At 66.4% G+C, this 111037-nt stretch carries 106 protein-coding genes, 6 tRNA genes, 1 other RNA gene and 1 pseudogene (2 of these 114 running past the window's edge); 50 read left to right on the top strand and 64 right to left on the bottom strand.

Annotated elements, in window-relative coordinates:
* Positions 1 to 1214, bottom strand: the 5' portion of a protein-coding gene (locus EGK63_RS08685; RefSeq protein WP_054765339.1) for a hypothetical protein. Its footprint begins 58 nt before the window's first position; only the first 1214 of its 1272 coding nucleotides appear in the window; it begins with the start codon at positions 1212 to 1214; its stop codon lies beyond the left edge, outside the window.
* Between the two features lie 122 nt (positions 1215 to 1336).
* Between EGK63_RS08685 and EGK63_RS08690 the strand changes: the two genes are divergently transcribed.
* The 5 genes from EGK63_RS08690 to EGK63_RS08710 all read left to right on the top strand — a co-directional run bounded on the left by EGK63_RS08690 (position 1337) and on the right by EGK63_RS08710 (position 8051).
* Complete coding sequence (locus tag EGK63_RS08690; RefSeq protein WP_224761380.1) at positions 1337 to 1786, top strand: hypothetical protein; 450 nt, start codon at positions 1337 to 1339, stop codon at positions 1784 to 1786.
* Between the two features lie 112 nt (positions 1787 to 1898).
* Positions 1899 to 3230, top strand: coding sequence for a TolC family protein (locus EGK63_RS08695; RefSeq protein ID WP_082382654.1), 1332 nt, complete (start codon positions 1899 to 1901; stop codon positions 3228 to 3230).
* Entirely contained in the window at positions 3227 to 4528 is a 1302-nt protein-coding gene (locus EGK63_RS08700) for an efflux RND transporter periplasmic adaptor subunit (protein WP_082382655.1), read from the top strand. The genes EGK63_RS08695 and EGK63_RS08700 overlap by 4 nt, the downstream gene beginning before the upstream one ends.
* Positions 4525 to 7674: an efflux RND transporter permease subunit gene (locus tag EGK63_RS08705; protein ID WP_125900830.1), complete on the top strand. Its 3150-nt coding sequence runs from the start codon at positions 4525 to 4527 to the stop codon at positions 7672 to 7674. The genes EGK63_RS08700 and EGK63_RS08705 overlap by 4 nt, the downstream gene beginning before the upstream one ends.
* The gene (locus tag EGK63_RS08710) at positions 7671 to 8051 is read left to right on the top strand and encodes a copper-binding protein (protein WP_054765341.1); all 381 of its coding nucleotides are present in this window, start codon (positions 7671 to 7673) and stop codon (positions 8049 to 8051) included. Before EGK63_RS08705 ends, EGK63_RS08710 begins: the two co-directional genes overlap by 4 nt.
* Before the next feature lie 65 nt (positions 8052 to 8116).
* Here EGK63_RS08710 and EGK63_RS08715 read toward each other — a convergent pair whose 3' ends face one another.
* The gene (locus tag EGK63_RS08715; RefSeq protein WP_054765342.1) at positions 8117 to 8530 is read right to left on the bottom strand and encodes a hypothetical protein; all 414 of its coding nucleotides are present in this window, start codon (positions 8528 to 8530) and stop codon (positions 8117 to 8119) included.
* A gap of 145 nt (positions 8531 to 8675) precedes the next feature.
* A complete protein-coding gene (locus EGK63_RS16995) occupies positions 8676 to 9158 on the bottom strand; it encodes an isoprenylcysteine carboxylmethyltransferase family protein (protein ID WP_125900831.1) in 483 nt (160 codons plus the stop codon).
* Positions 9159 to 9505: 347 nt separating this feature from the next.
* On the opposite strand from EGK63_RS16995, the pseudogene EGK63_RS16740 reads away from it, so the two are divergent.
* Together EGK63_RS16740 and EGK63_RS08730 are read left to right on the top strand one after the other, a co-directional pair.
* A pseudogene (locus EGK63_RS16740) lies at positions 9506 to 9652 on the top strand (integrase); the annotation flags it as partial.
* Between the two features lie 312 nt (positions 9653 to 9964).
* Entirely contained in the window at positions 9965 to 10372 is a 408-nt protein-coding gene (locus EGK63_RS08730) for a hypothetical protein (protein ID WP_165906566.1), read from the top strand.
* Here EGK63_RS08730 and EGK63_RS08735 read toward each other — a convergent pair.
* The gene (locus EGK63_RS08735) at positions 10315 to 10863 is read right to left on the bottom strand and encodes a hypothetical protein (protein ID WP_125900833.1); all 549 of its coding nucleotides are present in this window, start codon (positions 10861 to 10863) and stop codon (positions 10315 to 10317) included. The genes EGK63_RS08730 and EGK63_RS08735 overlap by 58 nt on opposite strands.
* 408 nt (positions 10864 to 11271) lie before the next feature.
* Between EGK63_RS08735 and EGK63_RS08740 the strand changes: the two genes are divergently transcribed.
* The 3 genes from EGK63_RS08740 (at position 11272) to EGK63_RS08750 (ending at position 15413) form a co-directional block, all read left to right on the top strand.
* Positions 11272 to 12243 (top strand): hypothetical protein, encoded by a 972-nt coding sequence (locus EGK63_RS08740; protein ID WP_125900834.1) that lies wholly within the window; start codon positions 11272 to 11274, stop codon positions 12241 to 12243.
* A 76-nt stretch (positions 12244 to 12319) separates the two neighbouring features.
* Positions 12320 to 12853, top strand: coding sequence for a hypothetical protein (locus EGK63_RS08745; RefSeq protein ID WP_125900835.1), 534 nt, complete (start codon positions 12320 to 12322; stop codon positions 12851 to 12853).
* 49 nt (positions 12854 to 12902) lie between these two features.
* Positions 12903 to 15413 carry a hypothetical protein gene (locus EGK63_RS08750; RefSeq protein WP_125900836.1) on the top strand — a complete coding sequence of 837 codons (2511 nt, stop codon included), beginning with the start codon at positions 12903 to 12905 and terminating at the stop codon, positions 15411 to 15413.
* Between the two features lie 24 nt (positions 15414 to 15437).
* Here EGK63_RS08750 and EGK63_RS08755 read toward each other — a convergent pair whose 3' ends face one another.
* The 4 genes from EGK63_RS08755 to EGK63_RS08770 form a co-directional block, all read right to left on the bottom strand.
* Positions 15438 to 16946 carry a type IV secretory system conjugative DNA transfer family protein gene (locus EGK63_RS08755; RefSeq protein WP_125900838.1) on the bottom strand — a complete coding sequence of 503 codons (1509 nt, stop codon included), beginning with the start codon at positions 16944 to 16946 and terminating at the stop codon, positions 15438 to 15440.
* Positions 16943 to 18376: a hypothetical protein gene (locus EGK63_RS08760; protein WP_125900840.1), complete on the bottom strand. Its 1434-nt coding sequence runs from the start codon at positions 18374 to 18376 to the stop codon at positions 16943 to 16945. Before EGK63_RS08760 ends, EGK63_RS08755 begins: the two co-directional genes overlap by 4 nt.
* A gap of 92 nt (positions 18377 to 18468) precedes the next feature.
* A complete protein-coding gene (locus EGK63_RS08765; RefSeq protein WP_125900842.1) occupies positions 18469 to 19389 on the bottom strand; it encodes a hypothetical protein in 921 nt (306 codons plus the stop codon).
* Positions 19390 to 19418: 29 nt separating this feature from the next.
* Entirely contained in the window at positions 19419 to 19730 is a 312-nt protein-coding gene (locus tag EGK63_RS08770; protein ID WP_125900843.1) for a hypothetical protein, read from the bottom strand.
* Positions 19731 to 19980: 250 nt separating this feature from the next.
* Between EGK63_RS08770 and EGK63_RS08775 the strand changes: the two genes are divergently transcribed.
* Positions 19981 to 22644: a tetratricopeptide repeat protein gene (locus tag EGK63_RS08775; protein ID WP_165906567.1), complete on the top strand. Its 2664-nt coding sequence runs from the start codon at positions 19981 to 19983 to the stop codon at positions 22642 to 22644.
* A 476-nt stretch (positions 22645 to 23120) separates the two neighbouring features.
* On the opposite strand, the gene EGK63_RS08785 is transcribed toward EGK63_RS08775, so the two are convergent.
* The 4 genes from EGK63_RS08785 to EGK63_RS08800 all read right to left on the bottom strand — a co-directional run bounded on the left by EGK63_RS08785 (position 23121) and on the right by EGK63_RS08800 (position 28581).
* Positions 23121 to 23456 (bottom strand): PhoD-like phosphatase N-terminal domain-containing protein, encoded by a 336-nt coding sequence (locus EGK63_RS08785; RefSeq protein ID WP_165906568.1) that lies wholly within the window; start codon positions 23454 to 23456, stop codon positions 23121 to 23123.
* Between the two features lie 5 nt (positions 23457 to 23461).
* Positions 23462 to 24766: a serine/threonine protein phosphatase gene (locus EGK63_RS08790; RefSeq protein ID WP_125900847.1), complete on the bottom strand. Its 1305-nt coding sequence runs from the start codon at positions 24764 to 24766 to the stop codon at positions 23462 to 23464.
* A gap of 72 nt (positions 24767 to 24838) precedes the next feature.
* Positions 24839 to 27061: a TonB-dependent receptor gene (locus tag EGK63_RS08795; protein ID WP_207896359.1), complete on the bottom strand. Its 2223-nt coding sequence runs from the start codon at positions 27059 to 27061 to the stop codon at positions 24839 to 24841.
* A 272-nt stretch (positions 27062 to 27333) separates the two neighbouring features.
* Complete coding sequence (locus EGK63_RS08800) at positions 27334 to 28581, bottom strand: TetR/AcrR family transcriptional regulator (RefSeq protein ID WP_234287820.1); 1248 nt, start codon at positions 28579 to 28581, stop codon at positions 27334 to 27336.
* A 230-nt stretch (positions 28582 to 28811) separates the two neighbouring features.
* Here EGK63_RS08800 and EGK63_RS08805 point away from each other — a divergent pair, with 230 nt between their 5' ends.
* From EGK63_RS08805 to EGK63_RS08825, 5 genes are all read left to right on the top strand, one after another.
* Positions 28812 to 29405: a hypothetical protein gene (locus EGK63_RS08805; RefSeq protein WP_125900853.1), complete on the top strand. Its 594-nt coding sequence runs from the start codon at positions 28812 to 28814 to the stop codon at positions 29403 to 29405.
* A 69-nt stretch (positions 29406 to 29474) separates the two neighbouring features.
* Positions 29475 to 30212, top strand: a complete 738-nt coding sequence (locus EGK63_RS08810; protein ID WP_125900855.1) for a molecular chaperone — start codon at positions 29475 to 29477, stop codon at positions 30210 to 30212.
* 1 nt (position 30213) lies between these two features.
* On the top strand, positions 30214 to 32829 hold the full coding sequence (locus EGK63_RS08815) for a fimbria/pilus outer membrane usher protein (RefSeq protein ID WP_125900857.1): 2616 nt from the start codon (positions 30214 to 30216) through the stop codon (positions 32827 to 32829).
* 37 nt (positions 32830 to 32866) lie between these two features.
* On the top strand, positions 32867 to 33727 hold the full coding sequence (locus tag EGK63_RS08820; RefSeq protein ID WP_125900859.1) for a hypothetical protein: 861 nt from the start codon (positions 32867 to 32869) through the stop codon (positions 33725 to 33727).
* Positions 33728 to 34025: 298 nt separating this feature from the next.
* Positions 34026 to 34703, top strand: a complete 678-nt coding sequence (locus EGK63_RS08825; RefSeq protein ID WP_125900861.1) for a helix-turn-helix transcriptional regulator — start codon at positions 34026 to 34028, stop codon at positions 34701 to 34703.
* 49 nt (positions 34704 to 34752) lie between these two features.
* On the opposite strand, the gene EGK63_RS16745 is transcribed toward EGK63_RS08825, so the two are convergent.
* From EGK63_RS16745 to EGK63_RS08875, 9 genes are all read right to left on the bottom strand, one after another.
* The gene (locus tag EGK63_RS16745) at positions 34753 to 36102 is read right to left on the bottom strand and encodes a copper resistance protein B (RefSeq protein ID WP_243637627.1); all 1350 of its coding nucleotides are present in this window, start codon (positions 36100 to 36102) and stop codon (positions 34753 to 34755) included.
* Positions 36099 to 37892, bottom strand: coding sequence for a copper resistance system multicopper oxidase (locus tag EGK63_RS08840; RefSeq protein WP_125900863.1), 1794 nt, complete (start codon positions 37890 to 37892; stop codon positions 36099 to 36101). The genes EGK63_RS16745 and EGK63_RS08840 overlap by 4 nt, the downstream gene beginning before the upstream one ends.
* A gap of 130 nt (positions 37893 to 38022) precedes the next feature.
* Entirely contained in the window at positions 38023 to 38577 is a 555-nt protein-coding gene (locus EGK63_RS08845; RefSeq protein WP_125900865.1) for an RNA polymerase sigma factor, read from the bottom strand.
* A 7-nt stretch (positions 38578 to 38584) separates the two neighbouring features.
* Complete coding sequence (locus EGK63_RS08850) at positions 38585 to 39025, bottom strand: Spy/CpxP family protein refolding chaperone (protein ID WP_125900867.1); 441 nt, start codon at positions 39023 to 39025, stop codon at positions 38585 to 38587.
* Positions 39022 to 39303, bottom strand: a complete 282-nt coding sequence (locus EGK63_RS08855) for a hypothetical protein (protein WP_125900869.1) — start codon at positions 39301 to 39303, stop codon at positions 39022 to 39024. Before EGK63_RS08855 ends, EGK63_RS08850 begins: the two co-directional genes overlap by 4 nt.
* A gap of 166 nt (positions 39304 to 39469) precedes the next feature.
* On the bottom strand, positions 39470 to 40375 hold the full coding sequence (copD, locus tag EGK63_RS08860; protein WP_125900871.1) for a copper homeostasis membrane protein CopD: 906 nt from the start codon (positions 40373 to 40375) through the stop codon (positions 39470 to 39472).
* Between the two features lies 1 nt (position 40376).
* Positions 40377 to 40739 carry a copper homeostasis periplasmic binding protein CopC gene (gene copC, locus EGK63_RS08865; protein WP_125900872.1) on the bottom strand — a complete coding sequence of 121 codons (363 nt, stop codon included), beginning with the start codon at positions 40737 to 40739 and terminating at the stop codon, positions 40377 to 40379.
* A 94-nt stretch (positions 40740 to 40833) separates the two neighbouring features.
* The gene (locus tag EGK63_RS08870; RefSeq protein WP_165906569.1) at positions 40834 to 42930 is read right to left on the bottom strand and encodes a DNA topoisomerase IV subunit B; all 2097 of its coding nucleotides are present in this window, start codon (positions 42928 to 42930) and stop codon (positions 40834 to 40836) included.
* 68 nt (positions 42931 to 42998) lie between these two features.
* Positions 42999 to 44285, bottom strand: a complete 1287-nt coding sequence (locus EGK63_RS08875) for an O-antigen ligase (protein ID WP_125900874.1) — start codon at positions 44283 to 44285, stop codon at positions 42999 to 43001.
* Between EGK63_RS08875 and EGK63_RS08880 the strand changes: the two genes are divergently transcribed.
* Complete coding sequence (locus EGK63_RS08880; protein WP_207896360.1) at positions 44284 to 45444, top strand: low temperature requirement protein A; 1161 nt, start codon at positions 44284 to 44286, stop codon at positions 45442 to 45444. The genes EGK63_RS08875 and EGK63_RS08880 overlap by 2 nt on opposite strands.
* On the opposite strand, the gene EGK63_RS08885 is transcribed toward EGK63_RS08880, so the two are convergent.
* Positions 45441 to 47825 (bottom strand): ATP-dependent helicase, encoded by a 2385-nt coding sequence (locus EGK63_RS08885; RefSeq protein WP_125900876.1) that lies wholly within the window; start codon positions 47823 to 47825, stop codon positions 45441 to 45443. The genes EGK63_RS08880 and EGK63_RS08885 overlap by 4 nt on opposite strands.
* Positions 47826 to 47955: 130 nt before the next feature.
* On the opposite strand from EGK63_RS08885, the gene EGK63_RS08890 reads away from it, so the two are divergent.
* A complete protein-coding gene (locus EGK63_RS08890; protein ID WP_125900877.1) occupies positions 47956 to 48210 on the top strand; it encodes a hypothetical protein in 255 nt (84 codons plus the stop codon).
* 4 nt (positions 48211 to 48214) lie between these two features.
* Positions 48215 to 48562 carry a DUF488 domain-containing protein gene (locus EGK63_RS08895; protein WP_125900879.1) on the top strand — a complete coding sequence of 116 codons (348 nt, stop codon included), beginning with the start codon at positions 48215 to 48217 and terminating at the stop codon, positions 48560 to 48562.
* A gap of 172 nt (positions 48563 to 48734) precedes the next feature.
* Here the strand turns inward: EGK63_RS08895 and EGK63_RS08900 are convergent, their stop codons facing one another.
* The 3 genes from EGK63_RS08900 to EGK63_RS08910 are packed head-to-tail and all read right to left on the bottom strand — an operon-like array spanning position 48735 to position 50116.
* Positions 48735 to 49466: an SIMPL domain-containing protein gene (locus tag EGK63_RS08900; RefSeq protein WP_125900881.1), complete on the bottom strand. Its 732-nt coding sequence runs from the start codon at positions 49464 to 49466 to the stop codon at positions 48735 to 48737.
* A complete protein-coding gene (locus EGK63_RS08905) occupies positions 49463 to 49702 on the bottom strand; it encodes a ribbon-helix-helix domain-containing protein (RefSeq protein ID WP_040345615.1) in 240 nt (79 codons plus the stop codon). Before EGK63_RS08905 ends, EGK63_RS08900 begins: the two co-directional genes overlap by 4 nt.
* Positions 49703 to 49705: 3 nt before the next feature.
* Positions 49706 to 50116 carry a YbaY family lipoprotein gene (locus tag EGK63_RS08910; protein ID WP_125900883.1) on the bottom strand — a complete coding sequence of 137 codons (411 nt, stop codon included), beginning with the start codon at positions 50114 to 50116 and terminating at the stop codon, positions 49706 to 49708.
* Between the two features lie 129 nt (positions 50117 to 50245).
* On the opposite strand from EGK63_RS08910, the gene EGK63_RS08915 reads away from it, so the two are divergent.
* Positions 50246 to 51193 (top strand): DMT family transporter, encoded by a 948-nt coding sequence (locus EGK63_RS08915; protein ID WP_243637628.1) that lies wholly within the window; start codon positions 50246 to 50248, stop codon positions 51191 to 51193.
* Here the strand turns inward: EGK63_RS08915 and EGK63_RS08920 are convergent.
* Positions 51190 to 51375 (bottom strand): DUF4169 family protein, encoded by a 186-nt coding sequence (locus tag EGK63_RS08920; RefSeq protein ID WP_125900885.1) that lies wholly within the window; start codon positions 51373 to 51375, stop codon positions 51190 to 51192. The genes EGK63_RS08915 and EGK63_RS08920 overlap by 4 nt on opposite strands.
* Positions 51375 to 51968 carry a glutathione S-transferase family protein gene (locus tag EGK63_RS08925; RefSeq protein ID WP_125900887.1) on the bottom strand — a complete coding sequence of 198 codons (594 nt, stop codon included), beginning with the start codon at positions 51966 to 51968 and terminating at the stop codon, positions 51375 to 51377. Before EGK63_RS08925 ends, EGK63_RS08920 begins: the two co-directional genes overlap by 1 nt.
* Positions 51969 to 52053: 85 nt before the next feature.
* Here EGK63_RS08925 and EGK63_RS08930 point away from each other — a divergent pair, with 85 nt between their 5' ends.
* Both EGK63_RS08930 and EGK63_RS08935 read left to right on the top strand, forming a co-directional pair.
* On the top strand, positions 52054 to 52287 hold the full coding sequence (locus EGK63_RS08930) for a DUF2171 domain-containing protein (RefSeq protein WP_087140701.1): 234 nt from the start codon (positions 52054 to 52056) through the stop codon (positions 52285 to 52287).
* Positions 52288 to 52383: 96 nt separating this feature from the next.
* Positions 52384 to 52779, top strand: coding sequence for a YccF domain-containing protein (locus EGK63_RS08935; RefSeq protein ID WP_125900889.1), 396 nt, complete (start codon positions 52384 to 52386; stop codon positions 52777 to 52779).
* 63 nt (positions 52780 to 52842) lie between these two features.
* Here the strand turns inward: EGK63_RS08935 and fumC are convergent, their stop codons facing one another.
* Entirely contained in the window at positions 52843 to 54234 is a 1392-nt protein-coding gene (fumC, locus tag EGK63_RS08940) for a class II fumarate hydratase (RefSeq protein ID WP_087140703.1), read from the bottom strand.
* Positions 54235 to 54339: 105 nt separating this feature from the next.
* Here fumC and EGK63_RS08945 point away from each other — a divergent pair, with 105 nt between their 5' ends.
* A complete protein-coding gene (locus EGK63_RS08945) occupies positions 54340 to 54690 on the top strand; it encodes a RusA family crossover junction endodeoxyribonuclease (protein WP_125900891.1) in 351 nt (116 codons plus the stop codon).
* A gap of 64 nt (positions 54691 to 54754) precedes the next feature.
* Here EGK63_RS08945 and EGK63_RS08950 read toward each other — a convergent pair whose 3' ends face one another.
* The 4 genes from EGK63_RS08950 to miaA all read right to left on the bottom strand — a co-directional run bounded on the left by EGK63_RS08950 (position 54755) and on the right by miaA (position 57195).
* A complete protein-coding gene (locus EGK63_RS08950; RefSeq protein WP_088409760.1) occupies positions 54755 to 55246 on the bottom strand; it encodes a hypothetical protein in 492 nt (163 codons plus the stop codon).
* A gap of 87 nt (positions 55247 to 55333) precedes the next feature.
* Positions 55334 to 55831, bottom strand: a complete 498-nt coding sequence (locus tag EGK63_RS08955) for an SspB family protein (protein WP_125900893.1) — start codon at positions 55829 to 55831, stop codon at positions 55334 to 55336.
* A gap of 99 nt (positions 55832 to 55930) precedes the next feature.
* Positions 55931 to 56300, bottom strand: a transfer-messenger RNA (tmRNA) gene (ssrA, locus tag EGK63_RS08960).
* 13 nt (positions 56301 to 56313) lie between these two features.
* Positions 56314 to 57195 carry a tRNA (adenosine(37)-N6)-dimethylallyltransferase MiaA gene (gene miaA, locus EGK63_RS08965; protein ID WP_125900894.1) on the bottom strand — a complete coding sequence of 294 codons (882 nt, stop codon included), beginning with the start codon at positions 57193 to 57195 and terminating at the stop codon, positions 56314 to 56316.
* An 86-nt stretch (positions 57196 to 57281) separates the two neighbouring features.
* On the opposite strand from miaA, the gene EGK63_RS08970 reads away from it, so the two are divergent.
* On the top strand, positions 57282 to 58376 hold the full coding sequence (locus EGK63_RS08970; RefSeq protein WP_125900896.1) for an Mrp/NBP35 family ATP-binding protein: 1095 nt from the start codon (positions 57282 to 57284) through the stop codon (positions 58374 to 58376).
* 28 nt (positions 58377 to 58404) lie between these two features.
* Here EGK63_RS08970 and EGK63_RS08975 read toward each other — a convergent pair whose 3' ends face one another.
* Together EGK63_RS08975 and EGK63_RS08980 are read right to left on the bottom strand one after the other, a co-directional pair.
* Positions 58405 to 58725, bottom strand: coding sequence for a YbjQ family protein (locus EGK63_RS08975; protein WP_003165113.1), 321 nt, complete (start codon positions 58723 to 58725; stop codon positions 58405 to 58407).
* A gap of 17 nt (positions 58726 to 58742) precedes the next feature.
* Positions 58743 to 59255 carry a dihydrofolate reductase gene (locus EGK63_RS08980; RefSeq protein ID WP_371412950.1) on the bottom strand — a complete coding sequence of 171 codons (513 nt, stop codon included), beginning with the start codon at positions 59253 to 59255 and terminating at the stop codon, positions 58743 to 58745.
* 70 nt (positions 59256 to 59325) lie between these two features.
* Between EGK63_RS08980 and EGK63_RS08985 the strand changes: the two genes are divergently transcribed.
* Positions 59326 to 59925: a hypothetical protein gene (locus EGK63_RS08985; RefSeq protein WP_165906570.1), complete on the top strand. Its 600-nt coding sequence runs from the start codon at positions 59326 to 59328 to the stop codon at positions 59923 to 59925.
* On the opposite strand, the gene EGK63_RS08990 is transcribed toward EGK63_RS08985, so the two are convergent.
* From EGK63_RS08990 to EGK63_RS09015, 6 genes are all read right to left on the bottom strand, one after another.
* Entirely contained in the window at positions 59926 to 60597 is a 672-nt protein-coding gene (locus tag EGK63_RS08990) for an aquaporin (protein ID WP_125900902.1), read from the bottom strand.
* A 91-nt stretch (positions 60598 to 60688) separates the two neighbouring features.
* On the bottom strand, positions 60689 to 60988 hold the full coding sequence (locus EGK63_RS08995) for a phosphoribosyl-ATP pyrophosphohydrolase (RefSeq protein WP_125900904.1): 300 nt from the start codon (positions 60986 to 60988) through the stop codon (positions 60689 to 60691).
* Positions 60985 to 61851, bottom strand: coding sequence for a TIR domain-containing protein (locus EGK63_RS09000; protein ID WP_125900906.1), 867 nt, complete (start codon positions 61849 to 61851; stop codon positions 60985 to 60987). Before EGK63_RS09000 ends, EGK63_RS08995 begins: the two co-directional genes overlap by 4 nt.
* 3 nt (positions 61852 to 61854) lie before the next feature.
* Positions 61855 to 62715: a thymidylate synthase gene (locus tag EGK63_RS09005; protein ID WP_125900908.1), complete on the bottom strand. Its 861-nt coding sequence runs from the start codon at positions 62713 to 62715 to the stop codon at positions 61855 to 61857.
* Positions 62716 to 62929: 214 nt separating this feature from the next.
* Positions 62930 to 63478, bottom strand: a complete 549-nt coding sequence (locus tag EGK63_RS09010; protein WP_125900910.1) for a DUF924 family protein — start codon at positions 63476 to 63478, stop codon at positions 62930 to 62932.
* 75 nt (positions 63479 to 63553) lie between these two features.
* Positions 63554 to 63630 (bottom strand) — tRNA-Pro (locus tag EGK63_RS09015).
* Between the two features lie 217 nt (positions 63631 to 63847).
* On the opposite strand from EGK63_RS09015, the gene EGK63_RS09020 reads away from it, so the two are divergent.
* Positions 63848 to 63921, top strand: a tRNA-Gln gene (locus tag EGK63_RS09020).
* Between the two features lie 197 nt (positions 63922 to 64118).
* Positions 64119 to 65582, top strand: a complete 1464-nt coding sequence (locus EGK63_RS09025) for an amidohydrolase family protein (protein ID WP_243637629.1) — start codon at positions 64119 to 64121, stop codon at positions 65580 to 65582.
* A 58-nt stretch (positions 65583 to 65640) separates the two neighbouring features.
* On the opposite strand, the gene EGK63_RS09030 is transcribed toward EGK63_RS09025, so the two are convergent.
* The 9 genes from EGK63_RS09030 to EGK63_RS09070 all read right to left on the bottom strand — a co-directional run bounded on the left by EGK63_RS09030 (position 65641) and on the right by EGK63_RS09070 (position 77136).
* Positions 65641 to 66792, bottom strand: coding sequence for an amidohydrolase (locus tag EGK63_RS09030; RefSeq protein ID WP_125900914.1), 1152 nt, complete (start codon positions 66790 to 66792; stop codon positions 65641 to 65643).
* 85 nt (positions 66793 to 66877) lie between these two features.
* Positions 66878 to 69544, bottom strand: a complete 2667-nt coding sequence (metH, locus tag EGK63_RS09035) for a methionine synthase (protein WP_125900916.1) — start codon at positions 69542 to 69544, stop codon at positions 66878 to 66880.
* Positions 69544 to 70620, bottom strand: coding sequence for a homocysteine S-methyltransferase family protein (locus EGK63_RS09040; protein WP_125900918.1), 1077 nt, complete (start codon positions 70618 to 70620; stop codon positions 69544 to 69546). The genes metH and EGK63_RS09040 overlap by 1 nt, the downstream gene beginning before the upstream one ends.
* Positions 70621 to 71568 (bottom strand): methylenetetrahydrofolate reductase [NAD(P)H], encoded by a 948-nt coding sequence (gene metF / locus EGK63_RS09045; RefSeq protein WP_125900920.1) that lies wholly within the window; start codon positions 71566 to 71568, stop codon positions 70621 to 70623.
* Positions 71568 to 72530, bottom strand: a complete 963-nt coding sequence (locus tag EGK63_RS09050) for a metalloregulator ArsR/SmtB family transcription factor (RefSeq protein ID WP_125900922.1) — start codon at positions 72528 to 72530, stop codon at positions 71568 to 71570. Before EGK63_RS09050 ends, metF begins: the two co-directional genes overlap by 1 nt.
* A 136-nt stretch (positions 72531 to 72666) precedes the next feature.
* On the bottom strand, positions 72667 to 73596 hold the full coding sequence (locus EGK63_RS09055) for a 2-hydroxyacid dehydrogenase (RefSeq protein ID WP_125900924.1): 930 nt from the start codon (positions 73594 to 73596) through the stop codon (positions 72667 to 72669).
* 145 nt (positions 73597 to 73741) lie between these two features.
* On the bottom strand, positions 73742 to 75409 hold the full coding sequence (ettA, locus tag EGK63_RS09060; RefSeq protein ID WP_125900926.1) for an energy-dependent translational throttle protein EttA: 1668 nt from the start codon (positions 75407 to 75409) through the stop codon (positions 73742 to 73744).
* A 113-nt stretch (positions 75410 to 75522) separates the two neighbouring features.
* Entirely contained in the window at positions 75523 to 76452 is a 930-nt protein-coding gene (locus EGK63_RS09065) for an alpha/beta hydrolase (protein WP_125900928.1), read from the bottom strand.
* Between the two features lie 72 nt (positions 76453 to 76524).
* Positions 76525 to 77136, bottom strand: a complete 612-nt coding sequence (locus EGK63_RS09070) for a TIGR02466 family protein (protein WP_125900930.1) — start codon at positions 77134 to 77136, stop codon at positions 76525 to 76527.
* 269 nt (positions 77137 to 77405) lie between these two features.
* Here EGK63_RS09070 and rplM point away from each other — a divergent pair, with 269 nt between their 5' ends.
* From rplM to argC, 3 genes are all read left to right on the top strand, one after another.
* Positions 77406 to 77879, top strand: a complete 474-nt coding sequence (rplM, locus tag EGK63_RS09075; RefSeq protein WP_172575532.1) for a 50S ribosomal protein L13 — start codon at positions 77406 to 77408, stop codon at positions 77877 to 77879.
* A 2-nt stretch (positions 77880 to 77881) separates the two neighbouring features.
* A complete protein-coding gene (gene rpsI, locus EGK63_RS09080) occupies positions 77882 to 78370 on the top strand; it encodes a 30S ribosomal protein S9 (protein WP_003165345.1) in 489 nt (162 codons plus the stop codon).
* Between the two features lie 240 nt (positions 78371 to 78610).
* Positions 78611 to 79546, top strand: a complete 936-nt coding sequence (gene argC, locus EGK63_RS09085; RefSeq protein WP_125900931.1) for an N-acetyl-gamma-glutamyl-phosphate reductase — start codon at positions 78611 to 78613, stop codon at positions 79544 to 79546.
* Between the two features lie 128 nt (positions 79547 to 79674).
* Here the strand turns inward: argC and EGK63_RS09090 are convergent, their stop codons facing one another.
* Positions 79675 to 80052, bottom strand: a complete 378-nt coding sequence (locus EGK63_RS09090) for a hypothetical protein (protein WP_125900933.1) — start codon at positions 80050 to 80052, stop codon at positions 79675 to 79677.
* Positions 80049 to 82028 (bottom strand): class I poly(R)-hydroxyalkanoic acid synthase, encoded by a 1980-nt coding sequence (gene phaC / locus EGK63_RS09095; RefSeq protein ID WP_125900935.1) that lies wholly within the window; start codon positions 82026 to 82028, stop codon positions 80049 to 80051. Before phaC ends, EGK63_RS09090 begins: the two co-directional genes overlap by 4 nt.
* Before the next feature lie 64 nt (positions 82029 to 82092).
* On the opposite strand from phaC, the gene EGK63_RS09100 reads away from it, so the two are divergent.
* From EGK63_RS09100 to EGK63_RS09130, 7 genes are all read left to right on the top strand, one after another.
* The gene (locus EGK63_RS09100) at positions 82093 to 82560 is read left to right on the top strand and encodes a hypothetical protein (protein ID WP_125900937.1); all 468 of its coding nucleotides are present in this window, start codon (positions 82093 to 82095) and stop codon (positions 82558 to 82560) included.
* A gap of 159 nt (positions 82561 to 82719) precedes the next feature.
* Positions 82720 to 84522: a single-stranded-DNA-specific exonuclease RecJ gene (recJ, locus tag EGK63_RS09105; RefSeq protein ID WP_125900939.1), complete on the top strand. Its 1803-nt coding sequence runs from the start codon at positions 82720 to 82722 to the stop codon at positions 84520 to 84522.
* Between the two features lie 115 nt (positions 84523 to 84637).
* Positions 84638 to 84712: transfer RNA gene (locus tag EGK63_RS09110), tRNA-Glu, on the top strand.
* 183 nt (positions 84713 to 84895) lie between these two features.
* Positions 84896 to 84970, top strand: a tRNA-Glu gene (locus EGK63_RS09115).
* A 182-nt stretch (positions 84971 to 85152) separates the two neighbouring features.
* On the top strand, positions 85153 to 85692 hold the full coding sequence (locus tag EGK63_RS09120) for a cold-shock protein (protein ID WP_125900941.1): 540 nt from the start codon (positions 85153 to 85155) through the stop codon (positions 85690 to 85692).
* A 21-nt stretch (positions 85693 to 85713) separates the two neighbouring features.
* On the top strand, positions 85714 to 86205 hold the full coding sequence (locus EGK63_RS09125; RefSeq protein ID WP_371412948.1) for a DUF192 domain-containing protein: 492 nt from the start codon (positions 85714 to 85716) through the stop codon (positions 86203 to 86205).
* Between the two features lie 67 nt (positions 86206 to 86272).
* A tRNA-Pro gene (locus EGK63_RS09130) sits at positions 86273 to 86349 on the top strand.
* 86 nt (positions 86350 to 86435) lie between these two features.
* Here EGK63_RS09130 and EGK63_RS09135 read toward each other — a convergent pair.
* Positions 86436 to 87386, bottom strand: a complete 951-nt coding sequence (locus EGK63_RS09135) for a CPBP family intramembrane glutamic endopeptidase (RefSeq protein WP_125900943.1) — start codon at positions 87384 to 87386, stop codon at positions 86436 to 86438.
* Positions 87387 to 87451: 65 nt separating this feature from the next.
* Positions 87452 to 88180 carry a polysaccharide biosynthesis/export family protein gene (locus EGK63_RS09140; protein WP_125900945.1) on the bottom strand — a complete coding sequence of 243 codons (729 nt, stop codon included), beginning with the start codon at positions 88178 to 88180 and terminating at the stop codon, positions 87452 to 87454.
* 124 nt (positions 88181 to 88304) lie between these two features.
* On the opposite strand from EGK63_RS09140, the gene EGK63_RS09145 reads away from it, so the two are divergent.
* Both EGK63_RS09145 and EGK63_RS09150 read left to right on the top strand, forming a co-directional pair.
* Entirely contained in the window at positions 88305 to 89750 is a 1446-nt protein-coding gene (locus EGK63_RS09145) for a chain-length determining protein (RefSeq protein WP_243637630.1), read from the top strand.
* Positions 89751 to 89836: 86 nt separating this feature from the next.
* The gene (locus EGK63_RS09150; protein ID WP_125900947.1) at positions 89837 to 90538 is read left to right on the top strand and encodes a hfsB; all 702 of its coding nucleotides are present in this window, start codon (positions 89837 to 89839) and stop codon (positions 90536 to 90538) included.
* On the opposite strand, the gene EGK63_RS09155 is transcribed toward EGK63_RS09150, so the two are convergent.
* Genes EGK63_RS09155 through EGK63_RS09170 form a run of 4 tightly spaced genes read right to left on the bottom strand, consistent with a single transcriptional unit; the run spans position 90531 to position 95291 of the window.
* Positions 90531 to 91484, bottom strand: coding sequence for a glycosyltransferase family 2 protein (locus tag EGK63_RS09155; RefSeq protein ID WP_125900948.1), 954 nt, complete (start codon positions 91482 to 91484; stop codon positions 90531 to 90533). The two genes, EGK63_RS09150 and EGK63_RS09155, sit on opposite strands and share 8 nt — an antisense overlap.
* Complete coding sequence (locus EGK63_RS09160; protein ID WP_125900950.1) at positions 91481 to 92413, bottom strand: glycosyltransferase family 2 protein; 933 nt, start codon at positions 92411 to 92413, stop codon at positions 91481 to 91483. The genes EGK63_RS09155 and EGK63_RS09160 overlap by 4 nt, the downstream gene beginning before the upstream one ends.
* Positions 92410 to 93861, bottom strand: coding sequence for a lipopolysaccharide biosynthesis protein (locus tag EGK63_RS09165; RefSeq protein WP_125900952.1), 1452 nt, complete (start codon positions 93859 to 93861; stop codon positions 92410 to 92412). Before EGK63_RS09165 ends, EGK63_RS09160 begins: the two co-directional genes overlap by 4 nt.
* Positions 93861 to 95291 carry an exopolysaccharide biosynthesis polyprenyl glycosylphosphotransferase gene (locus EGK63_RS09170; RefSeq protein ID WP_315024672.1) on the bottom strand — a complete coding sequence of 477 codons (1431 nt, stop codon included), beginning with the start codon at positions 95289 to 95291 and terminating at the stop codon, positions 93861 to 93863. Before EGK63_RS09170 ends, EGK63_RS09165 begins: the two co-directional genes overlap by 1 nt.
* A 261-nt stretch (positions 95292 to 95552) precedes the next feature.
* Here EGK63_RS09170 and EGK63_RS09175 point away from each other — a divergent pair.
* Positions 95553 to 95644: transfer RNA gene (locus EGK63_RS09175), tRNA-Ser, on the top strand.
* Between the two features lie 24 nt (positions 95645 to 95668).
* Here the strand turns inward: EGK63_RS09175 and EGK63_RS09180 are convergent.
* Complete coding sequence (locus tag EGK63_RS09180; RefSeq protein WP_125900956.1) at positions 95669 to 95851, bottom strand: hypothetical protein; 183 nt, start codon at positions 95849 to 95851, stop codon at positions 95669 to 95671.
* Positions 95852 to 96050: 199 nt separating this feature from the next.
* Here EGK63_RS09180 and EGK63_RS09185 point away from each other — a divergent pair, with 199 nt between their 5' ends.
* Both EGK63_RS09185 and EGK63_RS09190 read left to right on the top strand, forming a co-directional pair.
* On the top strand, positions 96051 to 96356 hold the full coding sequence (locus EGK63_RS09185) for an SCP2 sterol-binding domain-containing protein (RefSeq protein WP_024354161.1): 306 nt from the start codon (positions 96051 to 96053) through the stop codon (positions 96354 to 96356).
* A gap of 76 nt (positions 96357 to 96432) precedes the next feature.
* Positions 96433 to 97635, top strand: coding sequence for an acyl-CoA dehydrogenase family protein (locus EGK63_RS09190; RefSeq protein WP_125900958.1), 1203 nt, complete (start codon positions 96433 to 96435; stop codon positions 97633 to 97635).
* 13 nt (positions 97636 to 97648) lie between these two features.
* On the opposite strand, the gene EGK63_RS09195 is transcribed toward EGK63_RS09190, so the two are convergent.
* From EGK63_RS09195 to EGK63_RS16755, 3 genes are all read right to left on the bottom strand, one after another.
* Entirely contained in the window at positions 97649 to 97849 is a 201-nt protein-coding gene (locus tag EGK63_RS09195; RefSeq protein ID WP_125900960.1) for a hypothetical protein, read from the bottom strand.
* A 59-nt stretch (positions 97850 to 97908) separates the two neighbouring features.
* Complete coding sequence (locus EGK63_RS16750) at positions 97909 to 98076, bottom strand: sigma factor-like helix-turn-helix DNA-binding protein (RefSeq protein ID WP_243637631.1); 168 nt, start codon at positions 98074 to 98076, stop codon at positions 97909 to 97911.
* A gap of 118 nt (positions 98077 to 98194) precedes the next feature.
* On the bottom strand, positions 98195 to 98410 hold the full coding sequence (locus EGK63_RS16755) for a sigma factor (RefSeq protein ID WP_243637632.1): 216 nt from the start codon (positions 98408 to 98410) through the stop codon (positions 98195 to 98197).
* A 303-nt stretch (positions 98411 to 98713) separates the two neighbouring features.
* On the opposite strand from EGK63_RS16755, the gene egtB reads away from it, so the two are divergent.
* Positions 98714 to 100882: an ergothioneine biosynthesis protein EgtB gene (gene egtB / locus EGK63_RS09205; RefSeq protein WP_125900962.1), complete on the top strand. Its 2169-nt coding sequence runs from the start codon at positions 98714 to 98716 to the stop codon at positions 100880 to 100882.
* A gap of 81 nt (positions 100883 to 100963) precedes the next feature.
* Here egtB and EGK63_RS09210 read toward each other — a convergent pair whose 3' ends face one another.
* Positions 100964 to 101197: a general stress protein gene (locus EGK63_RS09210; protein ID WP_125900964.1), complete on the bottom strand. Its 234-nt coding sequence runs from the start codon at positions 101195 to 101197 to the stop codon at positions 100964 to 100966.
* Positions 101198 to 101382: 185 nt separating this feature from the next.
* Here EGK63_RS09210 and EGK63_RS09215 point away from each other — a divergent pair, with 185 nt between their 5' ends.
* On the top strand, positions 101383 to 101679 hold the full coding sequence (locus tag EGK63_RS09215) for a hypothetical protein (RefSeq protein WP_125900966.1): 297 nt from the start codon (positions 101383 to 101385) through the stop codon (positions 101677 to 101679).
* Between the two features lie 61 nt (positions 101680 to 101740).
* Here EGK63_RS09215 and EGK63_RS09220 read toward each other — a convergent pair whose 3' ends face one another.
* On the bottom strand, positions 101741 to 102442 hold the full coding sequence (locus EGK63_RS09220; protein WP_125900968.1) for an MBL fold metallo-hydrolase: 702 nt from the start codon (positions 102440 to 102442) through the stop codon (positions 101741 to 101743).
* 172 nt (positions 102443 to 102614) lie between these two features.
* On the opposite strand from EGK63_RS09220, the gene tig reads away from it, so the two are divergent.
* The 4 genes from tig (at position 102615) to EGK63_RS09240 (ending at position 106381) form a co-directional block, all read left to right on the top strand.
* Positions 102615 to 103958: a trigger factor gene (tig, locus tag EGK63_RS09225; RefSeq protein WP_125900970.1), complete on the top strand. Its 1344-nt coding sequence runs from the start codon at positions 102615 to 102617 to the stop codon at positions 103956 to 103958.
* 120 nt (positions 103959 to 104078) lie between these two features.
* The gene (locus tag EGK63_RS09230) at positions 104079 to 104984 is read left to right on the top strand and encodes a hypothetical protein (protein ID WP_165906571.1); all 906 of its coding nucleotides are present in this window, start codon (positions 104079 to 104081) and stop codon (positions 104982 to 104984) included.
* A gap of 109 nt (positions 104985 to 105093) precedes the next feature.
* On the top strand, positions 105094 to 105735 hold the full coding sequence (locus EGK63_RS09235) for an ATP-dependent Clp protease proteolytic subunit (RefSeq protein ID WP_003165321.1): 642 nt from the start codon (positions 105094 to 105096) through the stop codon (positions 105733 to 105735).
* A 103-nt stretch (positions 105736 to 105838) separates the two neighbouring features.
* Positions 105839 to 106381: a cytochrome b gene (locus EGK63_RS09240; RefSeq protein ID WP_125900974.1), complete on the top strand. Its 543-nt coding sequence runs from the start codon at positions 105839 to 105841 to the stop codon at positions 106379 to 106381.
* Between the two features lie 3 nt (positions 106382 to 106384).
* On the opposite strand, the gene EGK63_RS09245 is transcribed toward EGK63_RS09240, so the two are convergent.
* Positions 106385 to 107032, bottom strand: coding sequence for an HAD-IB family hydrolase (locus EGK63_RS09245; protein ID WP_125900976.1), 648 nt, complete (start codon positions 107030 to 107032; stop codon positions 106385 to 106387).
* 196 nt (positions 107033 to 107228) lie between these two features.
* On the opposite strand from EGK63_RS09245, the gene clpX reads away from it, so the two are divergent.
* Both clpX and lon read left to right on the top strand, forming a co-directional pair.
* A complete protein-coding gene (gene clpX, locus EGK63_RS09250) occupies positions 107229 to 108497 on the top strand; it encodes an ATP-dependent Clp protease ATP-binding subunit ClpX (RefSeq protein ID WP_125900978.1) in 1269 nt (422 codons plus the stop codon).
* A 275-nt stretch (positions 108498 to 108772) separates the two neighbouring features.
* Positions 108773 to 111037 carry the 5' portion of an endopeptidase La gene (gene lon / locus EGK63_RS09255; RefSeq protein ID WP_125900981.1) on the top strand. 135 nt of this gene lie beyond the right edge of the window, so 2265 of the gene's 2400 nt are visible here — the first part of the coding sequence; the start codon lies at positions 108773 to 108775; its stop codon lies beyond the right edge, outside the window.

The following is a 111037-nucleotide window of genomic DNA, read 5'->3' on the forward strand; positions in this document are numbered from 1 at the left end:
ATCGATCCCCGGTGCCGGTCCAACTCCCCATAGGGCAGATATCGGACGTCCAGGTCCGAGATCCGGCTGAAAGCCGGCCGCTGGAGCTGGGCCCGGACATCGCCTTCCCGGCTGTCCGGCGCCACCAGAAAGAGACCGGCGGACGTGTGGAGTTCACCCGAGAGCGCCAGATCCAGCATGCGCACCACGCCGGAATAGATGGTGGTGGAGTGCTCGACTTCGAAGGCCGCCGCTACGCGATCCGGCGAGGCATCGAGCCAGAGGACGTCGATCAGACGGATCGACTCGGCGCCAGCGCCGTTCGCCAGCGCCGTCGGAAGTTGATCGAGACAGCCCTCGCCGAGACGCGCGCCGTCATGGAGCCGGCTCCGGTCGTTGGCGGCGATCCAGACCCGATAGCCGAGCGCGCGTCCCAGATCACGAAGCCAGGCCTGGATTTCCGTGTGCGTGCGATCCGTCTCGCGTTGCTGCGCCGTCGCCTTCTCGAACTTCAGGGCTTCCGCGCGGGCTTGGGCGAGCCGTTCTTCCCACCCCTGGCGCGAGAGCGCGTCACCGGCGGGGGGCGGCGCCGGATACCGCCCTGACCCGACATCGAACAGGAATCCCGCGAGGGCGCCCAGATCGTTCGACAGAAGGTCACGATATCGGGCGTTCAGCGCCAGGAGGCCCTCCCGCATGGCCAGATAATGTTCCCAGCTGCCGAGCTTCACCTTCGAGCCGGTGATCGCGTTGTAACCGTTGACGATGGCGGTGTTGAACGGGGGCGCATGCGTGGGGTGCAGGAAATAGATCAGGTTGGCGACGGCCGGCCCGAGGCCCTTGATCTTGAGTTGATCGATCGTGCGGATGCCGGAGAGAATCTCGTCGGCTGTGGAACAGCCGCTGCAATGATGCAGCAGGCGGCCGAAGGCGCGCTGGTTCGCCGGGTTCTCGTAGATGTCGGGGATCCTCAACTTGGGCTTCCACAGAAAGGCGTGGTCGGCGCCCTTGAAGATCTGTCGCTGCTCGGCGACGGAATGGACGATGGTCTCCAGGGACGAGCCGCGATAGGCGACACCGAAGCGGCCCGTCTCGATCTCCTCGACTACCTGGCCGATGCCCCGGCGGATCGACCGGAAATTCTTCAGCCGTTCATCCCACAGGAACCAGGTCTGGTAGGTCGCCGAGGGATCGTTACGCCATTGCGCGATGAGGTCTCGAAGTCTGTCCGGCACGCCATCCTCTCAGATCCTGAATCTTCCCTCCCAGCGTAAGCGGGTCTGCGCTGAAGCGCCACTGGAGCGGCTCTTCTGCGGTCGATCATGCTCCCGACGGACGGCGATGAAGGGCGTTCGTCATGGTCGCGACTGAAGCGGACGGCGCGCGCCGTCCGGCGCGGTCGCGTCTTGACTCGAAGGGCCTCGAAGCGCCTATCTCGGCCGCCATGTGGAATATTGTCCGCGTCCTTCTGTTCGCCCTCGCGGTGGCCGGGTTCATCGGCCAGTCGTCGGCGCACGCCACTCCGGTTCAGGTGTTCGAGGCGACGGCGGCAATGCCGGAGGCGGACTGCGCCGAGATGATGGACATGGCGGACGAAGCCGTCGACGACGCCGAAGGCCCGTGCAGCAAGATGACGCCGGATTGCATCGCCAAGATGGGCTGCGCCGCCGTCGCCTCGCCGATGCCGCCCGCGCCGGCGATCGAGCATCCGCTCGGGTCGGGGGCGAAATCGTTCGCCGAGGTCGATGTCGCGCTGGAAGGCGCGGGTCCGCTTCCACTGAAGAGTCCGCCCAAACCGCTGTCGTAGACTGCTTTCGCTGATCGGAAAGCCGCGCACCGCTTCGCGGCGTCCGCCGATCGACTGAGGTCTGCGCCTGCGTCACGCCGCGAGGTGGACGCGGCGGTTATCGAGAATTCTCATGATCATTCGCTTCGGCACGGCGGCCTCTGTCGTGCGCCGTCTTTCGGCCGTTCCCTTGCCGCGACGCGTGCGGCGGCCTTGCTGGTTGGGCGCCGTTCACCGGCCGTGGCCACTGTCGGCAGTCCTCGTGGTGGCACTCTGGACCGCGCCGGCCCGCGCCGATCCTCAGACCTTCGACGAGGCTCTGGCCCGCGCCGCCAGCGATGCGCCGCGCCTGAGAGCCAGCGCTCTGGGCGTCGACGCGGCTCGGGCCGCCGCGCCCGCCGCCGGGCGTCTGCCGGATCCGCGTCTCAAATTCGGCCTCGACGGTTTTCCGGTGACTGGGCCGTTGGCGGGCCAGTTCGGCGAGGACGATTTCACCGCCCTGCGGATCGGGGTCGAGCAGGATCTGCCGAGCCGGGCGCGCCGCCGGGCGGAGCGGGACCTGGCCGAGGCCGCCGTCGGCGTCGCCGTGGCGGATGAGGCCACCGCCCTGCGGGAGGTTCGGATCGCGGCCGGCGTGGCCTGGATCGACCTCTACTACGCGGACCGCAAGCTGGCGGTCGTCGATCAGATTCTGGCGACCCTGCAACCCCTCTGGGAGGCGGCCCCGTCCGGCGTGGCCTCGGGCTCCGAACGGCCGGCCGCCGCCCTGATCCCGATCCAGCTGAAGGCGGCCCTGGACGACCGCCGGAGCCGGCTCCTCGCGGATCGGGACGCGGCCCGGGCCGAGCTGACCCGCTGGACCGGCGATCCGGCGGCGAGCACGCAGGGAGAGCCGCCCCGGGCGGGACTCGATCCCACGCGTCTGCGAGCGGGACTCGAGGATTTGCCGGCGCTCCGGGCCTACGCCGCCGAGCGACGTCGCGCCGACGCCGAACTGGATCTGGCGCGCGCCGGCCGCCGGCCGGACTGGTCGGTGGAGGCCAGCTATCAACGTCGCGATCCCCGGTTCGGAGACATGGTGTCCGTGGGCGCCAGCGTCAGTCTGCCGCTTTTTCAGAGAGAACGTCAGGAATCCTTGATCGCCGCCCGGGCGGCCGACGCGCTGAGAGTGAGCTCGGAGCGCGATGCGACGCGGCGACGCCTGGAAGCCGATCTGCGGCGCGCCCTGGCCCGGCAGGCGACCGATCAGGACCTGTGGATCCGGGCGCGGGACGTGGTGCTGCCCGCTGTGGTGCAGCAATCAGACCTGGAGACGGCGGCCTATGCCGCCGGCCGCATCGGGATCGGCGACATCATCCGTGCTTTCACCGCCGTGGCGGAGGCCCGGCTCGACGTGCTGGACAAGGAAGCGGCGGCGGTTCGGGGCGCCGTCGAGATCAGCCTGACCTATGGGGGTGACAGATGACCGGATTTGGCGACAAGCGTCTGGCGATGGCGGCCGCGGCGCTCCTGCTGGTCGCCATCGGGGCCGGCGCGGGCGTCCTGATCTCCCAGCGGACGGGAAGCGGGGCGAATGACGCCGCTACGGAGCGGAAGGTGCTCTACTGGTACGATCCAATGGTCCCGAACGAACGGTATCCGGGGCCAGGCAAGTCGTCCATGAACATGGACACCATCCCGAAATACGCGGACGAGGTGGGTTCGGGGGCTGGCGTCCGCATCGATCCGTCGCTGACCCAGAACCTGGGCGCCCGGTTCGCCTTCGTGCGTCGCGGCGTGCTGGAGGCCGATGCCGAGGCCACCGCCGTCATCGACTTCAACCAGCGCGACATCGCCGTGGTCCAGGCGCGCGCGGACGGATTCGTGCGAAGGGTCTACGATCGCGCGCCGGGCGATGTGATCGCCGCCGGCGCGCCCCTGGTGGACCTGCTCATCCCGTCCTGGGGCGGCGCCCAGGCCGAATATCTGGCGGTGCGACGCACCGGCGATACGTCCCTGATCCGCGCGGCGCGGCAGCGACTGGTCCTGTTGGGCATGTCCGAGGCGTTGATCGCCGCGATCGAGCGCAGCGGGCGGGCGCGAAACACCATCACGATCACGGCGCCCGCCGGCGGCGTGGTCAAGACCTTGGGCGTGCGTTCGGGCATGAGCGTGGCTCAGGGCGCGACCTTGGCCGAAATCAACGGCCTGACGACCGTCTGGCTCAACGCCGCCATTCCGGAGGCGTTGGCGGGCCAGCTGCGGGTCGGGCAATCCGTCGCGGTCACCCTGGCCGCATTCCCGGGCGAGCGCTTCACCGGCCGCCTGACCGCCCTGTTGCCGGAGCTCGTCGGCGATAGCCGTACGGTCACCGCGCGAATAGAAATGGACAGTCGGGGAGGGCGTCTCAGGCCCGGCATGTTCGGCCGCATCACCTTCGGCGGCGGTTCGACCTCGGCTCTGCTCGTGCCGACCGAGGCGGTGATCCGGACCGGCGAGCGTGACCTCGTCATGCTCGCCCTCCCGGAAGGCCGCTTTCAGGCGGCGGAGGTCCGCATCGGACGGGAAGCCGGCGGCCGGACCGAGGTTCTCGCCGGCCTCAGGGAGGGCGAACGGATCGTCGCGTCGGGCCAGTTCCTGATCGACTCCGAAGCCAATATGTCGGGGGTCGCGGCCCGGCCGATCGGGGAGGTCGAACGGGCCGCCGCCGCGCCGTTGGCCGAAGGCCGGTCGGTCGCCGGCGGGCCGGCGGCGTCCGCTGCGCGCGCGAGGCCCGCGCAATGATCACTGCCGTCATTCGCGCCTCGGTCAAGGGGCGTTTCCTCGTCCTGATGGCCGCCTTCGCCCTGCTCGCGGCCGGCCTGTGGGCGGTGCGAAGCACGCCGGTCGACGCCCTGCCGGACCTGTCGGATGTGCAGGTCATCATCCGCACCAACTTCCCGGGCCAGGCGCCCCAGATCGTCGAGAACCAGGTCACCTATCCGCTGGCGACGACCATGCTGTCGGTGCCCGGCGCGCGGACGGTGCGGGGCTACTCCTTTTTCGGGGACAGCTTCGTCTATGTGCTTTTCGAGGACGGGACCGATCTCTACTGGGCCCGGTCCCGGGTGCTGGAATATCTGAACCAGGTTCAAGCGCGGCTTCCGGCCACGGTCCAACCGGCGCTGGGTCCCGACGCCACCGGCGTGGGATGGGTCTATGAGTACGCCCTGGTCGATCGGACCGGCCGCCACGATCTGGCGCAGTTGCGCAGCCTGCAGGACTGGTTTCTCCGCTACGAGCTGAAGACCGTGCCGGGCGTGGCGGAGGTCGCCAGCCTGGGCGGCATGGTGCGGCAGTATCAGGTGGTGCTCGACCCCGTCCGGCTCGCCGCGTACGGCGTGACCCATCAGACCGCGGTGGAGGCCATCCAGCGCGCCAACGGCGAAACGGGCGGGTCCGTGCTGGAGCTTGCCGAGGCCGAGTATATGGTGCGCGCCAACGGCTATCTGACCGAGCTGGAGGACTTCCGGGCCATACCGCTCCGCACCGCGGCCGGCGGGGTTCCGATCCGGCTCGGCGATGTCGCCACGGTTCAGATCGGTCCGGAGATGCGGCGCGGGATCGCCGAATTGAACGGGCAGGGCGAGGTCGCCGGCGGCGTCGTCATCCTCCGGTCCGGCGGGAACGCGCGGTCAACGATCGCCGCCGTCGCCGAGAAGCTCGAGACGCTCAAGGCCGGACTGCCCCCGGGCGTCGAGGTCGTGACCACCTACGACAGGTCCCGGCTCATCGATCGGGCGATCGAGAACCTGAGCGGCAAGCTGATCGAGGAATTCCTCATCGTCGCCCTGGTCTGCGGCCTGTTCCTCTGGCACGCGCGATCCGCGCTTGTCGCCATCCTGACACTGCCGCTCGGCGTGCTGGCGGCCTTCCTGGTCATGAATGTGCAGGGGGTGAACGCCAACATCATGTCGCTGGGCGGGATCGCCATCGCCATCGGGGCCATGGTCGATGCGGCGGTGGTCATGATCGAGAACGCCCATAAGCACATCGAGCGATGGGAGCACGATCATCCTGACGACAGGCTGGACGGCGAAACCCGCTGGGCCGTGATCACCGAGGCCGCCGTCGAGGTCGGGCCTGCGCTGTTCCTCAGCCTGGTGATCATTACCCTGTCGTTCATCCCCGTGTTCAGCCTGCAGGCGCAGGAAGGCCGGTTGTTCGCGCCTCTGGCCTTCACCAAGAGCTATGCGATGGCGGCGGCCGCGATCCTGTCGATCACCCTCGTCCCCGTGCTGATGGGCTATCTGATCCGCGGGCGGATACCGGCGGAGCGGAGCAATCCGATCAATCGCTGGCTGACACATGCCTATTGCGGACCTTTGGACTGGGTGCTCAGATATCCGAAGCGGACCCTGCTGATCGCCCTCGCGGCCTTCACGACCACGGCCTGGCCGTTGAGTCAGCTGGGCGGCGAGTTCATGCCGGCGATGGATGAAGGCGACCTGCTCTACATGCCGTCCGCACAGCCCGGCCTGTCCGCCGCCGAGGCCGCGGAACTGCTGCAGCAGACGGACCGCATGATCCGCACGGTGCCGGAAGTGGCGACCGTGTTCGGCAAGGCGGGCCGGGCGGAAACCGCGACGGATCCGGCTCCGCTGGAAATGTTTGAGACCACCATTCAGTTCAAACCGCGCGATGAATGGCGCCACGGCATGACTCCGGAGAAGCTGGTCGAGGAGCTCGACCGCGCGGTTCAGGTGCCGGGATTGTCCAACGTCTGGGTTCCGCCCATCCGCAATCGCATCGACATGCTGGCGACGGGCATCAAGAGCCCGGTCGGCGTCAAGGTGTCCGGCGCTGACCTCGGTCAGATCGACCGCATCGCCGCCGAGGTCGAAGAGATCGCCCGATCCGTGCCAGGCGTGAGCTCGGCGCTGGCCGAGCGGCTGACGGGCGGCCGTTACATCGATATCGACATCGACCGCGACGCGGCGGGCCGGTACGGGCTCAACATCGCCGATGTGCAGTCGATCGTCTCCGGCGCGATCGGCGGCGAGACCATCGGCCAGACCGTGGAGGGCGTGGCGCGCTATCCCATCAGCGTGCGCTATCCGCGCGAGTTGAGGGACAGCGTGGAGCAGCTGCGAGCCCTGCCGATCCTGACGCCTTCAGGCCAGCAGATCACCCTGGGCACCGTCGCCGATCTGCGGGTCGCCGACGGGCCGCCGATGCTGAAGTCCGAGAACGGCCGGCCGACCACCTGGGTCTATGTCGACGTGCGGGGACGCGACCTGGCCTCGGTCGTCGCGGATCTGCGTCGAGCGGTGGCCAGCGATGTCACCCTCACGCCTGGCGTGAGCATCGCCTACTCGGGCCAGTTCGAATATCTCGAACGGGCGACCGCGCGGCTCAGGATCGTTGTCCCGGCCACGCTGGCGATCATCTTCATCCTGCTCTACCTGACCTTCGGGCGCTTCGACGAAGCCCTGCTGATCATGGCCACCCTGCCGTTCGCCCTGACCGGGGGGATCTGGCTGCTCTATCTACTCGGCTTTCACCAGTCCGTCGCCACCGGCGTCGGCTTCATCGCCCTGGCCGGCCTCTCGGCCGAGTTCGGCGTGGTGATGCTGATCTATCTGAAGCACGCATTGAAGGATCGCGGAGCCGACCCCGATCGCGGACAGGTCGAAGACGCCGTTCGCGAAGGCGCCCTGCTGCGGGTCCGGCCCAAGGCCATGACGGTCGCCGTTGTCCTCGCGGGCCTGTTTCCGATTCTGATCGGCCACGGCGCGGGCTCGGAAGTAATGAGCCGGATCGCCGCGCCGGTGATCGGAGGCATGATCACCGCGCCTTTGCTCTCGATGCTCGTTATCCCGGCGGGCTATCTTCTCCTCAGGCGCCGCAAGGCCCGTTCGACCCTCTCAACCCAAGGAGCGACTCCATGACTCGAACCTTTATCGCACTCGCCGGCGCGGTCATGATGCTATCGGCCTGCGGCCAACCCGCAGACCCGGCCGCCGAACCGGACGCTGCCGCTCCCGTCGACACGGCTTCCGCGGCCGGCGCGACGGACACGGCGACATCCCCTGCTGCGGGCTCCAGATCCGGCAGCGGCGCGGGCGTGGTCACCGCCGTGGATGCGGCGGCCGGCACCGTGACGATCAATCACGAGGCTATTCCGGCGGTCGGCTGGCCAGCGATGACGATGAGCTTCACGGCAGACCCCGCCGTGGTACAGCAAGCCGCTGTCGGGGATCGCGTCGAGTTCGACCTGACCGTTCAGGGCAACGCGGGTGAAGTCACCGCCATTCGCCCGGAATAGCCGGACTCGCCTTCACCGTTCGTGCGGGGCGTTGTCAGCGCACGCACGGTGAAGGCGGTGCTCCATCAACGGCTCGACGGAGTGATCGTGCCAGCCGCCTCCCGGCACGCCTCTTCGCAGCGGCGGCAGGCCTCGGCGCAGATGCGGCAATGTTCATGCATGTCCGCGTGCTTGTCGCACTCCGCGGCGCAGGCCGCGCAGATGTCGGCGCAAACCTCGAGCTGGCCCTTGATGACCGCCTCGTTGCTCCCCGTGCGGCGCGCGCCGACCGCGCCGGCGGCCGCGCAGACGTCGGCGCAGTCGAGGTTGAGCCGAATGCATTGTACGAGATCGGCGACCATGGCTTCGCCGAGACAGGCGTCGGCGCAGATGCGGCAGGTCGCGGCGCACGCGTAGGCCGCCTCGACGGCGCGGATCAGCGCGTCGTTGGTCGAGCCTTTGACGTGAGGATGGGCGCTGATCATGGACTGGATATGCATGGGATTCTCCGATGGCGGACTCGGTCAACCCGCCGGAACGGCCGCCGTTCCCCGGTGATCGCGTGCGCCGTGAAACGTGAACAGCGTGCCTCCCCGGACGCACAGCTAGGCTGGGATCACGCTGTCCGGTCATGCTCCTGAGGGCCTATCTGCGGTCGGCAAGCGCCCCATCCTCCACCCGAATACGCCACGCCAGAAGCATGGCGTTAGCGATGGTCCATGCGAGGGCGATCCAGATTTGGCCGAACGCGAGCGGCAGGACGAGGATTTCGAGGGACGCGATCACATATTTTGGGTGACGAGTGAACCGGTAGGGGCCGCGTCTTGGAACTGCAGCGCGATCACGATGGTCACGGCGAGGCCGGCGCAGAATTAGCGGAGCAGTCGCGTCAATACAGGTTTCCTGACCTTCGACCCATACTGGGTGACCCGGACTCGCGCAACGACTCGATCGTCGCACGGGTTTGAAGGCCGTCAGGCTTCCTTGAGCCGACGGGTCACGCCAGCCGCTGCGACCGCCTCCGGAGCGGGTTGTAGATCCAGCCTGTTCGTCAGATCGTTCGGTTGTGGTATCCCGTGTCAGCGAGGTATATCGGCTCGCTTCTCTCGCAAACCAAGCTTTCGGCATTGTCAATACATCTCGAAAGATGTCGTGATCACGCGCTTTTTACATCAGACTATTTCTTCATTGTTTTCAACATTCCTCGATCTATTCGGACTGCGACACGGCGCTGTTGACGCCCATTGGCATAAAGCCCATATGGATCAAATCATTACCAGCGTTCGTGTAATCGAGTGGGAATGATTCAGGCCTTTCGGAAGCTTTCGGAATTGCTTTCTCAATTTCCGATAAGTTACTGATAAAAAGTGAATTTATACGAGGCTCTTCGAGGTTTTTCGGAGGGCCTCTTTTTTGTGATGCCGTCGCCTTTGACGGTATCGCCGGCCGTTGCCCAGCCGACTCTGGGCCCATGCCTCTCGACTTTGATGCCGGATATCCTGATGGCGCTGAAGACCTGCGCCGGGAACTCGCGCTACATTTTGCCGTCGCGCTACGATGCCGACGCCCCGATGTCGCGAGCCGCCTTCAATCGGGTGACGTCGGCCATCGCCGAGCAAGCCTGGCTACTATGCTTGAACAGCCGGCTGTGTCGATCGCTTCGACCGGCCTCTACGGGCTCTCATCAGTGGATCCCAAGTGGCAATTTTTGCTCGACAAACTGAGTTTCGCCATCGAGCGTTGGGGCGAAGTGTTCTGGGGAGGGCGCAGTGGGTCAGGGCTGGACAGGAAAGACCTATGATCCTGGCTTCGACGTCTCCTATCGGACGGCTGAATCCATCCGGGCTCACCCGGATTTCCCGCAGGCGAGGCGGACCTACATCCGAGAGGTCCTGGCGCTATATGGAGACGACCCGTTCCACAACAAGCTCCTGATGGCGGCGCGGATAGTGGTCTTCGCCGTCGCCATCTGCCTGGAAGCAGGACATCGCGAGGAGGACCGCGCGACCTGGCCCACAGTCGGCAATCTCAAGGCGGCCTCGGCGATGTTCGGCCTGACCAGCCCGCGGCGGATCGATCACATTCTCGGCCGCCTGGTCCAGATCGGATACCTTGAGAGCCGGCCGTCGCCGGTCGACGGGCGCGTGCGTCTGCTCCGGCCGACGGACCGGATGCTGGACCATGATCAGAACTGGCTGACGGCTCACTACGCGCCGCTCGCCTGCCTGTTCGGCGAGGCGGACTATCGTTTGCCGCTGGCGCGGAACCGCCAGTTCCAGCAGGTTCAGCGCGGGATTGCGACAGGCATCGCTTCGTCGCGATCGACGCCGGCGTCGCGATAGGCGCGCAGCGTCCGTTGAAGATAGAAGGCGGCCTGGGGATCGCTCGCAGCGTCGACGGCGCTCAGCCGGTCATAGATGGGGCGCGACAGGTTGATCGACGACGTCGCGTCGCCGACGCGTTGGGCGCAGATCAGCCCTGCCTGGCGCACGGCGCCGTCCACATGGGCGTTGCCGATCAGCATGGCGTCGTTGGACAGCGAAAAGGCGGTCAGGATCAGGTTGTCATAGCGACGGAACGTGCCTTCCACGGCGGCAGGGCCGGTTTCACCTTCCAGCTCGGCGCGTTGGACGGCGATCCGAGCCAAGCCGGCGTCGCATTGAGCGGTCATCGCGGAAGCGTCCGACGGGAAGGACACGGGCTGGGCCAAGGCCTGGTCGAAGTCGCCGGGCGTCGGCGCGTTCTGGGCCAGGGCGGGTGCGGCCAGCATCAATGCGCCTGCGGATACGCCGACGGCCAGGCGGCCCACGCGAGCCTGGATCTGAGTTTTCATCTTGCTTCCCCCGTTTCCAGCGAGGGGTAGCGGGAAGGGGAGGGCGTCAACAATGGCGGAATTTGCGTAGATTTCCGATGCGCTCCGAACAGCGTTGGCCTCCTGCTCCCCACCAGACGGGTACGTCAACGCGCCACGTGAACGACGTCCTTTTGCTGAACATCTCGTATTGCTTGGGTGAGGTGCTCGACTGGGCCCCGGCGGAGCACGCGCCTGAAGACGCAAAGCTCAACGCTTCAGAAAATCTTGAGGACAGCGTCAAGACTTCGCGGAGCGCGCGCCTATGCCTGTCTTCGCTTTGAAGCGGAAGGCGCCGGCATGACAAAACCAACTGACCCATTCGATTCCTTAAGCGCCTCGAGACCGGCGAAGAGCGCCATCGGCGGCTTCGATCGACCCGTTTCAAGGATGTCTCGGGGCGCCCGCGCTCTGCTGGCGACCCTGCTTTCGCTCGCCGCTTGCAACTCGCCATCGGTCGCGAACGACAGCGATGAGACGACCTCATCGCCCGAAGGGAAGGCGGTGAGCTGGCAAGCGGCTCCGAGGCTCGAAGCGGATTCGCAGATCAGACCGGGGCCGGGCTTGTCGGCGCAGGAGCGGGCCTCCGTCATGCGCGCGGCGGGGTTCTTCAACCCGCAAGCCGACAGCCGCTGGACCTGGCGGGATCCCGACGATGCCGAGACTCTCTGCGAGGACGTATGGGCCGAGATCGAGGAAGTCCGGGATCTGAACGACGACGGCCAGTTGGAGGCCGTTGTGAAGGCTGACGGCGACCAGTGCTGGGGCATGAACCAGCATTTCGTCACGGTCCTTCATCGTACGAGCGGAGGATGGGCGTCGCTGATCGCGTTTCAGGCGCGGTTCGCCAACTACGGGTTCCATCCCCGCCCCGGCATCGCCTGGCCGGATATCGAGATCGCCAGCGGCGAGGAGACCGGGTGCGTGGATTTCCAGCGCTGGAACGGTAGCTCCTACATTGATGGCGGCGCCTCCGACGAGGGCCGGGTGTGCGCCTTGACGCCGGAGGGACGCGCGGCCGGAGGCGCGCACGCGCCAGCGGAGGGCGCCGCGGTCTTCCCGCCGATCGAGAAGGGCTACTACGCCATTGGCGTCACTTGCGCCGAAGCGGCCGCCGATCCAACCGGCGTGCTGATGTATTTGGACCAGGCGCGGGTGGCGTCGTTCGATGGCGGCTGGCGCGTCCAGGACGTCGAGGCGCTAGGCGGCGGTCGCTACCGCTTCCGGGGGGCGGACATGGTCATTACGGTCTCCAGCCGCACGACGTTCACAGACGAACACGGCGACCGCCACACCCATTGCCCGACCGGACAAATACCCCGCAGCGAGCGCGAAGACTGGGGCGACCTTTCGGGACGATAACCGCTCTAGCCCCTTGGGGCGGATGGCGGACTGCGGCCTGGCCGCAAACCTAGAGACAGGGACACGGGGAAAAATCGTGGGATCACACTACAATCGCCGAGATCGGGACGGCGACATCCTGTTCAGCGTGGCGCCGGCTCCCTATCCGGGAGACAAGGCCGCCGGGCAGATCATGATGCTGGGCGTAGGAGCGATATGCGTCGGCGTCCTGTTGCTGCTGTTCGTGGTCGGGATCGCCTTCATCGGGCTGGGGATCGCCTGGATCGTGCAAAGTCGAAAACTCAGGGCGCGATGGAGGCGGGAGAACGAAGGCCGCAAACCCAAGGACATTCTGGTCAACGCATCCGGCGTCGTGGTCGATGGCTGCGCCTATGCAGCCGCCGACATCGCGGAGTTCGTCGTGACCCATCCGGACGCCGCGACGGGAGGCCGGACGGGGGCCGCTGTCGTGGACCTCAAGAACGCCCAGATCGCCGTCAGCTATCAGGCGTGCTTGCGCCTGCGCTCGGACAGCCGTCCGATCGTCCTGGTCGACGGCCTCACTCAACAGACCGCGAGCGCGCTGGTCCGGGACATGGCCGAGGTGCTCGTCATCACGCGGAACGCGTGACGACCCCTGTCGATTGGTTCTACCTTGGCTGTTCACTGCGGAGAATCCGATGTCCGAGTTCCGCGTCTCCCTGCTTCAGTTCGGCGTCGCTTTGACGGGCGCTCTGCTATTCCTGATCGTGACCGCCGTTCTGATCCGGGGACTGCATCCGGCGTTCGAGCGCGGACTGGTCTGGTTCAGGCCGGGTTTTCAGTGGCTGGATCGCGCGCTGGCGCTTGCCGTCGCGCGGTGGGTCGGGCTGGATGAGGAAGGGCGAGCGCGCCGCTGGGGACGTCTGCTGGTCGTGCTGCTGGGGACCGGCGTGTTCGGGGCGCTGCTGCCGCCGCTGATCGGCGCGCCGGTGTTGGTTCTGGGATTGATCGCCGTGCTCGCCGTGTTCCGGCGCTGGGCCTGGGACGAGGAGGATCGAGCCGCCGGCCTGGATCCGGATCGGCGGCGGGCGCCCGGGAGCGAGGACTACAACAACGAACTCCTCGTCGCCCTGTCGGCGGTCTTCATGCTGGGCAGCCTTCTGGTCTGGAGACTGACGGGTTTGCACTTCTTCAACGCCGGCTCGGGGATCGGCGTCCTGGAGTATGTGACCTACGTCGCTTCCGAAGCTCTGGAGGCCCTGCCGATCGTCGGCAATGTCGAGGTGCTGGGCTACGACAATCCGTCCGGCGTCCAGGCCGTGCTTCCGAACGGCGGGTGGGTCGCCTTCGTTTTGCGCATGGCGCTGGACCTTCTGGTCATCGGCGGCTTGCTCCAGGCGCTCGCCGTCGCGCGCCGGATTGCGACCGGCGAGGATCTGCGGCGACACGAGGAGGCTCTGCGCGCCGCAGACACCGAGGATCGGGCCTACGCCGCGCTGGAAGCGCTCGCGGACCTGGCGCGTCGCGGCAACATCACAGCACTGGCTCAGCTTGAAGCCGTCGCGCTTCCGTTGGACGGGGGCGCGCGTCACGAGGTCTTCAAGCGCCGCGCCGCTGCGGATATGCTCCTGAACCTCTACGAGGACGGCTCCGTCGTCGGGGTTTCGGGGCTGAACGCCGCGCTCCTGACCTATGACGTCTTGATCACCCCGGAATTGCAGCGCGAGGCGCCTCTGCAGTGGGCGAAGTCGGTGGCCGCACGGGCGCACGCCGCCTACCTGCTGGGCATGCTCGCGGGGGGCGAACAGGGGCGGCGACGCCTGATCGAGGCGCGCGACGGCTTCAAGCTGGCGGCCCAGAGCCTGTCCATTCTCGAGGCGCCGCGGCTCGCGGATCGGGCGGAGCTCGGCTACTGGGCGGTTCAGGTCGAGGCGCTCCATCAGGTCGAAGCGATCCCGCCGGAGCATCCGCCGCTGCTGATCGCGGACATCCAGGGGTTCATCGACCGCATGGGGGCGGACGGGGAGGCCGAAGTCGTCGCCGAAACCCGCAGACTGGTCGCGCGGATCGGAACCTGGATGCAGTTGCGCGGCATGACGCCCCCTGCCGTATCCGCGGCGACGCCAGGCACGCCCCTGGCGCAACTGGATCAGGCCGCTGCGACCATCTTGCAATTCGGCCGCGAACCTTCGGACGACGCCCTCGAACGCCTGGATCGGACGATCCGGGATCTCGAGGCGCTTTATGCCCAAGCGCAGGTTGCGGCCGTGCGATCCGACGCCGCCCTGCGTCTCGCCCAGGCCTGGAGCGCTCGCGCCCGTGCGGTGGCTTCTTCGCGGCAGGATGCGATTGGGCAGATCGAGAGGTGGTGCGAGGCGCTTGGTCCCGAGATGGGCAAGGCGCCGCGGGTCAGGGCGGTCGTGCGGGAAATCCAGGCGAACCGCTTTGTGCTGGAGGCCTCGACCAAGCCTTTCGGGCCGAAGCGAGACGCTCTCACGGAACGGGCGATCGAGACCTATCGACAGTTGGTGAACGACCCCGACCTGAGCAACGATCCTCTTTCGAACGAGGCGCGGGCCAACATGGCGATCGCCCTTCTAAATTTCGCGGAGGGCGCTCGCCCCGACCTCGCGCGAATCCGGCTGGAGGAGGCGGCCCAACTCGCCGACAGCCTGGCTGAGACGGCGGACCCGATGGCGCGGGCGTCGGCAGCCCTCACCGCGTCGAACGTCCGGCGAGACCTCGCGCCTCTCAAACCGCAGGATCGGCGGCGTGAGGTGCTGGACCGAGCGATCCGCGACGCCCAGGCGGCGGTCGACGGCTTCGCCGGGCTGGGAAACGAGGAGGGACGGTTACTCGCCATGCGGGCGCTGGGCTTGTCGCACTTGGACCAGGCCGTGCTGGAAGGGGCCGGTCCGGAGGCGGATCGACATGCGCGCAAGGCGTTCCCAGCCTTGGAATTCGCCGTCGCGCATCTCGACCGGGATCGGAACCTGGGCCTGTGGTTCAAGACGGCGCATGCCTTTGCGGATCTGGCGACCCAACTGGGGGCGCAAGACCGCAATCGGGACAAGCTGACGAGGGCGCAGATGCTGCTGGGCGAGCTGCGTCGGCTATGCGTCGGCCCGCTGGAAGCCCAGGCGCCCTACATCGACAAGTCTTCGGCGGCCGTCGATCGGGCGCTGCTGGATTGGGGCGGCCAAGCCTGAGAGCGACGACCCGGAAGCGGGCGATCAGCTGGAGGTTGATCTGGCCCTGAGGCGCGCTAGGACTTCCGCCGGCGTGTTGGGTTCGACGACCGGCAGTGAACGCTCGAACACGCGCAGAACCGGCTTGGACCTCTGCACCGGACGAGACGGATCGTGGAAAGGATTGACATCATACAGGCCGGCGAACACCGGGTCGGCCCGGTAGTTCGGCAACCGGGCGATCACCGGCATATCTCCGGACAACTGCAGCAGAATCTCATCGTCCTCGAGGTCCAGCAACTGCTCGGGCGAGCCGAAGCCGACCAGGCGCGCCATCGACTCGGCCGCCAGCATGGTGTTGGCTCCGAAGCACTGCACAGCGCGGCAGTTGTTGACCATGGTCTGCCAATCCCGCGGGTAGAGATTCTGCAACTGGCTTGAATCCTGCCAGAAACTCCAAGTCTGCAGGCCGTAGCCGCGCATGAGGGTGATGGCCCGCCGCAGGTCGTCGAACGCCCCGAGCTGGGCGGCCTCGTCAAGGATGAACAGCGTCGATTTCGGCGGCCGGCCGCTGCGGCCTGAGATCAGCGTCATCAAGGTGTGCACCCACAGCCGCAACAACCGGCCGTGGCTTTCGAGCATGTGCGGCGGCAGCACCAGATAGATCGACAGCGGATCGCCGCGCTGCACCGCGCCCAGATCGAAGCTGGTTGTTCTCAGCGAGGGGGCGATCATTCCCGAACGCGCGATGTCGACGAGATTCTGGGAGAAGGAGAGGATCCCGCCGAGGGTCGAGACCGCGCCGATCCGGAGCATCCGGCCGATGTCGCGCGCCTCGGCGTTGCGCGAGGCCTCCAGCGCCGCCAGCACGGTGCCGCCCAGACTGCTGACGGCGTCCCGGCGTTCGGTCGCGGCGCTGTAGAGTCCGATCTCGCCGACCGCCTGGTTGACCAGGGTGCGCACGGTCTCCAGGCAGCGGCTGGCGGGCGGGAGGTCGCTCATCACGTGCAGCACCACGCCGAGGACGAACGTCGCCCCGCGTTCGCGCCAATAACCGCCGTCGCTGGCGTCTGTCTCGACATCAGGATTGGCCAGAACCGAGACCATGGCCATGGCGTCATCGACGAGCGTCGAGCTCTCCGGGTCCAGGATGTCGAGCGGGTTCAATGAGGCGGAGGGCAGGCCGGTCACGCCCATGGGGTCGATGACCGCCACCTCCTGCCCGAGTTCGCGCCGACGGCGTACGGTCATCAGGGCGTTCTCGCCCTTGGGATCGACGACGATGACCGGTCCGTCGAAGCGCAGCAGGGCCGGGACGATGCAGCCGGTGCCCTTGCCGGCGCCGGTTGGGGCGATGGTCATCAGGTGCCCCTCGCGTTCCATCAGGATAGGCGCGACCACAGCCGCCGCCGGGGCGGCGGCCGCGGCGGCTCCGAACTTGAAGCCGATCGGCTGGCGTCGGTGCCAACGCTCAAGGGACCAGCCGACAATCAGGCCCGGCTCGTCGATGCTGTCGGGCAGGGTGAGCTCGCTATCGATCGGGATCAAGCTCATGAGGTCGCTTCCTTCGGTTCCAGAATGACGAAAAGGCCGTCCATGCGTTCGCTCAGCACAGGGACGCCGTCAGCCAGCAAGGTGTCGTCGATCATCTCAACGAAGCCGTCCGGGGCCAGGGCCAAGCCGGTCGCGAAGAACCCTTGCCGGTGACAGACCACCAGCAGGAACAGCCAGCGGCCCTCGGCGTCGAAACCGGCTGGCTCTATGGCGCGGGCGTGGCCCGTGCAGAGGTCGCGCAAAAGGGCGGCGTCCGCAGCCCGGTCCGCCAAGTCCTCGAAGGATTCCGTCGGCTGGAATCGCTCCCCCTCATGGCGAACGCAGTTCATGAAGAGCCGTATGTAGTCCAACCGCGCGCCCTCGTCCTGAAGGTGCGGGCCGACGGCGTCGTTCAGCTCGTGGATCCAGGCCGAGGTTCCGTCGACGGCCAGAACCTTGTTCTCGGTCAGTACGAACGAGGCGATTCCGGTCGCGCCGCCGCTGACCCGGCCTTGGGTCTCGATCAGCATCACGCCGCCGTGGCAGCGCAGCGCCAGGGTTCGGACCCGATCGCAGAAGCCGGCCAGCGGGAAGGGCGCGCGCGCCGAGCCGACGCGGTGGTGCGCGCCGATCAGGCGCAGTACCTCGGCCGCCGCCTCGGGTTTCAGGTCAGTCCAGTCCCCAGGCATGCCGGGCGATCGGCTCCACGGCTCACGCGGGCAGCGCACGGCGTTCGCCAGCCGCGCTGCGTCCACCGGGGTCAGGGGCCAGCCTTCGTTGCGCGTCTGCGGCCAGGCGAGGGCCAGCTTGCCGGACCACACCGCGCCCGCCATGGGGGGCAGATCATCCAGTTCGCGACCGACCACCATGCGATAGGCGTCCTGGGCGGCGACATGGAAAACCGGATCCGCGGTCACGCCGTCGATGAGCATCGGAGGAAAGGGCTTTTCGCCCTGCACCGGGAGTTCGAGCTTCTGAAGCAGAGGCATAAGTTCGCTCAGGCGTGGGCCCAGCTGGGCGTTGGGAGCGATCTTCAGCAGTCGCTGCACGCGCCGGAGCTGCTGAGCGTCCCGAAGCAGGCGGTTCTTCAGCGCGCCGTCGGCCGCAGGGAGCGCCTGCATCAGCTCCGCCACATGCCCAAGGAGATAGCCGGCGACCTCGGCGTTGGGCCACATGCGCTCGGTGAGGGTGAAGAAGCGCCCGCCAAGATCAGTCGGGGTTAGAACCCGGGACGAGTTGCGCAGGGGCGCTTGAGCGACCGCCTCGGCCATCTTGCGGCACACCTTGGCTTCCTCTGCCAACGTCCTGCGCGCTTCTGCGGCGTCGCTCTCGATCGAGTCGAGAAAACTCGCGGCGAACCGGAGCGCATCGCCGGCGAGCACGCCCACGGTGTCGCCCTCTCGGCGGGCGGGATCGAGCTCCGGCGTTTGCGGAGCGGCCTTGGCGTGCATGCTTTTTTCTCCTGCCTTGGACGATATCGAGGACGCCTCGCGGACTAGGGCGCCGTCAAGGAGACGGATGCGCATGGCGGTTCCTTTCAGAGTCAGGTTCGTCCAAGGGGATTGCGGACCAGGCCCAGGCCGGAGGCGATCAGGCCCGCGCCCGCGGCGAGCAGAAGCCACGGCCCGATCTCGACCGAGATGAGCGCTTCCGCCCGGGCGGCAGCGGCTTCGCCGAGCGGGTTCATGGCCGAGAACAGGCCCAGGATCGCGGACCGCAACAGGAAGGTCAGGCCGCCCGCGAGGATGGCGGCGGCGCCCGCCGCCAGTTCCCAGGGGCGCAGCGCCGCGCCCGCCCAGGCCTGCCAGATCAGCCACAGGGCTGCGAGCACGGCCGCGAAGCGCAGGATCAGAGCGGTGTCCACGGTCTTCAGGAAGTCGACCGCGCCCAGGCCCTTGCGGACTTCGGCGCGTTGCTCCTCCAGCGATGCGATGCGGTCGCCGACGTTGCCATAGCCGTAGACGCTGTCCGGGGCGCCGGAACCGCCGCGCGCGGCTTCGGTCTTGAAGCGGGCGAGGTCGCGCTCCAGGTCGGCCAGGCGGCGCCGGCCGTGCTCGGCCTGCTCCAGGTTCAATCCCGCGGCGGTCGTGACCTTGTCCAGCCCTACTTGGGAAACCGTCAGCGCCGGCGAAGACAGGGCGGGCAGGAAGAAGGCGACCAACACCAGGATCGCCAGAGGCAAGGCCAAGGTTCCCTTGAACAGGCCGATGACCTTCTCGCCCCCGGACGACCGGGCCAGGGCCTCGACCGAAGCCGCGCCTGCGCCGACGCCGGCAAAGGCGCCCACGGCCGGATAGACGTCGCGCGCCGCGCCGCCCTCGACCTCGAAATCGACGACGGCTCCAACGGAGGCGGGCCGTTCGCCGCGCCAGTCGGCGATGACATAGCGATAGCGCTTGCCGTCGTCGCCCGTGATGGCGCCGGTCAACTCCCCGGCTGCGACGCCCAAAATCTTGCCCTTCATGGTTCTTCCTCCTGTTCGGAATTGTTGCGTCAGGCCGGTTGGGGGGCCGCCGTGAACTCCGCCAGGACGTCGTCGACCAGGCGGATGTTCTTCTGGGCTCGGCCGATCACCCACCAGCCGATCAGGGCCATGGCGATGCCCGCCGGTATGCCGAGAATGGTGAGGCAGACGAGGACGCCCGAGATGATCAGCCCCCATCCGCCCCGGACCGCTGTTCTTGACGTCTGGATCAACGCAGCCTTGACGGACGCCAGCACGTCCAGGTCTGTGGATCCGGCGCGCTTGAACGCGCCGAGCGCGGCGGATCGTTCGATCCGGTTCGGGAAAAGCGGGTTCTCCATGCCTCTCGGCCTCCGTGACAGAGCGCGCCTCTCGCGCTTTCAGGAGGTCAGCCTGGCCGGATCGCCCCGCCCGGTCCTAAAGCCGAGCTAAAGAAGTTCTGAAGTCGTCAGCCGACGCTCGCCGAGCGTTGCCATGCTGGACCGGGCTCCCGTAGGCTGCCGGATCGCAACGGGCATTCGAGGTGGGCTCATGACAGAAGGCGGTTCCGGACCGCGCCGGAGACGGCGCAGGTGGCGCTTTGCGGACGCGGTGTTCGATGAGGCCGCCTGGAGCCTGTCCGTCGCCGGCCGGCTCGTGGAGCTGGAAGGCAAGCCGCTTCAGGTCTTGCACGAACTGCTGCTCAGCGCCGGCGAGGCTGTGACGAAGGCGGAGCTCTTCGATACGGTCTGGCCTGGCGTCCATGTGGTGGAGGCCTCCCTGACCACGGCCGTGTCCAAACTCCGCGGGGCTCTAGGCGAGCAGGGAGGCGACATCGTTCAGACCCTGCCCCGGATCGGCTACCGTATAGGCGTTCCGGTCGAGATTGAGCAGTTGTCGACGCCGCTGGCGCCGCGCTTCGCCTTCGCACCGGGGGATACTGTCCCGGGCCGTCCGCAGTGGGTGCTTGAGGAGGCGTTGGGCGACAGCGGCGCGGGCGACGTCTGGCGGGCGCGTCACCAGAAGGTGGACGAGACGCGTATCTTCAAGTTCGCCGATGCGCCGGATCGTCTGCGCAGCCTGCGCCGCGAGGTCGCGCTGTTCCGACTGATGCGCAACGTGCTGGGTGATCGGCGGCCCTGCGTCGATATCCTGGAGTGGAATTTCGACGCGCCGCCCTACTTCATCGAAGCGGCGGACGCCGGACGGGACATGCGCGCCTGGGCAGGCGGCCTGGCGGGCGGGCTGACCGCCATGGCGCTGGATCGCCGGATCGCGGTCGTCGCCGACCTGGCGCGCGCCGTGGCCGCCGCGCACGGCGCCGGGGTTCTGCACAAGGATCTCAAGCCCGCCAACGTGCTGATCGAGACGCCGCCGGACGGGAATCCCGTCGTCCGTCTCGCCGATTTCGGCAGCGGCTGGCTGCTCGATCAGGCGGCGTTGGACCTGCACGGCATCTCGGGCGGCGGCTTTCCCCCGGGGGAGAACGAAGCCTCGACCCGCTCCGACACCGCCGCCTATCGCGCCCCCGAGGTGGCGCAGGGCGCCGCGCCGGGCATGGCCGCGGACATCTACGCCCTGGGGCTGATCCTCTATCAGATGATCGTCGGCGACCTGGATCGGCCGCTCGCCGCCGGCTGGGAAGGGGAGGTGGGCGATCTTCTCCTGCGCGAGGACATCGCCCTGGCCGCCGCCGGCGATCCGAGCCGACGGCTGGAGTCCGCCTCGCTGCTGGCCGAGCGGCTCGATACGCTCGAACTACGGCGCAAGGCGCGCGCCGAGGCCGAGGCGGAAGCGGAGAGGCGCGAGGCGGAACGCCGCCGCGAGGATGCGCGCGCCACTCGGCGTCCATGGATCCGGCTGGCCGTCGGGCTCGGCGCCGTGGGCCTTGCCGCGACCTCGACGGCGGCGCTGGTCGCTGTCAACCAGAGGAACGAGGCCCGGGCCCAGACGGCGGCGGCCGAGGCCAGCTACGCCTTCCTGGTGGACGACCTGCTGGGACAGGCCAATCCGCTGTCCGGTTCGGCCGCGGAGGAGACGTTGGCGGCCGCGGCGCTGCGTGCGCGCTCCACCGTCGACGCCCGCTTCGCCCGCCAGCCGGAAGTGGCTGCTGGCCTGCACCTGTCGCTGGCCACCGCCTTCGTCCAGCGTGGACAGTATGACGAGGCGCGTCGATCGTTCCGCCTGGCCGCCGCCGCCTATGAGAGGGCGGGACTGCAGGAGTCGCCCGCGGCGGCCCGCGCCCGGTTGCTGCATGCCCGGGCCGAGGCGTTGTCGGCCCAACCCGGAGGGTTGGCCGCGGCCAAGACTCTCGCCGCCGCGGAGCGTCGTCGTCTGGGCTCGGCCGCCGACAAGGGCATGCTCGGCTTCCACCTCGCGCAGGCCGAGGCGGTGATCGGCTTCTTCGAAGATCTCGACGCCTCCAACGCCGCCTTCGCGCGGGCCCTGGCCATCGCCGAAACCCGGCCGGCGGGGCTATCCGAGCGCGACGTGCTGCTGGTTCGTCAGCAGCAGGCCGTCGTGCTGATGCGCCTGGGTCGTCCAGCCGAAGCCCTTCCCCTGACGCTTCGGGTGGCGGCCGAATGGACCCAAGCGCTTGGAGCCGAGCACGCCAACACCCTGATCGCCCGTCAACATGTGGCTCAAGCTAAGCTGATGACGGGCGAGCTGAGCCAGGCCCTGGCCGAGGCCGACGCCCTGCTGCCGTTGATGGCTGATCGGTTCGGCCGGAACAGTCGCTACACGCTTGGCCTTCAGTCGACCCGCTACGAAGCCCTGGCTGCGATGGGCCGCTATGCACAGGCGGCCAGTGCTGCTGAAGCGGTCTGGAAGGGAGCGGAGATCAGCCAGGGGCCGAATGCGCATCAGACGCTCGTCGGGCTCAACGACCTCGGAGCCGTTCTGTGCCGGACTGACGACCGACGCCGAGGTCTGCACTATCTCGATCAGGCCTATCGCGCCTCTCGCGAAGGGTTCGGCGATGACTATCCCCTGACCCACGTCATTCGGTTCTATCTCGGGGAGTGTTTGGTGCTGGATCGGCGGTACGGCGAAGCGGAGCAGCTTCTGACCCAGGTCGATCGCGCGCGGGTGGGGGAACTGGTCGGCGACCCGTCCTGGGGCGTGATGTTGGACTTGGCGCTGGCCGAGATCGCTCAAGCGAAAGGCGATCAAGTCGCGCTGAATGGTCTGGCGCCGCGCCTCGCGGATTTAAAGGAAGGTGGAACTCCGCCTTTCGAACGCCGCCGTTACGCGGCAATCATGGGCGCCAGTTGATGTCAGATTCACGGTTCAGGAAAGTCAGAAACGCCGCGGTAGGGTGTTCTGAACTGGGCCTTTATACAGGAACGAACGGCTAGACTATCGGCTTGGAGTTGTTGTCAATACGCCTCGAATACGGACGCCTCGCGCGGCGAGTGCAAGAGCTTGCTGAATGACCGGGCGCTCCTCGCCACCGCCCGGTCGAAGAGATCGACCTGGTCCAGCGCATCTATCGGATGTTCGTACTCACGGTGCAGTTTGGACGGCCTTGTTGGGTTAGCGAGCTATGGTTTCTTCTCTGAGGCTCTGAAGTTCACGACGTGCGGAAGCGAAGTCGCGCTGGAAGGCCGGATCGGCTTTCAGGCGGGCGACCATGGCGGCGCCGACAAGGCGGCCGGCTCGGGTTGGCGGGCTTCAGCGCCGCCAGGGCCTGGGTCAGGCGGTCGCGGGCGGCGGGGAAGCCGTCCCAAGTGTCGGTCCAGTAGCGCGTGTCAGGGCCGCCGTCCCCGAACCGAAGTCCCGCCATCACCAGGTTCGGCGATCGTACGGCCCGAGGCGACCAGGGTGCGGAAGCTTTCGTCGGCGGCGATGTCCCAGCGTACCGGAACCGCCTCGCTCATGCCGCCCATACCGTCGGGCGCGACCGGATCGACGGCCAGTCGGGTCCAGATGACGAAGCCGTCCGGGGCGGGATCGCCGCTGGCGACGCCCAGGGGGAATACATAGGCGCCGCCTGCCTGGGCCCGACCGAAATGCAGGACGGCGGGCGCGGCGACCAGGCCGCCCAGAAGGGCGCGGCGATCCAGGCGAGGCAGTGGATGGTTCATGGCGCTTACTGCTGGACGGCGCTGCGGCTGGGACCGAAACGGGCGCGGAAGTCGTCCAGGCGGATGGTGAACTCGTCCTGGGCCAGGAACGCCTCGTCGGTCATCTGGGGCTGTTCGTTCGGCTTGTACCAGCGGGCGTAGTTCGGCTCGTCCGAGGCGTAGCGCTTGAAGTGGGTCGAATAGGTGCGGACGCGCACGGTCGGAACCTCGTCCGTCATGTCGAAGGCCATCAGCCGCAGCCAGCCGTCGCCCAGGCCCGGCGCCTTGCCCGCATCCAGCCCGGCGTCGACGGCGGCGCGGTTGCGGTCCTGATAGTCGGACAGCAGTTGATAGACGGCGCCGCCCTGGCGGTTCGGATCGGTGCGGAAGGCCTGGCCGTTGTGATGCCCGCTCAGGACCATGAAGATCTGCGGATTCCGGCTGATCAGCTTGTCCCACACGCCCTGGGCGCTGTTGTCGAAGGGGTCGAGGGCGTTGATGTCCACGACCGGATGGGCGCGGCGCTGTCCCGTCTTGTCCAGGAAGTCGTGGGTGCTGATCAGGGTCGGCAGGCCGGGGTGGGCGTGGATGACGGTCTCGGCCCATTTCAGACTGGCGTCGGAGGGGGCGAACTGCAGGCCGATGTGCAGGAAACGGTAGCCGCCGGCCTCGAATACCTGGGCGCTGTCGGCGCCGCCGTCGTGCGATCCGACGTACCAGGAGCGATCCTTGAAGAAGGGCGAGGCGGCGCCGAAGACGCGGACCCATTCGGTCAGCCCCCCGACATGGATCATGCCCAGGCGACGCAGGTCGCCCTCGGGCGCGGTCAGGTCGCGCGGCCAGGACTCTTCCCACCACTGGGCGTCATAGTCGTGGTTGCCGGGCACGGCCGAGAAAGGCAGGGCGCCGTCCAGCAGGCGATAGGCGGCGATGGAGGCGGGAATCTCCACCTCGCGCACGCCCGACGCCCATTTCGCCGGGCCCATGCCGGAGGGCAGGGCGCGGGGACTGAAGCCGCGCGCGGCGTGGTCCGGGTCGATGTCGATGATGGGATGCTGCCACACGTCGCCTACGCCGGTGGCGAAGACGATGTCGCCGCCGCGCGATGCGGCGTTGTCGGCGATGAAGCGGAACTGCTCCGTCATCATATCCCGCGCGTCGAACGGAAAGCCGGCCGCCCGCTGGCGCGTGTGATCGACATAGTTCTGAGTGTCGGGGATCACGGCGATGGTGAAACGGGCGTCGGTCGCCTGCTGGGCCAGGCTGGGGGCGGCCGCCAGCAGGCCGAGGGCCAGGACGGTCGAGCGGAACAGCTTACGCATCATCGACATGGGCGCATCTCACTCTCTTCGTATGAAAAGGGAGCGAGGCTCCGGGTCTGGCCCGAAGCCTCGCAGGCGGGATCAGTAGCGATAGCTTACGCGGGCGCTCCAGGTGCGCGGGGCGTTGGGCGAGCCGGTGGACGCCGAGATGAAGCGGTTGCGCGACTCTTCCGAATAGGCGTTCGTCAGATTGTTGACGAAGAGGCCGAAGGCGTAGCCGCCGTTCATCGGACGGAACGTCAGGTTGGCGTTCATCAGCCAGTAGTCGCCGATGATAGAGTTGGACGAGGTGCTGAACTTCTCGCTGCGATAGGCGTAGTTGGTTTCAGCCTCGACGCCCCAGTCGCCGATCTGGTGCTCATAGGCGATCGAACCCTTGTAGTCGAAGCGCGGGAAGGGCAGGCGCTCGCCCGCGCGGTCGCTGTAAATGATGGTGTTGTACTCGCCCGTCACCGGATCCTTGGCGGCTTCGGTAGCCGAGGCGTTGACGAAGAAGAACTCGTCATATTCCCCGTATTTGTAGCCGACCGCCTGGGTGATGGTCAGGTTGTCGAGGGGCTGCCAGCGCAGTTCCAGCTCGGCGCCCTGGATGTGAGATTTCGGCACGTTGATCATGCGGCCGACGCGCCCGGTCTGGGTGTAAAGCACGCCCTGAAGTTGCTGGTCGCGGTAGTCGTAGTAGTAGATCGCCGCGTTCGCCTGGAGCCGGTTGTCGAACAGGCTGGCCTTGACGCCCGTTTCATAGGCGATCAGTTCCTCGAATTTGAACGGTTCCAACTGATCGGGCAGTCCGCTGTTGTAGGTGGTGAACCCGCCGGATTTCACCCCGCGCGAGACGTTGGCGTAGGCCAGCACGCTGTCGCTGAAGGCGTACTCGGCACCGATCTTGCCGGTCCATTCGCCCATGCTCTGGGCTTTGGAAGCGGTGGCGTTGACGCGCGGGACCGGAGCCAGAACCTCGGTCTTGAAGTCGTTCAGTTCACGAGTCTCGTCCTCGTAGCGCAGGCCGCCGATCAGGGTCAGGCGATCCGTCAGGCGGTAGTCCACATTGGCGAAGGCGCCCGTCGTCTGGACCTTCTGGCCGTAGGTGGTGCTCATCCAGAAGGCGAGGTTCTTCGCTTCCGAGAAGTCGGAATAGAAACCGCCGTCAATGTCTTCGGTCGCGTGATAGAGACCGGCCAGCCATTGCAGGCGACCGTCGCCGTTCGAGGCCAGGCGCACTTCCTGCGAGATCGTCTCGATGTCGTTGAAGAAGTAGGTGCCGGCTTCGTTCGAGGCCGTGGCGTCCCAGTCGTTGAACTCCTTGCGGTCGAAGGCTTCATAGGCGGCGACGGCGGTCAGGGTGGCCCAGCCCAGGTCGTGGTTCAGACGCAGACTGACGCCCTTGCCTTCGTTATCGCGGAACGGCTTGGCGTTGGGCGAGACGCCGATCAGCTGGGCGAAATAGGAAGAGATGCCCCAGCCGGTGATCCGGTGGGCCGTGTCGATCGGATAGACCTTGCCGCCGCCCGACGTGAAGGGAGTGGTGATCAGGCGCAGGCCCCGACCGTCCGACTTGTCCTGGCTGTAGTGGACGTTCAGGTCGAGGTCGGTCAGGTCGCTGGGGCGCCAGTTCAGGCGCAGGCGTAGGGCCTTGGTGTCCTTGTCGCCCAGGGTTTCGCCCGTGTCGCGGTGGTATTGCCAGCCGCCGCCGGTCTCGGCTGCGACGGCCAGGCGGGCGCTCAGGGTTCCGGCGATTGGACCCGAAACAAAACCCTCAAGCTTGGCGGCGTCATAGCTGCCGTAGCTGGCGTTGAAGCCGGCCGTGACATAGTCCGTCGGTGCGCCGGTGATGATGCTGACTGCGCCGCCGGTGGTGTTGCGGCCGTACAAGGTGCCCTGCGGCCCGCGCAGGACTTCGATGCGGGCGATGTCGAATAGCTGGCCCTGGGTCATCACGCCGTAGGGATAGGCGACTTCGTCGATATAGACGCCGACCGTCGAAGTGTTGTTGGCGGCGTAGTCCGTCAGGCCGACGCCGCGGATGCGGAACTGGGGCTGGCCGCCGCCCAGTTGGCTGTCGACTTCCATGCTGGGAACGGCGTTTTCCAGGTCATTGACCGTCTGGATGTTGCGCTTGTCCAGATCCTCGCCGGACACGACCGTCAGGGCCAGGCCGACCTTCTGCGCGGATTCCTCGCGGCGCTGGGCGGTGACGATGACGTCCTGAACGGTGGTGGCCTGCGGCTCGGTCGTGACCTCGGCCGCCGCGGGCGCCGCCAGGAGCAGTGCGGCGCTGGAAGCGCCGAAGAGAAGACGGTTCATGTGTCGATCCATCGGGCAGCGCGGGCGATCCAGTCGCTCGGGCTGGAGAGTTGGGGAGGGCCGCGAGCAACTGCTGTGTTCAGGCCGTGGCGCGGCGACAAAGGCCGAGATGATCGACCGTCTATGATGCCGCGCGACCGGATTGAAAAAACAACTGTTCGACAACGTCTCCGCTGTAGGGGATGGTCGTTATGCTTTGGTGACGCTTATTTGAAGTGTTGCCGTCGAGTCTGCAACAGAGAGAAAGTTCCGTATAGGAACGTTTGTTCGAATTAGTCGTGTTGCGTGACCAAGGTCGCAGCGGCGGCCCGCAGACGCGCCGCGTCCGGCGCATCGCCCGTCGCCGCCGCCATGATGGCCGCGCCCTTGATCCATAAGGCGAAACGGGTCGCCGCGCGGCGCGTCAGGTCGAACTGAGGCGGCCATAGCTCGTCGCGGTTGATGTAGTTGCCGCCGCCTTCGGGCCCGCGCAGGATCATCGCCAGCTCCTGGAAGGAGGGATCGCGGCGGGCCTGCAGGCAGACCTGGGCGATCAGTCGGGCGTATTTGACGTAGAAGCCGCGCTCGCCGCCCGGAGGCGTCTCCAGGGTAAGGGCCATCATCTCGCCCCATCGCTGCACGTCCGGGGGGCCGGCGCCCAGCGGATGGCGGTAATCGAGGTAGCGGGGCATCTCGCGGAAGACGGCGTGCCAGATCGCGTCGATCACGAACCGCCGCATATCCGCCCAGTGGTAGGCGATGGTGGAGGTCGAAGTGCCGATCTCCGTGCTGACCGATCGGTTGGTGACGACCCCGACGCCCTTGCTCAGGATCTGGTCCGCGGCGACGTCCAGCAGGCGGCGCTTGATGGAGTCGGGTTCCAGCCCGTCCCCCGGCGCCTTGGGAATCACCATCCGATCGACATAGCTTTCGGTCGCCGAGGCCGGATCGTCGGGGCGGCTGAAGGCCCGGTCGATCAGGCCGCCCAACCCCTCGGCCGCGATCACCTCATAGTCGGAGCGACCGCCCAGGGCGCCGACGTAAAACTGCTCGATGATCAGATAGGTGGAGATCGCCTCGCCGAACGATTCCAGGCCGGGGCGACGCGACAGGAAGGCCGTCCAGGCGTTGCGCCGCATCAGATCCCAGCGTCGCAGCAGGGGAGGCAGGAAGGCGGCCGGATCGGGGCTGACCAGCAGCTCCTCCCACACCCGAGCGAAGTCGGCCGAGGGCGCGGCGCGTTCCCTCAGATAGCGGGCGGTCAGGGCCAGCAGGCTGTCGCGACTGAGCGCCAGGGCGTCGACGCCGGCGAAGAATGACTCGTGATAGGCCTTGTCCTGCTCGAAGGCCCTGAAGGCGATCGCCTCGATCAATCCCGCCTTGGCGCCGAACAGGTTGACGATGACGGTCGTGCTCTTGCCCACGGCCTGGGCCAGGTCTCGCAGCGTCAGGCCGCGTAGGCCGACGTTTGTGACCAGGGTCATGGCGGCGGCGGCGACGCGGTCGGCTTCAAGTGAGCGTGAGGAGGCAGGCGTCGTCATCACTGACTGCATGGCCGCCTCGGGCGTTTGTGTCGAGACCTGATCGCATCGACGCCACGACGAGCACTGCGATCTAGTCAAAATTGACTAGCTCAAGATGAGTATCAATCTTGGGGATGTTCGCTCCGGGGGCGGGATTTAAATGGCGAGATTGTGGCGAGTAGCCGCAAGTCCAGGCGGCGGAGACGGCGACCTGGGTTGTCGAAAAATCAAGAATCCCGGAGGCGAAGATGCGTACTTTGATGATTACTGCGGCCGCCACCGCCGCAGCGGCTCTGTTGGCTCTGCCTGGCGTTTCCAGCGCCCAGACCAATGTGACGGTCAGCACCAGCGTGACCAATTTCTGCGGCATCGGGCTGGCCAACGTGGCCGGCGGCAATGTCGCCGTGGCCAATGGCGCGCGCCAGAAAGTCACCACCCTGCGGATGTCGTGTAACGCCCCGACCGGCGCCAAGCTGACCTCCAGCGCCCAGAACGGCGACTTCAAGTCGGCTGCGGGCGTTCTGATCAACTACGACTGGGACCTGGTGGTCCAGCAAGTGCCGAGCCTGGGTTTCCCGGCTCAGGACACTTGGCCCGGCAGCCCGGCCGTCATCACCAACTCGGGCGGCTATAGCCAGGCTCTGGCGGACGGCATCTTCGCCGATCTGTTCCTGAACCTTTGCTACAACGTCCCCGGCGGCCCCGGCGTCGGCGGCTCGCAAGGCGACAACACCAACCCCGGTTCGTCGGGCTGCGCGGCTGCGCCGTCTGGTCCGGGCGCGGCGTCGGCTCCGGCCGGCACCTATACGGAGGTCTTCACCTTCACGCTGAACCCGGCTTGATCGAGCCAGAACGGGGAGCCTTCAGGCTCCCCGTTTTTCTTTTCGCATTACTGCAGGGGAGATGCAGTTATGAGATTCCAAGTCGTCGCAACTTCAGTGCTCTGCCTGATGATGGCCATGACGGCGCCGTCCGATGCGCGCGCCATGGACGTCTCGCCGATGGTGGCCAAGATCACGCCTTCAGGAAGCGGATCCAGCTATCGACTGACCGTACGCAACACCAGCACGGCGCCGGCCACGGTCGAGATCGAAGTCTATCGCATGCAGGTCGATGAAAACGGCCACCGCAGCCTGGTCCCCGAAGACGACGACATCGGAGTCTTTCCGGTGCAGTCGGTCATCCCGCCCAATCGCGAGCAGGTGGTGCAGGTGCGCTACCTGGGCGACGGCGGCCCCGAAGGAAAGATGTACCTGGTTCGTGCGGCGCAGTTGCCGATCGACATGCAGTCGGTCACAGGCGACACCGAAGCGGGCGCAGACATAAAGCTGGCCTTCACCATCAACACCTACGTCTTCGTGGCCCCGACCAGCGCCAGGGCCGCAGTGGAGGTGACGTCGGTCTCGCGAGCGGCGAACGGCGACGTTCTTTTGACTGCGCGTAATACAGGCGACGGCTTCGCCCATCTGCGCGAGGCGCGTTTCACGCTGAAGACCGCGGATGGCCGGACGCATGAAGTTCCGGCGGCGGACATCGATGTCGGCGAGGTCAGCGTGATGGCGGGCGGCGCCACGCGCAACATCCGCATCCCGGCGGCATTGGCGGCGGAAGCCGGCGGCGACGTGACCGCCTCGATCGTCCTGCTGTGAGATGCCTGGCCGCAATCGGATCTGGCGGCGCCTCGGCGCCGCGGCCTGCCTGGGCGGCAGCGTCGCGTCCGCCAGCAACGCCGAAGCCCCGTTCGCTGCGGATGAAGTCATTCGCACGGCGCCAAACTATCCAGAAGTCACCTACGGCGCCGCCGCCGTAGTCCCGGTCGAGCGAGACGCCCCTGACGTCCTGCTCGCCGCCGGCGCCGCGTCGAGTGTTCCCCCCGCGCTCGATGCGGCGGCCGGCGGACCCCAGGAGCAGGCTCCGTCGCCCCGGCCCACGCCGGTGCTGAGCCCGATCCAGGGGCCGTTGACCCTCGATGGTCGCTATCTGGGCGATCTGGCGGGGGAGGTGGACATGCAAGGCGAGGGGGTGGTCGATGCGGAGGCGCTGATGGACCTTCTGGGCCCCAGCCTCGCGCCCGCCCAGCGCGAGCGGTTGAAAACGATTATCGCGTCGCAGCGGCGCGTGAACATGGCTGATCTGAGAGGCGATGGCTTTTCGTTGAGCTTTGACCCTCTGGCGCTGACGTTCGTCGCCGATCTGTCGGCCGGGGCCAGGGCGCGGCGAGACGTCAGCTTCAACCGCAACGAACTGGTCGATCCGGCGTCGTTTGATCAACCGGCCAATTTCTCGGCCGGCGCCAATATCACGGTGGCGCAGCAGTATTCGCACACCGAGGACCGGTTCGCGCCCTTGTCGGGCGGGATCGACATGTTCGTCAATTTCGGCGGTTTCGACGGCGTGACGCTAACGGCGGGAGGCGACTATGACGGCAGTTCGACGGATGAGCGTTGGCGTCGCCGCGAGATCAGGCTGACCAAGGATTTGTTTCAATCGGCCGTGCGCCTTACGGCGGGCGAATTCGCACCGCCGGTCGAGAGCTTTCAGGGATCGCGGCGGTTTCTGGGCCTGTCGGCGGCGCGGGCCTATTCGACTATCCGGCCGTTTCAGAACGTGCGGCCGGCCGGCCGGCGTCAGTTCGTGCTGGATCGCCCGGCGCTCGTGGTGGTCGAAGTCAACGGGGTGATCATAGAGCGGCTGCGCCTGGACGCCGGCCCCTATTCCCTGGGCGACTTCCCGTTTGGCCAGGGCGCCAACACCGTGCGCCTGCTTGTTGAGGACAATACGGGGCAAAGAGAGATCGCCGTGTTCGATCTGTTCGGCGGCGCGGGGCTTCTGGATCCCGGCGTTCTGGACTTCGGCGTGTCGGCCGGGGTGCTGGAAGAGGGCGGGTCTCTGGAATACGGTTCGTCCCTGGCCGCCTCGGGCTTTGTCCGCAAAGGGATTAGCGACGTGCTGACCCTGGGCGCCAACGCCCAATTGGCGGAAGGGCGCGGGCAAGTGGGCGGTCTGGCCGTATGGGGCAGCCGCGTCGGCCTGATTCAGGCCAGCGCCGCCGTCAGTCACAACGGCGATACGGGCGAGCAGGGCTACATCGCCTCCGTCGACTATCTGCGCGAGACCACCTTCGGACGTGAGATCGACCTGCGGCTCGTGGCGTCGGTGCAGGCCACTAGCCGATACTTCCAGAACGCCTTTGAAAGTTCAGCCTTCAATCGGGAGCAGTGGCGCGCGGCGGGGCAGGCCTTGCTGAGGTTTCGCGCCTATACCCTGGGGTTCGGCGCGGCCTTCGTGAAGGGGCGAGGCGAACGGGATCGGACCGACTTCAACATGAACGTGGGCCGGTCATTCCGTCGCTTCGGCGTCAATATGACCGTGCAGCGCACAACTGCGCTGGATGGCCGTGACGATACGCGTTTCGGGATCAACCTGACCACTCGTTTCGGCGGACGTTGGAGCGGGGTGGCGCGGTACGACACCCAGAACGACCTGCGCGAAGTGGGTATCTCGCGCTCCTCGACCGGGCGGTTGAACGACTTGAGCGGCGACCTGCGTTTCTCTGAGGATCGGACGCAGCAGACCATCGCGGGCGACCTGCGCTATATCAACAACCGTTTCGACGCTGAGCTCATCTCAAACCGGCTGGTGTCAAGCCAGCCGGGCGGGGCGACGCGACAGGAATCGTTGTGGCGGGCCTCGACCATGGTCGGTTACGCAAACGGAGCCTTCGGCATCGGGCGTTCTGCGCGCGAAGGTTTCGTCATCGCCACTGGCCATCCGACGCTGAAGGGCGCGCGAGTCAGTTTGACCGATTCCAGCGGCTATCCGGTCGCCAACAGCGGCTGGTTCGGGCCGGCGCTGGCGGGCGTCGATCGCGGCTACGGCGTGCGGCGCTATGAGTTGGAGGTCGACCCCTTGCCCGAGGGGTATGACCTGGGCAGCGGCGTGATTTCCGCTTTCCCCGGCTTCGGCAACGGCTATCGCTTCGTGGTCGGCAGCGACGCCTCGCATACCGCGCGCGGCTATCTGATCTCGCCCGAAGGGCCGGTCGCCTTGATCGGGGGCATGATCGTGGCCGCCGGAAGCGAAGACGAGGCGCACGGCAAGCCCTTCTTCACCAATCGAAACGGCCGCTTCATCGCCGACGGCCTGTCCCCCGGTCGCTATCGGTTGGTGATCAAGGGGCGGACGGTCGGGGAATTTGTCATCCCGGATAGTGCTGAAGGAGTAAGCGATGTGGGTGAAATCAAAACCCCCGGACCGGTGTCATAGGGCGCGGTTGCGGGTGATGGGCGGAGTGGCGGGCGTTGTGGCCCTCGTCGCCCTGGCTTCGGGCGCGTCGGCCCAGGCGTGCGATCTGGCTGTGCTGGACGGACCGCAGACGGTGCGGATCGAGTATAATCCTTTCGCCATCGGGCCCTCGTCCGGTGCGCTGGATGTCAGCATGGAGAACCGTGGCGACGCTGCCTGCGACGTACGGATGTCGTTCACGGACGACGTCGGCATGGAAGTGACCAGCGTTGTTCTAGGCAATGTCGCGTTGCAGTTCCGCCCGCGAGAGGCGTCGGGCGTGCAGATGGCGGACGTACAGGCCGCCGTGTTCCAGTACCAACTCGCGGCAGGCGCCAAGGGACAGGCCCAAATCGACGCCGCCGTGGTGCAGGGAGCGGTCGCTGACGCGGGCGAATATGGCGTGAACTTGCGGCTGGTGCTGAAGACGCCGGGCGGGGAGTCGATCGGCGCGCCGATCCCTGTGCGCCTGATCCTTCAGGCGACGCCGCGGGCGCAACTCAACCTTGCGGGCGCCGCCGGCGCCTTCGGCAGCGGCTCCAGTGTTGAGGTGGTCGATTTCGGCGAAGCGGTCGCCGGGGCGACGCGGCGAATATTCCTCCAGGTTCGGGCCAACACCTTGGCGACGGTGTCGATCGCGTCTCAGCACGGCGGCGTTATGCGTCGGGTGGAGGAAGTCCCCAACGCCACGACCTTGCCTTACGCCGTGGAACTGGACGGAGACGAGGTGGACCTGTCTAGCTTGTGGACAAAACAGGTCGATCCGCCGCGCACCCTGGCTGGAGTCTCCATTCCGATGACCTTCACCTTGGGGCAGGTCGGAGGTGCGATGGAGGGACGATATGCGGATATGTTGACGATAGATATCTCGCCCAAGTGAACTGACCCTTTTTGGGAATATAAATGATCATATAAATTATCATGCCAAATAAGTGTGATCTGAAACAGTAACGAGTATTTTTATGTTAGTGGTTTGGTCGATTGAAGTTATTTCGATTTGAATATTTTGACTGTTTGGTAGGTTAAATTCTTTAGCTAAGGTTATTAAAACACACATTTCTGAATTTACCGCTTGAAATTCGGCGTTTTGTGTCCAGAATGAGGCTGATGAGAACGCGCCGATCAGCTTGGCTAAAAGCTGATGAGCCTTAAGGCCAGGCGTGCGGGAGGTGAGGGCGATGATCGGAGAACGGAGCCTGGCGGCGTTTTCGCAAGGCAAGGCCCAGCCTGTGGATCAGCTGTTGATAAAGCCGATCGCCTCTGCCGCCTTCGCCGATACGCGGTCCTTTCTCCGCGCCGCGTCCCGGGGACGTCATTCGGAGACAGACGCCTGGTTTGAAGCCGACGATACGGCGCGGTTCATTCTGGATGCGTCGGGACGAGTGTTGCGGACCAACGCCAAGGCACGGGCTTTGGCCGACTGCGGCATGGTGGGATCACGCGGCGTCTTCATCTGCGCGGCTCATCGCAGCCGGGCCGAACTGGATGCTCTGCTACGCGGTCTTGCCGACGGCAGCCGGGAAAGCGGGCGTATTCTGTTCCGAGCAGGCGATGACGAGTGGTGCATCCTGGATCTTATGACGACGCCGGAGGCGCCGAACCGCGTGTTCGCCACGGCGCGGCCGGTCAAGCCGCTGGATACGGCGAGGATTACAGCCCTGGGCGCCGTCTTCGGTCTGACCCGGGCCGAGACAGCGGTGCTGCTGCATCTGACGGCAGGCGCGACGCCCAAGGACATCGGCCGCAAGCTGGAGATGTCGATCCATACAGTGCGGGCGCATTTACGCTCGATCTGCATGCGTATGGGCGTCAAGGGCATCAACGGCGCCCTGAGACTCAGTTTTCAGATGAGCTGATCTGGTGGGTCGAAAGGCGCGCCTGTTTGCAGGCGCGCCTTCTTTCCAATCAGAACCAGGCCTTGATGCCGACCACGAAGCGCGTGTCTTCGGGATCCTGGCCTCTGGCCTTGGCGTAGTCGGCGGTGTCGCCCAGCGAACGGGTCCACTCGACGCCGACGTAAGGGGCGAACTCCTTGCGGATTTCATAGCGCAGACGCAGGCCCGCCGTGACCGAAGTCAGCCCCGATCCGATTTCGAGCTCCGGGATGTCGCTGGCCGACAGGGCCACTTCGATCGCCGGCTGAAGGATCCACTTCTGGGTGATGCGCTGATCGTATTCGGCCTCAGCGCGGGCGGTCAGGTCGCCCTCGGTCGAGAGGAAGGCGGCGGCGCTCATCTCGAACCAGTAGGGAGCCACGCCCTGAATGCCGACGGTCAGGTGGGTGGTGTCGTCGCCGTCCGGACGGAAGTCCTGGCGCACACCCGCCTGCACGTCCCAGAAGGGTGCGATGGCGCGGCTGTAGAGAGCCTGAACCTCGGCCTCGTGCAGCCTACCGTCGATCTCGCCTTCGCCTTCGGTCTTCCACCAGAAGCGGTTGATATCGCCGCCGGTCCAGCCCTGGGCGCCCCAGCTGTAGCCGTCAGCGCCGTCGCCGAAGCTGGCTTCGATGGAGTCGATCAGCACAGCCGTCGAGCGGATGTCGCCGTTCTCGACCAGAAGCTGCTTGCGCGAAGCGGCCATGACGGCCGGGTCGAACAGCAGGTCGGCGGCATGGGCCGGAGCTGAACGAGCGGCGGCCGGGGGCGGGGTCTCGACCATGCGGCCGCCGACGGCGTCCACGCTGGTCGGGATGTTCGGCCCGCCGCGCGCGGCGCTCATGTCATGACCGGCATGGGGATCGGTCTGGGCGGCGCCATGACCGGCATGGCCGCTCATGTCGTGACCCGCGTGCGGGTCGGCGGGGGCCGTCTGCGCCGGAGCCATGGCGTGACCCGCATGGGGATCGGCCGCAGGGGCGTCGTGCTCGGCGTGGCCGCTCATATCGTGACCGGCATGCGGATCGGCCGGAGCCATGTCGTGACCCGCGTGGGGATCCGCCAGGGCCGCCTGGGCCGGAGCCATGTTGTGGCCGGCATGGGGATCAGCCGGAGCCGCGCCGTGCCCGGCGTGACCGCTCATGTCATGACCGGCGTGCGGATCAGCCGGAGCGCCGGAGGTGGCGGCTCCATGCATGGGGCAGGACTTGCCGTCGCGCATCATGGGGCAGTCGTGCGCGGGCTTGGCGGCCGGGGGTGTCGCCTGGGCAGACGCTGCGGGAGCGTGACCCGCATGACCGGCGTGGCTCTGGGCCAGGGCGGGACCGCCCGCGGCCAACATCAGGGGCGCGAGCGCCAGGGAGAAGGAAAGGGACTTCACGAGACGGCTCCAGCCAGCGGGCGAACAGTGACGACGTTGAACATGCCCGCGTGCATGTGCATCAGAAGGTGACAGTGGAAGGCCCAGTCGCCGGGCGCGTCGGCGGTCAGGTCGAAGGTGACCTTGCCGCCGGGGGCGACATTGACCGTGTGCTTCAGCGGCTGATTGCCGTCGTGGCCGTTGACCAGTTCGAAGAAGTGGCCGTGCAGGTGGATGGGGTGAGCCATCATGGTGTCGTTGACCAGGGTCACGCGCACGCGCTCGTTCAACTCGAAGCGGATCGGCTCGACCACTTCCGAGAATTTGCGACCGTCAAAGCCCCACATGAACCGCTCCATATTGCCGGTCAGGTGAATCTCCATGGTGCGCGAGGGCGTGCGGGTGTCCTTGTTCGGCGTCAGCGAGCGCAGGTCGGCGTAGACCAGCACGCGGTGATCGACGTCATCGAGGCCCTGCGGCCGGTCGGCCAGACGGTTGGACGGGGCCGGGGCGATGGCGTCCACGCCGACGCCGACGGCCATGTCGGCCGGGGCGTTGTTCGGATCGCGCATGCTCATGCCCGAATGGTCCATCGGCGCAGCCGCCGCAGCGCCCGCAGCGCCCGCAGCGGCGCCGTGGCCCATGGCCGCGTGGTCGGCGCTCGCAGCGCCGTGCGCGCTGTGATCCATGCCGCCCATGCCCATGTCCTTCATGGTCAGGTTGGGCACCTTGCGTAGCGGCGGAACCTCGGCCGTCATGCCCATGCGCGGCGCCAGGGTGGCGCGGCCCATGCCCGAGCGGTCGATGGCTTCGGAAACGATGGTGTAGGCGCGGTCCTCAAGCGGGCGGACGATGACGTCATAGGTCTCGGCGACCGAGATCTGGAACTCGTCGATTTCGACCGGGCGGACATTCTCGCCGTCGGCCTGAACCACGGTCATCGGCAGGCCGGGGATGCGGACGTTGAAGATCGACATGGCCGAGGCGTTGATGATGCGCAGACGCACGCGCTCGCCCGGCCGGAACAGGCCGGTCCAGTTCTCTTCCGGACCATGGCCGTTGACCAGATAGGTGTAGGTGGTGCCGTTGACGTCCAGGATGTCGCGCGGGTCCATGCGCATCCCGCCCCACATCCGGCGCTCGGCGGCGTTCATTCCGTCCGAACCGTCCAGCAGGCCTGCCAGGGTCGTCTTCTGCATGTTGAAGTAGCCGGGGCTCTTCTTCAGCTTGTCCAGGATTTCATGCGGATGCATGAAGCTCCAGTCCGACAGGACCAGGACGTGTTCGCGGTCATAGGCGACAGGATCGGCGCCGGCCGGGTCGATGACGATGGGACCGTAGTGGCCCATGGCTTCCTGAAGGCCCGAATGGCTGTGATACCAATAGGTGCCCGACTGCTTGATCGGGAACTCATAGACGAAGGTCTCGCGCGGCTTGATGCCGGGGAAGCTGACGCCCGGCACGCCGTCCATCTGGAACGGCAGCAGCAGGCCGTGCCAGTGGATCGAGGTGTCCTCGTCCAGATTGTTGGTCACGGACAGGCGCACGTTCTGGCCTTCGCGCATCCGCAACAGGGGCGCGGGCAGCAGGCCGTTGATCATGAAGGCGTGGCCGGTGCGGCCGCCCACGGTGAAGCTGGAGTCGCCCACGCTCAGGTCGATGTTCGGCCCGGTCAGGGTCGGCAGGTCGGCCCGCAGGCCCGGCGATCCGGTCTGCGCCCAGGCGGGCAAAAGACCCTGAAGGCCCAGAATGCCGCCGCCCAGGGCGGCGCCTCGCAACAGGGTTCGACGGTCCAGTGATGTTGTCGCCATGAAGTCCAAGTCTCAAAGAGGCCGTTCGCCTTAAAAAGGCGCGCGGGGAGGGGGTCTGATCGGGATACGCAGGCGACACGGTCGCCCCTTGCATCGCCGTTGCGGCAGGGCGCCGCAGCATGCCGACGCCTTAACGCGCTAGGGCCTGATTTAACTTCTGCCTGGCGCGGGCGATACGGGTCTCGACCGCCTTGGGCGTGACACCCAGAACTTCGGCGATCTCGGCATGGGAGCGGCCTTCCAGCGAGGCCAGCAGAAGCGGCGCTTTCAGATTGTCGGGCAAGGCGGCCAGGGCGCGATTCATCTCGTCCATGCGGCGGCGGTCGTCCAACTGGACCTCGACTTCAGGCGCGTCTTCGCCCACGGCCATGGCTTCGGGCGTGTCAAGCCCCATGACGCCGCGCACGATGCGGCGCACGGTGCGCTTGCGGCCCCAGTCGCGGCATTTGTTGATGGCGATCGAGCGCAACCATGTCTCGAAGGAGCGCGTCGGATCATAGCGCCGGATCGCCAGCCAGGCCGAGACATAGGTTTCCTGCAGCAGGTCGTGGGCCTCGTCCGTGTCGCCGACGTAACGACGCACGAAGCGATAGAGGTCGCCGCTGGTCGCCGCCATCAGGGCGGTGAAGGCTGTGCGGTCGCCGCGCGCGGCGCGCGCCTCGTCTGTGTCGCCCCCGGCCGTCACCTCGGCCTTACCGAGGCTCTTGCGTAAGGGCGCCGGCGATTTCCTTGTCGAAGACGCGGGCCTGTTCCGGCGTCAGAACCGCGCGCATTTCGAACACATGGGCGATGGTGGCCTTCTGCAAGGCGCCCATGGCGTCATGGAAATGGTCGACGGCGGCGCGAACCTCGGGGCTGTCGCCCTGGCTGGCGGCGATGGCGTTGGCCAGTTCGCGGTTGGCGGCGCGCACGTCGGCCTCCAGTGTTTCACGCCGCACGGTGAAATGCTCTTCGATACCGTCCAGGCGAGCGTCCTGATCTGCGGTCAGGTCCAGCTTCTGATGCACGATGTCGTGCACGCTGGGCGTCTCGTGCTGCTTCATCATCCAGCCCGCGGCCAGCCAGGCGGCGCCCCCGCTGGCCAGGGCGGCCAGCGCCACGGTCAGGGCGATGGACTTCCAGTTGGCGTTCATCCGCCGACCTCGAAGCGGGTCATCGGCGACAGGCCCGCAGAGACGCTGAAGACCTGAATGTCGGAGTGGTTGGGCTTGAACGCCTGACCCAGCATGCCGCCGTTGGTTACGCCGACCAGCAGGGCGACGGCCATGACCGCCAGACGCACCTGACCCGACCGGCGTTGCTCCTGCCGCTCTTCGATCCGCCGCCAGACATGGTTCTCCAGTCCCGCCAACCGCAAGGTTTCATCTGCTGGAAACGGCGTCGCCAGGATGCGGTCGATGTCTTTTGTCATTCTGCACCTTTCGCGGGCCCTGTCTGTCATACGCGAGGCGACGCGCCTTCCCTTGGAAAGACGTCTGACAGCGTACGCATCCAGGGCGTATGGTTCCAATCGTTGTAATCTCTACGCCATGTCGGGGCCGTGACGAAAGCGGTTCGCGTCACAGCCCCGACTGACGTCAGAGCGAGGCGGGCGGCGGCTGAACGCCCATGACCGCCACGACGGCCAGGATCGTCAGCGCTAGACCGAACTCGACCACCAGGCTCTTCTTCAGATGCGGCATGGCCTGACCCGCATCATGGGCCATCAACGGCGCCAGGCGGAAGCGGTTGGCCGCCGCCAGGCAGACCATCAACCCGAACAGCGCCAGCTTGATCGTCAGCAGGACGCCATAGGAGCTGGCGCCCAGGCTCAGCGCCTTCGACAGACCGACCAGATAGGCGCTGTTGATCAGGCCTGTTGTGACCAGGGCGCCGACGGCCGCCGTACCGACCCCGGCGAAGCCGGTCAGACTGCGCGCCACCCCGGCGTCCCAGGCGGGATCGCCCGATGGCCGCCGAACGATAAGGACGGCGAAGGCGGCGAGGGCGCCGACCCAGACGGAGGCGGCCACGGCGTGCACGATGTCCGAGGCCAGGTGGATCATATGTCCCGACCCTTGCGTCGCCGCGCCGTGGCCGGTCCAGGCGAAGCTGGCCGAGACGACCACGCCCAGCAGCGTCAGCAGGCTCCACATCAGATTCCCTGACCGCAGCAACAAGGCGGCGCCCAGAGCCAGGGCGGCCGCCAGAGTCCGCACGACCAGCGCCTTGCCCAGCCCCATGCCTGTGACCATGAAGGTCAGGGCATCGGGCTTGAACGCCTCGCTCAGCGAGCCCGCCATCATGGCGGTCTGAGCCAGCAGGGCGGCGGGCGCGGCCAGCATCAGGATCGCCGCCGCACAGGCCGTCGCAGGACGCGGCCAGCGCAGGCCCAGCGGCCCGACAGCGCCTGCGCTGTACAGCATGAACGCAGGCATGCCGAGCAGCACCGCCCCGGCGACGTATTGCACGCCGCGCAGGAGGATGATCCAGACCTCGACCATATCAGCGGACGGTGAAGTCGTAGCTGCCGGTCATGCGGTGGCCGTCGGTGGAAGCGATACGCCAGTTGACGACATAGGCCCCGGCGGCCAGCGGGCGAGCCAGGGTTCCGGTGATGGTCTTGCCGTCCTGGCTGACCTGGGTGCGAACCGTCGCCTTGGCGCCGGCGGCGTTGACCACGTCGAAGCTGGAGAAGGCCGGAGCCACGCGGTCGCTGAAGGTCAGCGTCACGACGCGCGGCGCGGCCACGGTCGACTTGGCCGCCGGCGTGGCGCTAACCAGGCGGGCGTGCGCCTGTGCCGCGACGGGGGCCAGGGAGACAGCAGCGACCAGACCGATAGAGGCGAGGGGGCGAAGAAAGGACATGATAGGCTCCAGTTGCGAAGGATGCTCAATCACAACTACGCGCCTAGGCGACGTCCCCCTCGGGAAAGGGCGGCGGAACGGCGATACAGGCTGATCAAACGTCCAGATCTGCCTGGGCGAAGCGGGCGTTTTCCTGGATGAAGTTGTAGCGAGCCTCGGCCTTGCGGCCCATCAGGCGCTCGACCAGATCCTCGATCTCTTCCTCGCTGTCGGGCAGGGCGATGCGGGCCAGGGTCCGCTTCTTCGGGTCCATGGTGGTCTCCTTCAGCTGAGAGGCCATCATCTCGCCCAGACCCTTGAACCGGCCGATCTCGGTCTTCTTGCCCTTGAAGGTCGTGGCCAGCAGTTCGTCGCGGTGCGCGTCGTCGCGGGCGTATTCCGACAACGGCCCGGCCGAAATCCGATAGAGCGGCGGCAGGGCCATATATAGCCGCCCCTGACGGATCAGGTCCGGCATGGAGCGATAGAAGAAGGTGATCAGCAGGGCCGCGATGTGGGCGCCGTCGACGTCGGCGTCGGTCATGATGACCACGCGCTCATAGCGCAGGTCGTCGACGCTGAAGCGGCTGCCCGCCTGCACGCCCAAGGCCAGCATCAGGTCGGTCAGCTCGACGTTGGCGCGCAGCTTGTCCGCCGTGGCCGAGGCCACGTTCAGGATCTTGCCGCGCAGGGGCAGGATGGCCTGGGTCGTGCGGTCGCGCGCCTGCTTGGCCGAGCCGCCGGCCGAGTCGCCCTCGACGATGAACAGCTCGGTGCCTTCGGCGGCCTGACGCGAACAGTCCGACAGCTTGCCGGGCAGGCGCAGCTTGCGCGTGGCGGCGGCGCGCTGGACTTCCTTGTCCTTGCGGCGGCGCAAGCGGTCCTCGGCGCGGTCGATGACGAAGCCGAGCAGGGCGTTGGCTTGTTTTGGGCTTTCGGTCAGCCAGTGGTCGAACGGGTCGCGCAGCAACTGTTCCGTCAGGCGCTGACCCTCGGGCGAGGACAGGCGGTCCTTGGTCTGGCCCTGGAATTCCGGGTTGCGGATGAAGACCGAGATCAGGGCGCCCGCATTGGCGATGACGTCCTCGGCCGTAATCTGGGAGGCGCGCTTTTCATTGGTCAGCTCGCCATAGGCCTTCAGCCCCTTGACCAGTGCTGCGCGGAAGCCCGTTTCATGCGTGCCGCCGTCAGGCGTCGAGACGGTGTTGCAGTAGGAGGCGACGAAGCTGTCGGCGTCGCCGAAGCCGATCGGCGACCAGGTGACGGCCCATTCCAGCGCGCCGGCCTCGCCCTTGCGCTCGACGCGCCCAGCGAAGACAGGGGTGACGGTCTCGATCTCGCCCACGCGCTCGGCCAGGGCGTCGGCCAGGCCCCCGGGAAAGTGCAGCGTCGCCTGAGCGGGCGTGGCGTCGGTGATGCGTTCGGGCGCACAGGTCCAGCGGATCTCGACGCCGCGGAACAGATAGGCCTTGGCCCGCGTCATGCGGAACAGGCGGGCTGGCTTGAAAGTCGCGCCGGCGCCGAAGATCTGATCGTCCGGCTTGAACCGGATCAGGGTGCCCTTCTTCTTGGACGGGCCGACCTGCTGGATCGGCGCCTGCACATGGCCGCGGCTGAAGGATTGGCGCCACTCGAACCCGTCGCGCCAGACGGTGACGTCCAGGCTCTCCGACAGGGCGTTGACGACCGAGACGCCGACGCCGTGCAGGCCGCCCGAGGTCTCATAGGCCTTGCCCGAGAATTTGCCGCCCGAGTGCAGCACCGTCATGACGACTTCCAGCGCCGACTTGCCGGGGTGCTTGGGGTGGGGGTCGACCGGAATGCCGCGCCCGTCGTCGCGCACCGACAGATAGCCTTCGGCGTCCAGGTCGACGGTTATCAGCTTGGCGTGCTTGGCGACGGCTTCGTCCATCGCATTGTCGAGCACTTCGGCGAACAGATGGTGCAGGGCGCGCTCGTCGGTGCCGCCGATGTACATGCCGGGGCGCTTGCGGACGGGCTCAAGTCCCTCCAGCACCTCAATCGAGGACGCGGAATAGCCGGTCGCGGCCGCCGTCGCGGCGCTGGCGTGGGACGTCAGCTCGACCTTGGGCTGATGCACAGGGGCCGGTGCAGGCTGGGCCGCAGCCGGAGGCGTCGCCGCGGGGGCCGGGGCAGGGGCGGCGGGCTTGGCCGGTTCGGCGTCGTCGAGGTTGGAAAACAGATCGTCCATCAGGGCATTTTGCGGCGATTCGGGGCAGGGTCTGGTAGGCTTCGAAGACGGCGGGGGCAAGGCCCGCGTCAGGTCGTGCGGTCGGAAACCAGATTGCGCGCCAGAACCGCGACGAACAGGGTCCAGGGCAGATCCTGATGGCTCATCAAGACGCTTTCCGACACGCTGAGCAGCAGGAAGGCGGCCAGATAGGCCAAGCTCCAGTATCCCTCGCGCCGTCCCAGACCCGAGAGGCGAAACAGGACAGCGGCCGAGGTCAGAGCTATGACCGCGCTGACCAGCCATGTCCCCGCCCAGCCCAGCTGAACACGCAGGTCCAGCCAGCCGTGGTGCGCCGAGGGCACGCGCCAGCCGGTCTCGTGGCGGATCCACTCCATCGGCTCGGTATCCAGCACCCAGAAGGCGCCGTAGCCATAGCCGAGCCAGGGTCGCTGCGCCGCCATGCGCTCGATCGCGGCCCAGATCTCGGTACGGCCGGTCAGGGTCGGGTCTTTGCCGAACAAGGCCAGGATTTCGACGGAGTACTGGCTCCAGACCCACAGGCTGATGACGGCGGTCAGCCCCAGGCTCCATACGACGACGACCCCGAACACCGGCCCCATGCGCGCGATCAGGCGGCACATGGCGATCAGTCCGCCGCCCAGCATGGCCATGATCAGGGCGGTCTTGGACTGCGAGCCCAGCAGAGCCAGCGCGCAGACGCCGATGGCGGCCAGGGCGATGCGCCGATCCTGCGGCGCGCCCGCCGCCAGCAGGGCCGAGGCGGCGATCAGGCCGACCGCCATGATCATTCCCATGTGGTTCTTTTCGTACCACAGGCCGCGCCACAACCCGGCGTTGGCGCTGTGATGGACGCCCAGGCTGGGAAACAGGAAGACGGCGATCAGGCTGCCGACGCCGAGGGCAAGGAAGGTCCAGGTCAGCAGGCGCGGCAGTTCAGCGCCCCGGAATACGACGCCGAGATAGATGGAGAAGCCGCCGGTCAGGGCCAGGGCCAGAACCCGTCGCTGGGTTACATCCGGCGCCTGCGACCATAGGCTGGACGACAGAGCCAGGATGACCATCAGGGCCAGCAGGATGAAGGCGGGCCAGGCCGCCGCCATCTGGCGCGCGCGAACCGCCATGAGGCCCAGTATGATCAGATAGACCGGCGGCCAGATCAGCCGGAGCGCCGGAAGTTCTTGCTGCTGCGGCGCAAAGATGGGGCCGATCAGCGCCCCGGTCAGAAGGAACAGGATGAAGGCCGCCGCGGCCTGCTCCCAAAGGCGCGGCGCGATCGAGGATGTCTGGGGTTCTGGACGAACGGCGCGCACGGGCGCACGTTCGTGGAACAGGGTTAAGGAAGGGTGGGGCATGGCCGCCAGTCTGATGCGCGTTCGACGGCCCGGAGAGCATGCTCGGGTCAGCTTTGTCGAGCTATTCTTCGATCTCGTCTTCGTCTTCGCCATCACCCAGGTCAGCCATCTGCTGCTGGCGCACCTGACGCCGCTGGGCGCGCTGGAGGCGGCCGTCCTGCTGGCGGCGGTTTGGTGGGTGTGGATCGACACCAGCTGGATCACCAACTGGCTGGACCCCGAGCGTGGCCCTGTGCGGCTGATGATGTTCGTCCTGATGGCGGCGGGCCTGGTCATGTCGATGTCCTTGCCTACGGCGTTCGGCGACAGGGGGCTGACGTTCGCCTGCGCCTTCGCCGCCATTCAGGTGGGGCGCAGCCTGTTCACCCTGTGGGCGGTGCGCGGTTCGCCGACGCAGAGGGCGAATTTCCAGAGGATATCGCTATGGGCCCTGCTGGGCGCCGTATTCTGGATCAGCGGCGGCCTGGCCGAGGGGCAGACGCGGCTGTTGATCTGGCTGGTCGCCCTGGCACTGGAGTTCATCGGTCCGGCGTTGGCCTTCTTCGTGCCGGGCCTGGGCCGATCCAGTACGACGGACTGGAACGTCGAGGGCGCGCACCTGGCCGAGCGCGTGGGTCTGTTCGTCATCATCTGCCTGGGCGAGTCGATCATCATCACCGGAGCGACGTTCGCGGAGCTTGACTGGGCGCCGCCGGTGGCTGCGGCCTTCGTGTCCGCTTTCGTGACGACCATCGCCATGTGGTGGCTGTTCTTCAGCGAGGCGCACGAGGCCGGATCGGAAACCATCAGCCACGCCGCCGACCCCGGCGCCATCGCCCGAAGAACCTATACCTATTGCCCGATCATCGTGGTGGCGGGGATCGTGGTGACGGCGGTCGGCGATGAATTGGCCCTGGCGCATCCGTTGGGCGTGGCGGGCGCGGCGAGCGCGGCCGTGCTGATCGGCGGGCCGTTGCTGTTCCTGCTGGGAACGGCCCTGTCGGTCTTCAGCATCTGGGGCAAGGTGGCGTGGCCGCGCCTGATCGGCGTGGCGATCCTGGGGACCGTCTTCCTGATCGGGCGAGGCTGGTCGCCGCTGGCGCTGACGATGGCGTCGACCGTCGTTCTGGTGGCGACGGGGCTGTGGGAGTCCTTCGCCCCGCGAGGACGGCGCGCCTAGGGCGCCTTCTCCACGAAGGTGTCGATGACCTTCTTCTCGCCCGCCTTGTCGAAGCTGACGACCAGCTTGTTCCCCTCAACCGCGCGGACGGAGCCGTAGCCGAACTTCTGGTGGAAGACGCGGTCGCCGCGCGACCAGCCGGACGCCGCCTTGGGATCGGCCGTGGCGATCAGGCGGCCTTCGCCCTCGATCACCGCGCGGCGGGCGTAGGCGGGCTTGGGCGTCTGGGCGGCGGTATAGGTCTGGGCGCGTTTCCAGCCGGGGCTGGAATAGCCGCCGCCGAAGGAGGGGGCGTCGTCCCAGCGGCTCTTGGCCTCCTTCATCCCGGTCGAGGCGCCGTAATAGCCGGTGTCCGACTGCGGCTCGACGTGGGCGATGGGCAGTTCATCGACAAAGCGGCTGGGCAACTGAGACGTCCAGCGGCCATAGACCATGCGGTTGGCGGCGAAGCTGATGCGTGCGTCCTGCTTGGCGCGGGTGACGCCGACGTAGGCCAGGCGGCGTTCCTCCTCCAGCCCCTTCACGCCCTTCTCGTCGATGCTGCGCTGGCTGGGGAAGACGCCTTCTTCCCAGCCCGGCAGGAAGACCAGCGGGAACTCCAGCCCCTTGGCGCCGTGCAGGGTCATGATCTGCACCGAGCCCGATCCGTCGGCGTTCTCGTCGCGGCGCTCCAGATCCATGACCAGGGAGACGTGCTCCAGATAGGCCTGCAGCGTCTCGAACGACTGCATCGACTGGGCCAGTTCCTTCAGGTTATCCAGGCGCGTCTGGCCGCTGGTGCGGTCAGCCTTCTGCATGGCGGTATAGCCGCTCTCGTCCAGCAGGGTCTCCGTCACCTGCCAGTGGGGCGTGCCCATGGCCATCAGGTCGCGCCAGCGGTCCAGGTCGCGCACGAAGTTGGCCAGCGGCGTGCGGGTGCGCGCCTGAAGCTCGTCCGTCGTAATCAGGTGGCGCACCGCCCGCACGGCCGAGACGCCGTTCTCACGCGCGATGTGCAGAATCTTCTGGACGCTGGTGTCGCCGATGCCGCGCTTGGGGACGTTGACGATGCGCTCGAACGCCAGGTCGTCGTCCTCGGACTGGATCAGCCGCAAGTAAGCGTGGGCGTCGCGGATTTCCGCCCGCTCGAAGAAGCGCGGCCCGCCGATGACGACATAGGGAATGGCCAGCATCAGGAAGCGTTCTTCAAACGCTCGCATCTGGAAGGATGCGCGAACAAGGACGGCCATGTCCTTGTAATTCATGCCCTGTTTGCGCGCGGTTTCGATCTCGTCGGCGATCAGGCGGGCCTCGGCCTCGCCGTCCCAGACGCCGCGCACGCGCACCTTGTCGCCGCTGTCGTCTTCGGTCCACAGGGTCTTGCCCAGTCGGTCCTGATTGGCCGCGATCAGGGCCGAGGCGGCGCCCAGAATGTGCTTGGTCGAGCGATAGTTGCGCTCCAGCCGGATGACCTTGGCGCCGGGGAAGTCGCGCTCGAACCGCAGGATGTTGTCCACCTCGGCCCCGCGCCAACCATAGATCGACTGATCGTCGTCCCCGACGCAGCAGACATTGCCGGTCGAGGAGGTCAGCAGCCGCAGCCACAGATACTGGGCGACGTTGGTGTCCTGATATTCGTCCACCAGGATGTAGCGGAACCGGCGACGATATTCCTCTGCCAGATCAGCGTGTTTCGACAGGATGGTGATGTTGTGCAGCAGCAGATCGCCGAAGTCGCAGGCGTTCAGCGTCGCCAGCCGCGTCTGATAGGCGGCGTACAGCGCCGGGCCCTTGCCGTTGGCGAAGTCCTCGCCCGGCGGCAGCTTGTCGGGCGTCCAGCCGCGGTTCTTCCAGTGGTCGATCATATGGGCCAGGGACTTGGGCGTGAACCGCTTGGTGTCGATGTTGGCCGCTTCCAGAAGCTGCTTCAGCAGCCGCTCCTGATCGTCCGTATCCAGGATGGTGAAGCTGGACTTCAGCCCGACCAGTTCCGCATGGCGACGCAGAATCTGGGCCGCGACCGAGTGAAAGGTGCCTAGCCAGCGTAAGCCCTCGGACGACGGGCCGATCAGATGGCCGATCCGCTCGCGCATCTCGCGCGCGGCCTTGTTGGTGAAGGTGACGACCAGCAGCTCCCACGGCTTGGCCCGGCCGGTCGCCAGAATGTGCGCCAGTCGCGTGGTCAGGACGCGCGTCTTGCCCGTGCCTGCGCCCGCCAGAACCAGCACCGGCCCCTCGGTCGTCTCCACCGCCTCGCGCTGCTCGGGGTTCAGGCCCGACAGATAGTCGGCCGCCGGCCCTTGCGGAGTCTGGGCGCGGGCGAGGTCGGAAATGCGGGGAGCGGGCAGGTCGGTCACAGGGGCGGATACTCGGGCGGCGTCTGGAGCGGGCAGGGCGCCCATCGGAATCTGAAAGGGAGAACATAAGCAGCACAGCGGCCAAAGTCAGTCCCATTCACACGATCTGTGGTTGGAACCGTGAACAGCGAGCACCGTTTTTCGACTGACAGGGCAAGCAAGGGAGGACCGCCTGATGGCAAATGGTTCCAGCGGCGGCGCAAACGTCGGTCTCGCCTTCATCGTGGGCGCCTTGGTGGTGGTCGTCGCCGTGCTGGCGTGGTTTCTGCTGGGACGCGGCGGGCCGATGCGGCCGGAAACGCCCAACCTGAACGTGGATATCAATGTGCCGGCGCCACGCCTGCCCGACGTACCGGACCGTCCCGCACCGCCCGAACTGCCCAGCCCGACCGAACCGCCGCAGGTGGCCGCGCCCGAACCCAAGGCGTGAGGTCGTGAAGGTTATCCTGAAGCGCGTCTATGAGCCGCCGTCGGATGCGGACGGCGCGCGTATTCTGGTGGATCGACTGTGGCCGCGCGGGCTGAGCAAGGACAAGGCCCGCGTCGATCTGTGGCTGAAGGACATCGCGCCGACGACGCAGTTGCGGCGGTGGTTCGGTCACGATCCGCAGAAATGGGCGGAGTTTCAGCGCCGCTATCGCGCGGAGCTGGATCTGAATTCCGACGCCGTTTCTGAACTGAAGGCCGCTCTTTCCAACGGTACAGCGACACTGGTCTATGGCGCAAAGGACGAAGCGCATAACGACGCGATTGTGCTGGCGGACTATCTGTCAGAGGCCTGAAGCCTCGCCCCTCCCATCGTCATCCCCGGGCTTGTCCCGGGGATCCATACACTCAGGCTTTTCGTGTTTGCGCGCCGCGCTTTGATCAGGCCCCGCCGTGTTTATGGATTCTCGGGACAAGCCCGAGAATGACGGGATAGGGAGAGGGTCACAGGCGAAATCGACCCTGCGCCTACTTCAGCCGATAGCTGATCGTGGTGACGACCCGCACCTTCTTGTTCGGCGAGCCGGCTTCATCGCCCGTGCCGTCGCGCGACAGGATTTCGAACGAGCCCTGTCCCGCCGTCTTGATCGGCCCCAGCGGCGCGCCGGAATCCTTGGCGAACTGTTCGGCGCCGCTACGGGCGGCGGCGGTGGCCTCGGCGATCATGGCCGGGCGCACGTCGTTCAGCTTGGTGAAGATGTAGGAGGGGCCGTTGAAGTCCTGCAGCACCACGCCCTGACGCACCAGATCGTTCAGGTTGCGGGTCGTGGTCTGCACCCTGTCGACGTCCGTGGTGCGCACGATCACCGTCTGGGTCAGGATAAAGCGCGGCCCGCCGGTCTGGCTGGCGTATTCGCGCGAGCGGGTGTCGGCCACGCCCAGCTGGCCCAGGTCCACGGCGTTATCAGGATAGCCCTGCGCCTTTAGAAACTGGCGCACGATGGCCAGGTCGCCGTCGATGCGGGCCTGCACCTCGGACAACACGTCGCCTGAGGTTGTGAAACGGATCGGCAGGACGGCCAGATCGGCCTTCACATCCTTTTCCGCCAGGCCGCGCACGGTGACGGAGCGGTCGCCCGCGCGGGCGTTGACCACGCCCTGACCGATCAGGGCGCCGCCGCCGATCAGGCCCACGGCCACCAGTCCGCCGAAGACGGCGGCGGGGATCAGGCGACTGTTGTCGATGCGAGCGTCGCTCATGGCGTCTTCTCTTCTGCGAAACTGCGGTCGCCGCCGGTCCATTGCAGGGCCAGGATGCGGCAGGCGGAGGCCAGGGGGCGGCGGCCCCGCCAGGCGTCGATGCGGATCAGCAGGCCGGACCGGCTGAGCGCCAGTTCGGCCGCGATGGCGTCCAGCACGGCCCAGAACTCAGGCTCCAGCGCCACCGAGGTGGCGTGGCCGGACAGCAGCACCGATCGTTTGGCGAGGCCGCTCAAGGCTTAGCGTACGCCCACCATGACGATGTCGGCGCTGTTTGAGGCGCCGTTTGTCAGCACGGCGTAGTTGGTGTCGGTGGTGAAGCGCAGGGCGCCGGAGGCGTCGCGGATTTCAGCGCGCGCGGCATAGCGGTGGCGCGCGTCGATCTTGTCGCTGGGCACCGACAGGGTGACGGCGTAAGGCGGGGCGCGACCGTTCAGCGGCTGGCGCACTTCGGCCATGGTGCGGGACGGCGCGTCCATCAGGCTGACGTCCTCGACCTTGACCGTCAGGACATGGCCGGGCGGCAGCATGATGCGTTCGCGATAGGTGGCGGTGACCTGGACTTCTGTCATGGAGGCTTCGGGCATGGAGGAACAGGCGGCGGCCAAGAGGACCGGGGCCAGAACGAGGGGGGCGAGGAACAGGCGCATAGGCGTCTCCTTTGAAGGACTAGCTTAGCAGAACGCGCCAGCGTCACATAAGGCTGCAACAGGTGAGAGACGGCGGACCCGAAGCGGTGCTATCGGAAGTTCCCGTTTCGTTTCGACCGAGTCGCCGGCGTGTCCCAGTCTGAAGCTCCCCAATCCGAAAATGCGTCGTCGCGGTTCTTGTCGCCGGCCATGCTGGCCTTCGGCGGCGTCGGGATCTGCGCCCTGATCTGGGGGACGACCTGGTACGCCATCACCTTCCAGCTGGGGGCTGTCGATCCGGTGGTTTCGGTGGTGCTGCGCTTCGGCATCGCCTCGGCCCTGCTGGCGCTGATCGTTAAGGCGACGGGCGGGCGGTTGGCCCTGACACGCGGACAGCATCTGGCGGCGCTGGGGCAGGGCCTGTTCTCCTTCGCCATCAGCTACGCCTTCGTCTACGCCTCGGAGGAAAAGATCGCCTCGGCCGTCGTGGCGGTGATCTTCGCCGCACTGGCCTTCCTGAACCTGATCCTGTTCCGCGTCGCATCGGGCCAGAAGGCGGCGCGCGCCGCCTGGCTGGGCGCGGGGCTGGGCGTGATCGGCGTCGGCGTCCTGTCGGCGGGCGAGGTGATGGGCGCCGGCCTGGGCGCCCACGCGGTCGCAGGCGTCAGCTTCGCCGTGATCGCCGTCGTCGCCTCCGCCTTCGGCAACTGGTTCGCCTGGAGAGGGCAGCAGGCGGGGTCGCAGGTGCTGCCCTCGACCGCCTGGGCCATGGCCTACGGCACGGGGACGCTGGCGCTTTACGCCCTGGTTACGGGCGTATCCTGGTCAGTGGCTTGGAGTCCGGCCTATGTGATCTCGCTGCTGTATCTGGCGGTGTTCGGCTCGGTCATCGCCTTCGGCCTGTATTTCACCATCGCGCGGGCGAGGGGGTACGCCGTGGCCAGCTACATCTCGGCTCTGACGCCGCCGATCGCCATGCTGGTGTCGGTGATGTTCGAAGGGGCTCGGTTCGGCGTTCTGGCTTTCGCCGGATTGGCGCTGGTGCTGGCCGGGCAGTTGTTTCTGATCCGCGCGCCGAAGCGTTCGGCGGCGGCTTAGGCGTCCGGCTCGTCCAGTTTGTGGCCATCCAGGCGGGCCGCGTCGCGGTCGCGTTCCTTCTGCGTGGTCTCGCGTTCGGCGCGGGTGCGTCCAAAGGTCAGGCGGTTGGCCTCGGCCGTGCGCTTGGCGGCGGCCTTGTCGCGGGCCTTTCGCGCCTTGTTCAGGTTGACGATCTCACCCATCAGACATGACCGTCCGGGCTATCCTTGGCCCAGGCGCGTTTCAGCGCCGGGCGAGCGCCGATGCGCTGGACATAGGCGTCATAAGGCTCGCCCGCAGGCATGGCGGCGCGGAACCACTGCAGCAGGCTGCCGAACAGGATGTCGAGAGCCGAGAAGTCGCCCAGGATGTAGCCGCCCCCCTGGATCGCCGTGCGCCAGCGCCGGTCTAGTTCGGCATAGGCGGCCTTCTGCGTCTCGTTCCAACCGGCGGGCGGACCGGACGTCAGGACCGTCTCCAGCACATTGTTGTAGAGGCCCAGCCACGACAGATATTCCGCCCGGCGCGGATCGGCCGGTCCCGGCGCCAGGCCCGCCTCGGGGTGGCGATCGGTCAGGAACAGGAAGATCAGCACGGATTCGATCAGCACCTGGCCGTCGACTTCGAGCGCCGGGGCCTGCTTCAGCGGATGGGGGTTGGCCGGGTCGGTGCGGCCCTGACCCTCACGCCGCAGAATGTCGACGTAGTGGACGCGATAGTCGGCGCCCAACTCCTCCAAAAGCCACAGAAGGCGGGTCGATCGGGACTGCGGCGCGTGATGAACGATCATCGACATTGTGAACTTCCTCGCCTGGCGTTGCGGTGAACCCTCTAGCGCGCGGGCCGTTCCGGGACGGTCCCCATAGTAACGGAGAGCGTCAATGATAAACGCCTCGATGATCAAGGAACATCAGGAAGTCGTCGGATCGGACGGCGGTCACGTCGGCCGCGTGGACCATGTGATGGGCGACCAGATCGAACTGGCCAAGCTCGATCTGGGTTCAGGCCTCAAACACCACATGATCCCCGTCACCTGGGTCACGCGCGTGGATGAACATGTGCATCTGAACATGACGAAGGACGAGGCCAAGGCGCGCTGGACCGAGAAACACTAAGGCGTCGCCTTACCGCGATTTCACCCGAGGCCCTGCTGCAATCAGCGGGGCCTTTCGCCATATAGAGGGTGTGATTGACGCGAAGGGGCGACAGACTTGATCCGACTGATCCTGAACCTGCTGTGGTTCTTCCTGGGCGGTTTCGCCTCAGGCCTGGCCTGGCTGTTCGGCGGGCTGTTGCTGGCCTTGACGGTCGTGGGGCTGCCCTGGGCGTTTTCGGCATGGCGGATCGCCAGCTATTCCTTCTGGCCGTTCGGGCGTGAGATCGTCTGGCGTGATCCCGACCCGGCTGATCTGGGCGCGGGCTGCCTGGGCGTCGGCCTGAACGTGATCTGGCTGGTGCTGGCGGGCTGGTACATCGCCTTGGCGCATATCCTGATCGCCGTGCCCCAGTTCGTCAGCCTGATCGGCATTCCGTTTGCGTTGAAGAATGTGGAACTGGCTAGGCTGTCGGTCGCACCTGTCGGACGGACCATTCGCGACAAGGGCTGAGCATGAAAAACGCCGGCCGGGGCGCACCCGGCCGGCGTCTTCAACTCTGATGATGAGCGCTGCTTACTGCGGCGAGATCATCTTCTCGGGGCGGACCCACTCGTCGAACTCTTCGTTCGTCAGATAGCCCCCGCCGACGGCTTCCTCGCGCAGGGTGGTGCCGTTCTTGTGCGCCGTCTTGGCGATCTTGGCGCAGGTGTCATAGCCCAGCTTGGCGTTCAGAGCCGTGACCAGCATCAGGCTGTTTTCAAGGCCGTGCTTGATGTTGTCCTCGCGCGGCTCGATACCGACGACGCAGTTGTCGGTGAAGCTGATGGCCGCATCGGCGACCAGGCGGACCGATTGCAGGAAGTTGTAGGCCATCACCGGGTTGTAGACGTTCAGCTCGAAGTGGCCCTGCGAACCGGCGAACGACAGGGCGGCGTTGTTACCGAATACCTGGACGCAGACCTGGGTCAGGGCTTCGCTCTGGGTCGGGTTGACCTTGCCCGGCATGATGGACGAGCCGGGCTCGTTTTCCGGCAGCGACAGTTCGCCCAGACCCGCGCGCGGACCCGAGCCGAGGAAGCGGATGTCGTTGGCGATCTTGAACAGCGACGCGGCGACCGTGTTGATGGCGCCGTGGGTGAAGACCATGGCGTCGTGAGCCGCCAGGGCCTCGAACTTGTTCGGCGCCGTGGTGAAGGGCAGGCCGGTGATGCCTGCGATCTGGGCCGCAACCTTTTCAGCAAAGCCGATCGGCGCGTTCAGGCCGGTGCCGACGGCGGTGCCGCCCTGGGCCAGCTCCATCAGGCGCGGCAGGGTCTGCTCGATGCGCTCGATGCCCATGGCGACCTGGTGGGCGTAGCCGCCGAACTCCTGGCCCAGCGTCAGGGGCGTGGCGTCCTGGGTGTGGGTGCGGCCGATCTTGATGATGTGGGCCCAGGCCTTGGCCTTGGCGTCCAGCGCGGCGTGAAGATGCTTCAGGGCGGGGATCAGGTCGTTGACCACCTGCTCGGCGCAGGCGACGTGCATGGCCGTCGGATAGGTGTCGTTCGACGACTGGCTCATGTTGACGTGGTCGTTGGGGTGGACCGGCTTCTTGGAGCCCATCTCGCCGCCCAGCATTTCGATGGCGCGGTTCGAGATCACCTCATTGGCGTTCATGTTCGACTGGGTGCCCGAACCCGTCTGCCAGACGACCAGCGGGAAGTGGTCGTTCAGCTTGCCTTCGATCACTTCATTGGCGGCGGCGATGATGGCGTCGGCCAGCTTGGCGTCCAGCTTGCCCAGGTCGCGGTTGGTCTCGGCGGCGGCGCGCTTGACGATGCCCAGGGCGCGCACGACCGGCAGGGGCTGCTTTTCCCAGCCGATCTTGAAGTTGCCGAGCGAACGCTGGGCTTGCGCGCCCCAGTAGCGATCAGCGGCGACCTCGATGGGGCCGAAGGTGTCGGTTTCGATACGAACGTTGCTCATGTGCGCGGGACTCGTCTCTCAGGCGTGGCGGGAAGATGCCGGGCGGTGTAGCACGCAGGCGCGGCGGGGCAAGGCGAGCCGCACTTCACGAAAGGCGGACGGCGCGTGGACGGCTGGATCGGAACCGGAAAGGTCAGGGCGCGCGAGCAGGGCGAGGCGGTCGAGATCGCCATCGACGGCCTGACCACCCAGGCCAAATACTACAAGCCGCTGGTCTATGAGTTCATGCGCAAGGAATGGACGTCGCGACCATCGTGGGGCGATTACGTCGTCGAGATCGTGATGGAGCACGTCGGCGACCCGCCGTGGATGGACCTGGACAACCTGGCCAAGGCCCTGCTGGACGCGATCAAGGGCTATCTGTTTCACGACGACAGCCAGGTCGCCCGCCTGCTGGTCGAGCGCCGCGAAGGCGAGCGCGAGCGGATCACCATTCGAGTCTTTCCCCGCAAATAGGGCTACGAAAATAGGGGCCGAGCCGGGCGCGACCCCTATCCTTAAGGTCAGTCTTGAAGGCGGTTCAGCCTGCCGCGTTCGAGATCAGCGTCTGTACGTCTTTCGGCTTGGCGATGTTCGAGCCGGCGGTCTTGTAGGTGGTCAGCTTGCCGCCTTCCCACAGGCCGACTTCCAGCGCCTTGGTCGCCGGGTCGATCAGCAGATAGGCCGCGTTGACGCCGCCCTCATGCTGCTTGTTGCCCGAAGTGAACAGAACGGCGCCGTCCTTTTGCAGCGGCGCTTGGGTCTGCATATTGGTCGTCAGGACGTCGAACTTGTCGCCCAGCAGCGTCTTCAGATCAGCCGTGATCGCGCTGTCTTCCAGAAGCTTGGTCTCGTTGGGATATTTGCCGATCTGGGTGTTCAGGGCGTTCCAGTCAGCAGCGGCGATTTCAGCGGTTGCGGGCGCGGCTTCGGTCGAGGCGGTCGGGGTTTCCGCCGGCGGCGTCGCTTCAGGCTGGCTGCAGGCGGCCAGCGTCAGGGAAACGGCGGCGGCGGACATGAGGGACAGACGCATGGAAGCGACCTCGCTTAGGTAAGGAAGGGGAGGTTACGGCAACGCTTGTCTGCAGCCAAAGGTTGCGTTCTGCTTGACGCAAAGGCGTTATTTCTTGCGGAACTGGTCCAGCGAAACGACCTTCGGACCGTCGTCGTCCGAGGGCGGAGGCGGGGCGGCGTCCGGATCGCGCGCGGGCGGCGACAGGGGCGCGACCTCGGCCTCGACGATTTCAGGCTCGTCAAACTGCAGCAGGAACTGCACGCTGGGGTCGTAGAAACGGACCACGGCGCTGTAGGGCACGGTCAGCACCTTGGGCGCGCCGCCGAACTTCAGCATGACCGAGAAGAGGTCAGGCTCGACCGCCAGATCCCAATACTGGTGTTGCAGCACCACCGTCATCTCATCCGGGTATTTGGCCAGGACGTCCGGCGGGACGCTGACGCCGGCCCCGCGGGTCTTGAAGGTGATGTAGAAGTGGTGGGCGCCGGGGATGCCCTCGGGCTCGGCCGCGCGCTCAAGCGCCAGGCGGATCACGCCGCGCAGGGCGTCCTGGGCGAGTTGCTCATAGTGCATCTCGTCGACAGGGGGAGTTTGATCCGTCATCGGCGCCTCAAGAAAGGGGAACGCGCGACTGTTACCCGCCAAGCGCAGGCGACGGAAGACGCAGAGTCGCCGCCACGGAAGGAATTTCGATTTCGGATGAGTGGGGGGGCTTCTGTTGCCAGGCGCCCCCCGGGCCCCGCCTAAGGATCTGAACCCCTAGGACTTAAGTGTTCGAAATCAACCGAACCGCATTACGCGGCGAGGCGGACTTCTCCAGCGAAGTTATCGTTCGCAGTTAGATAAAGGCCCGATACGGTGGGCCAGGACGAGCGAAAGCAATCCTCTTTACACGTCCGTCGATGCTAGTCGGCCCCATGCTGCCTCCGCCGATAACGCGGGGAAGAAGTTGGTGGAGCCGCCGGGAATCGCACCCGGGTCCGGTCCGCTTATTACAGGCGCGTTTATCGCCATAGCTCGGGCGAACCCGAGCAGGATCAATATAGTATGGGCGACGCGGCCTTCCAAGAGGCTGGCGAAGAAGTTCAGGCGAAACCGGGATGGCGGGGCCAGTCTCGCTGCTGGTTGCGGAACCAGGTCAGCTGACGCTTGGCGTAGTTGCGAGTGGACTGTTTTACGGCGTCGACGGCGTCGCCCAGCGACAGTTCGCCCGACAGATGCGCCGCCAATTCGCGCACGCCGACCGCCTTCATGGCGGGCAGGTCCGGGTCCAGATCGCGGGCGACGAGGGCGCGCACCTCGTCCAGCGCGCCGTGCGCCATCATCAGGTCCACGCGCGCATCGCATGAGGCGTAGAGGCGCTCGCGCGACGGCTCAACGACGAGGGCGTCATAGCCGTCGGGGGGCAGCAGCGGTTGCGTGTCGGCCTTCCAGGCGCTGAGCGCGCGGCCGCTGGCGCGATGCACGCTGAGGGCGCGAACCAGACGCTGCCGATCGCCGGGAAAGACGGCGGCTTCAGCGGCGGGGTCGATTTTAGTTAGGCGGCGGCGGAAGGCGGTTTCGCCTTCAGCGTCGAACTCGGCCTGAACGGCGTCGCGGGTTTCGACCGGCACCGGCGGAATATCGGCCAGCCCCTTGGTCAGGGCGTTGAAATAGAGGCCGGTGCCGCCGACCAGCAGGGCGGGGCGCCCCTCAGCCGCCAGTTCGGCCAGCAGGTCCATGACCGCCCGACTCCAGCGACCGACAGACCATGCGTCGGCGGCGTTGGCCACGCCATACAGACGGTGCGGGATTTCGGTCTCGTCCTCAGCCGAGGGGCGGGCGCTCAGCACCCGCAGGTCGGCGTACAACTGCTGGCTGTCGGCGTTGATGATGACGGCCCCCGTCGCACGCGCGCGTTCCATCGCCAGGCGCGACTTGCCCGAGGCGGTGGGCCCGGCGATCAGGGTGATGTGAGGCTGGGACAAAGGATCAACTCGCGAACGGACGCTTAGGGCGATAGAACGCCCGTCACCGGCCCGGCAAGTCCGTCAGGCCACAAGGAGCTTCTATCGTGACCGATCGCGCCGCCGTTCTCGCCGCCCTCGACGCCGTGATCGACCCGAAGTCGGGCCAGGGGCTGGCGACGGCGGGGCTGGTGCAGGGGCTGGTGGTGGCCGATGGCCGTGCGGGCTTCGTCATGGAAGTTCCGGCTAGCGAAACGGCGCTGTACGCCCCCGTGCGCGATGCGGCCGAGGCGATATTGAAGGCGATGCCGGGCATGGAGCGGGTGTCGGTCGTCCTGACCGCTGAGGCTGTGGCCGCCGCGCCGCGCCGCACCGCAGGCCTGTCGAAAGCCGCGACCGATCAGGGGCGGCCCAAGGCGCCGGTCCCGACGGATCGCCCCGCCCATGTGAAGCGCGTCCTGGCCGTGGCCAGCGGCAAGGGCGGCGTCGGCAAGTCGACGGTTGCGGTCAACCTGGCGGCGGCGTTGGCGGCGCGCGGCCTGTCGGTCGGGGTGTTGGACGCCGATGTCTATGGCCCGTCCTTGCCGACCATGCTGGGCCTGTCGGGCCAGCCCGCCTATGAGGACGGGGCCATGGTCCCGCATACGGCGCACGGCCTGAAAGCCATGTCGGTCGGCCTGCTGACCAGGGCCGAGGACGCCATGATCTGGCGCGGGCCGATGGCGTCGCAGGCCATTACCCAAATGCTGACCCAGACGCGCTGGGGGACGCAAGAGCAGCCGCTGGACGTTCTGGTCATCGACCTGCCGCCCGGCACCGGCGACGTGCAACTGACCCTGATCCAGAAGACGCCGCTGGATGGAGCCGTGATCGTCTCGACGCCTCAGGAAGTAGCCCTGGCTGATGCGCGCCGGGCGCACACTCTGTTCGCAAAGGTCGGCGTGCCGACCCTGGGTCTGATCGAGAACATGAGCGGCGAAGTGTTCGGGACCGGCGGCGCCGAGGCCGAGGCCGCGCGTCTGGATGCGCCCTATCTCGGCGATCTGCCGCTGGACGGAGCGTTGCGCCGCGCGGGCGATGCGGGGCGGCCATTGGTCGTGGCTGAGCCTGATGGCGACATCGCGCGCCGGTTTGACGTCGTGGCGCGCCAGGTCGCCGGGGCCCTGGGACTGGGCCCGGAAGGGGAAAAGGCGCGCGCGTAGTTGGAGACAGGTCGCGCCTGCCGAGTTCTCAGACGGGTTCGACCACCACGGCGGTGCCGTAGGCCAGGACTTCGGTCACGCCGGGCATGATCTCATTGGCGTCGTAGCGCATGGCCAGGATGGCGTTGGCGCCGATCTCCTGCGCATGGGCGATCAGGTCGTCATAGGCTTCCTGCCGCGCCGCCTCGGCCAGTTTGACATAGGCGCCGACCTTGCCGCCGATCATCGACTGCACCCCGCCGATGGCGTCGGAGATGACGTTGCGCGAGCGCACGGTGATGCCGCGCACCACGCCCAGTTGGCGCACGACGCGATGACCGGCCAGGTCATTGGTGGTGGCGACGATCATACGGCTCTCCCTTAGATTCAACGACGGTCCAGAACGGTGAAGGCGAAGGCGTGGTCGTCCTTCTCGCCCGCTTCGTGCGGTTCGAACGCGGTGCGGACGAAGGCGGTTTCGTCGAAGGGCGGGAAGACGGCGTCGCCTGTAGGCTCGGCCTCGACCTCGGTGATGTAAAGACGCTTAGCGCGGGGCAGGGCGGCGGCGAAGACCGCCGTGCCGCCGATGACGCAGACTTCGTCCACGCCGTCCTCCGCCGCCTGTTCGCGTGCGATGGACAGGGCTTCGTCCAGGGTGGCGCAGACCACGGCGCCCTTGGCCAGGCCCGCCTCGGCGTACGATTCATCCTTGGTCAGCACGATGTTCAGGCGGCCGGGCAGGGGTTTCAACGGCAGGCTCTCCCAGGTCTTGCGGCCCATGATGCAGGGCTTCCCCACAGTCACGGCCTTGAAGCGCTGCAGGTCCGAGCGCAGTCGCCAGGGCAGGTCGCCGTCACGACCGATGACGCCGTTCCTGGCGCGGGCGACGACGAGGGCGATGGAAGGAACAGCCAAGCTGATTGTCCGTTTGATGCTGGAACGTCACTTTCAAATGCCCCCGGAGCCCCGCGTGAACAAGTACGCCAAGCCGCTGATCGTCGGATTCATCGTCCTGCTGGCCGTTTCCTTCCTTCTCGGCTTCCTGGGCGGAGCGGTCGGTGCGGACCTGGGCGTGTTGCCGATGATGGCGGGCCTATTTGCAGGCGCCTTCACGGCCTACATCATGGCCAATCTGGCGGGAAACCGGACCGGCGTCGCCGCGTCCGAGGCCGAGCGCGCCAACGTCGCGAGCCTGAAGCCGCCGCCCGGCAAGGCCCTGGTCATCGTCTATCGCGAGGGATTCGTGGCCATGGCCGCGGGCATGAACCTGGCGCTGGACGGCCGGGAGTTCGCCCAAATCAAGGGCGGCAAGTTCACCGCCGTTGCAGTGGATCCGGGCGAACACGAACTGGCCGCCGGCTTTGGCGGGTTGGCTGGTCCTCAGAACAACGCCGCGGTTGTCAGCTTTGTCGCGCGTGAAGGCATGTTCTTCGCCTATCGGGCCACGGTGTCGATGGGCGCGGTCAAGAACAGCGTCGTGCTCGTGCCCGCGCCCGAAGACAGGGACGCACTCAGCGCCAGGCTGGCGCGCATGCCGATGACAGCGCCGGACGGCGCCGCCTCGACCTGATCAGGCGTCCGGCTCGAGCAGTTTCGAGCGGAACAGAAGACCGCCGATCACCGCGCCGATCGCCGGGGCGACGAAGAAGACCCAGACCTGGCTCAGCGCCTGGCCTCCGACCAGCAGGGCGGGGCCGAAGCTGCGAGCCGGGTTGACCGACACGCCCGTCACCTGGATTCCGACGATGTGGATGACGGCCAGGGTGATGCCGATGGCGACCCCGGCGAAGGCCCCGTGTCCCTTGGCCCCGGTTACGCCCAGGATGGCGATCAGGAAGATGGCGGTGGCGACGATCTCGAAGATGAGGGCGGCGTGCAGGCCATACCCGCCCGGCGATCCGGCGTCGAAGCCGTTCTGACCCAGGCTGGCGAAGCCCGTCTTGGCGATCATGCCCAGGATGGCGGCGCCGATGATCGCGCCGATGAACTGGGCGATCCAGTAGACGACCATGTCCTTGGCGCTCATCCGTCCGGCGACGAAGGCGCCCAGGCTGACTGCAGGATTGACGTGGCAGCCCGAGATCGGCCCGATGCCATAGGCCATGGCCACGATGGCGAAGCCGAAGGCCAGGGCGATGCCCAACTGCCCGACGTGATCGAACCCGCCCAGCACGGCGGCCCCACACCCGAAAAGCACCAGAACCAGCGTGCCGACCAGTTCGGCGGCGAACTTCTTGACCATGGAACCCTCCCGTTTCCAGACACCGCCTGATGGCGGATCGCGGGGAGGGTGCGCTCAAACGGCCCAGTTCGCCAGTCGTCGTTACGTGAGTTTACGTGTCAGCCCTCAACCAACTCAACCATTTGCGCTGCATTGCGGCGTTCAGGTCGACGCCGGCGCGGTCGCAGTAGATCAGCAGCATGCCCAGAACATCCGCCGCCTCATCGGCCAGGGCTTGCGGGTCGGCGGCGCCGCGCGCGCGGCTGGTGAGGCGCAGATGCTCGGCAGTCAGCTCGCCCAGCTCTTCCTGCAGCTTCAGCAGGGCCCAATCGCGATCGCGGTCGATGGAATGCTCGCGCGCATAGATGTCGGAGATGCGCAGGACATCCGCTTGAAGATCGGTGAGTTTCAAAGCGTATCTCGTCGCCAGCGACGATCCAGCAAGGCGATGTATGGAGATGGATCCCAAGCGTCGTCGGCATGATTGGGAGGCGCGAGGTAGGTGAAAGCTCGACCCCAGACATGCCGGACGGGTTGCTCGAATACGGGGCGAAGCCTGGCTTCATCGACCCTGCCCGAAAGCAACGCTTCGGCCATGGTGTTGAGGAAACCGAAGACAGCTTTGATCGCCGCCGTCGCCGATCCATCCTCATCTTCCACCATGTGCATGGGAAGCGGGCTTCTGAGCCGCTCGCGGAAGGGGGCAAGGTTTTCGCCAGCCCAGTCGGCGAGAAAGCGGTTGGTCAATCGCTGGATGTCGAGCGTGATGTCGGCGGGAGCCGAAGGCTTCGGCGCGGAATCGACACCGCGCCAGTGTGCTTCGGAGCGACGAATGACGCCAAGGATTTCATGACTGGCGGGTCCGAGGGCGGCGAGCAGTCTTCCGTCTCTGCGATCCGCCGCATAGCGTAATGGCTCCAGCCCCAGAAGATCGCTGGGCAGGTGGAGATTGGGCGCATCGCGCGGCGCTACGATAAAGCAGCGTTCAAGTCCGAGTGCACCGATAAATATTCCCAGCTCAAACAGGACATTGTCGCGAACAATAGCTTTCGTTTCGCCACGAATATCCGCCACGTCGTCCGGGGCGAAGACGAAGACTGCGAAATCGGTTCGAGCGGCTTCGGCAACAAGATCGACCAGCGTCTGACGCATCGGGCGAAACACGCCCTGATCCCAGACTGTTGGGTCAGATTCGTACTCAAGATTGCGTTGCAAGGCATAGGCGACATCCATCGCCTCGCGCGAGGAGCCAATGAACAGCGCGGGTCTGTCCATGTTTTATTTGGACACTTTGGCCGGGATATGCGGATGGGCCGTATAGCCGACGAGTTCAATGTCCTCATAGGCGTATTCAAAAATATCTCGCAGCTGTCGCTTGAGGTTGAGCTCCGGGAAATCCAAGGGCTGGCGAGTCAGTTGAAGGCGAGCCTGTTCAATATGGTTCAGATACAGGTGGGCGTCGCCGAAAGTGTGGACGAAATCGCCCGGCTCCAGCCCCACGACCTTGGCCAGCATGTGTGTCAGCAGGGCGTAGGAGGCGATATTGAACGGCACGCCCAGGAAAAAGTCGGCCGACCGTTGATACAGCTGGCAGCTTAGCTTTCCGTCAGCGACGAAGAACTGGAACAGGCAGTGGCAGGGCGGCAGCGCCATGTCGTCCACATCGGCCGGGTTCCAGGCGCTGACGATGTGGCGGCGGCTGTTGGGGTTGGTCTTCAGGCCGTGCACCAGCTTCTGGATCTGGTCGATGCTCGCGCCGTTCGGGGCGGCCCAGGAGCGCCACTGCTTGCCATAGACGGGGCCGAGGTCGCCGTTCGCGTCGGCCCACTCGTCCCAGATGCTGACGCCGTTGTCCTTCAGCCAGGCGATGTTGGTCTCGCCGCGCAGGAACCACAGCAGTTCGATGAAGATCGACCGCGTATGCAGCTTCTTGGTCGTCAGCAGGGGGAAGCCCTTGGACAGGTCGAAGCGCATCTGGCGGCCGAAAACGCCCAGGGTGCCGGTGCCGGTGCGGTCGTCGCGCCGCACGCCGTTGTCGAGGATGTCCCGCAGCAGATTCAGGTACTGCCACTCGGGATGGTCGGCGGGCGCGACCGCCGTGCGGGCTTCGAGATCGGCGAGGGCGACGGCGGCGTTCATGGCGATAAGGATGCCGCTGATTCGTGCTCGAGGGCAGGCGCCTGATTCGCTTGCTCACAGAAAAGAGAAACGCCCGCCGGTCGAACCAGCGGGCGCCTCTCCCTATGAGCGGCAGGCGATACGCTTAGTGTGCGGGCGTCAGACGCACGTTCTGCACCCAGCCGATGTTGTCGTCGCCGTCCAGAAATTTAGGACAACCAAAAGTGCCTAGATGTCACCCGGAAAAACCGCCTGAAACCAAAAACTCGTCCTCCTGAGGCGTGGTGCTGCGATACAGGCAGGCGTTTCTGTGGGGAAAGCGCCCGAAACGGGCGATGATGTCGCGGTGGATGACGGCGAACTTGTAGGTTTCCGGTTCACGTTCTTCGTCTAGGAGGGTCAGCAACCGTTCCTGATCCTCCAAGGATTCGGCGTGCATCATGGGCATCAGCATGAAGGCGCGTAGTTCCGAGGAGAGCTTGCTGTCATGGCCTCGTCGGATCGCCTCCTTGGCGAATCCGAGGGCCAATGGATCGGTTGCGAACATATGGGCCGTGCCGCGAAAAGCGTTTCGAGGCAGTTGATCCAATAGAATGATCAGAGCGAGCGCCGACTCTGGCGCCTCGATCCAGTGATCCAGTTCACGTCGCGCGGCGGCGTAGTGGGTGTCGCAACAGCGATCAGTGAATGCGCGGTCGAAAGCGGCGTCCTTGGCGAACCATTTATCCGGTCCAGCGTCGGACCAGAAATCCAGCACTTCAGTCGAGGAAAGGAGTCGCGTCATGCTGCAAGCCTAGCAGCAGGGCGTGAAAAGGCACGAGCTGAGCGGTGTCGCCTACATTCACATTTTAAGGAAAGATGGTCGGAGTGATAGGATTCGAACCTACGACCCCCGCGTCCCGAACGCGGTGCTCTACCAGACTGAGCCACACTCCGACTTTCGCAATCACACGTGCCGTGGGCCGCCGCTTGCGTCGAGGAGGGGGCTTATAGCCATGCCGACCGGCCCTCGCAAGCGGGTAAATGAGGCTCCGGAAAAAAGTCTCGGGTCGATGAAATTTCTTTCGTTTTCAGGTGTTGCATCCCCCGGAGCCTTGGCGTAGATGACCGCTCCTCGCCGCGACGCACTGCGGCGGCGGGAACACCGGACCGCTGGGGAATGGTGTAATGGTAACACTACGGTTTTTGGTACCGTCATTCTAGGTTCGAGTCCTAGTTCCCCAGCCATCGGTTTTCGCTGAAGAAATCGCCCTTCGGGGCGTCCCTCCGAACATCATGACCTCAAGCTTCGTGGCGAAGAACAACCGTCGTCGCCGACGGATGGTCGCGGCCTATGAAATCCCCCCGACCGTTTGCGGAATCGAAATAGCGTAGCCGTTCTTATCGCGTTGGCATGCGGCCATGGCCGCTCGATTGGTGAGGATGTGCTCTTGAAGACCTGGTTCGGCGGAATCGCGCAGCAGCGGCCTCTGCAACATGGCGTGACCTGCGCCTGTCATTCTCCCCAGGCGCAAAAACTGCTGGCCCGCATGGAAGCCGGCATGTCGCGGCGCTCCATTCTGGCTGGTGCGGCGGCGGGCTTCGCTGCGGCCGGGCTTGGCGTCGCTTCGCCGGCGTTCGCCCAGGCGTCGGCCAAGCCGCGCCTGCTCGCCAATGTGAGGATCTTCGACGGAGCGAGCGCCCGCCTGATCGAAGGCCGCAACGTCCTCATCGTCGGCGACATGATCCAGGCGCTGGTTCCGGCGGACGAGATTGTCGCGGACGCCGATGTCGTGGATTGCGGCGGACGTATTCTGATGCCGGGCATGATCGACGCCCACTGGCACGCCATGCTGGCGGGCATTTCCCAGATGGCGGCGATGACCGCCGATATTCCCTATCTGCACCTCGTGGCGGCTCAGGAAGCCGAACGCACGGTGATGCGGGGTTTCACGACCGTTCGCGACATGGGCGGCCCCAGCTTTGCGTTGAAGCGGGCGATTGACGAAGGTCGTTTTGCCGGGCCGCGCATCTATCCGTCGGGCTCGATGATCTCCCAGACCTCGGGACATGGCGACTTCCGGATGCGGGCTGATCTGCCCCGGACGTCCCAAAGCACGCTCAGCGTCGCCGAACAGGCTGGAATCGCCGCCATCGCCGACGGCGAGGCCGAGGTGCTGCGCCGTGTGCGCGAACAACTGATGCTCGGCGCCAGCCAGATCAAGATCCACGCAGGCGGCGGCGTCGCCTCGACCTACGATCCGGTCGACGCCCTGCAATATACGGAGGCCGAGATGAAGGCGGCGGTGGCGGCCGCCACCGACTGGGGCGTCTATGTCTGCGCCCACACCTATACGCCGGCAGGCATCCAGCGGGCGGTCGCCAGCGGCGTGAAGTCCATCGAGCATGGACAGATGGCGGACGAGGAGACCGTGCGACGCATGGCGGACGCCGGCGCCTGGTGGAGCATCCAGCCCTTCCTGGCCGATGAGGACGCTAATGTTTACCCCTCGCCTGAGCAGCGCGCCCAACAGCAGACCATCGCTGAGGGCACGGCTCGCGCGGTCGAATGGGGTCGCAAGCACAAGGTCAACATGGCTCTGGGCACGGATATCCTGTTCAGTCCCAAGGGGACGACGACGCAGGGCAAGCAACTGGCCAAGTTCGCGCGCTGGTATGGCGCGGCGGAAGTGCTGCGGATGCTGACGGGCGGCAATGCAGAGATTCTGAGCCTGTCAGGGCCGCGTAATCCCTATCCGGCGAAGTTGGGGCGTATCGAGGCAGGCGCCTACGCCGACCTTCTGGTGGTCGAGGGCAATCCGTTGACGGACATCTCGGTGATCGCGGACCCCGACCGCACGATGAAGCTGATCATGAAGGCCGGGCACGTCCACAAGAACACGCTTTAAGGATCAGGGGCGGCGACGGGGCATGATCCTATGTCTCGCCGCCGACCGCCTGACGTCGTCAGGTCAGGCGATCTTCCACGATCCGCGCGAAGATCGATGACGCGACCGGCAGGACGGCGTCGTTGAAGTCATAAACGGTTTGATGGACCATTGGTCCGCCCTGGCCAAAGAACATGTAAGCCCCGGGCGCGTGCTGCAGCATATAGGCGAAGTCGTCGGTGAAGGGGTAGGGTTTCAAGTCGCGCAGCACCTTGTCCGCGCCCAACACGGAGGCGCAGGCGTCGGCGGCGAGGGCGGCTTGGTCCGGAGCGTTGATGCAGGGCGGCACGCCTGCGATTTCGGTCATGGTGATGGTGCAGCCGGTCATCCGGCTGACGCCGTCGCAGATGGCCTGAAGCTGGTTCCACATGGTTTCGATCACCTCGGGCGAGGTGGCGCGCAGGGTGCCCGCCAGGCTGGCCTCGTGCGGCACGACGTTGTGCGAGGCGCCGGCCTGCAGCTTGGTGACGGTGAACAGGGCCGGTTCCATCGGATCGACGTGACGACCGATGATGGACGAGATTTCCGAGGCGACGCGGACGGCGGCCTGTAGGGGATCCTTGGTCTTGTGCGGGGCGGCGCCGTGGCCGCCGACGCCCTGAATGTCGATGTCCCAGATCTTGTAGCCGTTCAAGGTCGCGCCTGGACGCACCGCCGCCTCTCCGAACGGCAGCAGGGGCATGTTGTGATAGGCGTAGATTTCGTCGCACGGATAGCGGTCGAACAGGCCGTCGTCGATCATGGCCTTGGCGCCCAGGCCGTTCTCCTCGGCGGGCTGGAAGATCAGGACCACGCGCCCGCGCGAGGGCGGATTGGCCGCCAGGTGGCGGGCGACGCCCAGCAGGGTCGCCGTGTGGCCGTCGTGGCCGCAGGCGTGCGAGACGCCGGGTTTGGTCGAGGCGTGCTCGGCGCCGCTGTCGTCGTTCATGGGCAGGGCGTCCATGTCGGCGCGCAGGCCGATGGACGGGCCGGGCTCTCGTCCCTGAACCACCGCCACAACACCCGCGCCGCCGATGCCGCCTTCAGGCGACAGACCCATGTCCTTGAGGGCGTCGAAGACGATCTTCGCCGTGCGGCTTTCCTCGCCCGACAGCTCGGGGTGGGCGTGGAAATCCCGACGCCAGGCGGTCATGTCCGAGGCGAGGGCGGCGAGGGCGGGCAGGGGCTTCATAGGTCTCAGGCATCCGGCGAAAAAGACGACGTCCTGACCCTTAGCACCCCCGCGCTGTCGGGGACATGGCGGCCCCGGTCGCGGGTCAGGCGGCGTCGTCTCGTCCGATGGCGGCCGGATCGTAGTTCAGGATCGGCGCCAGCCAGCGCTCGGCCGTCTGCACGTCCCAGCCCTTGCGGGCGGCGTAGTCCTCGACCTGGTCGCGATCGATCTTGCCGACGCCGAAGTAGTGGCTGCCCGGATGGCCGAAGTAGAGGCCGCTGACCGAGGCGGGCGGGGTCATGGCGAAGGATTCCGTCAGCTCCATCCCGGCGTTGGCGCCTGCGTCCAGCAGACGGAACAGGGTCGCCTTCTCCGTGTGGTCGGGCTGGGCCGGATAGCCGGGGGCGGGGCGGATGCCCTGATATTTCTCTTCGATGAGATCCTGCACCGAGGTCTGTTCGTCGGGAACATAGCCCCACAGCTGGGTGCGCACTTCCTTGTGCAGCCGCTCGGCGAAGGCCTCGGCCAGACGGTCGGCCAGGGCCGTGGCCATGATGGCGGAATAGTCGTCGCCCGCCGCCTTGAACTCGGCCGCCTTTTCCAGCTCGCCATGACCGGCGGTGACGGCGAAGGCGCCCAGATAATCGGCGCCGTTCTCGGCGACGAAGTCGGACAGGCACAGGTTCGGCTTGCCGTTGGACTTCTTGATCTGCTGACGCAGGCCGTGGAAGCGGGCGGCTTCCTCGGTGCGGGTTTCGTCGGTCCAGACGATCACGTCGTCGTCGCGGGCGTTGGCGGGCCAGAAGCCGACGACGCCCTTGGCCGTGAACCACTTCTCTTCGACGATGCGCTTCAGCATGGCCTGCGCGTCGCGGAACAGATCCTGCGCCGCCTCGCCGACGATCTCGTCTTCCAGGATCAGCGGATAGCGCCCGATCAACTCCCAACTGGCGAAGAAGGGCGTCCAGTCGATGTGGTCGGCCAGATCCTGAAGATCCCACGCCTCATAGGCCCGCACGCCGAGGAAGGAGGGCGCCGGGGCCGGGCGTTGCGCCTCATCGGGTCGCCAGCGGTTGTCGCGCGCCTGTCCGATGGTGGCGCGGGCCTTCACCTCCTGGCCGCGGGCGTATTGCTCGCGGATACGGATGTATTCGTCGCGGGTGGCCGCCTCGTTCTTGGCCCTGTCGGTCGGGGACAGCAGGCCGGACACCACGCCGACGGCGCGGCTGGCGTCGATGACATAGGTGGTCGAGCCCTTGTGATACTTCGGCTCGATCTTCACCGCCGTATGGGTGCGGCTGGTCGTGGCGCCCCCGATCAGCAGGGGAATGTCGAAGCCGCGCCGCTCCATTTCGGCGGCGACGAAGGTCATTTCATCCAGCGACGGCGTGATCAGGCCCGACAGGCCGACGATGTCGACCTTGTGCTCGATGGCGGCGTCCAGAATGCGGTCGGCCGGGACCATGACGCCCAGATCGACGACCTCGTAGTTGTTGCACTGAAGCACGACGCCGACGATGTTCTTGCCGATGTCGTGGACGTCGCCCTTGACCGTGGCCATCAGGATCTTGCCCGCGGCCTGACGCTCCTGACCGGCCTTTTCGGCCTCCATGAAGGGTTCGAGGTGGGCCACCGCCTGCTTCATCACCCGCGCCGACTTCACCACCTGCGGCAGGAACATCCGGCCCGAGCCGAACAGGTCGCCGACCACGTTCATGCCGTCCATCAGGGGGCCTTCGATGACGTGCAGCGGGCGTTCGGACGCCTGACGGGCTTCCTCCGTATCTTCGACGATATAGTCGGTGATGCCGTGGACGAGAGCGTGTTCGATGCGCTTGGCGACCGTGGCGTCGCGCCATTTCAGGTCCACGACCTTGGCCGCGCCCTTCTCGCCCTTATAGCGGGGCGCCATGTCGACCAGACGCTCGGTGTTGGGCACATTCGTCCGCTGCGGCCGGTTCAGGATCACGTCCTCGACGGCTTCGCGCAGTTCGGCGTCGATGTCGTCATAGACGGGCAGGTCGCCCGCATTGACGATGCCCATGTCCAGACCGGCGTTGATGGCGTGGTACAGGAAGACGCTGTGGATCGCCCGGCGCACCGGCTCATTGCCGCGGAAGCTGAACGATACGTTCGACACCCCGCCCGAGACGCGGGCGTGGGGCAGGGTGGTCTTGATGACCTTGACCGCCTCGATGAAGTCGACGGCGTAGTTGTCGTGCTCCTCAATCCCCGTCGCCACGGCGAAGATGTTGGGGTCGAAGATGATGTCTTCGGGCGGGAAGCCGACCTCATTGACCAGAATGTCGTAGGCGCGGGTGCAGATCTCGATCTTGCGTGCGGCGGTGTCGGCCTGACCCACCTCGTCAAAGGCCATGACCACCACGGCGGCGCCGTAGCGCAGGCACTGGATCGCGTGGTGGCGGAAGGCGTCTTCGCCCTCCTTCATCGAGATTGAGTTGACGATTGGCTTGCCCTGAACGCACTTCAGGCCCGCCTCGATCACCTCCCATTTGGAGCTGTCGATCATGATCGGCACGCGGGCGATGTCGGGCTCGGCTGCGATCAGGTTCAGGAAGGTGCGCATGGCGGCGGGGCCGTCCAGCAGGCCCTCGTCCATGTTGACGTCGATGACCTGGGCGCCCGCCTCGACCTGCTGGCGCGCGACCGACAGGGCGGCCGTATAGTCGCCCGCAATGATCAGTTTCTTGAACTTGGCCGAGCCGGTGACATTGGTCCGCTCGCCGACGTTGATGAAGACAGGGCGCATCACGACACCAGCTCAAACGGTTCCAGACCCGACAGGCGCAGAGCGACCGGCCGCTCCGGCACGGCGCGCGGGGTCACGTCCGCGACCTCCTCAGCAACGTGGCGGATGTGGTCGGGGGTGGTGCCGCAGCAGCCGCCGACGATGTTGACCAGTCCCGACTGCGCCCATTCCTCGAGGAAGTGAGCCGTCTCGTGCGGCTGTTCGTCATACTGGCCCATGGCGTTGGGCAGGCCCGCGTTGGGATAGGCGCTGACCAGGGTGTCGGCGACGCGGCTCAGTTCGGCGATGTGCGGGCGCATAAGCTCGGCGCCCAGGGCGCAGTTGAAACCGACGGCGAAGGGTCTGGCGTGGCGGATCGAGTTCCAAAAGGCCTCGGCCGTCTGGCCGCTGAGGGTGCGGCCCGAACGGTCGGTGATGGTGCCCGAGATCCACAGGGGCAGGGGCTCCAGCCCCTCGTCCTCCAGATCCTTGATCGCCTTGATCGCGGCCTTGCAGTTCAGGGTGTCGAACACCGTCTCGATCAGGAAGATGTCGACCCCGCCGCGGTGCAGGGCGCGCGCCTGCTGCTTATAGGCCTCATAGACCTCGTCATAGGTGACGGCGCGATAGCCGGGGTCGTTGACGTCGGGGCTCAGCGACAGGGTGCGGTTTGTCGGGCCGATGGCGCCGGCGACGAAGCGGGGCTTGTGCGGCTCCTTTTCCGTCCAGCGGTCGGCGACCTCGCGCGCGATACGGGCGCCTTCATAGTTCAGGTCGTAAACCGCGTCTTCCAGACCGTAATCGGCCTGGGCGATGGTGGTCGAGGAGAAGGTGTTGGTCTCCGAAATATCGGCCCCGGCGGCGTAATAGACATCGTGCAGATCGGCGACGATATCGGGCCGCGTCAGGATCAACAGGTCGTTGTTGCCCTTCTGCGGATGCTTGTGGTCGCGGAAGCGTTCGCCGCGGAAGTCTTCTTCCGTCAGGTCGCGGCGCTGGATCATCACGCCCCAGCTGCCGTCCAGCACCAGAATGCGCTCCTTCGCCGCCGCGTGCAGGGCGGCGATGCGTTCGGCGCGGGTCAGGGGAGAAGTCATTTACGCAACAGCCTTGGTTTCACGCACGCCCAGCACCCGGCAGATCGCATAGACCAGCTCGGCGCGGTTCAGGGTGTAGAAGTGGAAGTCCGAAAAGCCTTCTTCCTGCAGACGGGCGCAGGTCTCGGCGGCGATGGAGGCGGCCAGCAGCTTGCGTGTCTCCGGGTCGTCGTCCAGCCCGTCGAAATGCCCCGCAAGCCAGTCGGGCAGGGCCGCGCCGCACGCCGCCGTCATCCGCTTCAGCCCGGCGAAGTTGGACACCGGCATGACGCCGGGGATCAGGGGGATGGTCACGCCCGCCGCCCGCACCCGGTCGCGGAAGCGCAGGAAGGCCTCGATGTCGAAGAAGAACTGCGTCACGGCGCGCGTGGCGCCCGCGTCGACCTTGGCCTTCAACACCTCGATGTCGTGGTCGATCGACGGGCTTTCCGGGTGCTTTTCAGGATAGGCGCCGACCGTGACCTCGAACCCGCCGATGCGGCTGAGGGCGGCGGTCAGTTCGGTGGCGTTGGCGTAGCCGTCGGTGCGCGGCGTATAGGCGCCGCCGATGCCTGCCGCGCCAGGCGGGTCGCCGCGCAGGGCGACGATGTGATCGACGCCGATGGCCTTATAGCCTTCGATGACCTCATCGACTTCGGCGCGGCTGGCCTCGACGCAGGTCAGGTGGGCGGCGGGGCGCAGGGTCGTCTCGCTGATGATGCGCTGGACGGTGCGGTGGGTCCGCTCGCGCGTCGAGCCGCCCGCGCCGTAGGTGACGGAGACGAATGCCGGGTTCAGCGGCTCCAGCCGCCGGATCGCCGCCCACAGATTGGCCTCGGCCGCGTCGGTCTTGGGCGGAAAGAACTCGAAGGAGACATTGACGGCGTTGCGGTTGGAGCCGGCGCGGGCCACCGGCCCCAGCGGCGACAGCAGCAGGGCGCGGGCTTCAGCGAGAGAGGAGGGGGCCATCAGGCGGTCTTTCGGGCAGGGCTTGCGGCGCGTTCGCCGGTCCAGATGTGAACGGTCAGGCCCTCGGTGTCGGGCGGCAGGGCGATGGGCGCCGAGGGCGTCAGGCCCGCCTTGGTCAGCCATTCGCGGATTTCGGCGTCGGCGAAACCCAGACGGCGGTGTTGATGCGCCTCGCGCAGGTGCTCGAACTTGTGGGGCGCGAAGTCGACGATCAGCAGCTTGCCGCCCGGCATGACCAGACGCGCGGCCTCGGCCACGGCGGCGGCCGGATCGGCGAGGTAGTGCAGCACCTGGTGGACGATCACCAGATCGGCGCTTTCGTGCGGCAGGCGGGTCGAGAAGATGTCGCCGTGGCGCAGCTCGACCTTGTCCAGCCCGGCCTTGGAGACATTGGCGCGGGCGATGTTCAGCATGTTCTGCGACAGGTCGAGGCCGACCGACATCTTCGCCTGCTTGCCGAACAGGGTCAGCATCCGGCCCGAGCCGGTGCCCAGATCGACCACGCGCTCGAATGGGCCGGACCCGGCCGCGCGTGCGACCGCCGCCTCGACCGCGCTTTCGCAGACATAGAGGCTGCGCATCTGGTCCCACTGGGGCGCGATCTGCTCGAAATAGCGGGCGGCGTCGATGGCGCGCTCCTTGCGCACCTCGTCCAGACGGCGATGGTCGGCCTCGCCCTCGCCGTCGTCCAGCAGGTCCAGGACGGTGTCGATCAGACGCCGCGACAGGGCGTCGTGCGACAGGCGATAGAAGACGCGCGCGCCGTCGGGGAATCGCTCGATCAGACCGGCGTCGGCCATCAGCTTCAGATGGCGCGAGACGCGCGGTTGGCTCTGGTCCAGAACACGCGACAGCTCCATCACCGACAGCTCTTCCGCGGCCAGCAGGGACAGGACGCGCAGGCGGGTCGGTTCGCCGGCGGCGCGCAGGGCTTCAACGGTCTGGTCAGCGGTTAGTGTCATGGAGCGTATAAAGATATCCTTATACGCTTATGCAAGCAAAATCTGGTCGCGTGCGTCTTCTATCCGCGTAATGCAGGCACGGATCATTCTTTTCGTGTCTGGAATAGGGGGCGAGACGGCCCCGAGGGACGGAATTTCAGTCTGCGACAGGCGTCTTCAGCGGCTCGTCCGCAAAGTGGGCCGAGAGATTCTGCAGAAGCAGCATCAGCATGCCCTGCACCGCTTCGGTCGTGGCGCCGCCAGTGTGGGGCGTCAGGACGGTGTTGGGCACGCCCGCCCAACGCGCGGCCTCGGTCGGCTCCTCTGCGAAGACGTCGAGCGCTGCGCCGCCCAGACGACCGTCCTTGAGAGCGATGATGACGGCGTCCTCGTCCACCAATTGTCCGCGCGCGACGTTGACCAGTAGGCCCGACGGTCCAAGCGCCTCGATCACTTCGGCCGAGATCAGGCCCCGGTTGCTCGCATCGGCCCGGCAAGTCACGACGAGGATGTCGGAACCGCGCGCCAGATCGATCAGGCTGTCGGCGCGAGACCAGGCGGCCTCCTTTTCTCGCGGGGCCCACCAATGGACCTCCATCCGCATGACTTCGGCGCGTCTCGCTACGGCCTCGCCGATACGGCCCAGGCCGATTATTCCCAGTCTCTGATCGCTCAGGGAGGTGGTGATGCTGCGGCTGGACAGGCTCCACTCGCCCGCGCGGATGGTGCGGTCGCCCTCGGCGATCTGGCGGCGAGCGGCCAGGATTAGGCCGATGGCGTGGTCGGCCACGTCTTCGTGGTTCACGCCGGGGGCATGGGTGACGGGCAGGCCGCGCGCGCGGCACCATTCGACATCGATGCCGTCATAGCCCGCCGTGAAGCAGGCGATCAGCGACAGATTGGGCAGGCGTTCGATCAGGCTCTTGTCCAGTTCGAACTCGCCCGCGACGATCAGAGCGCGGATATCATGGGCGGCCTCGATCGGCGGGCCTTCCCAGAAGCGATAGACGTCGTAGGCGCCTTCCAGGAAGGCGCTCAGCGGGGCCAGATGCCGCTGCATGATCAGGACGGCGGGACGCTGGGTCATGGGGACAGACTATCCCGCTTTCGTCGGAGCGCCAGCCTTCTCATTCACCGCTCATCCCGGCGGACGCCGGGATGAACGGGAGAGGGGGCATAGAAAAATGGCCCCCCGATTGTTCGGAGGGCCGCTTGTCAATCTGTCAGCTGGATCAGCGACCGAACTTTTGGTGCTGGATGCGCTTCGGAATGATGCTGTCCGCGCCCAGGCGGCGCATCTTGTCCTGTTCGTAGGCTTCGAAGTTGCCCTCGAACCATTCCACGTGTCCGTCGCCTTCGAAGGCGAGGATGTGGGTGGCCAGACGGTCCAGGAACCAGCGGTCGTGGCTGATGACCACGGCGCAGCCGGCGAACTCTTCCAGCGCCTCTTCGAGGTTCTGCAGGGTTTCGATGTCCAGGTCGTTGGTCGGTTCGTCGAGCAGGATCAGGTTGCCGCCGGTGGCCAGGGTCTTGGCTAGGTGGACGCGGTTACGCTCACCGCCCGACAATTGGCCGACCTTCTTCTGCTGGTCGCCGCCCTTGAAGTTGAAGCTGCCGACATAGGCGCGGGTGTTAATCTCGCGCTTGCCGACCATCATGACGTCGGTGCCGCCCGAGATGGCCTGCCAGATGGTGTCGTCCGGCTTCAGATCGTCGCGCGACTGGTCGACATAGGCCAGCTTGACGGTCTCGCCGACCTTGATCGTGCCGCCGTCGGGCGTTTCTTGGCCGGTGATCAGCTTGAACATGGTCGACTTGCCGGCTCCGTTCGGGCCGATCACGCCGACGATGCCGTTGGGCGGCAGCTTGAAGGTCAGGTTATCGAACAGAACCTTGTCGCCGTAGGACTTCTTCAGGCCGTCGACTTCCAGCACGACGTTGCCCAGGCGCGGGCCGGGCGGGATCTGGATGACGGCGAAGGATTGGGCCTGACGCGAATTTTCCTGCTCGGCGACCATCTTCTCATAGGCGGCCAGACGGGCCTTGGACTTGGCCTGACGGGCCTTGGCGCCCGAGCGGACCCATTCCAGTTCGCGGGTGAGGGCGCGCTGACGGGCTTCGGATTCCGACTGTTCCTGCACGACGCGCTTCTGCTTGGCTTCCAGCCACGAGGAATAGTTGCCCTCGTGCGGGTGGCCCTTGCCGCGGTCCAGCTCCAGCGTCCACTTCGTCACCTGATCCAGGAAGTAGCGGTCGTGGGTCACCAGGATGACGCAGCCGGGGAAGTTCTCCAGGTGGTGCTGCAGCCAGGCGACGGATTCGGCGTCCAGGTGGTTGGTCGGTTCGTCCATCAGCAGCATGTCGGGCTTCGACAGCAGCAGGCGGGCCAGCGCCACGCGGCGCTTTTCACCACCGGACAGGTTGGTGACTTCCCAGTCGTCGGGCGGGCAGCGCAGGGCGCCCATGGCCTGATCGATGCGGCTGTCGATGTCCCAGACGTCGCCGGCGTCGATCTTCTCCTGGAGGGCGGTCATCTCCTCCATCAGTTCGTCGGTGTAGTTTTCGCCCAGTTCGGCGGCGACTTCGTTGAAGCGGTTGACCCACTGCTTCTCTTCGCACCAGGCCTCGACGTTCTGGCGCACGTTCAGCGCCGGATCGAGGTGGGGCTCCTGCTCCAGATAGCCGCGCTTGACGCCGTCGGCGGCGCGGGCCTCGCCCTGGAACTCGCTGTCCAGACCGGCCATGATCTTCAGCAGGGTGGATTTACCCGAGCCGTTGACCCCGACGACGCCGATCTTGGCGTCGTTGTAGAAGCTCAGCCAGATGTTCTCGAAGATCTTTTTGCCGCCGGGGAAGGTCTTGGTCAGACCCTGCATCTGGAAGATATATTGCTGCGCCATGCGTCGCGTCACGCCCTTGATTCAGTGCGGATGGGGAAGTTGACGGGGGATGTAGCGATCCCGACGCCTTTGGGCAAATCTTCGGATAGGCGCGCGGCTTTTCGGAGGCGGTCTCAGCGGGCGGGAAGCACGGCCTCTAGAGCGCGCGTGAATCCGACGGGGGCGACGGTCAGGTGGTCCTCGTCCTCCAGCACCACGGAGCTGACTTTCAGGCCGGGATAGCCGCGCGATTCCAGGTTGCGGTGCAGCGTCTGCATGTCGCCGACCATGTCGGCTTCGCTGTTGCGGCGCGTCGGGCCGGGCTTCTCATGACCGCCCACATACATGAAGACCTGGGCGTTCAGATCGCGATGCTTGCGGGCGTAGTCGGCCTCGACCCCCATCATATAACCCTTGTCGTACCAGAGCGAGGGACTGCCCAGGACGTAGGACTGGAACATCGCCGGGTCGCTGAACAGGATCTGGGCGCCCAGCAAGCCGCCGTAGGAGTGGCCCAGCAGGACGCGGTGCGCCGGATCGGCGCGGAACGTTTTCTCGATGAAGGGCAGGGCCTGGGTCTTCAGATAGGTCTGATAGGCCGCGCCGCCGCCATGCACGGCGGCGCCTGAGCTGCGCGGGCCGTTGGGCGTCGGCGTGTAGTCGCGGCGGCGGCTGTCGGCGCCCTTGTCGCCGTCGGCGTAGGACAGGCCGACCAGGATGAACTCCTGCACGACCGGTCCTTCCAGATTCACCCGCCTGGCGATCTGGCGGATGATGGGGAAGGCGTAGTCCGCGTCGGTGACATAGAGCGTGGGATAGCGGCGGCCGGGGTTGGCTTCATAGCCGGCGGGCAGGCTGACGAAGACCTGATAGTTCCGCCCGGACACGGGGTCGGGCACACTCCATACCTGGGTGCCCGTCAGGACATAGGGCGCGCCTTCGGTCGCGACGGCGGGATCAGGGGCAGGGGCCGTTCGCGCATCCGCCTTTTCGCCGCATGCGCCCAGAAGCAGGGCGCCTGTCGTGAACATGGCGATCGCCGCCGCCGCGCTGAAAACCCGCATCCATTCCCTCCAAAGCTTCGCCGTTGACGCAAGGTTCGGGGCAAATGCGGCGAGGGAAGGGCGAACCGGGCGTCAGGCGTAGTTGAAGCTGATCGAGATGCGTTGTTCGGCGGCGCGGTTGGCGGGCACTTCGTGACGCAGCCAGCTTTCCCACATCAGCACCGTGCCGGGCGCGGGCTTCAGATAGACGAAGGGCTGCTCGGCCTCGGCGGCGGCGGCGGTCAGGCCGGGGCGGGCCATCATCATGACCAGGCGCGGGTCTTCGATCTTCAGCGAAGAGGCGCCGTCGGGCACGTGGATGTAGATGGTGCCGGACAGAACCGCATGCGGGTGGATGTGGCCGGTGTGACCTCCGCCGGGCATCAGGACATTGACCCACAGATTGTCGAGCCGCAGCTTCTTGGCCAGGTCGAAATGCAGACTCTCGGCGAAGCTCGCAGCGTGCTTGTCCAGCAGCTTCTTCAGCTCGGCGAACTCGGGGAACCGCTGCGGCAGGTCGTTGATCGAGCCGTAGGAGGTGTAGCCCGGATAGTGGTTGGCCCGGCACCACTCGATCCCGGCCTTGTCCTCCTCGGCCATGACCAGGCAGAGGTCCAGTAGTTCTTCATGCAAATCGCTCCAGCCGCGCCCAGCACTGACAAAAGCTTCATAGACTTGGGTCGGGAACAGCGAGCGAAGGGCCATGACTGGCGATTACCGCGTCTGGATTCCTGCGAGAAGATGAAAACGCCTGGGCTGTGAGCGAGCGATGTTGCAAGGGGCGGGGCGGTTTGAGCGGCAATGATCGGGTATTTTGATACCGTTCATGAAAAATGATTATATATCAATTAGATAGGTTATTATTAGCATCAACACTGGCATTGACCTCTGATCAGGGAACCTCTATCAGCACGGCCTCCGCTCAATCCGTCCGGATCGAGCCGCGTTTTTCGTCTTCCAGGACCCTCATCATGCTGAAGAGCACTACGGCTTCGCTGAAGCCGGCCGAGGTCGAGAAGAAGTGGATCCACATCGACGCCGAAGGCGTCGTCGTGGGCCGCCTCGCGACCTTCATCGCCAACCGCCTGCGCGGCAAGCACCTGCCGACCTACACCCCGCACGTTGACTGCGGCGACTACGTCGTCGTCACCAACGTCGACAAGGTGGTGTTCACCGGCAAGAAGACCACCGACAAGGTCTACTATCGCCACACCGGCCACCCCGGCGGCATCAAGGAAACCACCCCGGAGAAGGTTCTGGGCGGTCGTTTCCCCGAGCGCGTCCTCGAAAAGGCCGTTGAGCGCATGCTGCCCAAGGAGTCGCCGCTGGCTCGCAAGCAGATGACCCACCTGCGCCTGTTCGCCGGCGCGGCTCACGAACACGAAGCCCAACAGCCCACGACCATCGACTTCAAGTCGATGTCGTCCAAGAACACCCGGAGCGCCTGAGCATGACCGACGTGACTCAAGACACCGCCGCCGGCTTTGACGCCCTGAAGGGCCTGGGCACCGCTGCTGCCGAGGAAATCGTCCGCGAGCCGAAGATCGACGCCCTGGGCCGTTCGTACTCGACCGGCAAGCGCAAGAACGCCATCGCCCGCGTGTGGGTGAAGCGCGGCACCGGCAAGATCACCGTCAACGGCAAGGACGTGGCCGCCTACTTCGCCCGTCCGGTGCTGCAGATGATGGTCGCCCAGCCGCTGACCGTTTCGGACCGCGCCACGCAGTACGACGTGATCTGCACCGTCGAAGGTTCGGGCCTGTCGGGCCAGGCCGGCGCCATCCGCCACGGCCTGTCGCACGCCCTGACCCACTACGAGCCGGAACTGCGCAAGGTTCTGAAGCCGCACGGCTTCCTGACCCGCGACAGCCGCGTCGTCGAGCGTAAGAAGTACGGCCGCGCCAAGGCTCGCCGCAGCTTCCAGTTCTCGAAGCGCTAAGTCGGTCGCGAACCCGCGACTGGGAATACAAGGGCGCTTCGAGGCAACTCGAAGCGCCTTTTCTTTTGTCCTTCTCCCCTTGTGGGAGAAGGTGGCGGCCGAAGGCCGACGGATGAGGGGTTTCGCTTCGCCGAGATCCCTCGCCTGAAGATCGCCAGAATGTCGTTTCAATGCGACCCCTCATCCGACCCGCTGTGCGGGCCACCTTCTCCCACAAGGGGAGAAGGGCAGGAGATGCGAATGACCCACACTATCTTCATCGACGGCGAGGCCGGAACCACGGGGCTGGAAATTCGCGAGCGTCTGGAGGCGCGCGGCGATCTGGAGCTGATGCTGCTGGGCGACCGCCGACGCGATGTCGAGGCGCGGCGCGAGGCGCTGAACAGCGCCGATGCGGTCATCCTGTGCCTGCCGGACGATGCGGCTAAGGAAGCCGTGTCAATGATCGAGAATCCGGCGGTGCGGGTCATCGACGCCTCGACCGCCTATCGTGTGGCGGACGGCTGGACCTATGGCTTCGCCGAGATGGATACGGGCCAGCGTGCGGCCATCGCCGCCTCGACGCGGGTGTCGAACCCCGGCTGCTATCCGACCGGCTTCATCGGCCTGATGCGGCCGCTGGTGAAGGCGGGGCTGGTCCCGGCCGACTGGCCCGTCACGATCAATGCGGTGTCCGGCTATTCCGGCGGCGGCAAGGCCATGATAGCCGAGTTCGAGGCCGAAGGGGCTGCGACCGCCTTCCGCGCCTATGGCCTGACGTTGAAGCACAAGCATGTGCCGGAAATGACGAAGCACGCGGGGCTGTCGCGCCCGGTGCTGTTCTCGCCCGCCGTGGGGAACTATCGTCAGGGGATGCTGGTCGAGGTGCCGTTGCACCTATCGGCCCTGCCCGAGACGCCCTCGGTCGAGCGGCTGCACGGCGCCCTGGTCGAGGCCTATGAGGGCCAGCATTTCGTCGAGGTCGCCGAAATCGACGAGACCGAGGCCATGACCGGCATCGAGCCCGAGGGCCTGAACGGCACCAACCGGATGCGCCTGCACGTCTTCGGCGACCGCGGGGGTGAACAGGCGCGTCTGGTCGCCCTGCTGGACAATCTGGGCAAGGGCGCCTCGGGCGCGGCGGTCCAGAACCTCAACATCATGCTGGGTCTGGACGAGGCGACCGGCCTCAGCTGACGCCTTATTCTGCCGTCATTCTCGGGCTTGCCCCGAGAATCCAGACATGCCGAGGTCAAGGATGAGCCTCTGCATTCCACGTCGAGGGTCTGGATCCCCGGCACAGGGCCGGGGATGACGGTAGGGCGCTATTGAGCCCGCGACGCCTTGATCGCTGACTCCACCGTTCCGGCGAAGAAGACGGCGGCGATGATGATCAGCAGTCCGTAATCGTGGCCGGGGAAGATCAGAGGCACGCCTGCCGCCAGGATGATCAGCGCGGGAAACAGGCTGGCCCAGACGGCGGTCGATGCAGCCTGCGGATGGATCATCGGCGGGCGCACCCAACCCATTTTCCGGCGCATGACGGCGTTCATGGGCACGAAAGCGACCGGCACGATCAGCGCGATCATCACGTATTTCACCAACTGTCCCGGCGCGCCGAACAGGGTTGCGGTGGCGATCAGCAGGATCAGGGGAAAGGCCGTGGCGATCGCCAGCAGCAGGTTGGGCTCGATACGCTTCAAGACTTTACTTTCACATAGGCGCCGGGCGCCGGTTCGATAGGCTTCAACGCCCCGGCCTTGGGATCGCGCGCGGCGATCTTCTCGCCGGACTTCGCGCCCAGCCAGTCGGCCCAGTGCGTCCACCAGCTGCCGGGATGCTGTTGCGCCTCCGCTTGCCATTCCTGAAGCGTTTCGGGAAGGGCGGCGTTGACCCAGTGCTGATACTTCTCGGCTGAGGGCGGGTTGATGACCCCGGCGATGTGGCCCGATCCGGCCAGCGTATAGGTCACGGGCCCGCCGAACAGCCGCGCCGAGCGATAGACTGAGTTCATCGGCGCGATGTGGTCCTCGCGGCTGGCCTGGAAATAGAGGGGGATGCGGACCTTCGACAGATCGATGCGCTCGCCGTCGATCTCCAGCTCGCCCTTGGCCAGGGCGTTCTGGCCGTACATCAGGCGCAGGTATTGCAGGTGCAGCCGCTTGGGCATCCTCGTCTGGTCGGCGTTCCACGCCAGCAGATCGAAGGCGGGCGGCGCCTTGCCCATCAGATAGTTGGACACGAAGAAGGACCAGATCAGGTCATTGGCCCGCAGGGCGTTGAAGGTGTCGGCCATCGCCGTGCCGGGCAGGACGCCGCCCGCCTCGTCCATCAGCCGCTCGATCTCGGCCAGCCAGTGCTCGTCGGTGAACAGCAACAGGTCGCCCGCCTCGGCGAAGTCGTGCTGGGCGGCGAAGAAGGTGGCCGAGGCGACGCGATCATCGCCCTTGGCCGCCATGTGCGCCAGGCTGGCGCCCAGCATGGTGCCGCCGATGCAGTAGCCGACGGTGTTCACATGCGTCTGGCCGGTCTGCTCCAGCGTCTTTTCGACAGCCCGATAGACGCCCTTCTTCATGTAGTCGTCGAGGCCGAACTCGGCCTTGTCGCGGTCCGGGTTGACCCATGAGCAGACAAAGACGGTGAAGCCCTGCGCGCTCAACCAGCGGATCAGGGAGTTCGCCGGCTGCAGGTCCATGATGTAGAATTTGTTGATCCACGGCGGGAAGATCAGCAGCGGGATCGCATGCTGCTGGTCCGTCGCGGCGTCGTACTGGATCAGTTCGAACAGCTCGTCGCGCCAGACCACCTGACCCGGCGCCGTGGCGACGTTCTCGCCCAGGACGAAGCGGCCGTAGTCCGCCTGACTGATCTTCAGCGACCCGGCGCCGCGCTCCAGATCGGCGGCGAAGTTCTGCATCCCGCGCACCAGGGATTCGCCGCTGGTCTCGGCCAGGGCCTTCAGCGCCACGGGGTTCGACGCCAGGAAGTTGGCGGGCGAGAAGGCGTCGGTCAGCAGGCGGGTGAAGAACTCGGCTCGGCGCTTCACGCGCGGGTCCACGTCCTCGACGCTGGAGACCAGGCTGTTCATCCAGTCCGAGGTGGCCAGATAGGACTGGCGCATCATGTCGAACATGGGGTTCTCGGACCAGGCGGGATCGCGGAACCGCTTGTCGGACGGGGCGGGGCTGTCGACCGTCTCGCCCATCGCCCGGCGGGTGGTGGTCGACCACAACTCCATATAGCGGCCGAAAAGGTCGGCCTGAGCCTGAAACAGCTTTTCGGGGCGGGCGGCCAGGCCGGTCATGACCGAGGACATGGCCGGGGCCACATTGAACGGGTCGGGCGACAGGGCGGCGGGGCGGTCGGCCTGCGACAGGGCCGCCTCGGCCACCGCCGTCTGGGCCATCATCGCCGCCTTGGCCAGGTTCAGCGACAGGGTCTCGAGCTGCTGACGCTGTTCGGCGCTGAAGGTCATGAAGTCGGGCGCGGCGTTCGGCGTTTCGGGCGGCGGGGCAGGGGCCTCGGCGGCGGGTTTTTCAGGCGCGGCAGCCTTCACCTCTTCCGCTGGGGCGGGCATCTTGGCGGCGCGCGGCTTGGCTGAGGTTGGGCGTCCGGACTTGCGCGGCGCGGCGGGCGCATCCGGCGTGGCGGACGGGGTCTTGGTCGGGCGCTTGGCCATGGGCGCGGAACCTCCGATGGGGGCGCGCGACGCGCACGCCTTCCTCCCGGCGCGATGATGGCATATGTCGTTGCAGGAAATGAACGTGCTGATGCTGAAAAAGACAGGTCTGGCGACAATGCTGGGCGGAGCTGCGCTGTTGAGCGGCTGCGTCAGCGCCTTCGCGCCCGAAACCGACCCGACCTCGCCGCTGGCGCCGCGCGTGCAGCAACTGGTGGACGAGAACCGCCAGTATCCGCGCTGGGCGGACTTTCCGAAGTCCAGCGCTCCTCTGCCGGCGCCGGCGGAGATCGCCGGGCGTGTGGCGAATCTGGAAGGGCGTAGCGCCGCCCTGGGCGCCGAGGTCGCGCGCATCGAATGGACGTTGAACGAAGACCCGGCCGTCTTCACCGAATCGATCAACCGCCGCATCGACGCCAGCCGGATGTCGCCTGAAACGGCGCGCACGGCGGAAGAGGTCGAGGCCTACGCCGAGGCGCTGCGTCAGCGCGCCAAGGCGCCGCCCCCCATCGATCGACCGCGTCCGCAATAGTCGTGGCGGCGGCCCAAGGTCGCCGTTTGGCTTTCATCGCCCGCCTGGGCGAATCCGGCGATCCTGCCGCTCCGGCCGCATTTCGCCGTCCTGAGTGCGAGGAGCCGTCATGGCCCATGTCCCGTCTGAACCCTTTTGCCGTCTCGGCGGCGCGCGCTGATGGCTGACGGCGCCGTCTCGCCCGCCTTCCTCGACGTGTCCCGATCCCTGTCTGGCCGGGCCTGGCGGTTGCGTCCCGCCGAGGCGGGCGTGACGCGGGCGCACATCCAGGCGCTGGGTCTGGACGAGCCGCTGGCGCGAGCGCTGGCGTCGCGCGGCGTGGGGGCGGAGCAGGGCGCTGATTTCCTGAAACCGACGCTGAAGGCGCTGTTTCCCAATCCGTCCAGCTTCATGGACATGGATGCCGCCGCCATCGCCATCGTCGATGCGCTTCAGGCGCAGGCCAGCATCCATGTCTTCGCCGACTACGACGTGGATGGGGCGTCCAGCGCGGCCCTGCTGGTGCGCTGGTTCCGCACCCTGGGCGCGGACCTGCCCATCTATGTCCCCGACCGCCTGACCGAGGGTTACGGTCCCAGCGCGCGGGCTTTCGACACGCTGAAGGCGCGCGGCGCCGATCTGGTCATCACCGTCGACTGCGGGGCGGCGGCCAATGAGGCGGTGGCCCATGCGGCGGCTATCGGCCTGAAGGTCGTGGTCATCGATCACCACATGATGCGTGAAGAGCCGCCCGCCTGCCTCGCCGTGGTCAATCCGAACCGGCCGGGCTGCGGCTCGGGGCAGGGCAATCTGGCGGCGGCGGGCGTGGTCTTCGTCCTGCTGGCCGCTTTGAACCGCGAGGCGCGCGGGCGGGGCCTGTTCGAGGGCAAGGCTGAGCCCGACATCCGCCAGTGGCTGGATCTGGCCGCCATGGGCGCCATCTGCGACGTGACGGGCCTGACCGGCTTCAATCGCGCCCTGACCCGTCTGGGGCTGGGGGTCATGTCACACTGGCGCAATCCGGGCCTGCGCGCCCTGCTGGCGGCGGCGGGGGCCGAGCCGGGACCGGCCAAGACCAACCACGCGGGCTTCATCCTCGGCCCGCGCATCAATGCGGGCGGTCGCATCGGCAAGTCGGATCTGGGCGCGCGCCTGCTGTCGACCGACGATCCTGATGAGGCGCGAATGCTGGCTCAGGAACTGGACGCCCTGAACCTCGCCCGGCGCGAGGTCGAGGCTGAAGTCACTGAACAGGCCGTCCGCCGCGTCGAGGCGACCGGCGCCCACGCCGACGACAGCGCCGCCGTGGTCGTCAGCGGCGAGGACTGGCACCCCGGCGTGGTCGGCATCGTCGCCGGGCGCCTGCGCGAACGCTGGAGAAAACCCGTCATCGTCATCGGCGTCGACACCGTCAACGGGGTGGGCAAGGGCTCGGGCCGGTCGCAGCCGGGCATGAACCTGGGTCGGGCGGTGCAGGCGGCCTGGAACGAGGGCGTGCTGATCGCGGGGGGCGGGCACGCCATGGCGGCGGGCCTGACGGTGGCGGCCGAGCGCATCGACGAGCTGCGCGCCTTCCTCAACGAGCGCCTGTCAGCCGAGCGCGTCGAGGCCGTGGCTCAGGACTGGGTCGAGGTCGACGCCCTGATCGACCCGCGCGCCGCCACCCGCGACCTGTTCGAGGCGTTCGAGCAACTGGCCCCCTATGGTCCGGCCAACCCGGAGCCTCTGTTCGCGCTGGAAGGCGTCCAGGCGCGCGAGCCGGTCGCCATGAACGGCGGCCATGTGCGGTGCCGTCTGGTCGGGCCGGACGGCGCCTCGGTGCGGGCCATCGCCTGGCGTTGCGCCGACCTGCCGACGGGCAAGGCGCTGCTGGCGGGGCAGGGCGGATTGAACCTGGTCGGGCGCTTGAAAGCCGACGACTGGAACGGTCGTCGCGGGGTTCAGTTCGAGATCGAGGACGTCGCCGACCCGCGTATGGCCTGAAACCGTCAGCCTTGGCCGTGAAACGACGCAGGTCTTTGAAAAAGTCGCATAAATCCGCTTCGCCGCGCTTGCCATAAGCGGAATCGGCGGCTATCTACACGGTCCTCCGCGCAGCGGTCCCTTCGTCTATCGGTTAGGACGTCAGGTTTTCAACCTGAAAAGAGGGGTTCGATTCCCCTAGGGACTGCCACGCGGAGTTTTATCTCCCTCGACATTTGAATGCATTTTTCCACGGCGGTTTTGTCCGCCTGGATGTCTGCGGCGTCCGCGATCCGGCATCGAAACGGCGCGTCGGTCGTTTTTTTGCAAAAGCGCGCAACGCCCTCTTGCATCGCCGAAAAGGGACGGCTATCAGGCCGCTCCTCCGCGCAGCGGTCCCTTCGTCTATCGGTTAGGACGTCAGGTTTTCAACCTGAAAAGAGGGGTTCGACTCCCCTAGGGACTGCCACGCGGAGCAATGCTCCTCCCTCGATCGCCAGGCTGTCTTCTCTCGCTTCAAGAGCGGGGATGTTACACGTTCGCCTTGTCTTTTTGACGACAATGTGGCGTAAAGTGGGCCGCGAGATTGCCAATCTTTGTGTAACTGTGTTATTCTGACTGTCCCGGTGTGTTCGGGCGGGGATGTAGGTGATGAGTTTCGAAGAGAGCGATACGCTCGAGACCGTCAAGGTCGTGGGCAAGGTCAAATGGTTTGACGCTGGGAAGGGCTACGGCTTCATCGTCCCGGACGACCCGCTTCTGACGGAAATGCGCGACGTTCTGCTTCATGTCACCAGCCTGCGCGAGGCGGGGCACGAACTGGCGGGCGAGGGGGCGACGATCACTTGCGAGTGCGCCAAGCGACCCAAGGGTTGGCAGGTGGTTACGATTGCCGAGCTGGAAGCCGCTGCCGTACAGCCGACGCGCCGAGAGAGCGTTCGCTCATCGTCGATCGGTCATGTCGGCGTCTCTTCGGACGCGCCTCTGGAAGCCGCCGTGGTCAAATGGTTCAATCGCACCAAGGGCTATGGATTTGTAGTGCGCGACGGCCAGGACGGGGATATCTTTGTCCACGTCGAAACGTTGCGGCGTTGCGGTCTGGATGACCTGCTGCCGGGCGATCCGGTGAACGTACGTTTCGCCGAGGGGCCGAAGGGTCTTGTGGTCGCCGATATCAGACAGGGCGGTTGAGTTCGTCCGAAGAGGACGAATATGATGATCCGTCGCCGTGTCGTGGTTAGAATAACGCTGTCCGCTGTTGTTCTGTCCGGAGTTCTTATGGCTTCGGCCTGTACGCGCACGGGGCCGATGGATGCGTCCGGTCAGCCGTTGGAAGCGCTGTCCGTGGTCACGGCGTCCGGCGAGCACAAGTTCATGGTCGAGATCGCGGATGATGACGCCGAGCGCGCGCGGGGCTTGATGTTTCGACCGCCGCTGGAAGACGACCGCGGAATGCTGTTCCAATTCCCGATGGCGTCCGAGCAGAGCTTCTGGATGAAGAACACGCCCAGCTCGCTGGACATCATCTACATTGATCCGCGTGGTCGCATCGTCTCCATCGCCAGCCACGCCACGCCGAATTCAGAGGCGCCGATTCCCTCGAACGGCGCCGCCAACGGCGTGCTGGAATTGCGTGCGGGTCGGGCTAGCGAGATCGGCGCCAAGCCAGGCGATACGATCAAGCACCCCTTCTTTCGTCCTTGAGGCGCGACTCGCGTCTTAGGCCGTTGCGGAGACTCACCCGACGTGCCATGAGGGCGCTCCGTCGGTCCGGGGTGTAGCGCAGCCTGGTAGCGCATCTGGTTTGGGACCAGAGGGTCGGAGGTTCGAATCCTCTCGCCCCGACCACGGTTTAAGCTTGCTTGGGCTGGACGGATTTTACCCGTTGTCGGGCCCGCGCACTAAGTTTGGCGTTTCACATTTTGGCGCAGGGCTCAGGCAGCGTCAGGTGCTGTCGGACATGGGGCGGCGCCAACCCGTCGCCGTGCCAGCAACTCTACGGTGGTCACTACAATGGCGCTCGTGATGAGTTCGGGGACGATGACAGACCAAGGCGCCTGCTGCACCTGAACTGCCGCTGACATTGGCGACCAGATCAGGACAAGCAAGAAGTTGTTGGCGAAGTGGGACCCGATGGCGAACTCCAGCCCGCCTAGGCGTAGCGCCGCCCATGTCCACCCCATTCCCGCCAAGGTGCGTTGAAGAAACGACACGGGGTCGGGATCAAGGTGAATGGCCGAGAACATCACACCGTTCACCAGGCAAAGGACCAGGGCGCGACGTGTGAACAGGCCGCTTACGCGAAGAAGTACGCCACGAAAGACCACCTCTTCGGCAGCCGCTGCAACCAGGAGCCCCGCAGCCATCGCCGCTGCGTAAACGATGCGCGTATGCTCAGGGTAGTAAGAATCGAGCACAGGCGGTCTCCATTCGCCGCCCGTCGCGAGTGCAAATGGTATCCACAGCAGCTGGATCGCCGTCATTAGCAAGGCGCCGGCGCCGAACAACTTCCAGTCGAAACGCCTACCTGGCCACAGGAATTCACGAAGGGGTGCGCGCAAGGTCACGCAGGCCGCAGCAAGGAAGCTGACCGAGATCAGGCCGAGCCCTGCGGCGAAGACTAGCGTTTGTATGCTCTCTTCGATGAGGCGGAATGGGGTGTCATCAAGTCGCTCACCCATAGCAGCCATGCGTTCCTCCAACCCAGGCGCAAGTCTACTGATGAAGACCAAGGCTATCATCGTCATGAGTACGGACAGAATGCTGATCGGGATGAAGGCGATCAGACGCAACCAAGGTCGTGTGCGTGAGAGACGCGCCGTCATGGCTGAATCAGCCGCGAGCGCCAGCGACTCCGAAATACCCGTCTTGAAGAATGGAGCCATGATGGAACCGTTGCGTGCGCCGCCGCAGGGGCGCCTGAGGCTTTCGCGACCGCTTTATCTTGCCGTCAAGTCGAGGCGTAGCTTCCATTGATCGCGTAGGAGAAACCGATCGGCAGGGCGTTACGCACCTGGGTGAAGAAGGCGGCCAGTTCGCCTAGGGTCGAGCGCGGCACGAACACGATGTCGCCGCGGCGCAGGGGCAGGATCTCGCCGCGCGGCGCGCGCAGATCCAGCACCTTCAGCATGCGCAGATCGCCAGGGCCACGGCGGATCAGGGCGCAGTTGCGGGCGTTGGAGGTCGGCAGGGCGCCGCCCGCCAGGATCAGGGCCTGATAGGCGTCGATCTGGCCCGGCATGTCGAAAACGCCCGGATTGCGCACTTCGCCGTCGATCCAGATCTTCAGCGGCCCGGCCTGACGCAATGTCACCTCGACCTCGGGGCGCAGCAAGTGAGCCGCGTACCCGGCGGAGATGTCGCCTTCCAGCTCCGACAGGCTGCGGTCGGCGGCCGTCACATGGCCGACCAAAGGCAGGGAGACGCGCCCATCGGGGCCGATCTTCAACTGGCGATTCAGCTCAGTGGCGGTAGGCAGAACCACCTCGATTTCGTCCCCGGTATAAAGCCGATACTCCGGTTCGACATCGGTCCAGGGGGCGAAAGGCAGGTCGGGCGGCAGGTCCGAGACGGTCTGCGGCCGGGGCAGGCCGCTGGACGCGCTTCGCCCTGCGGACGCCGCACAACCCGACAGGCCGGCGGCCAGCGCCAGTAGAAGCAGGCGGCGATCAACGTCCATGGGCGGGCGGTCCGGTCGGTTGCAAAACTGAAGTTCAGCCAAGCTGACGCCTTATGGGTAACGGCCGGTTAACGCCAACGCTTCAAGGTGCCCCGGTCTGACACTGGTGGATGATCCAGCCCGTATGCGTTCGCACGTCACAGCCACCCGTCCCCGTTACGGCGTCATGGACGTCGTGGCCCTGCTGTTCCGCGAACTGTTGCTGATGATCCTCATCTTTGCCGTGATCTTCGGAATCGGCGCCGCTGTCGTGATGACGATGAAGAAGACCTACACCGCCGGCGCCAGCCTGTTCGTCGGGGTAGGGCAGGAGTACGTCTATCAGCCGCGTGTCGGCATGGGCGAACGCGCCATGCCGCCGTCGGCTGCCGAGGTGGCCCAGTCCGAAGCCGCCATACTGAACAGCCTAGAAGTCAAACGCCGGGTTGTGCGCGCCCTAGGCGTCGAAAGCTTCCAGGAACCGGGCGCGCCGGCGCCTGCGGACCCGACCCGCCAGGAGGCCGCCGCCGTGCGCGCCGTCGCCGCCGGACTGGGCGTCGAGGTGACGCCGCTGAGCCCGGTCATCGGCCTGAGCTACAAGAGCGATGACCCGGCCAAGTCGGCGCGCATCCTGAACACGGTCATCGACCAGTATCTGACCTATCGTCGCGAGGTCTTCCAGGACCGCGCCACGGCTGCGATCCGCACGCAGCGTCAGACGTTCGAGGATGAGCTGGGCGACGCCGACCGCGCCTATGAAGAGTTCCTGCGCACGAATAACATCGGCGACTTCGCTACGGCCAAGTCGACTATCGCCAACAGCTATCAATCCGTCTTCACAGAGCGCATGGGCGTGCAAGCTCAGTTGCAGCAGGCTTCGCAGCGTCTGGCGACCCTGGTCGGTCAAATGTCGCGGACGCCGGCGGAGGTGGCCTTGCACCAGGATCTGAACGTGTCGGCTCAGGACCAGATTCTGCAACTGCGCACCGAGCGCGAGAGCCTGTTGGCGCGCTATCAACCAGACGCTCAGCCTGTGCGTGAAATCGATTCCAAGATCGCTCAGATGCAGGCCTATGTGGGCACCGGCACGGCCGTGGGCGCCAAGGAGGTTCGCACCGGTCCGAACCCGGTCTGGATCGAGCTGGAGACGACCCGTATCAACGCTCAGGCTGACCGTGATTCCCTGGCGGCGCGCTTGGCTGTGCTTGATCGTCAGTTGTCGGACCTGCGCTCGCGCCAGACCCGCCTGACGGAGCTGGAATCGCGCAACTCGACCCTGGCGGGCAACCGTGAGGTGCTGACGGCCTCGATCCGCGAGTTCCAGCAACGCGAGACCCAGAGCCGCGCCGACAACGAATTAGTCAAGGCGGGCGCCGACAACGTCACCGTTATCGAGCGCGCCCAGCCGCCGTCGAAGGGCAAGAGCATGCGGATGCCGCTGATGGTCGCCGTGCTGCTTTTCGCGGGTTTCACCGCTCTGTGCGTCGGTTTGCTGCGGGTCTTCCTGCGCCCGGGGTTCGCCATGCCGTCGACCCTGAGCCGCACCCTGCACGCGCCGGTCCTGGCGGTCGCGCCCGCCAAAGGCGCCTGATCCGTTCCATGACGCCGTCATGCCGCAGAAACCGACGGTTGTGTCGTGCTAGGCTGTTCCAAATGGCGCGCGCGTAAACGATTCGCATGGTCGATCTGACGACAGAGATGGCTGGTCTGTGGGCCGCGCTGGGGCCAGCGCCGGCGCATCGCGGGCGCGTCATTCTTTTCGCCGCCGCGACCTCGGGCGAGGGCGTGTCGACGGTAGCGCGCGAGTTCGCCCGCATGGCCGCCGTACGCGGACGCCGACCGGTCTGGCTGATCGACGGGGATTTGCCGCAACAAGGCCAGATGGAGCAGATCGCTGCTGAACCGGATCGGTTCGGACGGTTGGGACCGTCGGTGCAGGCCTCGCCGGACGGATCGGCTTTCTATGCTGTTTCGCCGCCCTTGCGCGGACGCGACGGCAAGCCCGCCGCTCCGGGACGCATCCTGACGGCCAAGGCCTGCCTGGGCGGACGGCTGTATGTCACCCGCTTCCATGTGGAGCTGCTGCGCGCGGGCCAGCGCGTCGAGGCGGTGGACGATCCTCGCTATTGGACCCGGCTGCGCGCCCATGCCGATACGGTGGTGATCGACGCACCGGCGGCGGATCGCAGCGACATGGCCCTGACCCTGGCGCCGCTGGTCGATTCCACGGTGATGGTGGTCGCGGCCGACAGCACGGGCGCCGCCGCGCCCGCCGCCCTGCGTGAAGAGATCGACGCCGCCGGCGGTCGGGTCGCTGGTCTGGTGATGAACCGCTCGACCTGGAGTCCGCCCAAGCTGCTGAAGCGGTTCTTCAGCTAGAGGCTCGTTGGCGGTTCAGGCGGTCCAGTTCTCTCTGGCCGTAGAAGCGCGGCTCGAAACTTTTCATCCACAGCACCTTGCCCAGGCCGCGCGCGGCGCGGTCGGCCATCTGGGCGCGGCTGTCGCGGCCCAGCAGCGTCAGGACCAGGGCTGCTGCGCCCCACACCAGCGTCTGGGCGACGCCGATGATCATCCAGCGGCCGACGTTCAGCCCGTCGCGCGCTTCGGCCGCCGTCTGACTGGGGCCCTGACCATAGGCGAAAGCGCGGGTCAGGGCGTAGCGCAGGGTCGCCCGGTGCGGAGGTGCAAACTCCTCGACCCAGGCGTCCGCCGCCCAGCCGAATCGTCCGCCGCGCGCCTTCAGCGCCGCGAACAGGACATCGTCCTCGCCGCCGATTTGATCCGATCCGACATGGAAGGGCGCATCACCGGGCAGGGCCGTCGCGCGCACCAGAAGGGCGTTGCCGCAGCCGTAGGGCTCTTCGATCTGTTGGTCGTGCTCAGGCCCTTCGCGGCCGAAGAACCGCTCGAGATACGGCGACGCCCAGCCGGTTCCGTCAGGAACGCGGCCCTGGATCGGACCGAAGACGGCGTCGGCGCCGGTCGCGGCCTGTCCGCGCAACAGGGCGGCCAGCCAACCGGAACTGGCCGCCTCATCGTCGTCCAGAAAGGCGATCAGCGGCGCCTGGGTCGCGGTCAGGCCCGTGTTGCGGGCGGTGGCCACGCCCGGACGCGGCGCATGGGTCCAGATCAGGGGAACTGGCGATTCCGACGTCAGCGCCTCGACTGTCTTGCGGGCGCTGGCTTCAGGGTCGTTGTCGGCGACAATGATTTCGCGCAGGCGACCTTCAGCGCCTTGCTGGGCGAAGATGGAGCGCAAGGCGCGGGTCAGCTCATCGGGGCGACGCAGGGTAGGGATGACGACGGCGACATCGGGCGCGCTCATATCGCCTCCGCATACAAGGCGGCGCGGTACAGGCGCAGGCTGAAACCACGCAGGGCGGGCGGCAGCAGGCCGAGACGCGCGACCTGCTTGAACAGGGGGCGGATCATACGCAGTCCGGGCACGGCCTTCAGCTTCTTCGCCACGCGATAGCTGGGATAGGCGGCGACGAAATCAGGGTGTCGGGCGGCGACGCGGGCGAAGTTGGGCGCTGACTGCTCATATTTGGCGGTCAGGGCCTCGACCGTGTCCAGGCCCATGTGGGTGGCTGGATTGTCGATGTGTACGACCGGGAATCGGCGCGAGACGCGCATGGCCCATTCCACGTCTTCCCAGCCCCAACCGCTGAACCCGGCGTCGAAGCTTTCGGTGTCGAAGACGTCGCGGCGCACCAGTAGATTGGAGGTGAAGACGTATTTCTCAGGTTGCAGCGTGCGCTGATCGGCGGAAATGCAGTCGGACCGGGCGGCCATCTGGCGGTGGACGGCGTAACGCGTGTCGGTCGGCGCCTGGAGCAGGGAGAAGCCGCCGAAGGCTACGGCGGGATTGTCGTTCACCGCCAGATCGACCCAGTCGGCCAGGAAACGCGCATGGTCGGGGCGCATGTCGCTGTCGAGGAACAACAGGAAGCGGCCGCGGGCCTCCTGGGCCAGGCGGTTGCGGCCTTTGGACCGTCCTTCGTTGGCGCCCAGCGTGATCAGCCGGGCGGGCAGGGACAGGGCGTCGATCAGGGCGGTTAGGCGCGCTGTCAGGGCTGGGTCCGCCGTGCCGTCGTCCAGCACGATCAACTCGGCGCGGCCGCCGACGCCTTGCGCCTCGCGGTCCAGCATGCACAGCAGGTCCGATGGATCATCACGGAGGAAGGGCATCAACACGGACAGCGTGGGGCGGGCGTCGCCACATGCCGCGTTGTCGTGGATCACGACGCTCATGCCGCAGCTCTCCGCGCCTGCAGAAAGCCGCGCAGACGGCGCAGCAGGTCGCGCACCCCGCCTGCGTTCAGGGCGAAGGCGGCGGCGCCATAGACGACGGCGCCGACCCCGGCGTCCAGCAGCAACTCAGGGAAGCCCCCAATCGGGGGCAGCAGAAGCACCACGCCTGCCATGGCGGCGGCCGCGAGACCGCATCGCGCCAGCGCGTTCCAAGGCACGGGCAGGGGCAGGATGCGCCGTCCGATAGCCATGGAGGCCATCAGGCCTAAAGCGAAGCTGATCGCTGTCGCCCAGGCCGCCCCCATGACGCCGAAACGCGGGATCAGCAGGATGTTCAGGATGACGTTGCTCCCCGCCGGGATACTCATGGCCAGCAACAGCCAGCCCGTGCGGCGGCCCAGTGTGAAGGCCTGTCCGAAGTAATAGGTCGTCATGCCCGACAGGAAGGCGCCCAGCGCCACCCACGGCGTAACCGAGGCGGCGACGGTGCGCAGGTCTTCGCCGATCATGAACTCGGCCAGCGGCCGCGCGACCAGGGCCACGCCCACGGCGGCGGGCAGGCCGATCAGCACCAGGGTCGAGGCCTGCTCGCGCGCAGCGGCCTGAAGATCCTCGCGCCCGCCGCGCTCCAGCGCCATGACCAGAGCTGGAGCGCCCGCTGCGCCCAGCCACACGAACATGACGTCCAGCGTCCGGTTAGCGATGCTGTAGGCCGCGTGATAGGCGCCGACCGCCGCTTCGTTCATGAACAGGGCCAGCAGGAAGCGGTCCGTCGAGGCCAGCACCACGGTCAGCCCCAGGCCGACGGCGATGGGATAGCCATAGACGGCGTAGGCTTTCAGCCGTTGACGATCCAGCCGCCCGCGCCGGGCTTCGCGCAGTTCGGCGGGCAGGACGAAGGGCAAGGCGACCAGCGGGGCCAGCAGCATCCCGGCCAGCGGCGCCTCGGCCCGCATCCCCAGCAGGGCCAGGCCGACGCCGAAGGCCAGCCCCGCGATCGCGCTCCAGATGTCGATGGCGGCGGCGGGGCCGACCTCGCCCGCGGCGCGGAACCGCTCCTGCGCCAGCTTCAGGAAGCAGCGTACGGGTATCCCCGCCAGCGCTACGGCCAGCGGCAGGCGGAAGTTGTCCTGCATGGGCCACAGCCACACCAGCAGGCCGGCGACCGGCACGAAGACGGCGGTGATCAGGAAGGCCGCGCGATACAGGCTGGCGAAATGCCCGGCCATCTGCGCCTCGTCGGACTGGGCCGCCCAGAAGCGGGCCATCGAGGCCTCAAGCCAGCTGAACGTCGCCACATGGGCCAGCGTCAGCACCGCATAGGCCAGCGCATAGCGACCGAAATCCTCGGGCGACAGCAGGCGCGTGAAGATGATGATGGTCAGAAACCCGACCACGCCCTGCACGATATTGGCCGGCAGGTAGCCGAACACCCCCCGCCAGAACATCAGCGCACGGCCATCCGGTCGCCCAGCAGCACGGGAACAGTCACGGCGATGATCCACAGATCCAGCCAGAAGGACTGGCGCTCTATGTATTCGATGTCGAGCTGAACCCGGTCGCGCACTTCATCCGCCGTATGCAGCGGCCCGCGCGAACCCTTGATGGCGGCCCAGCCGGTCATGCCGGGCTTGATGCGGTGGCGGTGGGCGTATTCAGCGACCAGACGCGCCGACTCGGCGCCGCCGGTCTTCATGCCGATGGCGTGCGGGCGCGGCCCGACCAGCGACATCTCGCCGCACAGAACGTTCACCAACTGCGGCAGTTCGTCCAGGCTGGTGGCGCGCAGGAATTTGCCCAGGCGCGTCACTCGGTCGTCGCCGGCGGTCACCTGACGGCTGGCGGTGGCGTCGGAGGCTTCCTGGCGCATGGTGCGGAACTTCCACACCACGATCTCCTCCTGATTGAAGCCGTGGCGGCGCTGGCGGAACAGGGCCGGCCCTTTGCTGTCCATCCGCACGGCCAGGCCGATCAGGAACAGCGCAGGGCTGAGCACGACCAGCGCCAGGGCCGACAGGATGATGTCCAGGATGCGCTTGTTGAACGCGCGCCGCTCGCCGTCCACCGCGCCGCTCAGCAGGGGCAGGGAGGAGGAGGCCAGCTTTTCCAGCGCCTCATTGCGCTGGGCCGCCCCCTTGGGGTCGACCAGAAGCGTCAGCGGGATGGGCAGGACTTCCAGCCGGCGCGTTAGGGCGCGAACCCGCTCTTCGGCCTTGGGATCGATGGCCAGGATGACGCGGTCGATATAGGGCGTCAGTCGATGGTCCAGCAGGGCGTCGGCGCCGCCCAGAACCGGTACGCCGGCCAGGGCGTCGGGCGTGCGGGCCAGGCGGTCGTCGAACACGCCCAGAATGTTCAGGTCGCGCCGGTCCAGCGCCTCGCGGATCAGCGATTCGGCGTGACGGGTGGCGCCGACCACGACGACGTTGGGCGTCAGATCGCCCCGGCTGCGCCATTGGGCCACCAGCATCCGCCAGATGCTGTGCAGGCCGGTCAGCAGCACCGCTGAGGCGATCGCCCACCAGCCGTACTCGGCCAGCGGCGTCTCGCCGTTGGGCAGGGCCAGGCCCAGCAGGCAGGCGAAGGCGCCGCCCAGGCCCGCCACGGCGGCGACCCCGGCCAGATGGCGCGCGGGCGCCCGGCTATTGTCAAAACGATACAGGCCCAGTGATCGCATCAGGCCCAGGGTCATCAGCGCGCCGATCAGAATGGGCGCGGCTTCGAACAGGGTGACCTGCGCCAGTCCGCCGGCGTTCATGCGGCCGATCGCCACAAGGCAGAGGAAGCTCGACGCGACGATGTCGGCGCCGCGGAAGTAGAAGACGCGCCGCCGCGCGGCCGCGCGCTGACGGGTGTTCAGCCATACGTCCGGCCGCAAGGGCCCGCGCCGAGCCCGGCCCGCACGCCCTGTCTCCACTGTCGGCGCGCGCGATTCGACCCGCGCCGCGCGATTCGCGCGCGCGCCTTCGGTCGCGGAGCCTAGAGCGTCAGCAGGGGTGATAGCCAAGTCTTTTTCCCGATATCGAGCAAAATGAGGTGCGAACCCCGTGTCACATGCCACTCTTATGCCGGGTTAACACAAAGGGCGTCAGTTCCGCATTGCGAAGCGTCGCGCGACTCGCTATCCACGCGGCCTGCTGGAGACGTGGCCGAGTGGCTGAAGGCAACGGTTTGCTAAATCGTCGTACCCTGTAAGGGGTACCGAGGGTTCGAATCCCTCCGTCTCCGCCAGAATTCTTTCCGAAAACTCAGACGTCAGTCGCGGCCTTCCGAAGGGACGGCGGCCTTGGCGTCGCTGGGGCGGCGCACGGCGACGCCGTGCTGGCGCAGGATGCGCCGGGCGACCTCGGGGGCGCCGATCATGGGCAGGGGCTGGCCGAAGTGTTCGCGCCACAACTGGTCCAGGCGAACTTCCTCCGGAGTGAGCAGGCGGGTCATTGGCGAGTCCTTGTTACGCAAACGAGCAACTTCTAGGCCATCTCGCCGCGGCCGAACGCAAACTCATGTAAGCTGAACCATATGTGAGGGAACCGGCGCGATCGGGGACTTCCTGGCCTGGCCTTCCCTTGCGTGATCTTGGCGCCGCCCGGCGCGCGGGTTAGGCGTGTGGTTCAACTTCTCAACGGGAGAGACGCACATGGCCGATCTGGCCCTCGCCACCGACAAGATCCGCGCCGCCGTCGGCGAAAACTCGGGTCTGGGCAAGACCGTGAAGCTGGACTTCGGCGATGACGGCAAGATCTTCATCGACGGGGCCTCGGCTCCGAACACCGTCAGCAACGACGACAAGCCGGCTGACGCCACCGTCTCGATCAAGTGGGACGACTTCGTCGCCCTGGCCGAAGGCCGCCTCGACCCGATGATGGCCTTCATGCAGGGCAAGCTGAAGATCGCGGGCGACATGATGATCGCCCAGAAGCTGGCGCCGCTGCTCAAGGGCTGAGCGCGGGCTGAGGCTTGATGTTCAACGGCGCGGCTCCGACGGGGCCGCGCCGTTTTCATTTCGGGAGAGGCGTAAGATGGATTTCCGGCTGAGCGAGCGGGGCGAGCACTGGCGCGAGCGGGTGCGCCGTTTCATGGAGGCGGAGGTTCTGCCGCGCGAGGCGGACTACCGCGCCCAGGTCCGCGCCGATCCCAAGCGCCAGCCGCCGGTGATGGAGACGCTGAAGGCCAGTGCCAGGGCCGAGGGCCTGTGGAACATGTTCCTGCCGGGCGAGCATGGAGCGGGACTGTCGAACCTGGAATACGCCCCCATCGCCGAGCTGATGGGCCGAGCGCTGTGGTCGGCCGAGGCGTTCAACTGCAACGCGCCCGACACCGGCAATATGGAAGTCCTGCATATGTACGGCGACGCCGCCCAGCAGGAGCGGTGGCTCAAGCCGCTGATGGCGGGCGAAATCCGTTCGGCCTTCCTGATGACGGAGCCTGAGGTCGCCTCATCCGACGCCACCAACATCCAGACCCGGATCGAGCGCGACGGCGACCACTATGTCGTCAACGGCCGCAAGTGGTGGTCGACCAATATGGCGCACCCGAACGTCGCCGTGACCATCGTCATGGGCAAGACCGATCCCGACGCCGCCGTTCACCAGCAGCAGAGCCAGATCATCGTTCCGGTCGACACGCCGGGCTTCCGCGTCGAGCGGATGCTGTCGGTCTTCGGCTATGACGAGGCGCCGATCGGCCACGCCGAGGTGGTGCTGGAGAACGTCCGCGTTCCCGCCTCCAACCTGATCGCAGGCGAGGGGCGCGGCTTCGAGATCGCCCAGGGCCGCCTGGGGCCGGGCCGCATCCATCACTGCATGCGCACCATCGGCGCGGCCGAAAAGGCGCTGGAGCTGATGGTCGACCGCCTGCTCAGCCGGACCGCCTTCCGTAAGACCATTGCCGAGCATTCGGTGTGGGAGCAGCGGGTGGCCGAGGCGCGCACCAATATCGAGATGTGCCGCCTGCTGGTGCTGAAGGCCGCCTGGATGATGGACGAGGTCGGGGCCAAGGGCGCCAAGTCCGAAATCGCCCAGATCAAGGTCGCCGCGCCGCGCATGGCGTTGAAGGTCATCGACGACGCCATTCAGGCGTTCGGCGGGGCGGGGGTGTCGGGCGACACGCCGCTGGCCGAGCTTTACGCCATGGTGCGGACCCTGCGCATCGCCGACGGTCCGGACGAGGTGCACAACCGCACCATCGCCCGACTGGAGTACGCCGGGCGGGCAGGACGCTAGGCTGTCGCTCAGCTCATAGCCCGTCGCTGGGCGGCCGCTTGTGATGATGATGGGCGGAGGGCGAACTGAAGTCGCCGTCCACGATGTCGCCCAGATAGAGGTTGGGGCTGGCCTTGCTGGGCGGCTGCGGCGCGCGACCGAACAGCCAGTCCATGAAGCCGCGCTTGCGCGTGCGCGGGGATTCGGGGGAGGGAGGACGTTGCGGAGTCATCATGACGGACTCTCCTGAGATCGGGAATTGAACCCCTTCGCCGGTTCCTCCGTTCCCTCCGCTTAGCTGTCGTCATCCTCATTATTTTCTGCGCCGCCGAGCGGGAGTTCGTGCGCCAGCAGCAGGGCCAGGCGACGCCGCGCGCGATTGACCCGGCTCTTGACCGTGCCTACGGCGCAACCGGCGATATCGGCCGCCTCCTGATAGGAAAGACCGGCGGCGCCGACCATGATGATGGCCTCGCGGTGGTCGGGCGGCAGGGTGTTCAGGGCCTACTGAAGCGCCGTCAGTTCGGCGGTCCATCCCTGGTTGGCCTCGGAGGTCAGGCCGGCGGCGTGGCGGCCTTCTTCATCGGCCACTTCGCGTCGACGGCGGGCGGCGCCGGTGTACCAGCTGTTTCGCAGGATGGTGAACAGCCAGGCCCGCAGATTGCCCCGTCTCGAACCGCGCCCGGTGGGCCCAGGCCTTGACCAGGGTTTCCTGAACCAGGTCGTCCGCATCCGCCCGGTTGCGCGCCAGCGAAAAGGCGAAGGCTCTCAGCGCCGGTATCTGACAGGCCAGCATGGCGCGTAGTTGGCCCGGTCGGCCAGATCCGGCGCCCGTTCAAGCGGGGGCGGCGAGGGTGAGGGCTCGATGGCGTTCGGCCCCTCTCGCATGCGAACTTCGGGCATGCGACGGGATCCTGAAAAACCTGCGCCGTTACGGCGACTTGATTGAATCAGAACGCCCTCTGATCCTGACTGTTCCTCTGAAATAGGACCGTGAAGGCGCGCGGAGACGGGTTTCAATCACGCGGAACCGCCTCGTCTCAGGCTGCATTTCTACAGGGTGACCACAGCGAACACTCTCCCAGGGGCAGGCGAGACCATGGCCGGAACGCAGCGCAGACCGGCACGCGTCGCCGGGAATCTAAAGCGCTATCGCCGCGTGCGCGCGGTGATGCCCGCCCTGGCGGCGTCCTTGTCCGCCGAAGACATGCAGGCGCAGTCGATGGCCGAAGCCAGTCCGGGCAAGTGGCACCTGGGCCATGTGAGCTGGTTCTTCGAAACCATGCTGTTGGACAGGCCGGGCTATGAGCCGTTCGATCCTCGTCTGAAGGAGGTCTTCAACTCCTACTATGAGGCGCTCGGCGAACGCATAGGCCGCGATGAGCGAGGTCTGATGACGCGCCCGTCGCTGGCTGAGGTCATGGCCTATCGCGCCGAGATCGACCGACGGATGGAGGTGCGCCTGGCCGACGTCTCAGCTCCGCTGGAAGGGCTGGAGCGCTACCTGTTCGAGTTGGGGCTCAACCACGAACAGCAACATCAGGAGCTGTTCCTGATGGACCTGCTGCATCTGATGTCCCGTTCGCCGCTGGACCCGGCGGCCTATGAGAACGAGCCGCGTGCGGCGTTTCTGCAACCGGCGCGTAGCGGTTGGGAGGCGTTCGAGGGCGGTCTGATCGAGATGGGAGCTTCGGGCGAGGGGTTCGCTTTCGACAATGAACGGCCCGCGCACCGCGTCTGGCTGGAGCCGTTCGTTCTGGCCTCCGGCCTGACCACCAACGGCGACTGGCTGGCCTTCATGGATGACGGCGGCTACGCGCGGCCCGAACTGTGGCTGAGCGACGGCTGGGCGACGGTCCAGGCGCGCGGCTGGACCGCGCCCCTCTATTGGCGACGAGAGGATGAGGGGAAGGGCTGGACGGTCATGACGCTGGCGGGCCGGCGCTCCGTCGATCCCGCTGCGCCGGTGCGCCATGTCAGCTTCTACGAGGCCGACGCCTTCGCGCGGTGGTCGGGCCGGCGTCTGCCGACAGAGGCGGAGTGGGAGCATGCGGCGCGCAGCCGCCCTGACGCCTTCTCCAACCTGGACGGCGAGGTGTGGCAGTGGACCGCTAGCGCCTATGCCCCTTACCCCGGTTTTCGTCCGACCGAGGGCACGGCGGCCGAGTACAACGGCAAGTTCATGGCCAATCAGATGGTGCTGCGCGGCGGCGCCTTCGCCACGGCGCCGGGACATGCGCGGCCGACCTATCGCAACTTCTTCTACCCGGATCAGCGCTGGGCCTTTGCGGGCGTCCGCCTCGCCGCCGCCCCTGACGACGACGCCTATCGCGACTGCGCCGACGACGAGCACGAGGCCTTCCGCCGTGATCTGGTCGCGGGCCTGGCCTCGTCGCCCAAGAGCCTGCCGCCCAAATGGTTCTATGACGCGCGCGGGTCAGAGTTGTTCGAGGCCATCACCCGCCTGCCGGAATATTATCCGACCCGGCAGGAGGCGGCCCTGTTGCGCCGGGTCGCCCCGCGCTGGGCCGACCGCTTCGGCTCCGACGCCGTTCTGGTCGAGCTGGGTTCGGGCGCCAGCGAGAAGACGCGCATCGTGCTGGACGCCGCGCCGGACCTGGCGGCCTATGTTCCCATCGACATCAGCCCTTCGGCGCTGGACGAGGCGGCCGCGCGGCTGAGGCAGGCCTATCCCGACCTGAAAGTGCTGCCCATCGTCGGCGACTTTGAACACCTGGGCGTTCTGCCCCCTGAAGCAGGGCAGGGGCGTCGCATCGGCTTCTTCCCCGGTTCGACCATCGGCAATCTGGCGCCGGAGACGGCCGAGGCCCTGTTGCGCGGCATGCGCGACATGCTGGGGCCGGATGCTCTGTTCATTCTGGGCGTCGATCTGATCAAGGAACCCTCGACCCTGATCGCGGCCTATGACGACGCCGAGGGCGTGACGGCCCGTTTCAATCTGAATGTCCTGGCGCGCGCCAACCGCGACCTGGGCGCGGACTTTGATCTGGACGCCTTCGCTCATCGCGCCGTCTGGAACGCGGCCGAGGCGCGGATGGAGATGCATCTGGAGGCCCTTCGCCCCATGACGGTGCGGCTGGGCAAGCTGGTCTTCCGTTTGGCGCAGGGCGAGACGATACACACCGAGAACTCGTGCAAGTTCGATGAGGCCCGCGTGCGCGCCCTGGCTGAGGCCGCCGGCTGGCGCGTCGAGGCGTTCGAGGTCAGCGAAACCCCGCGCGTGGCCCTGGCCCTTTTGGCCTGCTGAACACATCGTCCCGCGCGTCAGGCAAAGAAAAACGGCGAGGTTTCCCACGCCGTCGAAAAGTTCTGACATCGATCGCAGCGATCAGCGTTTCGGCGGCGCCGGATCCTGGCCGGTCTTGTTTCGTGCGCCGTGGGAGGCTTCGCCGCCCTTGCGTCCGGCCTGGGCCGCGAGGGAGCGGTCCTGGGAGAAGCTGCGCTTCTCGCTGGGCACGCTCGCGCCGCCCTTGCGAGCGATTTCGCGCTGACGTTCCGGGTCCATGGAGGCGAAGCCTCGCTTGGAAACACCGGAGCCGCGGGTGGGCTGACCTTCGGTCATTTCAGATGTTCCTTTCGTAGACGGTGGCGCTTGCGCAAAAGAACCCGGCGCCGGCGTGGAGGTTCCGAGAAAGGATTAAAACCCTGTTCGGTCGACACGAACCGCGCCCATGTGCAGTCGGCGGAACTGTGACGATTTCGGCGGGTTCTTCGAGGCTCTGAGTGCAGAAGTCAGGAGTTCAGCCCATGCCGGTTTCCAACGACCCGCCCCCACGCGCCGACAACGCGCCTTCGCCTGAGGACATCATCGAAGGCCGTTCGACGCGCAGCAGCCGCCTTGAAGGGGCCGCCGATGAGATTCTGGCGGCGGGCGCTCGACCGCGCCCCCTGCGCCGGGCCGTGCGTGAGGATGCGGCCGAGGTGCGCGACTGGGCGCGCCATCGCGGCTCACAGGCCTGCGAAGCGATTCGCGATGAGCCGATCCGCATGACGCTCTATGCGCTCGGGATCGGCGTTCTGATCGGCCTGCTGGCCGCGCGCTAGGCCATTATCGGTTCGGATTGATTCAATCCGAACTCAGATCAATGGTCCGGCATCCAAGGGGTCAGGCCGGGCCGGAGGCCGGGCGTGCGATCGGCGCCGCCTGCATCGCCCGGTCCGAGACGAAGGGGTTGCTGCGCCGCTCGGCCCCGAACGTCGAATGCGGTCCGTGGCCAGGCACGAAGGTCACGTCATCGCCCAGCGGCCACAGCTTGGTGGTGATGGCCGTCAGCAGGGCCTGATGGTCGCTGCGCGGGAAGTCGGTGCGCCCGACCGAGCCCTGGAACAGCACGTCGCCGACCTGGGCGAAGCGGGCCTCGCGGTTGAAGAAGATCACATGGCCGGGCGTATGGCCGGGGCAGTGGAAGATCTCCCAGCTCGTCTCGCCCAGCGTCAGCACGTCGCCGTCGTCCAGCCACCGCGTGGGGGTGAAGCTGCGGGCCTCGGGCAGGCCGTACTTCTGGCCCTGCGTGGGAATCAGGTCGATCCAGAACTGGTCCTCAGGGTGCGGGCCGACGATGTCGAGGCCGGTCTTCTCCTGCATCTCGGCGGCGGCGCCGGCGTGGTCCAGATGGCCGTGGGTGATCCAGATGGCGTCCAGCGTCAGGCCGCGCCGCGCGACCTCGCCCAGGATGGCGTCGACCGAGCCGCCGGGATCGATGACGGCGGCTTTCTTCGTCTGCGTGCACCAGACCGTCGTGCAGTTCTGCTGAAGCGGCGTAACGGGCGTGACGAAGACGCCGATGGGGGCTGAAGGCTGGCTCATGCATCATGAGATAGCGGCCCGATGCCCACAAAGGAACCGCGTTGCGTTGACGTTTCGGCCCCTTCTCGACATAAGGGCGGGCTCCGAGGCGCCGCTCCCGAAAGGGGCGGCCCTGTTGCTTTATCCACCGCGCGCCTTTGCGGCGTCGCCACAGAGCGTCAGATACCCGACCATGCAAGTCGTCGAAAAGTCGAACGAAGGCCTCAGCCGCGTGATCGCGGTGACCATTCCAGTCGCTGAGCTGAATGAGAAGCTCGAAGCCCGCATCAAGGAAGTGGCTCCCCAGATGAAGCTGAAAGGCTTCCGTCCGGGCAAGGTGCCTGCCTCGTACGTCAAGAAGACCTTCGGCCGCGACTTCATGGGCGAAATCATCAACGCCTCGCTGAACGAGACCAGCCAGGGCGCTCTGGACGAGCTGAAGCTGCGCCCGGCTGCACCTGCCGAGATGAACCTGACCTCCGACATGGACAAGGTCATCGCCGGTCAGGAAGACCTGGCCTATGAAATGTCGCTGGAAGTCATGCCGGAATTCACCCCGGTCGACCCCAAGACCCTGAAGCTGACCCGCCCGACTTATGAAGCCTCGGACGAGGATCTGGACGAGGCGCTCAAGGAACTGGCTTCGCAAGCCAAGTCCTACGAGGACAAGAAGGGCAAGACGGTCAAGGCCGCCGACGGCGACCAGCTGACCATCGACTTCCTGGGCAAGATCGACGGCGAGGCCTTCGACGGCGGCGCCGCCACCGACGCCGACCTGGTGATCGGCTCGGGCCGCTTCATCCCCGGCTTCGAAGAGCAGCTCAAGGGCGCCAAGGTCGGTGAAGAAAAGACCATCGAAGTGACCTTCCCGGAAGAGTACCAGGCCAAGCACCTGGCCGGTAAGGCCGCGACCTTCGACGTCACCGTCAAGGCCATCAAGGCCGAGGTCGAGTCCAAGATCGACGACGAGTTCGCCAAGCGCATCGGCCTGGAGTCGCTGGACCAGCTGAAGGAACTGCTGAAGTCCAACCTGAACCAGCAATACGCCGGCGCCACCCGCTTCAAGCTGAAGCGCGCCCTGCTGGACGTGCTGGACGAAGGCCACGACTTCGCCCTGCCGCCGAAGATGGTCGACGCCGAGTTCGAAGGCATCTGGGCTCAGGTTTCGGCCGACAAGGACGCCGGCCAGCTGCCGGAAGACGACGCCAAGAAATCGGAAGACGAACTGAAGGCCGAGTACAAGAAGATCGCCGAGCGCCGCGTGCGCCTGGGTCTGGTCCTGGCCGAGATCGGCCGCGCCAACAACGTCGGCGTCTCGGATCAGGAACTGTCGAACGCCATCATGGCCGAGGCCCGCAACTATCCGGGTCAGGAAAAGATGGTCCTGGACTTCTACCGCCAGAATCCGAACGCCGCCGCTCAGCTGCGCGCGCCGATCTATGAAGAGAAGGTCGTCGACCTGATCGTCTCGGTCGCCGAGGTGAAGGACGAAGCCATCTCGAAAGAAGAGCTGATGAAGGAAGAAGACGAGGCGTAAGCCCTTCTTCCCTGACGCGCGTTAATGAGGGGCGGTCCGCATGGGCCGCCCCTGTTTGCATGTGAGAAGGGAGACGGTAGGATATCGATGTTTGGTCGGGGTTTCGACACGGAGACGACTATGCTGAGCCTCGCAACAATGATGGTGTCAGCACTGCTCTCCAGCGCTCCGGTGCAAGCCGCGGGCTCGCCGTCGGAGCAGGGTGACCCCGTCCGGGTCGAGGATGTTGTCGTATCGAGCCGACGCCTCCAGGACGAGGCTGAGGCGTTTGTGGCGGAACTGGCGGCGCCGCCGCCCAAGCGCGGTCTGGCGCGATGGCGCGAGCCGATATGCCTCGGCGTCGCCAACCTGTCGCAGAGCGTCGCGCGCCCGCTGATCGACCACATCGCCACCGTGGCGAGCAGCTACGACGTGCGCATACGGGAGCCGGGCTGCCAGCCCAATGTCATCATTGTCTTTACGGACGATGCTCCGGGCTTGGCGCGGGGGCTGGTGGAGCATGACGCCGATGCGTTCCGCGTGCGCTGGACCAGCCAACTGGACCGGGGCCAGAAAGCGTTGGACGCCTTCCAGAACGGCGACTGGCCGGTGCGCTGGTGGCACGTCAGCATGCCGGTCATCGGCATATCAGGGCGGCGGGCCATCCGGATGCCCGGCGACACCGGCCCGATTTACGTGCCGGGCGAGGGATTGGCGAACAAGGGGCGCCCCATCACGGACGTGTTGAGCAAGGTGATCGTCATCGTCGATATCGCCAAGGTCGAGGGGATCGAGCTTCCGCTGCTGGGGGACTATCTGGCGATGGTGGCCCTGGCTCAGGTTGATCCCGAGGGCGGCTCGGGTCGGTTCGATACGGTGCTGAATCTTTTCCATGAAGCGGGCAGGGACGAGGGCCTGTCGGGCTGGGACAAGGCCTACCTCGCTTCGCTATACGGGGCGTTTCCGGAGCGCATCGACCGATACAATCATGCCTCTTCGATCGTGCGTGACCTCCGACGAGCGGAGCGGGACGCGCAGCGCCGATAAGGTCGAGCGCAAGGGAGCCTTGCGCCGGCGGGCCAGCGACGCGATATCGTAGGAGACAGGCGCGCGCCGTTATGAGTCGTGCGACCCTCCTGAATTCGAGAAGGCCTTCATGCGCGATCCGATCGACTACATCTCCAACAACCTGGTGCCGATGGTGGTGGAGCAATCCAGCCGCGGCGAGCGCTCCTTCGACATCTTTTCGCGCCTGCTGCGCGAGCGGATCATCTTCCTGACCGGCCCGTTCGAGGACGGCATGGCCTCGCTGATCTGCGCCCAGTTGCTGTTCCTGGAATCGGAAAACCCGAAGAAGGAAATCAGCATGTACATCAACAGCCCCGGCGGTCAGGTGACCTCGGCGCTCGCGATCTACGACACCATGCAATACATCAAGTCGCCGGTCTCGACCGTGGTCATGGGCATGGCGGCCTCGGCCGGTTCGCTGATCCTGACGGCCGGTGAAGCGGGCCAGCGCATCGCTCTGCCGAACGCGCGGGTCATGGTGCACCAGCCCTCGGGCGGCTTCCGCGGCACGGCCTCGGACATCGAACGCCATGCCGAGGACATCATCGCCACCAAGCGCCGTTTGAACGAAATCTACGTCCAGCACACCGGCCGCACCTATGAAGAGGTCGAGCGCACCCTGGACCGCGACCACTTCATGACCGCCGAGGAAGCCAAGGCCTGGGGCATCGTCGATCACGTCTATGACAAACGCACCCAGGCCGACGACGACGGCGTGAAGGCTCCCTAACCCTTAAACGCGCTTCGGCTGCGACAATTTGCGAGGCGGAGTCCGGCGACGGATTCCGCCTCGAATCGTGTTTGAGACTCGTTATCAGCGAAGGGGGCGCTTCATGGCGATGCAGTGGAGAGACGACGGGTTTCGATATGGCGCCGTCACACGGGGGCTGCACTGGGCGATGGCCCTGCTGCTGACGTGGCAGTTCGCTGGCATGGCGATCAAACTGATTGTCGGCCGGGCGCCGATCACCGCCTTCTGGGTCGGCACGCACAAGGGGATCGGCGTCGTGCTGCTGAGCCTGATCGTGCTGCGCGCTTTGTGGGGCCTCTACAACATGAAGACGCGACCGGCGCACGGCGGCGGCTTCTGGGGCCTGGCTGCGAAGGTCGGGCATCTGATGCTCTACGCCCTGATGCTGATCGTGCCGGCGTTGGCGCTGCTGCGGCAGTATGGATCGGGCAAGCCGCTGGACGTGTTCGGCATGCGCCTGATTGAGGGCGGGTGGGCAGAGTTGCCGTGGATGACGGCCCCCGCTGACGCCGCGCACGGCTTGCTGGCCTGGGTGCTGCTGGCGGCCATCGCGGGCCACATTCTGATGGTGCTGGTCCACCGCTTCATCTGGAAGGACGATACGGTCGGCCGGATGGTCGGCTAGGGATCAGGGGCGGCCCGTGAAAACGCGGTAGCCCTTCTCCTCGGCCGCCGCGATCATCTGAGCGTCGCCTGAGGTGTCGCCATAGGCGGCGGCCAGCTGCATGTCCGCGCCGTAGGCGGCGCGCAGGCGGTGCATCTTCTCCTCGCCTCGGCAGTTGCCGCCGACGAAGGTTCCCAGCACGCGGTCCTGATCGTCGAAGGCCAGGCGTGTGCCGATCAGGTTCTCGGCGCCCAGCTTGCGGGCGAAGGGGGCGACGGTGGTTTCGGGCGAGGCGGTGACGATGACGCGGTGGGCGCCGCGCCGGCCCCAGTCTTCCCAGGTCGCCAGGGCGTCGGGGCGCATGAAACGCGGCCAGATCTCGGCGGCGAAGCGTTCGGCCTCGGCCTCCAGCGCCTTGCGGTCGGCGTCCATCAGGAACTCGCGCACCGAGGCGATTTTGATCCGGCCCCGGTCGCGGTCGCCCAGATAGGCGAAGACGGCCGGGATCATCTGCACCAGTCCGGTCAGCCAGCGCACCGGCCCGGCCCGCCATTTCAAAAAGCTGGTGAAGCTGTCGCGAATCGTCAGGGTGCCGTCGAAATCGAAGGCGACGATGAGTTGGCCGGGGGCAGGGGACTGGTGAAAGGCTTTTTCGCTTCCCATGTCAGACATTAGCCGTGATCCCCATATTATCTGTCCTGTCCGTTCCCCGAAGCGCGCTGCGGCGCCGCAACGGGGTTGTGGCGGAACGTGTGATGGGTGATTGTCATTTTTTGAAGACCTTCGATGATAGATTCCTTGGATCGATCGTGAAGGAAGCGCCTTTCGTCCCAATGTCGGGGCGGATCGCGGATAGTGAGAAGGGTCTATGACCAAAGCCGCCGGCACAGACGCCAAAAGCACGCTCTACTGCTCGTTCTGCGGCAAGAGCCAGCACGAAGTCCGCAAACTGATCGCCGGACCGACCGTTTTCATCTGCGATGAATGCGTCGAACTGTGCATGGACATCATCCGCGAAGAGCACAAGATCGCGTTCAAGACCTCCAAGGACGGCGTGCCCACGCCCAAGGAGATCCGCGACGTCCTCGACGATTATGTGATCGGTCAGAGCCACGCCAAGAAGGTGTTGAGCGTCGCCGTTCACAACCACTACAAGCGCCTGAACCACGCGACGAAGAACAACGACGTCGAACTGGCCAAGTCGAACATCATGCTGATCGGGCCGACCGGCTCGGGCAAGACGCTGCTGGCCCAGACGCTGGCGCGGATCATCGACGTGCCGTTCACCATGGCCGACGCCACCACCCTGACCGAAGCCGGTTATGTGGGCGAGGATGTCGAGAACATCATCCTGAAACTGCTTCAGGCGTCGGACTACAACGTCGAGCGGGCCCAGCGCGGCATCGTCTACATCGACGAGATCGACAAGATCTCACGCAAGTCGGACAACCCGTCGATCACCCGCGACGTGTCGGGCGAGGGCGTGCAGCAGGCCCTGCTGAAGATCATGGAAGGCACCGTCGCCTCCGTGCCGCCGCAGGGCGGGCGCAAGCATCCGCAGCAGGAGTTCCTGCAGGTCGACACCGCCAACATCCTGTTCATCGTCGGCGGCGCCTTCGCCGGCCTGGAGAAGGTGATCTCGGCGCGCGGCGAGGGGGCCTCGATCGGCTTCGGCGCCAAGGTCAAGGAGATCGACGAGCGCCGCACGGGCGAAATCCTCAAGGGCGTCGAGCCGGACGACCTGATGCGCTTCGGCCTGATCCCTGAGTTTATCGGCCGTCTGCCGGTCCTAGCGACGCTGGAAGATCTGGACGAGGTCGCTCTGATCAAGATCCTGACCGAGCCGAAGAACGCTCTGGTCAAGCAGTACAAGCGCCTGTTCGAGATGGAGAATGTGACGCTGACCTTCACCGACGACGCTCTGTCGGCGGTGGCCAAGAAGGCGATCACCCGCAAGACCGGCGCTCGCGGCCTGCGCTCCATCCTGGAGGGCGTGCTGCTGGAGACCATGTTCGAACTGCCCACCTATGAGGGCGTCGAGGAAGTCGTGGTCAACGCCGAGGTGATCGAGGGCAAGGCCCAGCCGCTGCTGATCTATTCGGAAACCAAGAAGAAGACGGCCGACGGCGCCGCCTGACGCTGAGGTCCGATCCAAGCGAAAAGGGGCGGCTCGCCACGGGCCGCCCCTTCATCGTTTCAGAGGCGACCCAGGCGGCCGTCTGAAATCACACGCTTTTTCACGCTTCTGTGGGCCGCCGCCCCGTTACGCTTGAACCGCGTCCAGACAGAACCACATACTCACACGAAAGCCGCTGAAAAATAGCGGGTCGAGTCGAGACGAGGCGGCAGTAACGCCAAGTCGGATCGGTTCGGCGGGTCTGAGATTCACGAAGGCCCCGGAAAGTACGCATCATGACCGAGAGCAAAATCCTCCCTGTCCTGCCGCTGAGAGACATCGTCGTCTTTCCGCACATGGTCGTGCCCCTGTTCGTCGGGCGCGAGAAGTCCGTGCGCGCCCTCGACGAGATCATGAAGGGCGAGAAGCAGATCCTGCTCGCCACGCAGAAGAACTCCGTCGACGACGATCCGGCGACGGACGCCATCTATTCGACCGGCGTGCTGGCGACGGTGCTGCAACTGCTGAAGCTGCCGGACGGCACTGTGAAGGTGCTGGTCGAAGGCAAGTCGCGCGCGCGCCTGACCCGCTTCACCGACCGTGAGGACTATTACGAAGCCGAAGCCGTCGAGATCGACGACGAAGCCGGCGATCCGTCGCAGAGCGAAGCCCTGCTGCGCGCCGTGATCGAGCAGTTCGAAAACTATGTGAAGCTGAACAAGAAGGTTCCGCCCGAGGCCCTCAGCGCCATCCCCCAGATCACCGATCCGTCCAAGCTGGCGGACTCGGTCGCCGCCCATCTGTCGGTCAAGATCGCCGACAAGCAGGCCCTGCTCGAAACCGTGGTCATCCCGACCCGGCTGGAGAAGGTCTATGGCCTGATGGAAGGCGAGATCAGCGTCCTGCAGGTCGAGAAGAAGATCCGCAGCCGCGTGAAGCGGCAGATGGAGAAGACCCAGCGCGAGTACTATCTGAACGAGCAGATGAAGGCGATCCAGCGCGAGCTGGGCGAGACCGACGACGCTCGCGACGAACTGCTGGAGCTGGAAAAGCGCATCAAGAAGACGCGCCTGTCCAAGGAGGCCCGCATCAAGGCCGAGGCGGAGCTGAAGAAGCTGCGCAACATGTCGCCGATGTCGGCGGAATCGACCGTCGTGCGCAACTACCTCGACTGGCTGCTGTCGATCCCGTGGTCCAAGACCAAGCCCAAGGCCATCGACCTGCAGAAGGCCGAGGACATCCTCGAAGAGGATCACTACGGCCTGGAGAAGGTCAAGGAACGGATCATCGAGTATCTGGCCGTTCAGGCGCGCACCGGCAGCCTGAAAGGCCCGATCCTGTGCCTGGTCGGTCCTCCCGGCGTCGGCAAGACCTCGCTGGCTCAGTCCATCGCCAAGGCGACGGGGCGTGAATACGTCCGCATGTCGCTGGGCGGCGTGCGCGATGAGGCCGAGATTCGCGGCCACCGCCGGACCTATATCGGTTCCATGCCCGGCAAGATCATCCAGTCGATGAAGAAGGCCAAGACCACCAACGCCTTCGTCCTGCTGGACGAGATCGACAAGCTGGGCGCCGACTGGCGCGGCGACCCGTCCTCGGCCCTGCTGGAAGTGCTGGACCCGGCCCAGAACTCGACCTTCGGCGACCACTATCTGGAGGTCGACTACGACCTGTCGCCGGTGATGTTCGTCACCACGGCCAACAGCCTGAACATGCCTCAACCCCTGCTGGACCGGATGGAGATCATCCGCGTCTCTGGCTACACCGAGGACGAGAAGGTCGAGATCGCCAAGCGCCACGTCCTGCCCAAGCAGCTCAAGGACCACGGCCTGAAGGAAGAGGAACTGATAGTCCCCGATGAGACGATCCGCGACCTGATCCGCTACTACACGCGCGAAGCCGGCGTGCGTTCGCTGGAGCGCGCCCTGGGCGGTCTGGCCCGCAAGGCGGTGCGCGAGATGGCCAAGACCAAGGCCGCCTCGATCACCGTGGATGCGGCCAAGCTGGCCGAATACGCGGGCGTGAAGAAGTTCCGCTATGGCGAAACGGACACGGAAGATCAGGTCGGCATCGTCACCGGCCTGGCCTGGACCGAGTTTGGCGGCGACATCCTGACCATCGAAGCCCTGAAGATGCCGGGCCGCGGGCGCATGACCGTGACCGGCAACCTGAAGGAGGTCATGAAGGAGTCGATCTCGGCGGCGGCGTCCTACGTCCGCAGCCGCGCCCTCAGCATCGGCGTCAAGCCGCCGGTGTTCGAGAAGACCGACATCCACGTTCACGTCCCCGACGGCGCCACGCCCAAGGACGGCCCCTCGGCCGGCGTGGCCATGACGGTGGCCATGGTGTCGGTCTTGACCGGCATCCCGATCCGCAAGGACATCGCCATGACCGGCGAGATCACTCTGCGCGGCCGGGTCACGGCCATCGGCGGCCTGAAGGAGAAGCTGCTGGCGGCCCTTCGCTCGGGCGTGAAGACCGTGCTGATCCCGCAGGAGAACGAGAAGGATCTGGAGGACGTGCCCGAAAACGTGAAGGCCGCCCTCGAGATCGTCCCGATC

This window comes from Brevundimonas sp. 357, from assembly GCF_003938605.1.
Lineage (GTDB): Bacteria > Pseudomonadota > Alphaproteobacteria > Caulobacterales > Caulobacteraceae > Brevundimonas.

Bases quoted from the DNA above. Each gene is read 5' to 3' on its own strand.
- EGK63_RS08930 (WP_087140701.1), top strand. From the start codon at position 52,054: ATGATAAACGCCTCGATGATCAAGGAACATCAGGAAGTCGTCGGATCG.
- egtB (WP_125900962.1), top strand. From the start codon at position 98,714: ATGGCCGGAACGCAGCGCAGACCGGCACGCGTCGCCGGGAATCTAAAG.
- EGK63_RS16750 (WP_243637631.1), bottom strand. From the start codon at position 98,076: ATGGTCGGCGCCGCCGGTCTTTCCTATCAGGAGGCGGCCGATATCGCC.
- EGK63_RS09165 (WP_125900952.1), bottom strand. From the start codon at position 93,861: ATGTTCTGGCGGGGGGTGTTCGGCTACCTGCCGGCCAATATCGTGCAG.
- EGK63_RS09150 (WP_125900947.1), top strand. From the start codon at position 89,837: ATGGTCGATCTGACGACAGAGATGGCTGGTCTGTGGGCCGCGCTGGGG.
- EGK63_RS08855 (WP_125900869.1), bottom strand. From the start codon at position 39,303: ATGACAAAAGACATCGACCGCATCCTGGCGACGCCGTTTCCAGCAGAT.
- EGK63_RS09180 (WP_125900956.1), bottom strand. From the start codon at position 95,851: ATGACCCGCCTGCTCACTCCGGAGGAAGTTCGCCTGGACCAGTTGTGG.
- EGK63_RS08890 (WP_125900877.1), top strand. From the start codon at position 47,956: ATGGCAAATGGTTCCAGCGGCGGCGCAAACGTCGGTCTCGCCTTCATC.
- EGK63_RS09070 (WP_125900930.1), bottom strand. From the start codon at position 77,136: ATGGCCCTTCGCTCGCTGTTCCCGACCCAAGTCTATGAAGCTTTTGTC.
- EGK63_RS08690 (WP_224761380.1), top strand. From the start codon at position 1,337: ATGGTCGCGACTGAAGCGGACGGCGCGCGCCGTCCGGCGCGGTCGCGT.
- EGK63_RS09145 (WP_243637630.1), top strand. From the start codon at position 88,305: ATGCGTTCGCACGTCACAGCCACCCGTCCCCGTTACGGCGTCATGGAC.
- EGK63_RS09030 (WP_125900914.1), bottom strand. From the start codon at position 66,792: ATGAAGCCCCTGCCCGCCCTCGCCGCCCTCGCCTCGGACATGACCGCC.
- EGK63_RS08880 (WP_207896360.1), top strand. From the start codon at position 44,284: ATGGCCGCCAGTCTGATGCGCGTTCGACGGCCCGGAGAGCATGCTCGG.
- metH (WP_125900916.1), bottom strand. From the start codon at position 69,544: ATGCGCCCTGTCTTCATCAACGTCGGCGAGCGGACCAATGTCACCGGC.
- EGK63_RS08990 (WP_125900902.1), bottom strand. From the start codon at position 60,597: ATGGTCAAGAAGTTCGCCGCCGAACTGGTCGGCACGCTGGTTCTGGTG.
- EGK63_RS08975 (WP_003165113.1), bottom strand. From the start codon at position 58,725: ATGATCGTCGCCACCACCAATGACCTGGCCGGTCATCGCGTCGTGCGC.
- EGK63_RS08800 (WP_234287820.1), bottom strand. From the start codon at position 28,581: ATGACGACGCCTGCCTCCTCACGCTCACTTGAAGCCGACCGCGTCGCC.
- copC (WP_125900872.1), bottom strand. From the start codon at position 40,739: ATGTCCTTTCTTCGCCCCCTCGCCTCTATCGGTCTGGTCGCTGCTGTC.
- EGK63_RS09065 (WP_125900928.1), bottom strand. From the start codon at position 76,452: ATGCGGGTTTTCAGCGCGGCGGCGGCGATCGCCATGTTCACGACAGGC.
- EGK63_RS08875 (WP_125900874.1), bottom strand. From the start codon at position 44,285: ATGCCCCACCCTTCCTTAACCCTGTTCCACGAACGTGCGCCCGTGCGC.
- EGK63_RS09055 (WP_125900924.1), bottom strand. From the start codon at position 73,596: ATGACCCAGCGTCCCGCCGTCCTGATCATGCAGCGGCATCTGGCCCCG.
- EGK63_RS08840 (WP_125900863.1), bottom strand. From the start codon at position 37,892: ATGGCGACAACATCACTGGACCGTCGAACCCTGTTGCGAGGCGCCGCC.
- EGK63_RS16995 (WP_125900831.1), bottom strand. From the start codon at position 9,158: ATGCCGAAAGCTTGGTTTGCGAGAGAAGCGAGCCGATATACCTCGCTG.
- EGK63_RS09210 (WP_125900964.1), bottom strand. From the start codon at position 101,197: ATGACCGAAGGTCAGCCCACCCGCGGCTCCGGTGTTTCCAAGCGAGGC.
- EGK63_RS09220 (WP_125900968.1), bottom strand. From the start codon at position 102,442: ATGAGCCAGCCTTCAGCCCCCATCGGCGTCTTCGTCACGCCCGTTACG.
- EGK63_RS08760 (WP_125900840.1), bottom strand. From the start codon at position 18,376: ATGCACGCCAAGGCCGCTCCGCAAACGCCGGAGCTCGATCCCGCCCGC.
- EGK63_RS09160 (WP_125900950.1), bottom strand. From the start codon at position 92,413: ATGAGCGTCGTGATCCACGACAACGCGGCATGTGGCGACGCCCGCCCC.
- EGK63_RS08705 (WP_125900830.1), top strand. From the start codon at position 4,525: ATGATCACTGCCGTCATTCGCGCCTCGGTCAAGGGGCGTTTCCTCGTC.
- EGK63_RS08735 (WP_125900833.1), bottom strand. From the start codon at position 10,863: ATGAAAACTCAGATCCAGGCTCGCGTGGGCCGCCTGGCCGTCGGCGTA.
- EGK63_RS08900 (WP_125900881.1), bottom strand. From the start codon at position 49,466: ATGAGCGACGCTCGCATCGACAACAGTCGCCTGATCCCCGCCGCCGTC.
- clpX (WP_125900978.1), top strand. From the start codon at position 107,229: ATGACCAAAGCCGCCGGCACAGACGCCAAAAGCACGCTCTACTGCTCG.
- EGK63_RS08765 (WP_125900842.1), bottom strand. From the start codon at position 19,389: ATGAAGGGCAAGATTTTGGGCGTCGCAGCCGGGGAGTTGACCGGCGCC.
- EGK63_RS09125 (WP_371412948.1), top strand. From the start codon at position 85,714: ATGATGATCCGTCGCCGTGTCGTGGTTAGAATAACGCTGTCCGCTGTT.
- EGK63_RS08755 (WP_125900838.1), bottom strand. From the start codon at position 16,946: ATGAGCTTGATCCCGATCGATAGCGAGCTCACCCTGCCCGACAGCATC.
- EGK63_RS09140 (WP_125900945.1), bottom strand. From the start codon at position 88,180: ATGGACGTTGATCGCCGCCTGCTTCTACTGGCGCTGGCCGCCGGCCTG.
- EGK63_RS09000 (WP_125900906.1), bottom strand. From the start codon at position 61,851: ATGGACAGACCCGCGCTGTTCATTGGCTCCTCGCGCGAGGCGATGGAT.
- EGK63_RS09185 (WP_024354161.1), top strand. From the start codon at position 96,051: ATGGCCGATCTGGCCCTCGCCACCGACAAGATCCGCGCCGCCGTCGGC.
- tig (WP_125900970.1), top strand. From the start codon at position 102,615: ATGCAAGTCGTCGAAAAGTCGAACGAAGGCCTCAGCCGCGTGATCGCG.
- EGK63_RS09040 (WP_125900918.1), bottom strand. From the start codon at position 70,620: ATGACTTCTCCCCTGACCCGCGCCGAACGCATCGCCGCCCTGCACGCG.
- EGK63_RS08825 (WP_125900861.1), top strand. From the start codon at position 34,026: ATGATCGGAGAACGGAGCCTGGCGGCGTTTTCGCAAGGCAAGGCCCAG.
- EGK63_RS08955 (WP_125900893.1), bottom strand. From the start codon at position 55,831: ATGACGGATCAAACTCCCCCTGTCGACGAGATGCACTATGAGCAACTC.
- EGK63_RS09190 (WP_125900958.1), top strand. From the start codon at position 96,433: ATGGATTTCCGGCTGAGCGAGCGGGGCGAGCACTGGCGCGAGCGGGTG.
- EGK63_RS08850 (WP_125900867.1), bottom strand. From the start codon at position 39,025: ATGAACGCCAACTGGAAGTCCATCGCCCTGACCGTGGCGCTGGCCGCC.
- EGK63_RS08695 (WP_082382654.1), top strand. From the start codon at position 1,899: ATGATCATTCGCTTCGGCACGGCGGCCTCTGTCGTGCGCCGTCTTTCG.
- EGK63_RS09215 (WP_125900966.1), top strand. From the start codon at position 101,383: ATGCCGGTTTCCAACGACCCGCCCCCACGCGCCGACAACGCGCCTTCG.
- EGK63_RS08710 (WP_054765341.1), top strand. From the start codon at position 7,671: ATGACTCGAACCTTTATCGCACTCGCCGGCGCGGTCATGATGCTATCG.
- EGK63_RS08700 (WP_082382655.1), top strand. From the start codon at position 3,227: ATGACCGGATTTGGCGACAAGCGTCTGGCGATGGCGGCCGCGGCGCTC.
- copD (WP_125900871.1), bottom strand. From the start codon at position 40,375: ATGGTCGAGGTCTGGATCATCCTCCTGCGCGGCGTGCAATACGTCGCC.
- EGK63_RS08790 (WP_125900847.1), bottom strand. From the start codon at position 24,766: ATGTCGATGATGCGTAAGCTGTTCCGCTCGACCGTCCTGGCCCTCGGC.
- EGK63_RS08770 (WP_125900843.1), bottom strand. From the start codon at position 19,730: ATGGAGAACCCGCTTTTCCCGAACCGGATCGAACGATCCGCCGCGCTC.
- fumC (WP_087140703.1), bottom strand. From the start codon at position 54,234: ATGAGCAACGTTCGTATCGAAACCGACACCTTCGGCCCCATCGAGGTC.
- EGK63_RS08750 (WP_125900836.1), top strand. From the start codon at position 12,903: ATGTCCGAGTTCCGCGTCTCCCTGCTTCAGTTCGGCGTCGCTTTGACG.
- EGK63_RS09100 (WP_125900937.1), top strand. From the start codon at position 82,093: ATGTCGTTGCAGGAAATGAACGTGCTGATGCTGAAAAAGACAGGTCTG.
- EGK63_RS08805 (WP_125900853.1), top strand. From the start codon at position 28,812: ATGCGTACTTTGATGATTACTGCGGCCGCCACCGCCGCAGCGGCTCTG.
- EGK63_RS09155 (WP_125900948.1), bottom strand. From the start codon at position 91,484: ATGAGCGCGCCCGATGTCGCCGTCGTCATCCCTACCCTGCGTCGCCCC.
- metF (WP_125900920.1), bottom strand. From the start codon at position 71,568: ATGGCCCCCTCCTCTCTCGCTGAAGCCCGCGCCCTGCTGCTGTCGCCG.
- EGK63_RS08950 (WP_088409760.1), bottom strand. From the start codon at position 55,246: ATGCGTCTGTCCCTCATGTCCGCCGCCGCCGTTTCCCTGACGCTGGCC.
- EGK63_RS08785 (WP_165906568.1), bottom strand. From the start codon at position 23,456: ATGAACCATCCACTGCCTCGCCTGGATCGCCGCGCCCTTCTGGGCGGC.
- ettA (WP_125900926.1), bottom strand. From the start codon at position 75,409: ATGGCGCAGCAATATATCTTCCAGATGCAGGGTCTGACCAAGACCTTC.
- EGK63_RS09005 (WP_125900908.1), bottom strand. From the start codon at position 62,715: ATGAACGCCGCCGTCGCCCTCGCCGATCTCGAAGCCCGCACGGCGGTC.
- EGK63_RS08810 (WP_125900855.1), top strand. From the start codon at position 29,475: ATGAGATTCCAAGTCGTCGCAACTTCAGTGCTCTGCCTGATGATGGCC.
- EGK63_RS09120 (WP_125900941.1), top strand. From the start codon at position 85,153: ATGAGTTTCGAAGAGAGCGATACGCTCGAGACCGTCAAGGTCGTGGGC.
- EGK63_RS16755 (WP_243637632.1), bottom strand. From the start codon at position 98,410: ATGCTGGCCTGTCAGATACCGGCGCTGAGAGCCTTCGCCTTTTCGCTG.
- phaC (WP_125900935.1), bottom strand. From the start codon at position 82,028: ATGGCCAAGCGCCCGACCAAGACCCCGTCCGCCACGCCGGATGCGCCC.
- EGK63_RS09135 (WP_125900943.1), bottom strand. From the start codon at position 87,386: ATGGCTCCATTCTTCAAGACGGGTATTTCGGAGTCGCTGGCGCTCGCG.
- EGK63_RS08920 (WP_125900885.1), bottom strand. From the start codon at position 51,375: ATGGGTGAGATCGTCAACCTGAACAAGGCGCGAAAGGCCCGCGACAAG.
- EGK63_RS08925 (WP_125900887.1), bottom strand. From the start codon at position 51,968: ATGTCGATGATCGTTCATCACGCGCCGCAGTCCCGATCGACCCGCCTT.
- EGK63_RS08795 (WP_207896359.1), bottom strand. From the start codon at position 27,061: ATGAACCGTCTTCTCTTCGGCGCTTCCAGCGCCGCACTGCTCCTGGCG.
- EGK63_RS09010 (WP_125900910.1), bottom strand. From the start codon at position 63,478: ATGACGCGACTCCTTTCCTCGACTGAAGTGCTGGATTTCTGGTCCGAC.
- EGK63_RS09240 (WP_125900974.1), top strand. From the start codon at position 105,839: ATGGCGATGCAGTGGAGAGACGACGGGTTTCGATATGGCGCCGTCACA.
- EGK63_RS08885 (WP_125900876.1), bottom strand. From the start codon at position 47,825: ATGGGCGCCCTGCCCGCTCCAGACGCCGCCCGAGTATCCGCCCCTGTG.
- EGK63_RS09245 (WP_125900976.1), bottom strand. From the start codon at position 107,032: ATGTCTGACATGGGAAGCGAAAAAGCCTTTCACCAGTCCCCTGCCCCC.
- EGK63_RS08715 (WP_054765342.1), bottom strand. From the start codon at position 8,530: ATGCATATCCAGTCCATGATCAGCGCCCATCCTCACGTCAAAGGCTCG.
- EGK63_RS08740 (WP_125900834.1), top strand. From the start codon at position 11,272: ATGTCTCGGGGCGCCCGCGCTCTGCTGGCGACCCTGCTTTCGCTCGCC.
- EGK63_RS08815 (WP_125900857.1), top strand. From the start codon at position 30,214: ATGCCTGGCCGCAATCGGATCTGGCGGCGCCTCGGCGCCGCGGCCTGC.
- EGK63_RS08870 (WP_165906569.1), bottom strand. From the start codon at position 42,930: ATGGACGATCTGTTTTCCAACCTCGACGACGCCGAACCGGCCAAGCCC.
- EGK63_RS09235 (WP_003165321.1), top strand. From the start codon at position 105,094: ATGCGCGATCCGATCGACTACATCTCCAACAACCTGGTGCCGATGGTG.
- EGK63_RS09050 (WP_125900922.1), bottom strand. From the start codon at position 72,530: ATGACACTAACCGCTGACCAGACCGTTGAAGCCCTGCGCGCCGCCGGC.
- argC (WP_125900931.1), top strand. From the start codon at position 78,611: ATGACCCACACTATCTTCATCGACGGCGAGGCCGGAACCACGGGGCTG.
- EGK63_RS08910 (WP_125900883.1), bottom strand. From the start codon at position 50,116: ATGCGCCTGTTCCTCGCCCCCCTCGTTCTGGCCCCGGTCCTCTTGGCC.
- recJ (WP_125900939.1), top strand. From the start codon at position 82,720: ATGGCTGACGGCGCCGTCTCGCCCGCCTTCCTCGACGTGTCCCGATCC.
- EGK63_RS09195 (WP_125900960.1), bottom strand. From the start codon at position 97,849: ATGATGACTCCGCAACGTCCTCCCTCCCCCGAATCCCCGCGCACGCGC.
- EGK63_RS08730 (WP_165906566.1), top strand. From the start codon at position 9,965: ATGGCGGCGCGGATAGTGGTCTTCGCCGTCGCCATCTGCCTGGAAGCA.
- rpsI (WP_003165345.1), top strand. From the start codon at position 77,882: ATGACCGACGTGACTCAAGACACCGCCGCCGGCTTTGACGCCCTGAAG.
- EGK63_RS09230 (WP_165906571.1), top strand. From the start codon at position 104,079: ATGCTGAGCCTCGCAACAATGATGGTGTCAGCACTGCTCTCCAGCGCT.